Origin of the sequence: Acinetobacter sp. OYA S30 (assembly GCF_033599315.1) — a bacterium.
In the GTDB taxonomy this organism is placed as follows: Bacteria; Pseudomonadota; Gammaproteobacteria; order Pseudomonadales; family Moraxellaceae; genus Acinetobacter; species Acinetobacter baumannii.
Map to the genome: position 1 here is coordinate 1 of NZ_JAWVAV010000005.1, position 115,343 is coordinate 115,343.

Consider the following 115,343-nt stretch of genomic DNA (forward strand, 5'->3'; position numbering starts at 1 on the left):
ATTTACTCAATGCTGAGCAGCTCGAAGCACTTAAAACCGCTGAAAATATGCTTAAAGTACAACTTGATGGCAATGATACTCAAGCGATTGAAAAATCTGTAGAACAACTTAAAGTACATAGTGATGCTTTTGCTGCACTACGTATGAATCGACATATTGACCACGCCTTAAAAGGTACAAAACTTGAAGATTGGTCAAATTCAAACTAAAGGTATAGGTGATCAATATGCCCCGCATTAAAGTACTTCCTCACGCTCAATTTTGTCCTGAAGGTGCAGAATTTGAAGTTGAACAGAATGCAAATCTTTGCCAAAGTTTGCTTGATCGAGGAATTAAAATCGAACATGCATGTGACATGTCATGCGCTTGTACAACATGTCACGTAGTAGTTCGTAAAGGTTTTGATAGCTTAGAAGAAATGGATGATGTTGAAGCAGATCTTTTAGATCGCGCTTGGGGTCTTGAACCGGATTCTCGCCTCTCATGCCAAGTAAAAATTGTTGATGAAGATTTAGAAATTGAGATCCCTAAATATACAATCAACCACGCTTCAGAAAATCATTAATCGTGTTAATAAAAAAAGCTGCTTTAAAAGCAGCTTTTTTTATATTTTATAGACTCTAAACTTGATCTTATTGGTCTATTTCTAAAGGCTTAACTTCATCTTCAAGTCTTAACTGCGCTATACCTTGAGTATTCACTAAAGTTTGTTGAACTTTAATTCGTTGAATCATTTTTTCAAGCACTTCTACCAATTCAGGATATTCATAGTTTTGTACTTCTTCTAAGTTAAGCACCAAGTGAAAGCCTTTATACTCGTAATCAAACCATTGCTGATGATCTGACTTATTCCCTGTATATTTCTCCATCACTTGCCATGTCTTTACCGCACCTTGAATACCTTTTAGATAAATCGGTGTTTTTGGAGCGCACAGGAAATCACTTTTAATTAATTGATAAGTATCGTCTGAAATTAAGATTTCATCTATTTCAGCAGCATATTGCAGACGAGCCGCTAAATTTACATCACGACCCACAATCGTATAAGCCATACGATGGGTTGCACCATAATTCCCTACGTGGCAATAACCTGTACTAATACCCATACGGATATGTAAGGCTGAATATCCCATTTTCTTCCATCGTTCGCGCAACAACTTCATTTGCTGACGCATAGCAATTGCCATTTCTACACAGGATTTGGCATCTTGCTCAACCCCTTGTGAATTCGGATCTCCAAAAAATATGAGAATCGCATCTCCCATAAATTTATCGACCGTCGCTTCATATTGCTTTGCAATTTCAGTCATATGACTTAAATAATCGTTCAGCAAGAAAGCTAAGTCATCAGGAATTAAAGTTTCTGATAGTTCAGTAAATCCCTGAATATCAGAAAAGAATACGGTCATTTTTTTACGTTTATATTCGATTTTTGCTTCGGCTTCCCCTCGCATAATCGACTGCCATAATTGTAATGGAGCATAGCGACTTAACTGATTAGCAAAAGCAATATAACGTGTCATCTGGTCATAATAATGCTGACGTTGCTGACTAATTTTTTTAACCCAGCGGTGTTGGTAATAATTTCCGATAGTGATAAACATTACCAAACCAAGTAAGGTAATTACTGTTAATTCTTGGCTTGTGGCTTCGAAATATGGATGAAAACCAAATAGGAAAAATGTACTTAAATAAAAAATAATCGCCCCAAGCAGACTCATTAAACAAATAACTGCAAAGGAAATACGACTATTAATTGCTGAGTAAAACAATGCAAAAAGTGCAATAAATGTTGGAACGAGATTAAGGTGCACTCCTGCCAGAGTAACAGCCACTACAATCGCATCTATTGCGAAAAAAACACTTTTTTGAGTTTTCTTATCAAACTGGTACTGCAACCAGTGTTCTAGTTTAGAACTGACAAAAAGTAAAAAAAGAAAAAAAGGAGGAATATAGATTTGATAATTAGTATTCGGTGAGGTAAAGGCATAGATCACTAAAATTAATGACAGAATTGAATATCCCATCAAACGATGAAAATATGCAAACTGCTTAGGTTCCCGATCTATAAACCTCTCTAATTGCACCCTATCCTCCACATTTCAATGTTGCCACATTGATATGTGGCATTACATTGATTTAATCCATGCGCCAATCAAAAGGCATATCACCTTGGCCACGTAGAGCAAGCATAAGAGTCTGACGCATATGAGCTAAAACATCACTTGTATATGGCACCGCTGGTGTACCCCATACAGGTTTCGGCCAAGCTACATCATTTTGATAGCGGACAACATGATGAAAATGCAATTGAGGCACCATATTACCTAAAGCTGCTACATTCATTTTATCAGCACGGAAAACGCGAGATAACTGGCTAGATAACCAGCTTGATTCACGTAGAAACTGTTCTTGGTCAGCTTGACTCAATTCGTATAGTTCCGTGATTCCTGGTACGCGTGGTACTAAAATCAACCAAGGAAATTGCATATCATTCATTAAACGACATGTTGAAAGCGGGAAATCGCCTACAAAAAAAGTATCTTGAGCAAGTTGTGGATGCAAACTAAACATATCTTTTATAAATGACAATAAACAATAATGGCTAATACTATCACATCAGTTTTGATGTGAATATTATTAGTAGCCCGTTTGCTTACAAATAACAATGATTTTATGCACTTATTCATATCTCAAGGTATAAATAGTGCATAAAATCCGATTACAACAAAACAAATGTCCTAATTAGCTAGCGCTGGTTAGAAAAACAGGTCTCAGGCATGTAGTTCACTCATCAATTTTTGCAATAAATCATTGATAAATTGAATTCGTTTTTCATACTCTTCAAGCTGCACCATCACCTTCAAACGTTGTCCGCCTTCCATACGGTAATAGGTCGGATTTTTTTGCATTAACTGAATAATACTAATGGCCTGAACTGGCGTATCTGGTGAAAACTCAATATTTCCACCTTGAGTATTAATATCAATTTTCGTAATACCTAAATGTTCTGCTTTCAAACGGATTTGATGCACGCTAAATAAGTGCTTAACCGACTGCGGTGGAATACCGAAACGGTCAATAAGCTCCATACGGATGTTATCTAGTTTTTCCTGTGTATCGGTATTACTAATACGTTTATAGAATAATAGACGCTGATGAACATCACCTAGGTAATCATCTGGAATAAGTGCAGGAATATGTAAGTTAATTTCGGCAGTTAACGACAATGGAGCATCAAAATTCGGGGTTTTACCTTGTTGAATTGCTTTAGTCGCTTTCTCAAGCATTTCCATATACAAGCTATATCCTATCGCCTGCATTGAGCCACTTTGTTGCTCGCCTAACAATTCGCCTGCCCCACGAATTTCCAAATCTTCCGTAGCGAGCATAAAGCCTGCACCTAATGTCGAAGCACGTTGAATCGCATCAAGGCGTTTTTCGGCATCACCTTTTAAGTGTTTAATCGAAGGTACTAATAAATACGCATATGCTTGGTGATGCGAACGACCTACACGGCCACGTAACTGGTGTAATTGCGCTAAACCAAGTTTATCCGCACGTTCAATTAAAATTGTATTGGCATTTGGAACATCGATACCTGTCTCAATAATGGTTGAGCACACCAGCACATTATATTCTTTGTGATAGAACTGCTGCATAACTTGCTCAAGTTCGCGTTCACGCATTTGTCCATGTGCTACCGCTACGCGTGCTTCGGGTACAAGCACACGAATATTTTCGGCAGCTCGCTCAATGGTCTCTACTTCATTATGTAAGAAATAAACTTGTCCACCACGGAGTAACTCACGCAAAATCGCTTCTTTGATTGAAGCATCTGTATGCTCTTGCACAAAAGTTTTTACTGCTAATCGACGGGCTGGCGGAGTCGCAATAATCGACAAATCACGCATACCCGAGAAAGCCATATTAAGCGTACGAGGAATTGGCGTTGCTGTAAGTGTCAACATATCAACATCGGCACGTAAAGCTTTGATACGCTCCTTATCACGCACACCAAAGCGATGCTCCTCGTCTACAACCATTAAGCCTAAATCTTTAAACTGAACATTCTCTTGTAGAAGCTTATGTGTACCTACCACAATATCGACTTTACCATTTGCCAAGTCTTCAATATTTTTCAAATGTGTTTTGTTTGAACCAAAACGTGAGAGCACTTCAATACGTACTGGCCAATCAGCAAAACGGTCTTTAAAAGACTCATAATGTTGTTGAGCTAGTAAAGTCGTAGGAACTAAAACAGCAACCTGTTTGCCATTTTGTACTGCGACAAATGCTGCACGCATGGCCACCTCGGTTTTCCCAAAACCCACATCACCACACACCAACCTATCCATTGGTTTTGCTTGCTGCATATCATAGAGCGTGGCTTCAATTGCATTAGCCTGATCAAGGGTTTCTTCATACGCAAAACCGCTTGCAAATTGCATATAGAGCGACTGATCCAGTTCAAAAGCAAAGCCAGGTTTTGACTGACGACGTGCCTGAATATGTAAAAGTTCGGCTGCAACGTCATGAATTTGTTCTAATGCTTTACGCTTAGCTTTACTCCAAGCATCAGTTCCGATTTTATGTAACGGTGCTAAATCCGGGTCGCCACCACTATAACGACTAATTAGATGCAAGTTCGTTACTGGAACATAGACTTTTGCATCTTCGGCATAATCTAGTTGTAAGAACTCATAGTCTTGTCCTTCAATCGCGAGTGTAATTAAACCAGCATAACGCCCCACACCATGATCGATATGTACAACAGGAGCACCAATGCTTAGCTCAGTTAAGCTTCGGATCAGAAACTCTTCTGAAACTTCCTGTTGACGCTTGCGACGACGCTGTACAACTCGGTGCTCGTAAAGCTGATTTTCTGAAATAACCGTTAATTGATCAGTTAAAAGTAAGCCACGATCTAGAGGCGCATTAGTAATAGCAATTGCGAACTGACTAATTTGGAATTGCTCAAAATTCTCTACATTCGGAATCTCACCTAAACTTGAACGCAACGCATCTTTTAAGCTTTCACGGCGTCCTGCACTTTCCGCAACCAATAGAACGGGATGATTTGCTTCATCAATATATTTTTTTACGGCACTAAATGGTTTTTCTTTTTTCGGATCGACTGGCAACTTGGGTGGTTGTTCAGTTTTAAGATTAAGTGCACCAGCTTTTTCTTCAATAGTTTCTGCGCTTACAAGCATTCGTGGAAACTGGTTTAAAGCACTTAACAAATGATTTGGAGAAATAAATAGCTCTTCTGGAGCAAGAATAGGTTGATCCATATTATGGCGTCGGTCTTCATAACGACGCATAACTTCTTTCCAGAAGTTTGTTAAATCAGTGTCAATATCGTTAGTTGTAATTACAATGCAATTCTTTGGTAAGTATGTTGTAAACATACTTTGTGTCTGCATTTGTTCTTTATCAAAAAATAGCGGTAAATAAAATTCAATACCAGGCGATGCTATACCATCTAAAACGTCCTGATAAATTGGATTTTTCTTAGGATTGGCAGTAGGAAAAAACTCAGAATAACGGTCTCTAAAAACTGAACGTCCTTCTTTTAAAGGGAATTCTTTCGCGGGTAAAACCGTAAAACTTTTTAGCGTGGTTGTTGTTCTTTGAGTTTCTGGGTCAAAGAATTTTAAAGAATCAATTTCATCGTCAAATAAATCTATGCGGATTGGAGATTCTTGCCCAGATGCAAAAATATCCATAATACTGCCGCGTACAGCAAACTCACCATGGTCATAAACTGTATCTACTAAGTGGTAGCCCGCCTGAACTAACCTTAATTTTTGTTGTTCTAAATCAAATTTTTGACCCACTTTTATATCAAAGTGTTCTCCCAATACCCATGAGTAAGGCGCAACCCGTTGAGCCAAGGTACTTGCTGAAATCAGTAATACGCCTTGCTGGGGCATATTAGATAAAATAGCAAGACGTTCTGACACAATATCTTGATGGGGAGATAAACGGTCATAAGGCAAAATTTCCCAATCCGGAAAAATTGTCGGCTTAACTCCATAAAACTCAAGTTCACTTTCTAATTGAGCAACATGTTGGTTGTTTCGAGCGACTAATACCAATAAAGAAGAATGCTGAGTGGCAATTTCTTTAAGCAATAAAGCTGCTGATGAACCTAATAATGACCCCACCCAACGCTTTTCACCGGCCTTGAGCTGTTGCAAATTCAATTGAGAGATTTCTTGTTGAAACATGTATATGGCTTTTATGAGCTAAAAAGATATGAGGTTAATAGTAGCATGATGTTTTTAGTGAATTGAGTTATTTTTCTGCAATCAAGCTACTACTTTATGATACTTTTTTATAGTTCTTAAACAATCATTTGAAGTTATTTGTCTCGTAAAAACATCACATAATATTGGTTTAATATCTGTATGATTGCTTTAAGCTCAAGTAACTTTTCTTGTGTATTACCTAACCTTTCCCCATATCGTTGTGTTGTAATCTCTAAATCAATCTTTTCATTAATTTGTGGTGTAATTTGAAATAGCTTAGGTAAGTTATCAAAATTCTGTAATTTACGATTTGAAAAATACTCAAGGTGCTCTGACCACTTTTCATTAATCACGACATCTTTAATAACTGGACCACGCTCTGAATCAAAACTGAGCTGATTCTCTTGTAAATAAATTTGTTCTGGTGTCTCTTTCGAACCTTGAAAAAGTTGGGTTAATTTTTTAAACATCTCATCACATCATATTAATTTCAATTTATATAGTAGAGGTAATCTACTCACCTCTACCATCTAAGTTTATTTTTAATGCCTACTCGTCACCCAAGCCATCTAGAAAATCTACTGTCGGTACGAAAAATAGAGTTCCTGTTTGGGCAGTACTAAAGTCAAGTAATCGGTCAAGATTACCTTGCTCATTTCCTAAGAACATATTTTCAAGCATTTGACGTGTCGTACTAAATTTACGTGAGTAACCAATAAAAAAAGTACCATATTCATTTTTGGATGGATTCGAAAAAGGCATATTTGCACGCATAATTTTTAGTTCATTGCCTTCTGCATCATGCGCTTTACTTACTACATTATGTGCTGTTAAAGGCTTCTCGTCATCATCAAGCTCAATATCGTTGAACTTTTTACGCCCGATAACTTTTTCTTGTTCCTCATCGCTTAATGCACGCCATTTTTCCATATCATGGGTATATTTTTGGATAAATGCATAACTTCCCCCAGTAAAGTCAGGATCTTCGTTACCCACTAATGCCCATTGTGCAGCAATTACAGGTTCAGGATTTTCTGTTCCATCTACAAAGCCAATAATCGCACGCCCATCGAAATAACGAAAACCATGCACTTCATCAATTGGGTAAGTTACTTTACCTAACTGTTCATTGATGATACTTCCTAACTCATAACATAAAGCTTGTCGATCAGCACGAATATGAAAGAATAAATCCCCGGGTGTTGAAACGGCTGTGTATTTTGGGCCTTTGATTTCTTGAAATGTTTCTAATTCTTGAGGCTTTGCTTGCTGTGGAAATAAAATATCCCACGCGTTTGAACTAAAACCTAATATGGCATTAAATTTAGTTTCAGGATAACGGTTAGACAAACTTCTGGTTAACGCAGAGAATTTACCAGCAAAATCTTTTACTTTTTCTACAACAGAATCACCTTGAGCTAATCCTAATACAATAAATAAAGCATTTTCTCCAGGATGACTCGTTACAGGCTGAATTCTCATACATTCCATAAAACAGGCCTTATTTTGGTAATTTAAGGTAGTAATTTAGCATATTCATGTTTTTATCGTATGATTTCTTATTGTTGTCGCTTCTTAAAAGAGACTGAGTTATCTCAATCTCTAGCGCTCTAGCGCTCTAGCGTGTTTTTCTCATTTATATTTTAACTGCCATATTGTTTTTTTAGGTACTTTACAATTTCCGCAGATTCAAACATTTTAACGCCTGTATTTGGGTCCACTAAATAAGGCACTTGCATTTTACCTTGCATGACCGGCAACAATTTTTCTCGCTTTCCCTCTTTTAAAGGTTCATATTTGCCCGGTTTTAACCGAAGAATCGCAGGCCCCATATCTTGCCATCTTTCTTTGGCAACACTATGTAAAATGTAAGGTAGCTCAAGCTCACTTAATACACTTCTTACTACTCTTGAATACGGACTTGCTTCAAAGCTCCATAGTTCAAGTTTATGCTCAGGCGCAGCTCTATTTACTATTTTTTTATTAATCCAGACCCCACGAGCACCATTTAATAATGTTCCGGCAAACGCCAGATATGGCATTTTTGGATAATTTGAAAACTTATCAGGAGTTTGGCCTGTCTTACCATAGTATTTAAATAAATGATGAATAATATCTTGTGATTCGTATAATTTGTCACCTGTATTTTCATCAATAAAAAAAGGAAACTGTAATTTACCGCCAATTTCTTTAACTATGGAGCGATATTTTAATCCACCTTTCGGGCATGGATAAATTTCGACATCCAAATTTAAAAGTGTAATCACTTCACGAACGCGGCGACAAAATGGTGAACCCTCAAATTCATAAAGTTTAAGAGCTCTAACAGGCTGTTTAGGAAATGCTGTACCTGTAACACCTCTACCACCTTCGGCAATTGCAGACACTAATGCTTGCAGTACTTTAATTTGATGATTCACCATTATGCATTCCTTTATTTAATTGTGGAGCTAGACTAGTTTTTCTTTAGCAATCACAATTCCATTATTATCTGCATAGATAAAATCACCAGATTGAATTGTGACTCCACCAAAATACAAAGGAATATCTACTTCACCAATGCCCTTACGGTTACTTTTTTGCGGAATTGCAGCCAATGCATGTACACCTAAATCTAAGGTTGCAAGTGCATCAACATCACGTACACAGCCATAAATAACCACACCATTCCAGTTATTTTTAACTGCCGATTCAGCAATCATATCTCCCATAAGTGCACAGCGCATTGAAGCACCACCATCCACAACCAATACCTTCCCTGTACCATCTGTAGCCAATAACTCTTTTACACGCGAGTTATCTTCAAAACACTTTACAGTCACAACTTGTCCGCCAAAAGTTTGACGTGCACCATAGCTTTTAAAGAACTTACCGTCCATTGATGGCGTGACTACTTGCAAATCTTTTTCCGGATTGTCATCTAATAAATCACATGTCACAAATGGTACTGTCGACACTTTTATTCTCCCTTATCGAGTTTGTTGTATGCTGAGATTATCATATCGTTTAAAAGCTTCAATTTGCGTTAGTGCCGCTACGACCATGGTATGAGCCAATTGCTCTGCTGTAACTGGTTTATATTTGAAAGGCCTAGTCCATTTATTTTCAATAAGTTTAAATAGACTTTGTCCTAAATCTTCAATAAAACGCACATCGCTACGCTTACCAATCAATAGAGAAGGTCTAAAAATAGACAATTTTTCGATTCCTAAACTTTGAATATAATTTTCTAATTCGCCTTTTACTTTATTGTAGAAAATTGGTGAATTAGCATTTGCCCCAAGTGCACTAACAATTAAAAAATGAATATGTTTATCTTGGATTAAGTCTGCAAAGTGAGCATTTATCTCATAATCAACTGCATAAAAGCCTTGTTTTGAGCCCGCTATTTTTAAAGTTGTACCTAAGCAACTAAATGCATGAGTATGACCATTCACATCTTCATCATTGAGCAATAAAAAATCGTCTATAACGAGCTGAGTAACTTTCTTATATGTATTAAGTAGTTGTGATTCTTTTCTTACTACAACGGTAATGGCCTCAAATTCTGGTGTTTGCTCAAGTTGTTCAACAAGCGCTAAACCAACGAGTCCTGTAGCACCTACTACAATTGCTTTTTTCGTACTTATAGTCATTTTTTATCCAACCCTCTTTAAGTTTGTATCAAATTTAACCTTTTCTTACGGTTTTAGCAGCCCCTAAAACCGCTTAAAATGCTCTCAAGGCTTGACTTCACGGTATTGATTCATCACAATATGGCACTTGTTTACGGGCTGGTGATGGTTACACCGGTTTACTGGATTAACCACAGCCCGCCCAGACCAACTTATTTTCAAGGAGTGCAAGAGTGGCAAACTCTGCTCAAGCTAAAAAACGTGCGCGCCAAAACGTTAAAGCGCGTAAACACAACGCAAGCTTGCGTTCTATGGTTCGTACTTACATCAAACGTACTTTAAGTGCAATCGCTGGTGGTGATTATGCTGTTGCTACAGAAGCTTACAAAAAAGCTGTTCCTGTAATCGACCGCATGGCTGATAAAGGCATCATCCACAAAAATAAAGCTGCTCGTCATAAGAGCCGTTTAAATGCTCAAGTTAAAGCTTTAGCTAACTAATTGAAGCATGTAAAAAAAGCCCAACAGGGCTTTTTTTATTGTCTATGTTTTTGTGTTTACTGTACTTTATGGAACTCAGAAACATCTAACTCGTAAGTTTTGCCTCTCCAAATCCACTTTAATTTACAATTTGGAAATTCATCACCTTCAAACCATACAAACAGCCCTTCCATCATGGCAGGCCAATCTGCTTTTTGTATTTGGTTATTGCCTGAAATTACCGCAACAATCGCTGCAATAATTGTGTCGTGACTTACAGCTAAACTTAGACCACTTTTTGTTTTAGGATGAGTTTGATAGATCAGCTCTAATACATCTAATACGCCAGTAATTGGATGTTTCATACCCGGTAAGGCATTGTTCACAAAGCTATTAATAAAACCAAGTGCCCCTTGTTTACGGAAATAAGGCGCCGCCTGCTGAATATCCAGTACAAAGCTACCAGGTTCAACCAACAAACCTTGTTCAACTATTTCAATTGTATGTGTATTCGGCTCAGGACTCACCCCATCTGCTCCTTCAATCATAAGTGCAGCAGTGTCTACACAACGTTGAATTGGGCTAGAAATGCAATGTTGAATTACACGATCCGTGTTTTTAATTAAATAGCTACCCCATTCCTGAGCAAGCTCACGTCCTTGCGGTGTAAGCTGGAGGTCGTATCCTGCCAAGCCTTGCCCATCTACCAGCTCTCTTAAGGAGTGACGTGTAAAAAGGGTTACAGGGGTCGAAGCATCAGGCAATAAATCAATTGCTTCAAACATGCTTTTAGGCAATAAATCGAGTGCCATTTTTATCTTGTCATCTTTTCTCAATATTTTGCCACTATAGCATGTCTACAATAACTCTCAATCCAAAACACCTGATTGAGCTAAAGCTTCAAATGCTATTTTTTTGCTTTCCTGATCACGAAATGCGATAAAGCCCCCATTTAATACGGTATCACGCTGGTTATATTCAAAGGGCTTACCTGTTAGAGTGAGTAAACCTCCACCTATACTTTCTAATAATCCTTGACCTGAGCTGGTATCCCATTCTGATGTCGGATGAAATCTAGGATAAATATCGATCTCTCCTTCTAACATCATACAAAACTTATAAGCGCTACCTGCTTCACGTCGAATTACGGTACGAATCTTTTCAATAGGTTCAATGAATTTCTGATATTTTGGATTTTTACTACTATGACTTAAACCGATTTGTACAGGTGCTTGTGTTGAATAAGGTATTTTTTGATATTGATACCATTGTTGTTGGCTAAAGCTATATTTAAAAGGTAAATCTTTTAAATAACCTAAATAAACAACTTGCTCACATGGCACAACAATCACCGAAAAAATCGTTTCACGCCCTTCAATCAAACTCAAGTTTATCGTGAACTCATCTCGCTCATGTATAAACTCTTTCGTACCATCAAGTGGATCTAGCATCCAGCAAGAAGACCAAGCATGGCGAGCGCTATAGTCACTTTCTTCCGATAAAACTGGTAACTCAGGTGTAATTTCTGCAAGATGCTTTAATAAAAAACGATTTACCTTTAAATCTGCTTGCGTTACAGGTGAATCATCATGTTTTTCTTGAATCGTAAATTCATATCCAGCCGAATAATTTTGATATTCTTGTAATAAGATTTGGCTAGCTTCTTCCAAGATTGGTAGTAACTGTTCAATTAAAGCATCATTGGGGCGAGTTGTTGTTATAAACATAAATAAGCTCTATTTACTTTCCTTTTCATTATAAGTGAATTATGACAAATTCAATATTCACCAACAGTCTAGTATCCTTACAAAAAGACTTAACTTTTTATTAAGAACACTATTATTCCTTCAACAGCTGAATCTTTATATTTTAACTTGATTAGACGCTTATTACTCAAGAGAAAGCTCAGTTAATTTTTGTATAGAAAATATGCTATAACTTATGAAAAATAAACAACTTAAAGTAAATTCAACCATTTCTTTTTCACGCATTTCTTGCTATGTTCAATAGCACAATAACAAAATGGAAGACTAAATATGATGCTATATGGATATCACTTCTCAACAATTGAAAATAACTGGGAAGACTTAACTCCATTAAATGAGTTTTTACAAACATTTGCAGATGATGATGGTGATGTCTCCCAAAGAGATAAAGAATCACTTAAAGAAATTATTGCTAAATCCGATACAGCTTTGGCCTTAGCTAAAGAAATGGGTTGGGATGGCAGTTATACAGGCTGTCCTTATTTATTTTGGTTACCAAGTAAAAATACGCAATCTTTTGAATATGGATTTGTTTTTAAACAAACCTCAGATAACTCAACTTTTGTAATCTCACCGATTGAATTGGCTTATCTGGCGCAAGATGAACAGGTACAAACTTTAAGTAAGAATATTGATTAAATATCAAAGGTTATTGACTTAAAAATTAAGCCAATAACCTAACTCCAATGCAGTTATTCAAACATACTTAATTGAGGTGTAGGTTTTATAATCTTCTCTTTAGGAACATGTAAACATTCAAATTCCTCAACAGGAAAACCTTCAATAAAGCTTGAAATATCTGGTGTTTCTAAACTTAACCATTCATCTAAGCGGTCATGTGGAATCACAATGACTGATCTTTTAACATCACCCGGTTCATGGAAGTCTTTCATCATGGGATGATCAATCGCATCCATAGTTAACATACTCGCAGAACGGACAATCGTTTCATTCATTTTGCAAATTTCATAGATTGCTGCGATAAAAAAAGCCTGCCCATCTTTACGGCGTACGCCCCACCGCTCAGGTTTATCATTTATATATTTACTCTCATAAAACTCCGTGACGGGTATTACACCGAACTTACATTTAAGAGCAGCTTCTTGAAAACTCGGTTTTTGGAAAATCGTTTCATGACGGGCGTTATAAGTATGTTTTGCTATGTTCGTATCTTCTGCCCATTTAGGAACCAAACCGAACATGACTTCACGCCACTCAAAACCTTGCGGTGATTTGAATAATAATGGCATTGTCCCACCCGGATAAACCTCATCGGCATAGCTAAAGCCGACCACAGGCAACTGAAGTTGCTGCAATTGGGCAAGAGTTAAAGGCTTAAAGTTGGCACACATAGCAGGAATAAAATACTGTACTTTTACATCTCTTATTTTATAAGTATTTATTCTATAAACCAAATAAAAAGGCACTTGAAAGTGCCTTTAACGACATAACTTTACGCTTACGAAACGTGCTGAATTCCTTGTGGAATAGCCTGCAATAGTCGTTTGGTGTAGTCATGTTGCGGATGTGCATAGAGCTCATCCGAGTTGGCGATTTCAACAACTTCACCATGATTCATGACCATAACCTGATCGGAGATATATTTCACAACCGACAAGTCATGGGAAATAAAAATATAACTAAGCCCAAACTCATCTTGTAAGTCTTGTAATAAATTAAGTACTTGTGCCTGAACTGAAACATCTAACGCCGAAACAGATTCATCACAAATTAGAATTTCAGGCTTTAGCGTTAAGCAGCGCGCAATCGCAATACGTTGGCGTTGACCGCCCGAGAACTCATGCGGATATCGATAATAAGCTTGTTCAGGCAGATTCACTCTCTCAAGTAAACCAAGCGCAATTTGCTTACGTTCCGCATCATCTTTACCAATTCCATGAATTTGCATAGGTTCCAATAAGATCTGCCCAATCGTAAAGCGTGGATTTAGCGAAGCATATGGATTTTGAAAGATGATTTGGATCTTCCTTTGATATTTGGCAAACTCTTTTTCAGTTAAAGAAAGAATATCTTTACCTTCAATTAAAGCCTGCCCCCCAGAGGCTTGATGTAAGCGCATGAGTAATAACCCGACAGTCGTTTTACCGGAGCCCGACTCTCCTACCAAACCAAGCGTTTTTCCTTTAGCCAATTTAAAAGAAACGCCTTTTACTGCCTGAAATTCTTCTTTGCCAAACAATCCTTTACGACTATAAAAACTTTTTTTCAGATCTTTTACTTCTAAAATAATTTGCTCATCGCCATTTAAACCACGTTTACGCTCAGGAATTTCTGAAACATCAAAGCTTTGCTCAACCAATATATTGTTTTCTTGTCGCATAAAATCACTGGTTACAGGCAAACGATAAGGTCTTTGTGACATTTGAGGACGACAGTAAAGTAAGGCTCGGGTATATACATCTTTAGGCTGTTCCAAAACTTGTTCTGCGGTACCTTGCTCTCTAATTTCACCATGTCGCATCACAATCACTTGATCTGCAATTTCACCAACCAAAGCCAAATCGTGAGTAATAAAAAGCATCGACATTTGACGGCGCTGTCGCAATGATTCAAGTAAATCAATAATTTGCTTTTGAATGGTGACATCAAGTGCCGTAGTCGGTTCATCGGCAATCAGTAGTTTGGGCTCACAAGCAATTGCCATTGCAATCATGACACGTTGCTGCTGTCCACCCGAAAGCTGGTTAGGATAAGCATCAATTTTCGTTTCTGGTGAAGGTATACCGACCTCTTTAAGCAACTCTAAAACACGTTGCCGAGCCTGTTTTCGGCTCATACCCATATGTAAACACAACACTTCTGCAATTTGATTGCCAACCGTAAAAACCGGATTTAATGATGACATCGGTTCCTGAAAAATCATGGCAATATCTTTACCACAGATTTTTCGCATCTCTGTACGCGATAAGCCAAGCAAGTCTTTACCTTCAAAAATAATCTTACTTTTCTCATCAATCTTGCTTTGGCCCACAGGTAATAAACCCATAGTTGCTAAAGAAGTAACAGACTTACCACTACCCGATTCACCAACCAAAGCTACAGTCGTATTGGTCGGAATATCAAAGGAAATTCCTTTCACAGTTTCGATATATTGTTTATCTTCACCTTTAAAGCTTACACGTAAGTTTTCAATGTGAAGTAATGGGGTCTTTTTTTCTTGTTCTGACATTTGGATTTCCTCTTATTTTAGTTTCGGGTCTAATGCATCGCGTAGCGCATCAGTAAACATTGAAAATGCCGTAACCAAAACAGCCATTGCGACAGAGGCTGCGACAAGCTGCCACCACTTACCTAAAAGAAGTTCACTTTGTGCTTCATTCAACATACTGCCCCAAGACACTACACCTACTGGCACACCGAACCCTAAGAAACTCAAAATCACTTCCGATTTAATAAAAGAAACCACCAAAATAGATATTTGGACCAATGCAATATGGCTGACGTTAGGAAAAATATGAATAAACATACGGCGAAAATGCCCGACACCAATGGCTTTAGCTGCAAGTACATATTCGCGTGCCGTATGTTTCATATATTCAGCACGAATTAACCGATAGACACCTGTCCAGCCCGTTAAGCCTAAAATCAGAACAATAGATAAAATGCCCTTTTGTTGTAGTACAGCAGCAATCGCAAGAACTAATAATAAATATGGAATGGAAGTAAAAATATTATAAAACCAGTTGAGAATATCATCGACCCAACCACCAAAATAACCTGAAATTGCCCCTAAAAGCGTTCCTAATGTGACTGCTAGTAAGGCAGAAACAAGCCCTACAATAATTGAAGTTTCAGCGCCTTTAATGGTTTTTTTAAGGACATCTTGTCCCCATTTGTCAGCACCAAAAATTAGGGTACTTTTTAGTTCACTTTGCTGATCAAGTAAATGTCCACCGAGTTGCTGATCAATTGCTTTCATATCATCAGCTAATGGATCAACTACACCATAATAATCAATTGCACTTCCAGAGCTCTTTTCTTGTTTGATTTCAGCCTTGAGTTGGTGAATTACATCTTTTAAAGGATCGACTGGGTTTTCCGGTAATTCCTCATCTACAGCGGCTGTACTTTTCAAAGCTTCAGTTGTCTTATCTGCACCTATAAATGTAGGAGGCGCATAACTGACAGCAACTTCTTTATTCCAATCAGATGCAATCACACCCGTTAGAGATAGTATTAATACGATCAAATAGAACAACACAACAATGAGCGATGCCATTGCAATTTTATCGGCCCGAAGGCGACGCATGGCAAGTCGCCATAGCCCCGCTGAAGCAGGAGCTGTCTGGGTTTCTAACTTTCTTTTTGATAAAACACTCAGCATAACCCACCTACTTCAACTGTACACGTGGATCAACCACTTTGTAGACCAAGTCCGCAATCAAATTAAAAATCATGGTTGCAGCTGCAATATATACAGTAATGGCTTTGATGACAGGAAAATCACTACGCTCTACAGCAATAATCACTTCACGACCAATACCGGGAATACCAAAAAAGCGTTCAATTAAAAATGCACCTATCAATAATGCCGGTAAATTTGACATCACATCAGTAATAATCGGAATTGAGGCATTCCGTAGAACATGCACACTTAAAATTCGGCTTTCCCCTACACCTTTAGCACGTGCGGTTCTCACATAATCCTGATTTACTTCATCAAGCACAAAGCTACGATATAAACGTAAAGTAGGTGCAATACTCACCACCAGCATGATTAGAATTGGTAGTAAAGAAAACTTAAATAAATTGTCGGTAAAATTATCGCTCCATCCCTGTACTGGAAACCAACTCAGTTGATAAGCCAGAACATATTGAAAAACAATAATGTAAACCAAAATACTAATCGACATACCGATGGTACATAGCATCATGACCATACGATCAGTTAGAGAGCCACGTACCGCCGCTACAGCCAATGCTAAAATAATTGAAATAACTGTTTGTAAAATGGTGAGTGGAATTAAAAGTGTGAGCGACGGTCCTAATCGGGTTAAGATAATTTGTGAAACGGATTCACCTGTGCTCCAACTTGCGCCATAGTCAAAAGTAAGAATTTGCTTAATAAAAATCCAAAGTTGAACATAATAAGGTTGATCAACACCTAACTGTTTACGGATATTTTCAATCTGCTCAGGGTTAGACATCTTACCTGCCAAAATATAGGCAGGATCTCCACCGACCCAATTAAATAAGATAAAAATAAGCAGCACTACTCCCAACATGGTCGGAATCATCTGCCATAAACGCCGAATAACATATGCCAGCATAGTGATAATTCCTTATTTAACCCGTTGTCCGGTAATTTCGTTAAAGAATGCTTTATTGTCAGGATCACGACCAAGGAAATCTTTAACCAATTCAGCTGCCGGTTTTTGGCTACCCTGCGATAAAATCGTCTGACGATAACGTTGTCCCACTTGTGGGTTGTTCAGGTTGTCACCATAAGCAGAAAGCATGTCTAGCGCTAAAACCTCAGACCACATATAACCGTAATAACCTGCCTGATAACCACCCATTAAATGCCCGAATTGCCCGGGGAATTCAGTTGTTGGCACATATCCTAAGGCTGTATCAGCTTCCATTTTTTGCCAAGTTTCTAAAGGTTTTACTTTTAAGGCATCTGCCGTATGAAGTGCCATGTCATATTGTGCATAAAGCGTCTGACGGGCATAACGCAAGCCACGGCCATAATTATGTACTGCTTTTAAACGGGCAATTAATTTATCGTCAACACGTGGACAAGCTGGATCACAATAATCGGCCACTTTAGATAAGGTTTCTTTACGGCGTGCCCACTCTTCATACATTTGAGAAGGTGCTTCTACAAAATCACGCTCTACAGAGGTTCCGGACTGACTGGCATAGCGTGTATTTGATAAGATGCCATGTAAAGCATGTCCGAACTCATGTACAAAAGTTTCAAGCTCATCACTATTTAAACCTTTACGGTTAAAGTTAGTCACCAATACTGAAATCGGTAATCGATTGGTTAAAGTGCTTCCACCATATACTCCCCAAACTGCTGCATGGCCATATTTCCCTTCACGAGGGAATTTATCCATATATAAGCCACCAAGGAGTTTTCCTGTCTTTTTATCAACTACATCGTAATATTCAACTTCATCCTGCCATGCTTTAACTTTGACGGGTTTAAAATCAATACCGTAAAGATCAGATGAAATAGCAAATAACCATTTTTGTGCGGCTAAAGTTGGAAAATAATCACGAAGCTTTTCCTGATCAATTTGATATTTACTCTTACGAAGTTTTTCACTCCAATAAGCTTCACTCCAACGCGTTATCTCGGTTTTATCTAGTGGTGTTTTTAAAGTTTGTGCTTTAAAGGCACGAAGCTCTTCTACTTCTTTACGTTCAAGTGGTGCTACAGTTTTTTGTACTTCTGCCAAGAACTTGTTTACAGCCTCTGGTGTTTTTGCCATTCGGTCTTTTAAAGCCCAATCTGCATAACTCGCTTTTCCAAATAACTGTGCAAGTTCATAACGTAAATCTATTGCCTGTTTGAGTAGTTTTAAATTTTGTTCAGTCCCACGTCGTGTAAAGGCAATTTGATATCTTTTTCGGGCATCATCATTATCCGCTAGCTCCATAAATGGACGATATTCCGGATACTCAAAACCTAATAGATAGTTACCTTTAGCATTTTTCTTTAACCCTGAAATATAACTTTCTGGCAGCCCTTTCATTTCTTCAGGAGTAAATTCAAGTTTTTCCGGGTTATCACGAATATTGCGGTTATATTCTTGTTCGAGTTTAGTCAACTCATCCAGAATGGCTTTCATTCTTGCACGTTTTGCTGGTTCTAATTGAACCCCCGTGTCTTCAAACTGATCGAGAATATCCTGACGGTATTTTTTATCTATTGGATCAGTTGCTTTTGTATTTTTAATTACGTTATATAGTTTTGAATTTTGGAAGATATCAGTATGAAACTGATTAATTTTGATTTCGCAGTCTTCGGCTGCCTTACGTAATTTCGCATCTGGGTCGACGTTACTATATAGACCTATGGGCCCCGAAAAATCTTCAAGATGAGCAAAAATTTTATCCCACTTGGCTAATATCGGAGCAGCGGCAGCATCGTTTTTAACAGGCGTTTTTTCAAAACTAGAAATCTCTTGCTGAATTTTTTTTAAATTAGAATCACACCATGCTGGGAGTTGCTCTGCTTTGAGTAATGGTAATGTCGCACGCGTCGCTTCAGCCGATGCAAATTGACTTATACCTATGGTCAACATACATAATGTAGTCATTTTCAGTGTATTATTTTTCATCGTATCTCCAATTTTTTTCATTTAATGATTAGATTTCGTATTTGTATCAATATCGAAGTACATCCATTCAGCATGTAAAATCGGATGCTTCTTATATCCAATAATTCGTGGTTGGGCCAACATATTGCGATAGCGTGCATAAGACATTTGCACAGGCATATAAACCTCTAACAAACGCGTCATTTTTCGATATAACGCATCTCTTTCTGGGCCTGGCTTCACTTGTTGAGACTGGCGGTACAACTCATCAAACTCTGGTATCGAACCACAAGACCAGTTAGTCATATGAGTATTTGGGCCATAAAAATTCTGCATAAAATTATCCCCATCTGGATAATCAGCGATCCATGCAGAAGAACCAAACATTCCCTCACATTGTTTTTGTGATCGAAGTAAGTCTGAAAAAAGCATTGGCTTATACACCATGCGAATATGTAGGCTATCGAAGTTTTTCTTCCAAAGTTCAGCACTTTGTTGGCCAATACTGTCATTGCGCGCTTTATATTCGACCACGAGCGGCTTGCCGTTTGGTTGTGTACGCCAACCAGAAGCATCTTTTTTGTAGTGATATCGATCCAACAGCAGATTGGCTGCTTTTACTGAATATGGTGTACTGCTTCTATACTGTGGGTCATATCCCACTACACCAGGTGGAACTGGGAAATGAAGACGTTCTGCATCACTATTCCTTACCAATTTAATCTCTTGATCTATTGAACGGGACATCGCAATAGCACGGCGTAAGGCAATTTTTTCTTTACTCATTCCTCCAACAACGGGATCTTTGAGATTCCAATAGATATAACTAATTTCTGGATCAACAATACGAGATAATTGCACGCCTTCTTTTGCAAGCTCGGGTCTTAATTTACCGTCTTTAATCGCTTTTGAAACTAATTGCCCTTCAAGCTGAATGATATCTACCTCACCACGCTGGAATGCTAACCATCGTGACTGGTTTTCTTCCATGACCTGAATATCAATTGTGCCGATTTGAGGCATTTGTTTACCTTTAAGGCGCTTTACAATTGCTTCATCCCCGGGGCTACTGGCATTAAAGTTCCAGGTAAAACCTCGATATTCAGGATTTGCTTTTAAAACAATACGTGAGGCAGGTATCCACTTACTGAGCATATAAGGTCCGGTTCCTACCGGATGCCCCATAACAAAACCGGCTTTATCTTTATATTTCTCGATGACTTCGCGTGCCACCGCACCTGTCGGATCATGGGCCAGTAATAAAGGAAAGTTATAGTCTGGTTTTACTAACCGAATCACCAAAGTGTACTTATCAGGTGTTTGTAAACCACTTACATTTTGATCGTAATTAAATTTTCCGGATTTATTGGCTGCTTTGACTAAAGCATTCATACCTTCAATTTTATCTTCCAATAACCAACTATTAGGTGAGCGTAAATTCGGGTCTAATAACCGCTTAAAAGAATATGCATAATCGTAAGCTGTTAACTCTCTAGGTTTACCTTTAAACGCTGGGTCGGCTGTAAAGTAAATACCCTTCTTAATATGAATGGTATAAGTCAGACCATCTGCACTCACTTCTGGCATAGCCGTAGCCACGTGTGGGATTAATTTTGCTGGTCTTGCCAAATAGTCATAGGTATATAAAGTTTCAAATATAGATGTGAGTACATGCGCTGAATATAAGTCATGTACATAAGCTGGGTCGAAGCCTGTTTCAGCTGTTGGGAATACATAACGCAAAACTTTATTTGGATCGGCTGGGCTTTTCGCAAAAATAGATATAGAACCCGTTAAAGCCATTCCGGCAAAGAATAGGCCGACACTACAGTGCTTAAGCTTTTGTTTTAAATTTTCGGTCATGATGATCTTTATCTAAAATTATTTTTTAATAGGGGTAATATCAAGATATTGCCAGTTTGTATTCATCATTGGGTGGGGTTTAAAACCCTGAACTTGTGGCCGTATCAACCAATTGCGAATTCGAGTTACATGAATAATCCAAGGATTATCAGCTTCTATCTGACGGTTAAGTTTTTCGTAATATGGTAGACGTTGTTGAGGTGGTAAATGAATGGCCTGAGTATAAAGAGCATCATAGGTTTTAGACTGATAACAAGCATGGTTTCCCTGCCCAGCATTTGGTCCATATAGTAATTGTGCAAAATTATCTCCTTCAGGATAGTCAGCAATCCATGCACCGCTCCAGATCATATATTTACATTGAGTAGCGGCTTTTAAGTTATCTGCAAAGTTACTTACCTTAAAGTCAGCTCGAATGCCAATCGCATCTAGATTTTTTTTCCAGAGTTCTGAATGAATAACCGATGCTGAGCTATTTTCTGTATTGATTTTTAAAATTAAAGGTTTGCCATTTGGTAAGGTCCGGTAGCCATCAGCCGCTTTTTTATAGCCATAATAATCAAGCAGTTTATTTGCTAGCCGTGGATTATATCCTACGCTACTTTTATACTTCGGGTTATATCCGTTTACACCTTCAGGTATAAACATTTCTGCTCTAACTGCCTGACCTTTATATGCCTGTTTTATACTTTCTTTTTGGTCATAGGCCAAAGTAATTGCTCTACGAAGCGCTATTTTTTCTGGGCTAAAACCACCAATCACCGGATCACGCATATTCATCATAGTATAGGTCATTTCAGGTTCTTTATATGGAAAGTGTTTAATGCCTCTTTTTTGAAAAGAAGCTTTAAGTTGATTTCCATCTAACGCTTGAGGAACAGCATTCGCTGTGAGTTTATCAAAGTCTAGTTGTCCAGACTGAAAAGCTAACCATCGTGACTGCTCTTCTTCAATAATACTGACCACCACCTTGCCAACTTGTGGCATTTTCTTTCCAGACATTTCCTTAACAAGTTGGTTATCCCAAGGCGTGCCTGTTGACTTAAAATTCCAAATAAAACCACGATAATCAGGATTGGCAACCAACTCGACCTTACTTCTTGGAACATATTTACTTAACATGTACGGTCCAGTACCTACTGGATGCATGCCAATACGATCACCGTAATAATCAACAACCTCTTTAGCAACACCACCAAATGTAATATAGGCAAGAATATAAGGAAAATTAAAGTCTTGGCGAGTCAGAGTAAATTGTAGAGTATATCGATCAATCGCTTTAAGCCCTGCAATTGGAGCAGCATAATCAAATTTTCCAGTTTTCTTTGCTTGAGCTACAACCACATCGGCACCTTGTAACTTACCATCAATAAAAGAAACAGAAGGCGCTCTATTTTTAGGGTCTAAAATACGTTTAATTGTATAGACGTAGTCTTCAGCCACTAACTCACGGCGTTTACCTTTAAAAGCTGGATCATTGGTAAAATAGATACCCGGCTTAATTTTAAATATATAAACTTTACCGTCTTGTTCCACTTTGGGCAGGCTTTCTACAGTATTGGGAACTAACTGTAATGGACGTGCTAAATAGTCATATTTGAGTAAAGGCTCAAAAATTGCCTCAGCAATATTAGCGCTATAGAAATTGGTGGTTTTAACCATATCGAAGCCATCATCTGGGGCTTCATAGGCAACATGCAAAATTTTGTTTGGTTGCGCTGGCGTAATTGCGTAAGCACAAGGAACTGATGTAATAGCCAGACTTAAAATGGCGAGCTTAAAAAATTTTAATTTCAAGTTCATACCCACGTAATTAGTTTTTTTAAAAGATATTATCCTTTTGAGTAACATCTAAATCTGCATAAGAAAAGTTCTTTTTCAACAGATAGGCCTATTTAGGATTTAAAATTTACTTTCCTTTATCCTCTTTCGATTTGATCAAATGGAAAAAATAAACTCAAATACCTAATGTTTTGTAACCATTGAATATAAAGCGAATTTCATGCCATTTATTAATATCCATCTTAAAATATTTAAAAATATTAAAAATTCATATTTTTATTAGATACTTAAAAACGTTTGAACTATATAAATAAAAGTAACTTTTTGCCAAATATTATATTCATATAAGTTAATCATCTAATACCTTAAATGCACAAATAAAATACATTAAAAATTAATTATGATCCACATTAGATCAAGCCTAAATTACAGATATTTTTAAAACAATATATTGATTAATAATAAAAATATAATTTAACCATGGAGTGATAAATATTATAACATTACATATTAAAAGGCTCTAAAACGATACATTTTTATTTAATAAGCATGTGAAGAGTCTAGTAATGTATATTTTTTATACAAATAAATTTGAAACTTTTCGCCAACATCAAAAAATTTTCCAAATGGAAAATTTATTTTTATATCAAAAAAACTAAAACTTCATACTCAAGCATAATAAAATCAATATTTATCAATATTTTGCATAAACTAAAAAAAGAAAAATATATAGTTGGCACTTGCTTTGCTTAAAAACTTTCCAGCAATATCGCTAACGACAACAAAAAGGGATCAAGTCCACGATGAAAAAAAAATACAATGTTCGATCTCAGGCAACCCCCAAGATTGGCAAAACAATTCTTAAATTAAGCACCCTTAGTTTAAGCATGATGTGTCTTACCATGGCACAAGCAGCAGAAACCGAACAATCAAGTACCGATGAAAAACCAACAAAAGTCGTAAAAGTTGCCGTTACAGGTTCTTCAATTAAAGGTGTTGCGGCACAAAGTGCTTCGCCAATTACCGTGGTGAAAGTTGATGAAATTTTAAAACAAGGGGTAACAACAACTGAAGAGGCTTTGGCAAAAATCAGTGCAAATCAATCAAGTTTTGTTACTGCGCAAAATGTAGGTGCTAGCGGAACTGTAGGTTCAGCAGCGGATCTCCGAGGAATTGGTGCCAATAAAACCTTAATCTTACTTAATGGTCGTCGTTTAGCTGCTAATGCTTATGATAGTGGTGTCACTAATTTAAATATTATTCCACTCGCTATGTTAGATCGCATTGAGGTCTTACGAGATGGAGCATCAGCAATTTATGGTACAGATGCGATTGGTGGTGTAATCAACTTCATTACTAAAAAACAATTTACTGGTTTAAACATCAGTGGAGGTTTGACACAACCAGAGCAAAATGGGGGGGATACACAAGATGTAAGTGTATTTGGTGGTTATGGTGATCTTGATGAAAATGGCTTTAATATCTTTGGTGTCATCGATTACCGACATGGCAACGACGTTATGGCAAAAGATCGTAAAGTTAGTAAACGTGGAGGATTAATACCAGAACTAGGTATTACAAAAGGGAGTAGCGGTAGCTTTCCCGCTAATTTTTATGACAAGGAAACTGGTGTCGAAGGAAACCCATATGCAGCCACAGGCTGTGGAAGTAACCCGTTTGTTTATGTACAGAATGGATCCTGCCGTTACAATAGTCAGGCAGTGATTGGAATTGTTCCAAAAACTGAAGACATCTCAGCATTAGGGCGTGCTACTTTTAAACTTAATGATAATTTAAATGCTGTAGCAGAATACGTCTACGCGCGTAATGAAATTACTACCTCTGTGGCTCCAGACGTTTTCTTTGATTTAACATTAAATCCTGATAGTAAATATTATCCAGGTAATGGTATTACTCCTGGAATGAATAATGTGAGCGGTCCACTTGAACTTTATATTCGTTCTCAAGCTGGTAATCGTGTTAGTTCTAGTATTAATGAGTCACATCGAATATTCGGTGGTTTAGAAGGCGAAGCTTATGGTTGGGATATTAATACTGGTGTTACTTATGCTCATAGCGAAGCAGAAGATCGGTTAAACAGGGGTTATCTTAACTATAACAAAACTCAAGAAGCTTTAAATAATGGTATTTTAAACCCTTTTGGTCCACAAGCACCAGAAGATGCTGGCTTATGGGATACACTAGGGGTAACTGGTGCTTATTTAAAAGCAGATGTTGATTCAACTACTGTTGATTTCACCGCCAGTCGACCTATATTTAAATTACCTGCAGGTGACGTTGGTTTTGCAATTGGAACTAGCTACCGCCACGATGAATGGACCTCAAACGTAGTATCTGAAGTAGCTAGTCAAGCACCAAGTACAGGTGTTGATCCTGATGAACCTACCAATAAAGGAAAAAGAGATATCAAAGCAGTCTTTACTGAATTGCATATTCCCTTACATAAAACTTTAGAAGCTCAACTTGCTGCTCGTTACGATGATTATAGTGATTTCGGTGATACGTTTAATCCTAAATTCGCACTTCGTTGGGAACCTATTAAACAGTTAATGTTCCGTACCTCTTATAGCACAGGATTTAGAGCACCAACTTTATGGGAAGTAAATGCTCCTAACTCTATAACAAATACTTCAGCCTACCATAATGACCCTGTACTTTGTCCGAATGGTCCTCCTAAAAAACCAGGAGATACTCTTCCACCTGGCGGTGTTGCTAGTCGTGATTGCGAAACCCAATTTGACCGCAAAAATGGAGGGAATAAAGATCTCGATCCTGAGGAATCAAAATCATTTACTGCCGGTCTAGTTCTAGAACCAATTAAAAATTTAGTTCTAACTTTAGACTACTTTAATATTGAAGTTGAAAATCAAATTGCGGCATTACCTGAAGGTGATATTTTTAACAATCCAACAAAATATGCCGACAAGTTCGTACGCAACCCAGATGGAACGCTTAACCATATCATTACTACTCAAGACAATATGGGTGATTTAAAAACTTCTGGTGTCGATGTAAGTCTAAATTATATAACCCCAATGACAGCAACAGGTCGATTTGGTTTTGGAATTGATGGAACTTATGTTATTAAATATAAATATCAAAATGAAAAAGATGGAGAATGGATTAGTAGTTTAGGCACATATGTTGGAGATGCTCCAATTATTCGTTGGAAACATACTGCTAATTTATACTGGAATTATCAAAACTGGGGTGTAAATTTCCAACAACAATTCACTCGTGGTTATGATGACCAAAACTCGAGCTCCACTGTCAAGGTAGGGTATCAAGACCATAAAGTGAGTGACTATACAATTTATAATATTTCAGGCACATACAAAGGCTTTAAAAATCTAGAAGTTACAGCAGGTATTAAGAATATCTTTGATGAAGACCCTCCTGCTTCAAATGTTGGTGACAACTTCCAAATGGGATATGACCCACGTTACGCAGATCCTTTAGGACGTACTTACTTTGTACGAGGTACATATAAGTTCTAAATGGTTGTTCTGCAAATGTAGCTCACAACAGTTAGTTTGCAGAACAAATACTCATTCTTAGCCAAACAGTCATTTTAAAAATTGTTTGTCTACAGTTTCAGGAGTAACTATGGGCATGACTTTTACAGACATAGAAAATAAATCTGCCAAACGCCTAATTGGTATTGCTGCAGTCATTTTTCTGCATCTTCTTGTTGCCTATATTCTGATATCAGGTTTAGCAAACAACATTCAAAAACCAGCAGAAAAACCTGTGGAATTACAAATTATTCAGGATATTAAGCCACCTCCTCCACCAAAACCGGAAGAGCCGAAACCAAAGGAAAAACCACCTGAGCCACCAAAAATGGTAGAAAAAGTTGCCAAGGTTCCTGAGCCACCAAAAGAAGTAGAGAAAGTAGCAACACCAGTACAAAAAACGACGCCAGTAGCTCAACCGACTAAAGTCGCTACTCCAGCTCCTGCTGCACCTAGTACTCCTTCTCCGAGCCCTGTTGCTGCACCAGCTCCAGTGGCAGCTGCTGCACCAGCACCTAAATCCGCTGGTGTAACTCGTGGTGTTTCAGAAGGCTCTGCAGGCTGTGAAAAACCAGAATATCCACGCGAAGCACTCATGAACGAAGAGCAAGGAACGGTGCGTATACGTGTTTTGGTTGATACATCCGGCAAAGTCATTGATGTCAAAGTAAAAAAATCGAGTGGCAGCAAAATTTTAGATAAAGCAGCAACTAAAGCCTACAGCTTATGTACGTTCAAACCAGCAATGAAAGATGGCGTGCCTCAGCAAGACTGGTATGAAATTGAATATCCATTCGTAATTGAATAAACAATTGAATTAGCAAGAAATTAAAAAATATTGGAGATATATGATGAAAAAATCAACTCAACCACTAGTACATTTCGCTTCTGCAAGTTTAATCGCAGCTTGCTCGTTACTTCCATTAAGCTCAGTTTTCGCAGAAGAAACGAGCAATGCTCCTGTGGCAACAGCAACTACTGAAGCTACTTCAAATACAACTACTCCAACTCCACCACCAAAGCCTGCAACAAGTGAAACTGTTAAAAATCCATATGGTCTAGAAGCCCTTTGGCGTGAAGGTGACTTAGTCGCTAAGTCTACCTTATTTATTTTAGTACTCATGTCGATTGGTACTTGGTACATCATCATCTCTAAATTATTACAACAAGGTAAAGTCAAACGCCAAGGTAAAGAAGCTGAAAAACATTTCTGGGAAGCAACTTCCCTTGATAATGCTGCAGAAGGTTTAGAACAAAGTAGCGCGTACCGTTTTATTGCAGAAAAAGGCATTAACTCGACTAAATCACACGGCGGCTCACTACTTGAACGCATTGACTTTAATACTTGGGTGAGCATTTCAATACAACGTGCTATCGAAAAAGTACAAAACCATTTAGGCGGCGGTCTCGCTTTTTTAGCAACAGTTGGCTCTACAGCACCTTTCGTAGGTCTTTTCGGAACAGTATGGGGAATCTATCACGCTTTAACTGCAATCGGGATTTCAGGTCAGGCATCTATTGATAAAGTTGCAGGCCCAGTTGGTGAAGCTCTCATTATGACAGCTATTGGTCTTGCGGTCGCAGTACCTGCTGTACTGGGTTACAACTGGTTGACTCGTCGTAATAAAGCAGTGATGGAAAATGTTCGTTCATTTGGTTCAGATTTACATGCAGTTTTATTAAGCGGAGAAATTAATACCAACAATTCAATTAATCGCAGCATTAAATAATCAGGAGCAGACATTATGGGTATGAGTGTTGGTTCTGAAGATGATGACGAAATGATTGGAACGATTAACACGACACCTCTCGTAGATGTCATGTTGGTTTTACTTATTATTTTTCTTATTACTATTCCGGTAGTTACGCATACAGTTCCGGTGAAACTACCAGAAGAAAAAAATACTCCGTACGCGACCACGCCTGAAAACATCCAACTTTCAGTTAATAAGAAAGGCGATATTTTCTGGAACGAGAGTTATGTACCGAATAAAGAAATATTGTTAGCAAAATTACAAGCTGTGGCACAAAAAAGACCGCAGCCGGAGGTACATATTCGAGGAGATCAGCTTACCCATTTTGAAGCGATAGATCAGGTCATTAGTACGACCAAACAAGCTGGTATTGGCAAAATTGCCTTTGTTACTACCCCTCCAGCCTCCCCGTAATGATCTTAAGGAGAATTTTATGGGTATGAATGTTGGTTCAAATAATGATGACGATTTAATGCTAGAGGTGAACATGACACCACTTATTGATGTCATGCTGGTACTCATTATTATGTTTATTATTACTATACCTGCACCAAACAATGCGATTAATATTAATTTGCCAAATGGCACACCGCCACCAACAAATGAAAAGCCACCTGAAGTCATTGATGTAAGAATTGATGCAGCAGGCAAAGTATTTTGGAATAACCAACAGGTTTCTGACCGCAAGGCACTAGAGACTTTATTTCAAGGTGTTGTCGCCAAAAAAGATCAAGACCAAATCAAACTTAAACCAGACCAAATGGCTGAATATAAAAATGTAGCGATGGTCATGGCTACGGCGCAGCGTTTAGGTGTAACTAAAATTGGGATTGTGAGTAACAATTAATATCGCTTTTAACTTTAGTTAATTCCATTTCCTTCAACGCTAACTTGAATTCTCAGTTAGCGTTTTTTTAAAGTGTTCCTCGACTTTAGACTCAGCAATAGAGTATACATTTGGCGCGACATAGTCCTTTTGAGATTCATCTAATGATAATTTTGCGCATAGAAGCCAATTTTCACGATCGAGATTTTTTAAGTTAATCAAACTTGAAATCCTTTATTTATAAATTCACGCCTTATCTATAAGCACAAAATATACCGGAAATAAAAAAGCCTCCGAAGAGGCTTTTTTATAACAGGTTAAAATTAGTCACCTGTATAACCTTTTAATTTTAAACGAGCCGCATGTAGTAATGGCTCAGTATAACCAGAAGGCTGTTCACAACCTTTAAAGATAAGGTCTGAAGCTGCTTGGAAAGCAATATTAGTTTCAAAGTTAGCTGCCATTGGTTTATACAATGGATCATTCGCATTTTGTTCATCAACAATTTTTGCCATGCGTTTAAGCACTTCTTCAACTTGTTCACGAGTCACGATACCGTGACGTAACCAGTTGGCAACATGTTGAGAAGAAATACGTAATGTTGCACGGTCTTCCATTAAGCCCACATTGTTAATATCAGGAACTTTTGAACAACCTACACCTAAGTCAACCCAACGAACAACGTAACCTAAAATACCTTGGCAGTTATTTTCAAGTTCGTTATTAATTTCTTCTGCTGACCAGTTTGTATCAGTTGCAAATGGAGGAGTTAACAAGTCATCTAATGACAACATTTCTTCAGCTTTTAACTGATCTTGACGTGCTTTTACATTTACTTGATGGTAATGCATCGCATGAAGTACAGCACCAGTTGGTGATGGAACCCAAGCACATGAAGCACCAGCATTTGGATGAGCAGCTTTAGTTGCCAACATATCTTTCATGCTATCTGGTTTTGGCCACATGCCTTTACCAATTTGAGCTTTACCTTGTAAACCACATTTCAAGCCAATTGCAACGTTACGGTTTTCGTATGCAGCAATCCATTTTTGTGTTTTAACCGCTTCTTTACGAACAACTGGAGCAGCTTCCATAGAAGTATGAATTTCATCACCAGTACGGTCCATGAACCCAGTGTTAATAAAGATTGTGCGATCTTTAGCAGCAGCAATACAGTTTTTCAAGTTTACAGATGTACGGCGTTCTTCATCCATAATACCGATTTTTAAAGACTTCGCTGGTAATCCTAAGGCTTGCTCAGCACGCTCAAATAACTCAACAGCAAAAGCAACTTCTTCAGGACCATGCATTTTTGGTTTAACAATATACATAGACCCTTTACGAGAGTTTTTATTTTCGTTTTCACTACGGATGTCAGCAATTGATAACAATGGCGTTACCAACGCATCCATAATACCTTCGAAAATTTCTTCACCATCAACTAAAATCGCTGGATTCGTCATTAAATGACCTACGTTACGAAGTAACATAAGTGAACGACCATGAAGTTTTGTTGTGCCACCGATCAAATTTTTAATTTCACGGTCTTTATTCAAAGCGCGAACAATTGTTTTACCATTTTTTTCGATAGATTCTTGAAGAGTACCCTTCATCAAACCTAACCAGTTACGATAACCTTCAACTTTTTCTTCTGCATCAACAGCTGCTACAGAGTCTTCAAGATCCTGAATTGTTGTAACCGCAGCTTCAAGTGTTAGATCTTTAACACCCGCTAAATCAGTTTGGCCAATTGGGCTATTCGCATCAATTTCAATAATGACATGTAGGCCATTACTCAAAAGAACAACTTCTGAAGGGTTCGCTTCTTCACCATTGAAGCCCACAAATTGAGCTTCATGAGCTAAGCCAGTTTTAGTACCATCTTTTAAAGTCACAACGAGTTTATTCTGCTCGATTGCATATTTAGTTGCATCAGCATGTGATCCTTGCGCAAGCGGGAAAATTTCATTTAAGAAGTTTTTAGCAAACTCAATAACTTTCGCACCACGTACAGGGTTATATCCTTTTCCTTTTTCTGCACCGCCTTCTTCTGAAATTACATCAAAACCGTAAAGTGCATCATATAAAGAACCCCAACGCGCATTTGCTGCATTTAAGCAATAACGTGCATTACGTACAGGCACTACTAATTGTGGCCCTGCTAACAATGCAATTTCTTCATCTACGTTTTCAGTAGTAATTTGGAAGTCTTCAACTTCTGGTAATAAATAACCAATTTCAGTTAAAAATGCTTTGTAAGCACCTAATTCAAATTTATTGTTGCGGTGCCATTCATCAATTTTTGCTTGTAATTCATCACGCTTAGCCAATAATGCTTTATTCTTTGGACTAAGGTCGACAACAACTTGCTCAAAGTTCTTCCAGTAAGTTTCACTATCTAAACCAGAACCTGGTAAAGCTTCATTTTCGATAAAATCGTAAAGTTCTTTAGCAATCGCTAACTTGCCTTTTTGAATACGTGCAGTCATTGTCTTTCCTGAAGTTGCTACTTTTTATACCAAGAGAATCCTAGTATACCGATTTAAATTAAGCTGAATACTAATATCACATTCCTAAATAGTAAGCATTTTCCCTTGCATAACTATTGACAAAGATAAATTTTTCTATATAGGAAAATATTAAAATTCTAACTAGGATTCCCAACAATTTATTCAATATTTAAAGATACTGAAACTAGACTTTTTGTTAACAGACAAAAAATTTCACTATCTTGTTTTTTTTAAAGCGTATTTAGTTATATCAAACTTTGCACAATGAAAAAGTACTATTTCGCTAAATTTATCTTTTTTTGTTGTAAAAAAAGCGCTCAATTTAGAGCGCTCTTCATATCTGATTTCTTAAGAAGTTTTAGTCGCATCAATATGTCGATGTTCAGAATGCAAATACTCATCTGACTGCATTTCTAATAAACGTGAACGAGTACGCTCAATTTCAAAAGCCAATTTCTCGCCTTGATAGATATCAATAATACTATCTTGAGAGGTTAAAAGTAGTTTCACTCCACGATCATAAAATTCATCGACTAGATAGATAAAACGACGTGTGCCTTCAGACAAGAAGTCTGTTAAGTGAGGAACATTGCTGACCAAAACCGTATTATAAATATTGGCAATTTCAATAAAGTCTGCTGGACTACGCGGCTTTAAGCAAAGTTCAGAAAACTCACACCATAAAACATCTTCCGTATGCCCTAGTGTTTCAACAACACGGTTATTGATCACAATCGGTTCATGAGAATTGGTTTGAGTATGAGTTAAAGCAGTATAACGCTCTGATATCCAGCTTTGAGCTTCATTACCTAATGGTGATTTAAACAATTGAGCCTGTTTTAAAACACGTAAACGGTAATCCACCCCTGCATCTACATTTAAAACGACACAGTTCTTTTTAACCATTTCAATTGTAGGAATAAAACGATCACGGTGAATCCCGTTTTTATATAAACCGTCTGGTGCAATGTTTGAAGTTGCAATGAGCGTTACACCACGAACAAATAACTTTTGGAATAAGTCACTCAAAATCATTGCATCAGTTACGTTCGAGACAAAAAACTCATCGAAACAAATAACGACAGCATCTTTATAAATTTGATCAGCTACGATATCGAGTGGATTACGTTGACCCGAAAGTTTATTTAACTCTTTATGAACATGTTGCATAAAGTGATGAAAATGCATACGTGTTTTACGGCGAAATGGTACAGACTCATAAAATTGGTCCATAAGCCAAGTTTTGCCACGTCCTACACCGCCCCACATATATACGCCTTTTGGAGAAGTTTGGCGGCGGAAACGACGGAAAGCTTTTTTAGAAGCCTTATAACGATTTAAAAGTTCTTTCCATACACGATCTAATTCTTGCACTGCCTGTGCTTGTGCCTCATCTGCCATAAACTGGCCTGAAGCCAATGCCTCAGCATAGCGCTCTGCTGGGGAAGACGGAGTAAATGCAGTACTATGAGAAGATTTTAAATTTAACATATCATTTTATTTCAATTTTAACTGAAGAGAGTATAGCGAACATTTTGTCCGACCACATTAGCTTTTAGCATCAAGAGTTACACTCAGTAAAACTCTTTTCCATATTGCCGAGGACTCTGTCCAAACCATCTTTTAAATGCATGATTAAAAGCGGCAGGTTCAGAATAACCAAGTGCTTCTGCAATAACTTCTATTGAATACTCTTTATATTCCATAAGTTTAAGCGCCTTATTCTTAATAATCTGTTCACGAATTTGTTTATAACTCGTATTAAGCTGCTGCAATTGATGCCTTAATGTCCTTTCAGGCATTTTCAAAGCAAAAGCGGTTTCCGCCATGCTCGGGATAATTCCTTGTTGTAGCTCTAAATAATCTTGCACATATTGAATAATAGGCGGTATTTGATGATCTTGTTCATTTAATCTTTCTATTTCTTTAATACATTTAGCCTCATAGATACGATGAGTAATAATATCTGCTGAAGGAATTTTTATTTCCAGCATATTGTTACTTAGGCTAAATGCTGCATGTGTAGAATTAAAATGTAGATCATCTCCATAATATGCGTAATATTGAGCAACGGTATCTGGATCAGAGGGTTTCGGAAATGGTAAATCTATACGCATATCAGGCATTTTTAAGCCCATCATGGTATAAATATCCTGAATAAACTTATAAGTGCCCGAAATTTCGCATTGGGCACGGAGTAAACCGATTTCTGTTTTTAAATCGACCGGTAAATAGTTTAAAATGATGTGATTTTCAGTTTCTTGTAAGCTCAAAGTACCAAATAAATGCGTAAGCTTTTGATACTGTATGCCTTTTTCTAAGGCTGTTTGTATATCATGGCTGGTCACAAGTAACATGAGTAAAGGACCATAACCTGCCAATGCGTAATGTTGTCCAATAAATAATCCTTTCTCTGGGTCAACATTCTCACTAATAATTTGCTGTATATCCCATTCCAAACTGTCATGAATTGTTGAGCTTGGGTCCAAGGAATCTACTTTAATACCTATATCTGCCAAACGTGAGTCGACATCAATGCCCGCATTGCGCATTCCTTGAATTAAATAGATTAAACCAAGTGCCGATCGTTTCATTCTTTTATCAATTTCCCTAGACTGAAATGTTTTACTATAAAGAAGTGATAAAATTAATTGCCGAATCTATCAATTTTCACGTCGATACAATCATGTTTAAACTGTTTAAAAAACGTTAGTCTTGCCTGCAATCCTCTTTACCGCATATGCAGGGTTTCCAATGCTAAACGCAAAACAACATGCTATTCAAAAAACTAAAATCGCAATTATTGGTGCTGGATTCGGTGGCCTTGCCATGGCTATTCGTCTGTTACAAAGCCAACAATCAGATTTTTTTATTTTAGAAAAATCTAATGATGTCGGTGGAACTTGGCGTGAAAACCGCTATCCAGGAGCTGCGTGTGATGTTCAATCACATATGTACTCTTTGTCTTTTGCACCTAAAACTGACTGGTCAAAACGTTATGCAGAAGCTCCTGAAATTTTCGATTATATCCAAGATATAACCAATCAATATCAAATTAAAAACTACTGTAAGTTTAACCATGAGGTTACTCATGTACAGTATGATGAAGTGCGCCATATATGGACACTAGATTTTGCAAACCAACCTTCTCTCGAAGCACAATTTGTAGTTTTTGCATCAGGTCCACTACATATTCCACAAATCCCTCATATTCAAGGTATTGAAAAGTTCAAGGGTAAAGTTTTTCACTCTTCCCAATGGGAACATGACTACAGTCTAGAAGGTAAATCAGTTGCTTCCATTGGTACTGGTGGTAGTGCAATTCAATATATTCCAGAAATCGCAAAAGACGTTAAGCAATTATATGTATTCCAACGTACAGCAGCTTGGGTTATCCCACGAGATGAGCGTAAATACTCTAATTTGAGCAAAGCTCTATTTAAAAAATCAAACCTATACCGACAAATTCATCGCAGCCGCCTTTATTGGAGTAATGAATCTCGCGTTGTTCCTATAGTTCAGCCGCAAATCATGAAATATGGGCAAAAATTAGCTGAGGCATTTATACGTTTCCAAGTTAAAGATAAAGATTTAGCCAAGAAACTTACACCAGACTTTGTGATGGGCTGTAAACGCATTCTAATTTCAAATAAATACTTCCCTACTTTTAACCGAAAAAATGTTGAATTAGTGACCGAGGGTATTCAAGAAATTAAAGAGAACACTATTATTACAAAGGATGGAAAAGAAAGACCAATTGACTGTTTAATCTATGGAACTGGTTTTGTTACCGATCCACGTATTTATTTAAAACATTTTACATGTATTGGTCGCAATCAAATTGAATTGAAACAGGCCTGGAAAAACGGTGCAGAAAGTTATTATGGAATTATGACCAAGAATTTTCCTAACCTATTTCAACTGGTCGGGCCAAATACCGTTTTAGGTCATAATTCGATTATATTTATGATTGAGTCACAAGTTAATTATATTTTACAGCTTATTGATCTGGTTGAAAAATCTGGACAGCACGCTATAGAAGTTAAACCGGAAGTTCAGGATTCCTTCAATCAAAGAATACAAACACAACTTCAAGGTACTGTATGGCAAGCTGGCGGATGTAGCAGCTGGTATCAAGCTGCCGATGGAAAGAACTTTTCTTTATGGCCAACTTATACATGGAAATATTGGCTAGACACTCGTAAAGTTAATCCTAAAGATTATTTGTTATTAAATAAATGCTCACAGAGCTATGCAGCATAATATGTTCAATACATAATAGATAGGTTGATAACAATCTATCTATTATTATATGCAGTCCATTAGTCTCATTATTCAAATTTTTCTTGTATTAGCATTTGGTTATTTTCTAGGTCCTAAACTCTCACTAAATATTCGGCATTTTATTTTTAAAATCCTGCCTTATTTTTCTTATATTTTACTAACCAGTGTGGCTTTAGAACTAACACTCGCCCTTGACCAAATTGATAATCCTTCTACTATACTTCCACCTGCTCTATTAATTGCATTAACCACTTCTCTTGGTTCTTTTTTTACTTGCTTATTCGCCTATACAATTTTTGATAAAGAAAGTGTTAAAGGGAAAATTTCACTTCAACTTTTTATGAATGCATTAAAAAATATTGCCAAGGCATTCTTAGCTTTAACAATAGGCGTGGTTTTAGGAATTCTTCTTACCCAATTACATACCCATATTCCCTTTAATAGTTGGTATTTACTATTACTTTTTATTTTTTTAATCGGAATCGAACTTGCTTTTACTCATTTTAATCGCACATGGTTAAGCTGGAAAATTCTTATTGTACCTTTGGCCGCCTTTATAGGCTCGTGCTTAGCTGGGTTTCTCAACTATTCCTTACTTGGTCATGAGTTTACACTTAATGAAATATTAGCTTTGGGCCAAGGCTATGGTTGGTATTCAATGTCAGGTATTTTATTTACACAGCTACATTCAGCTGAGTTAGGTGGGATTGCCTTGCTCACAGATCTATTTAGAGAGATAGTTGCAATTTTACTCATGTATACAATGGGTTGGCGGTTTCCACGTCCAGCAATTTCAAGTGCTGGCGCTACTTCAATGGATGTAACATTAGCAATGGTAAAACAGTCATGTGGCACACATTATGTACCACATGCCATGATGAGCGGCTTACTCTTAAGCCTACTCGCTCCACTTTTAATTACTGTGTTTTTAAACTTTTAAGCAATTGAAGCAAGAATTGATTTCAACATTTCAGTTGGATTTTCTGCTTTAGTAATCGGACGACCAATAACTAAATGTGTAGACCCATCAAGCATTGCCTGTTTCGGAGTTACAATACGTTTTTGGTCATCTGCATTACTACCTTCAGGACGTATTCCCGGAGTAACTAAAGAGAAATCTTGTCCAATTAACTCACGAAGAATTTTAGCTTCTTGAGCAGAACAAACTACACCATCTAAACCACTTTCTTTAGTAAGTTTCGCCAATCTTTTAACTTGTTCTACAGGTTCAATATCTAACCCGATATCTTTTAAATCTTCACGCCCCATAGAAGTTAAAACTGTTACCGCAATTAATTGTGTTTGATAATTACCTGCTTTTAAACGCTCCACACAGGTTTCCATCATTTTACGGCCACCTGATGCATGTACGTTAACCATCCATACACCTAAGTCTGCGGCAGCACATACAGCTTGAGCCGTCGTATTTGGAATATCATGGAATTTTAAATCTAGGAAAACTTCGAAATTTTCTTCTTGAAGTTTTTTTACAACAGATGGGCCTTCATGAGTAAAAAGCTCTTTACCTACTTTTACGCGACATAAAGTAGGATCAAGTTGTTCAACAATTTTTAAAGCGTCATATTGGCTTTTAGCGTCCAACGCAACAATGATACTCAAGAGACTTTCTTCCATCACATAAAATCAGCGCTATTATAATAGACAAGTCAGCCAGTAATAAAGAAATCTATTGAACCAAGTTCTTAAATGAGGAAATAGTGATTTTAAACTAGAAGGATAATGAGGAATATAGAAGGGAAAATACTACTCTTTATGACGAGATAAAGAGTAGTACCAAAAATTATAAAGGAGTAGAGTTTTTATCTTGGGGATAAATATCTACAACAGTTTTTTCATGTCTTACATTTGCAGCTGCTTCTGCTGCCGCCAATTGAGCACTTTGAATTTGTTCTTTTCTCAAATGATCAATATCTTTGCGGAGACGTTTAATTTCCCAGCTTTTTTGGAAAACTCGGAAAACTTGTACACCTAATAAAAGCCCAACCACAATTCCAAGCGCTAAGGTAAGCAACAATAATAAACCTAAACGCATTGCAGGAACTTGAGTAAATAATAAATCAACAGGAAGTTCTGTTGGGTTCTGCAAAACAAGTGCTAAAGAATAGCCAAATACAATAATGAGTAATGCAATTAGAATATAACGCATAGGCACCCCACTTATGAGTTTTATTTATTTTCCAGATTCATTCACTGCATCACGGAGTGCTTTACCTGGTTTAAAATGTGGAACAGCCTTCGCTGCAACATCTACTGACTTACCTGTTTTAGGGTTACGACCAACTCTAGGTTCACGGTGGTGTAATGCAAAGCTACCAAAACCACGGATTTCAATACGATTGTCAGACGAAAGAGCTTCGATCATTTGGTCAATCATAATCTTAACCGCTTCTTCCACCAATGGTTCAGCCAAGTGTGGATTTTTTAGCGCAATGCGTTCAATCAAATCAGACTTATTAAGAGCTTCAGTAGTCATCTACGACCTCGTTATTTATTACTACTCTAAGTCGTTTGATAATAACCTGTTTAAATACAAAACGGTAGCGCAGTATGTTGAATACTACGCTACCGTTTACAGTAATTTGTATAAAAAGTACAATTTCGTTACATGAAACTGTACTTTGTTAACTTATTACTTCATTTGTGCTTTGATCAAGTCACCAATAGTCTTAGGACCATTGTCTTGAGAAGCTGATGCTGTACGCAAGTTAGCAACTGCTTCTTTCTCTTCAGCTTCGTCTTTCGCTTTGATAGACAAGTTGATAGAACGAGATTTACGGTCAACGTTGATGATTTTCGCTTCAACTTCTTGACCAACTTCTAAGAATTTAGTTGCATCTTCAACGCGGTCACGGTTGATTTCAGAAGCTTTAAGAGTAGCTTCTACTTCGTCAGCTAACTTAACAGTTGCACCACGAGCATCAACTGCAGTTACAGTACCTTTAACTAAAGCACCACGTTCGTTAGCAGCTAAGAAATCATTGAACGGATCGCTATTCAATTGCTTGATACCAAGGCTGATACGGTTACCTTCAGCGTCTACAGACAAGATAACTGCTTCAACAGTGTCACCTTTCTTGTAACGACGGATAGCTTCTTCGCCTTGTTCGTTCCAAGAAATATCAGACAAGTGAACTAGACCGTCAATACCGCCATTTAAACCAATGAAGATACCAAAGTCAGTGATAGATTTGATTGTACCTGAAACTTTTTCGCCTTTCTCATGAGACTTAGCAAACTCTTCCCATGGGTTAGCACGAGTTTGTTTGATACCAAGGCTGATACGACGACGTTCTTCGTCAACTTCAAGAACCATAACATCAACTTCGTCACCGATCTGAACAACTTTAGATGGGTGGATGTTTTTGTTAGTGTGGTCCATTTCAGAAACGTGTACTAAACCTTCAACGCCTTCAGCGATTTCAGCGAAACAACCGTAGTCAGTTAAGTTAGTAACACGTGCTTTAACGATAGAACCTTTAGGGTAACGGCTCATGATCGCTAACCATGGATCTTCGCCTAATTGTTTAAGGCCTAAAGATACGCGGTTACGTTCACGGTCAAACTTAAGTACTTTAACAGTAACTTCTTGACCAACTTCAACAACTTCTGAAGGGTGCTTGATACGCTTCCAAGCCATATCTGTGATATGAAGAAGACCATCAATACCGCCAAGATCAACGAATGCACCGTAATCAGTAAGGTTTTTGATAGTACCTGTAACTGTTTGACCTTCTTCAAGTTGAGCAAGTAATGCTTCACGGTCAGCAGAAGATTCAGCTTCCATAACAGCACGACGAGATACAACAACGTTGTTACGTTTAGCATCAAGCTTGATTACTTTAAACTCTAACTCTTTACCTTCAAGGTGAGTTGTGTCACGGATAGGACGAGTGTCAACTAATGAGCCTGGTAAGAACGCACGAACAGGACCGATGTCAACAGTGAAACCGCCTTTAACTTTACCAGAGATAACACCAGTAACGATTTCGCCATCTTCAAAGATTTTTTCAAGTTTAGTCCAAGTTTCAGCACGTTTAGCTTTTTCACGTGATAAAACTGTTTGACCCATACCGTTGTCAAGAGCTTCAACAACTACGTCAACAGTATCGCCAACCTGAACTTCAAGTTCACGTTGTTCATTTAAAAATTCAGCACGGTCAACAATGCCTTCAGATTTAAGGCCAGTGTCAACAGTAACCCAGTCACTATCGATGTTTACAACAACACCTTGGATGACTGCACCCTTTTCAACGTTGAGGTTTAATTCACTTTCTTCAAAGAGGGCTGCAAAAGATTCGGTCATGATATACCTGATAAAGTCAGCGGTCTTGGATCAGACAAGGCCGGTTTAGTTAAGTATCAACATAGTCTTTATAGACTGATCAAGCTATGCGTCAACTGATAATCTTAGTTGCTAACAGTACGGCTATTGACGTAATCAACCATCAACTTAAATACTTGATCGATCGTTAATTCCGAACTATCAATAATATAAGCGTCTGCGGCTGGCTTGAGAGGAGCTACTTCTCGTTCCATGTCTCTTTTGTCACGCGCTTGTATATTAGCTAAAATGTCGTTTATTTTAGCATCTAGCCCCATACCCTGCAACTGTTTTACTCTTCGCTCAGCACGCGACTCAGCTGAAGCAGTCAAATAAATTTTAGCATTAGCTTCCGGGAAAATTGATGTTGCCATATCTCGGCCATCTGCAACTAATCCCGGAGTTTGTGCAAATGCTCTTTGGCGCTCAAAGAGTGCTTGTCTGAGCTCTGGTATTGCTGCAACTTTAGATGCGTATTCTCCAACACGCTCTGTACGGATAGTTTGGGTTACATCTTCCCCATCGAGGAAAACTAATGTTCCCTCTGCCGAGGTTTCAAACTTAATATTAAGCTGACGAGCATAGTTAACACACTCATCTAAATGGCTATCTAATTTTTCCAATAAATCATGTTTATGTAATGACAACCCTAACAAACGATATAAGGCACCCGAATCAAGTAAATGAAATTGATAATACGCAGCAAGTTTCGCCGCTAATGTTCCTTTACCCGAACCACTCGGACCATCAATAGTAATAATTTGAACTGTCATTGAACTCTCACGAAGAAGCAAATGCTTTAGCTAATCTCGAAAAGCCTAGTGTAATCGCTAGTTTTAGCTGTGCAAGAATTAATTTACTTACAACAGGAGCTTTTGCGGTTAATTCGATACGATACGTAACCAAAGTAATATAAGGAGTAATTTCTGAGAACTCGATTCGACCTAAATGGTGTTTCACTAGAGGATTATCAATCAGTTTATATTCAATACGTTTGTTTTCTTCGAGATGCGTGATTTCTTCTTTAAGTGGTTTAATCACGCCAAACCCCATACGACGAACAGAACCCACTCCATCAGGCCTTTCAGGATCTGCCGAATCTTTAACACGCACAACTTGTAGTGGAGCAAACGCAGTGTTGTAAGCTGCATGTTTAGAAAGCAGATTAAAGACGTCACTAAGAGGAGCATTAAATTCTTTTTGTATAGTAATTACATTACGCATGAAAGTTCCTTATTTAAATAAATCATGTCAATGAAACGGCGTTAGTGTGCCATAACCTCATGACATTTTTTAATCATTTAAGGACGTTTTTTGTTGTTTCTCTTGTTTCTTTTGTTCACGTCTTTGCTTAAAAAAAAGACTTAACTGTTGAGCACATTTTTCATGTAAACATCCATGCTCAAAAGTAAATTTATGGTTGTAATAACCATTTTCTAATAATTGACGTGCACTCACGAGTGAGCCAGCTTTAGGTTCTGTTGTTCCAAATACGACATGTTTAATTCTTGCATGTACTAATGCTCCCACACACATTGTGCACGGCTCAAGCGTAACGTACAAAGTCGCATCTTCAGGTAAACGATAATTTTTCAATGACTCACAAGCCGCACGAATAGCTTGAATTTCTGCATGAGCCGTAGGATCAGATAAACCAATTGGAGCATTAAAACCAGCTCCAATTAACTTGTTTTGACTCACGATTACAGCTCCTACAGGAATTTCTCCCTGCTTGGCTGCTAATTCAGCTTGCTCGTAAGCAAGCTGCATCCAATACTCATCACTAAATTTAGACATTATTGATTATGACACTACGCCATATTGTCTAAGTAATGCATTCCAGCTATCAATCGTCGTGATCGGTGGATCATCGGCCAAAATACCTCGTAATGTAAGGTCTTCACATGCTTTCCATTCTGGCGATAAATCTTTATCGACTAAACGAGCACGTACGCCTTCCACAAAGTCAGGATGGCGAATTTTCCATTCAGAGATTTGCGCTTCTAAATCAAAAACTTCATCCCAAGAATGAACTTGTTTACCCCATTGCCATAACAACCAAGTAATTGCTGCCGTACTAGGCGAGCCCTTTTGTAAGTTTTCACTCGCTTGACGCAACCAGTCACTGCTTGCATCTCGCAAGCTGACGATCGCTTGATAGTCTTGTTCAAAGCTTGAACCACGGCAAACACTATGTATAACGTCTAACGAATTTTGTAATGGCCCTGCTGCAACCGGTCGATGTAAACTATTTAAAGTATCATCGATTGCACGGAAATCACCTGCCGGATAGTGAGCCCAATTAATATTGAGTACTTTCTGTAGAACATTATCACGTTGTGCTTCACAAATATGCGTCGCCCAACCAATGCTATATGCCCCAGCAGCCGTCATAATAGAACCTGTCAAACCAGTAAATAAACCAATTTGCCCACGGTCAGCAAGGAAACGGCTTGCTCCAACATCAGGGTATAAACCAATATTAATTTCAGGCATAGCCAAACGTGAATATGGTGTAACCAAACGGAAAGGTGCAGCCATAAACAAGCCTAAACCACCACCCATTACATAGCCTTCACCCCAAACAACAACCGGTTTAGCATAGTTATGTAACAATAAATCCAAAGCATATTCTTGCTGGAAAAATTTATTTGCGGTTTCTACTTCCTGATTAATTACCAGCTGACGTAATTTGCGTACATCTCCACCCGCACAAAATGCTTTTGGTGTAGTCGAGTCCAACCAAATTGCTTTTACTTGCTCATCATCACGGAAGTCTTCAAATACTCGTAATAGAGCCGTTACGATTGATTCATCTAAAGCGTGTAATGATTTAGGTCGATTCAAACGTACAATACGCCAACCATTTTTCGCTTCTTCAACTACCAAATCCGGATGATAGCTATTTACATTGGGAGAGTTCATCATGCGTCCAATTGCCAGTCTATGGGCTCAATGCCATGTTGTTTCAAATATTGATTTGTTTTGGAAAACACTTTACAACCAAAGAAACCACCACGATTAGCCGCAAGTGGCGATGGATGTGCAGCAGTTAAAACCAAGTGTTTTTCTCTATTTATACGTTGTCCTTTACGTTGTGCATAAGCACCCCATAAAATAAAAACAATGTGTTCACGTTGTTCATTTAAAACATCAATTACTGCGTCAGTAAACTCTTCCCAACCTTGTTTTTGATGTGATGTGGGTTGCCCTGCTTCTACAGTAAGTACACTGTTTAATAAAAGTACGCCTTGCTCAGCCCATTTGGTTAAATCACCATGACGAGAAACCGGCACACCCAAATCTGTATGTAGTTCATGAAAAATATTACGTAAAGATGGTGGTAATGCAACCCCTCTTTGAACCGAGAAACTTAAGCCATTTGCCTGATTTGGACCATGATATGGATCTTGCCCTAATATAACGACTTTCACATGATCTAACGGCGTAATATTTAAAGCATTAAATATTTGTTTACTTGGTGGATATATGGTTTTTTGAGCCTGTTTTTGTTGAAACAAAAAGTCTCTTAAACTATCCATATAAGGACTCAGTAAAAATGGAGTTAATGATCTTTTCCAGCTTTCTTCTAATTGAACTTTACTGAGTTTGTCTTGCTGTTGCTCAGTTAATTGCATTAATGTCATCCTAGATCAATTTTCATTTCTACAAACAAAAGGAAGTTAACTTACACTTCTACTTGTAAGTTAACATGCGGATTATGAAACTTAATCCCTTGTTTTAAATTTTCATACATATCTGGATCAGCCCATTCGGATTGGACTTGTTCTGAAAAAATAATTCCCTCAAGGTTTAACAGCCCCATTTGTTCATTTTGAATATCCTCAAGAAAACTTTGGGCATAACCTGTATCGGTTTCATGAACAATCACTGAATAGACTTCAACATCACCTTCCCCATTTTGGGTAACAGTAGATTGTAATACTTGCTGAGCTAAATAGAAGAAGATTCGAGAAAATTGCTCAGCAGATGGCGAAACTGGTAAAGAGATCCAACGCGCGCTAAAAGTCTTACAAGCATCAATATATTGTGGATCATCTTTTTCCCAGAAACAAATCGCATGATCAAAGCTATCGAAAAGGTCCTTAATTACGCCTTTTAACAGCCCAAAATCATATACCATTTGTCCATGATCTAATTTCGAAGCTTTAAGTAATAACTCGACTTTATAACTATGCCCATGAATAGATCGCTTACAACGATCCGATGTACAGTTACGTACAACGTGTGCATTTTCAAACTTAAATAACTTACGAATTAACATGTGCCAAATCGATCATTCCTTCTAAGAACATTATTATAAAGCAAAAGATAAAAACTTCGCACCACTTTTCAAATAGAAACAATTAGCAAAAAGTATGATAAGAGATGTGAAGAAATTTTGAAGATATTGATTTTTACTTTAAATACTGCCTATACAGAAGTATGACCTCATCCCTTTTATTAATAAGTTTCAAGTATTACAGACTCAGAAAAAATATCAATAAATTTATTTAGTTAAATGGAGCCATGCTTCTTGAATAAACATATACTTGCTTATCTTTTCTCATTAAAGCACTAGTAAACTGTCGCTTCCTATTATTTAGAACAACTTCAATCTGAGCTTGAAAGAAGCTGGATTTAACATCAATAAGGCTATTTACTTGATTTTTCTTTTGACTATCAACCGCTGAAAAAGCATTCAATTGCCATAATTCATCTACATTTTGGAAGAACTTTAAATTTTGTTGGCGTGTCTGTAATTCTCTTTCGATAGCTCCTATATCTAATTTTTCATCCATACTTGCTAAAACCAATGGCGAAGCAGTATTAATATTTAACTTCGAATTTTCTGGTAAAGCAGAAATATATGGAGCAATTAGATCAAATTTTTTTCCATCAAAGCCTCTCACTAGCTTTAACTCTTCAATACGATGGAATTTAGTATTCGCAGCCATGTAACCTGGATCCAAACCTTCATAATAACTACTTTCTGCCCCCATTGGCCCAGTTGGCTCATCATTTGGATCTTGCCAATCAATCACAGCTTGGCTTAATTCGGCTGGTAATCCCACACGTACCAATAAGCGTTCAAACCAACTTTTAGCATCTTCATTTACAATGCCTTCCCCGTTAGTTAGATTATTTAAATTAAATTTACCAGACTCATCAAGCAAACGACCAGATACTGAACCCTCTTCAATAGAAAACGGCGGCATAGGTTGTGCCCATGTCTCTTTTAAATGATCTACTCCACCTGCATTATTTGCATCTTGAATTAATAATTCTGAAAAAAAGGCTTCTGCACTTTTTGCATAAAGCAAAGATTGATTTTGGCGCATTAAGTAGGCTGTATTTTCCATAGTATTATTTTGATGCTTGGCAATAGAAGCCGCTAAAATTGTAGCCAAGGCAACCATAATAAGTATTGTCAGTAAAGCGACACCCTGTTGGTGTTTGTAACTAACGGCCATTATGAATTACCTTCCTGCGAAAGCGATAAGTCACCCTGATTTAAGCTATAAATCCACTCATAATTTACACCAGCGACTGTAAGTTGGATTTTTATCCCTTTCGGTAATTTTTTTAACTCATTAGGTTTCGTTGGATCAATATTAACCTCGGGCCATTTTATGACTTCTTGCGGAGTCAAAACCATAATCTGATATTGGTCGACTTGACTTAACAAAGTACTCGATAAAGGTTGCTCTCTGTTCGAAGTATTTAAATTTGTATATTTAAGACGATATAGTTTTTTTTGATCTGCATCATAACGATATTCAATTCGTTCAAATGGTGATAAGCCTTGTTTTAAAGGATCTGTTACCCCAGCTTTACTAAAACGTAAAATTTGATTATCGATTTCTAAAGCTGGATGAATTTGCCCACCTTGGTTTGCGGATAAAGGGATAATCTGCAAAGTATCACGAAGAATTTGTTGATAAGCATCTTGTAATTCAAATAAATGCACTTCATGTTCGGCATTACGATCACGAACTTTGAGCAAGTAATCGAAAATTTTCCACCCCAATAAAGATAAAACCGCAAAGATAGCGATCGCGACTAACAATTCAACCAAAGTAAATCCTGAGGCGCGAGCTAATCGAGCACTGCTCGATCGTGCTGCAAGGCGAGAAGCAATGCTTCGGATGTGAATATATTTATTTTTTATCATTATTTTGCTTTCACTGAATAATTAAAAAAGACCATATGAGTAATGCCATTTTGTACTTTTCCCTTATCCGGATCATACAAACTCACTTGTAAATCAATTTTTTGAACATTCGGGCTAATAGTAGATTGAGCTGACTTATCAATTTGCCAAGTTTCACCTTGGGAAGTTACTTGCTTACTTTGGGTTCCTTGCAACCATTCTTGATTAATCTCCATCATAGCAACTTCATTCATTGCTACAAACTGAGCTTTGGTTCGCAAAATTGCATTTGAAGTGGACTGCGTGTACTGCATTGCCACTTTAGTTAAAGCGACAGCTGCGACTGCAAAGATTGCCAAAGCAACCATAACTTCTAAGAGGGTAAAGCCTTTAGATTTCATTTATTTTACCCAAGTGATCTATTTGTATTTCTGAACCAATCGGTTTTTGTTCTAAATAAAATTGTATTTTAACGGTTTTAGCTTCTCCATTGCCAAACCAGATAAGTTGAGGCGTTTGTCCTCCAATCAAATCTGTATTTTTAGCTTTAGAATAATTCTGGTCATCCAAGGGTTGTACTGAAAAAGAAACATGGGCAGGAAGTTGCCGTGTTTTAAACTCAGTATATTTCTGCCAACGGTTTTTTATATCTTGTACTTGTAAGATGCTTTGATCGTGATATTCATAAAGTTCATAAGAAAATGGTGAGACATCTGTCTCACCATGAGTTTCTAAAGCCAATACACGTGATTGATCGAGCGATTCTTTATTAATTTTCTGTAAATCGAGTAAAAATAACTCTCTCGCCTGCATTGCTTTTTTTTGGTCGACGCCACCTATATTCAATACAACCAGAGAAGTCATAATTGTCATAATCACAATGACTACCATCACTTCTATGAGGGTAAAGCCTTTTTGTTGTTGAAATGGTAGATTCGATTTCATATCGACCTATTAAGCGTACTGCTCAACTGCTTGTTTGGGTAAGGCTAATGCCTGGTCAATGTATGCTACTCGCAAAGTATCTCTTGAACCCAAATAACGTTGATAAAAGCTTGAATTCAGAATTGCAGCAGCTCCATGAGTGAGTGACCAGATTGAAGCCAAGTAATCTCGTGTAGTCATATGACTCTGGATTGACTCTAAATAGTGATCAGTCATACGAATAATAATACGTAAGCGTTGCTTTCTCACTTGGTAGAGTTCATTAAAAAGATGGTGCACACCTTGGGCAGTAATTGAAAGCTTTTCTTCAATTTGGTGAAACAGCACTGTTCTTTCCGGATGGTGCAAATGATGCAACATAAAGAAAGCTAAATGTTCTGGAAAAGCCTTTTCAGTATCTTGAACCATTTCCAGTAACATGCGCTCATTACGAATAATTAATAGCATGTACAATTCGTCTTTACTTTGAAAGTGCTTGTACAAAGTACCTTTTGCCAAATCAAGCTCAGCAGCCAGCACATCAAGTGTCATTCCGGCTTCGCCATTTTCTAACAACAACTGTTCCGCAACTTGAAATATTAATGCTTCTCTTGCTCGGAACTGAGCTTGACGGTCCATCTTCACGCAATTACTCTCTTTATATAGTTTCTATAAGTTAAATCGCTTTAAGTAAATTTTCAAAATTCTGCGAGGTGATTCTTGCAATTTCCTCAACCGGCTTATCATATACCTCACTTAGTGCTTTCGCTACATAAGGTACATATTTTGGTTCATTCGTTTTACCACGATATGGTACGGGAGCCAAATAAGGGCTATCTGTCTCAATCAAAAGCCGATCTAAAGGAACTTGCTTGGCTACATCTCGTAGATCTTGAGCATTTTTAAATGAAACAATTCCTGAAAAGGAAATATAGTAACCACAGTCCAATACAGCTTTTGCTGTTTCCCAGTCCTCAGTAAAACAGTGCAAAATACCATGTGTAGATTGTTCAGCTCGAATAATATCCACCGTATCATGTTTTGCTGAACGTGTATGAACAACTACTGGTTTTTTAACATTTTTAGAGGCTTGAATATGACGAGCAAAACAATCTTTTTGCTCGTTAATAAAGTCAGTGCTGTGGTAATAGTCTAAACCTGTTTCACCTAAAGCCCACACCTTTTCTGATTGAGCCAATTCAGTCAAATACTCAGTCGTTGCTCGAGCCATAGTATCAACATCCTCACACGGATGTACGCCTACCGTATACCCCACATCTTCATGACGCTTTGCGATTTCAGCTAAAGCAATATGATCATCAAGGTCAACTGAAATTGCCATAAACTTAGAAACACCCTCTGCTCGCGCAGCAGCAAGTGCGAGATCTAAATCACCGTTATAAGGCGTTAAATCTAACATTGTTAAATGGCAATGGGTATCAACAAACACTGTTCTTTCCTATCTGCTTACATGGTATAACTTGGGCGATCTAAAGACATACTACCAGCTAAAATCCGCTCGGCTTCAGCTTTATAGTAAATTCCTTTATCACCACTCAATTGAATTGCGAAACCTTGCGGTTTAAATCCACTTTGCTTATGTGAAATCCAAACTACTTTACCAGTTAAAGGAATTTTTTGTGATTGTTCTGGTAACGTAGCTAAAATAAAAATTTCTTGGCCCATCTTCACTTTTTGCTTCGATGGCACAAATAAGCCCCCACCTTGCACATACCCCATATAGCTTGCTTGTAAGGTTGCTCTATCAGGAATATTGACCTGAATAATTCCACCCATTTGTGGTTGCATTATAGTTCCCCTTAAACATTCATTAGTTTTATAAAAATTTGATCTGTGATGAGTTGTGTTTGTACATTTTGTTCAACCAATCTTTTAGATTGCTGTAATTCCTCATAAAGACTGAATAAGCTTTCTAAATTATAGTTTTGTGCCAATTGATCAAATTGTAAATCAATATTTTTCTGTGGTTGGTTCAGCTTGACACAAATTAAATCCCCCAACAAGTATTCAACAAGCATCATAAAATCACTAAAGTTGAGTTCTTTTTGCCATTTAGCCGAATAAAATAAAGGCATATTTTTTTGATTTACAACTTTAGTCCAGTCTTCTAAAAAAGACTGTCTTTTAGCAAACCAATCACTAGTCGCAATTTCAACTGCTTGCAAAGGCATATCATTAGAAAGGCCTAGCAATAATTCAGGTGGTACAGATGCTGTTTCCGCTAAATGTTCATTTAGATAAGATGTGGCTTCTGTATATGAAATACGGTCTAAAGCAAAATGCTGTAAGCGACTTCGAATGGTTGCCGGTAATTTCAAATAATGATCGGCCAACAAGATTAAAACGACGCGTTCACCTGGCTCTTCTAAGGTTTTTAGTAGCGCATTTGATGACGCAAGATTTAAAGCTTCAGCTGGCTCAATAACAACAACACGCCATCCCTCACCAGTTTGTTGTACAAATGGCAATAAATCTCGAATTTTTTCTATTTTAATTTTTACATTCTGTTTTTTATTTTCTTCATCTGTCGTGATATGAACATAGTTTGGATGCGTATCTGATTTTAACCATTGACAGCTACTACATTCACCACAAGCACCTTGAGGTTGTTTATTTAAACAAAGTACCCACGCTAAGAAATGCTTAGCAAAAGCATGTTTACCACAACCTTGTTTACCATAAAATAATAAGCCATGCCCAATATTAGGAAAACGTGTTGTTAACGTTTCCCACATTGTCTGTTGCCACGGATAAACCTTAGAAGTCACATTCTGATTCATTAAATTAACGCTTACTCAAAAGACTCAACAGGCATATTATTTAAACGATCAAGATCTGCTTGAGTGTCAACTCCTGGTGGTAAATTCGCTTCTGCTACAGCAATAGCAATACGGTGTCCATTTTCTAAAACACGCAATTGCTCAAGACTCTCGAGCTTTTCAAGTTTACCCATTTCCCATGTAACATATTCTTGTAATAAGCTCACACGATAAGCATATAAACCTAAATGACGAAATGCTTGGCTATGTAAAGTTGGTTCAGCTTGTTTAGCACTATCTCGATCATAAGGAATAGTTGCACGACTAAAATATAATGCTTCATTTTGTTTAGACATGACTACTTTTACGATACTATCACGCTGAAATTCATCCAACGCATGAATAGGCTCACATAATGTAGACATTGAACAGTTTGGCTTATCAACCAAAAGCTTTGCAACTTGCTGAACAAGCTGGGCTGGCAGTAATGGCTCATCGCCTTGTACATTTACAATAATGTCATCAGCATCCCATCCTTTAATACGAGCAACTTCACTTAAACGATCTGTTCCTGATGGATGGTCTGCACTTGTTAAAACAACATCAACGCCCTCTGCACGACATATTTCAGCGATACGTTCATCGTCCGTTGCTACACATAGGTCATCGAAACCTTCAACTTTTTTTGCTTGATCCACCACTCGTAAAATCATAGGACGATCATGAATAAGTAACAATGGCTTACCTGGCAAACGCGAACTTGAGAAGCGTGCTGGAATGATGATATGTTTCATTTTTTCTTCCTAAGATATTTGAATATCAAGCTTTTGCAATTGTTGATTTAAAACCTGATAGCACTCTGTAGACAAAACAGCTTTAACTGGCACGACCCAAATAGGTCGTTTAAATTCTGGATGCTTTTCAAGTAATGGTAACAACTTAACTGCATCTTTTTCAGTTGTAATGATAGGTTGGTCATCATTAAATAGAAGGTCATCAATACTGTAATCATGATGATCACGAAAAGCATGCTCTTGAAATTGTTTCACCCCTAAACCTTTAAGTGTTTGGTAAAAGCGCTGAGGAAAACCAATACCGACTACTGCATGGTAATTATTTTGAATATTGAATGATAATTCAGTTGCCGAAGAAGGATTCAATAAGTAAGGCTGGCCTGCATCAAGATGCATATGCAATGTAGTTGTTGGTGTGAAAGTATGCTCAATTACCGTACTAGTTTTTAAACGTTCCACAGGTTCACGTAAATATCCCTCTGGTAATAACTTTCTATTTCCAAGGCCACGATTTTGATCAAGTACGATCCATTCTATTTGGCGACCTAATGCCCAATGTTGCAACCCATCATCACTAATAATTAAATCTAGTTTAGTCGATGCTAATAGTAACTCGATTGCTACTTGTCTATTGGGTCCTACTGCCATAGGTACGCCAGTTGACTGTACAATCAAAGCAGGTTCATCTCCTGCTTCAGCTGCTTGACTGGCCGATGTTACCAACATAGGAAAAGGGCCAGCTCCACCATAGCCTCTACTAATTACCCCTACCTTTACATTATGCTGCTTTAGATAATTGACCAGCTCTATTAATAATGGAGTTTTTCCACTTCCCCCCACCGTAATATTGCCAATTACCATGACCGGCACAGGTGCGGTATAAACTTTTTTAAAGCCTGAACTATAAAAACCACGATTTAGTAAAAACCCAGCACGATACAAGCAAGACAAAGGACGTAAAACAATCAACCAACTTGATTGCTTATTCCATGCATTTTGGATCAGCTGGGCTAAAGACATACTTAATGGTCCTCAAAATTACGCTGATGTAATTGATAATAAGCACCGTGCTTAGCAAGTAATTCTTGATGAGTACCTTGTTCAACAATTTGTCCGCGGTCCATCACAACAATACGATCCGCATTTTCAATGGTTGATAGACGGTGAGCAATCACAATCGTTGTACGATCTTGCATAGCTTCATCAAATGCTTGTTGAATAAAGTGTTCAGATTCATTATCAAGCGCACTTGTCGCCTCATCCAAAATGAGAATTGGGGCATTTTTCAAAATTGCACGAGCAATTGCAATACGTTGACGTTGACCACCCGATAAATTTAGACCTTGAGCACCCAAAACAGTATCGTAGCCATTTGGTAAGTTCATAATAAAGTCGTGGGCATAAGCAGCCTTTGCTGCAGCTATTACGTCTTCATCACTTGCATTATGTAACTGACCATAAGCAATGTTTTCACGTACAGTTCGGTTAAACAAAACAACTTGCTGATTTACCATTGCAATTTGTGTACGCAAACTTGAAAGCTCAATATCACGTATTGGCAAATCATCTAAATAAATTTGACCACTTGAGACTTCTTGGAAACGTACCAACATGTTCACTAAAGAAGTTTTACCAGCACCAGAGCGCCCTACCAATGCAACAGTTTCGCCTGGACGAATATCTAAAGAAAAGTCTTTAATCGCTTGCGTACCGTCAGCATAGTTAAGTACAACATGGTCAAAACGGATTGCACCTTGCAACTGCGGTTTAAGTTCACCACTATTTTGCTCTTCAGGTAAATCTAATAATTCAAAAACTGAGTGTGCAGCTGCTAAACCCCGCTGTAACTTTTCATTCACATCTGTCAAGTTTTTAACAGGCTTTGAAAGTAACCCTGCTGCCGTAATATATGCAACAAACTCACCAGCAGTTGTATTCCCTAAAATTTGTGGTCTTAATGCTAACCATACAATTAGAGCCATTGCACAAGCCATTACCACTTGAACAACAGGACTATTTAGGTTTTGCACAATCACCATTTTTAAACCACGTTTTAAGTTTTCTTCCGATGACTTATAGAAACGCTCTTGTTCTGACTCTTCACCAGCGAAACTTTTAACAACTGCATTACCATTAATACTTTCTTGCACTACATGGTTAACATCACCCATAGTGTCCTGAACTTGCATCGAAAGCTTGCGCATTCTTTTTGAAGCTTTACGCACCAAAATCCCAATTACAGGTAAGAACACCATAATACAAATTGTTAAACGCCAATTGGTATAGAACAAATAACCTAACAACCCCAACGTAATCATACCATCTCGAACAATGGTTTTTAATGATTCAGATGAAGCAGCTGTAAGTTGCTCGACGTTATACATAATTTTGGCAGTAATATGTCCCGAAGAGTTATCGAGATAATATTGAGCCGGTAACCTTAGAAGTTTTGCATAAACTTCTTGGCGAATACTAAAAACCAAACTACGCGAGATTACAGCCGTATAGTACCCCCCCATAAATAGGCCAAGGCCACGGAAGAATACCAATAAAATGATTAATAAAGGGAACCAATCTAGATCCGCTCTACTCGCATTTTGAATTGCATCAATAATAAATTTAATGAGCTTAGCAACAGAAACCTCCGTTGCTGAGTTCATACCGAACCCGATAAGAACTAATAAGGCCACGCCCCAATAAGGTTTTAAATAGGATAGGAGACGCAAATAAACCTTAAAATCTTGATTCACTCAGAAAAACCTCTAGAAGGAACTTTGGTACTAATATTGATGTTAACAAAACCGAGTTGTCCTGCTACATCCATAACACGAATAACATCCTGATGGGATGCTTTTGCATCAGCAGCAATGATAAACATAAAGTCACGTCGCTCTTGAGCAATCTGCTTAATTGCAGTGCTCAAATCAGCCACATCTTTGCTAGATAGCGCCTGACCATTCACGGCGTAATGTCCGCTAGAGTCTACCACGACTTCAATTTTATGATCGTACTGTTTTGGTGGAACACCTTGTGCATCTGGTAAAGTTAAATTGATGCGACTTGGCTGATTAAAAGTGGTAGATAACAATAAAAACACTAGAATGAACAATAAACAGTCAATCATAGGTGTTAGATTGATATGAATGTCTTCAACCTGAGAACGTTTAAACTTCATATTGCGATCTACCCATCAACCAACGCGGCGATGTTCTTGCATGACTGAAGAACGTTTGTAAAACAATGAGGCATGAAATAGCGTAGATTGTTGCTCTAACTCAGCAATATAATCTTGCACTACTCTTTGAAAATATCGATAGGAAATAAGTGCAGGAATTGCAATGAGCATACCAACTGCTGTTGTGATCAAAGCCTTGGAAATACCGGGAATCATTAAACTAGGACTACCTGCCGAACCAAAATCAATAACCAAAAAAGACTCAATAATTCCCACAACTGTTCCAAGCAGCCCTAGTAGAGGCGCTATAGCACTTAAGGTCCCTAAGAAGTTAATATTTTTTTCTAAATAAGAAATTTCTTGAGAAGCCATGGCTTCCATTTGTGCTCGAGCAAATTGTTCGCCATGTTCCTGATGCTCAAAACCAGCTTTTAGAATATTGCCCAATGCCGTGCTTTGCGCATTATTATCCTGTTCCAAATTTGTTATGACAACAGAAATATCTGCACTGCCATCATTCATTAGTACTTTAGGTAAAACTTGTGAACGTCTTAAACGTACAAAACGCTCAATACTAATTGCGACGGTTAAAATTGAACACAAAATTAAAGGCAGCATTAACCAGCCGCCCGCTTTCACAAGTTCCCACATATTTTCTTCCCCAAGAATATAAATTAGAAATATATGACCTAACTTAGAATTAATCTGGTAAACAAATATTCAAAATACCATCTAACTCATCGAGTGAATGATAGTGAATAACAAGCTTACCTTTACCTTTCTGGTTATGATCAATTTTAACATTGGCACCAAAACGTTCTGATAATTTCTGAGTTAGTTGCTCAATGTCTGGTGCAACAGGAACTTTTTCCTTTTCCTGTTTAGGCTCGTTCCAATCGCGCACTAACTGCTCAGTCTGACGAACAGATAATCCTTTCTCAATTACAATTTTTGCAACTTCAAGTTGTTCTTTGCCCTTTAAAGTTAAGATGGCACGAGCATGCCCCATATCAAGCTGGCCTTGCTGCATAAACTCCTTAATATCATCAGCCAAGCTCAACAGACGTAATAAATTACTTACCGTTGTTCTTGCTTTACCGACTGTATCAGCAATTTCTTGATGGCTTAAACCGAATTCATCATGGAATCGTTGTAGCGCCAACGCTTGATCTATCGGGTTTAAATCTTGACGTTGAATATTTTCAATAAGTGCTAAAGCAATAGCAACCTGATCATTTAAATCACGAACAATTGCAGGGATTTCCGTTAAGCCAGCAATTTGAGCTGCGCGCCAACGACGCTCACCTGCAATAATTTCGTAAGGATGAGCTTCATCATCTACAGGACGAATAACAATTGGCTGCATTACCCCATGTTTTTCAATAGAGGATGCCAACTCTTGCAAATCATGCTCATGGATAAAACGACGTGGTTGATATTCACCTCGTTTCAACAACTTCACGTCAATTTGTTTTAACTGACCATGATCAAGCGCTTGAGCTTCTAGTTGTAATTTTTCTTTTTGAATTGAACCAAGTAATGCATCTAAACCACGACCTTTCGCCAATCCGCGTTTTTTGATGCTCATACTTTACTTCCTTTCTTCACTTTACTTTTCTTTAACATCTCAGCCGCAAGATTTAAGTATGCAACTGCACCTTTCGAACTTTTTTCAAAATAAATCACTGGCAAACCATGCGCTGGAGCTTCAGCCAAACGAACATTACGTGGAATCACAGTGTCGTAGAGTTTCTTACCAAAATATTGTTCCAACTCAGCAGATACATCGCGAGTTAAGGCATTACGCGCATCATACATGGTGCGTAAAACACCAATAATTTCCAAATCTGGATTTAACGCTTTTTGAATACGATCGATCGTTTGAGTTAAATCTGCCAAACCTTCTAATGCATAGTACTCGCATTGCATTGGAATGATTACACCATCTACTGCAGCTAAAGCATTCACGGTAATTAAACTTAAGCTAGGCGCGCAATCAACAATAATGTAATCGAATGAGTCCCGGATTTCATTCAAAGCATTCTTTAAAATGAACTCACGACCTTCTTGCTCTGCAATGGCAAGCTCGACACCAGAAAGTTCACGGTTTGAACCCAAAACTTTATATCCAACCTCAGCTTTTTGAATTGCCGTTTCGATTGACACTTCACCTAATAACACATCCGTAATTGAGTAAAGTAGATCATTCTTTTGAATACCAGACCCCATCGTAGCATTACCTTGCGAATCTATATCGACAAGTAGCACACGTTTTTTCAATACAGCTAGTGACGCTGCAAGATTTACTGCAGTCGTTGTTTTACCAACACCACCCTTTTGGTTTGCAATCGCAATAATTTGAGCCATGGTAACCCTAATACTTTTTATTTAAATTCGTTGAAGTAAAAGTAAATGACGTTGTTCATCAAGTCTCGGTACATGCAGTTCAATCACTTTACATGAAAATTCCTGCTTAAGCTCTTCCATTTCTTCAACTGGAATCAGTCCTTTCATCGCGGCAATTATACTCTGCTCATGTAAATATGGACGCGCAGCCTCAACAAAATCTGTTAATGATGCAAATGCACGACTTGTTATTACATCAAATTGGCCAAGTTCATCAATTGTATCTTGATTTTCAACACGCGTTTGCACAGCTATTACGTTTTTAAGCTTAAGGTCAGCAATAAACTGTTTCAAAAAACGAATTTTCTTACCATTTGAATCAAGCAATACACAAGAGCGTTCTGGCTGACATAAAGCAATGATCATGCCTGGCATGCCACCACCTGTACCAACATCAAGCAAACGACCTGCTGGCAAATCTTTCAAAATACTTAGGCTATCCAACAAATGCTTCACTAACATTTCTTTCGGATCACGAATCGCTGTTAGATTATAAGCTTTGTTCCAAAGTACCAAAGCATCTTGATACTTCAACAATAATGTCAAAGCTTCATCGCTAAGCGATAAACCTAATTTTTGACTACCCTGTTGTAACTCTTGAAAAAACGGATGCATAAACAGATAACATCTAAGTAAAATTTAAAACAAAGTATACCCATTTATGCATCGTGGAACACTAGTTAACGATTAGCGATTACGCAGTTAATCGTAGAAGCCTTCACGAATTTGCAAATCTAGCTCCATTAAACGCTCAGGTGTTCCCACATCTACCCATGCACCTTTAAGCTTTTCACCAGATATTTTTTGATTGTGCATGGCTTGCTTCAACAATGGGGCTAACGGACGTTTACCAGCTTCCAATCCATCAAAAAGCTTAGGATGGATAACAGATACACCACTAAAAGTGAGGTTCTCGCCCTTCACATCTTGATCGAATGTAAAAGCGCGTCCATTTAATAATGTAAAGTCGCCTTCAGGATGCTGTTTAGGATTATCAACTAATACAAGATGCGCCAAATCATCATTTAACTTAATATGGCGTAGAGCTTCAAAATCCATTGTAGTCCATACATCTCCATTCACCAGAATGAAAGGATCGGTTCCAAGCAGTGGCAAAGCATTAATAATTCCACCAGCGGTTTCCAGCCCTTCTTCTTCTCGTGTCCAACGGATCTCCACACCAAATTGAGAACCATCTCCCAAGCTACTGATGAGTTTGTCGGCTAACCACGCAGAATTGATGACTATTTCGGTCACACCAATTTTCTTAAGTTTTTCAATATGCCACACAATAAGTGGCTTACCACCTACCTCAAGCAGAGGCTTTGGTGTATATAGCGTGAGTGGACGCATACGATTGCCCAAGCCAGCAGCTAAAATCATTGCTTTCATTATGCTGCAACCTCATAAGGGCCATATTTTTCAATAAATTTAGGCATTACTGAACTGTGAATAAACGCCATGAAGTCATCAAGCTCATGATAGCCACGGCTCTCTTCAAGTAAATACCACATGACTCGTGGTAAATCCTTCAAATAACCAGACTTACCATCTCGCTCGAACAAACGGACAAAGATACCTAAAATTTTGATATGGCGTTGAATTGCCATTAAATCAGCATCACGTTTAAATTGGTCAAAGCTTCGGTTTTGTTTAGCAGATGCTGGTAAAAGCTCATAGAACACTTTAAACCATTGATAAACACGCTCAGCATTCCACTGCACGTATGCATCACGTGTAATCGAGATTAAATCATATGTATCAGCACCAATAACCGCGTCTTGGAAATCGATTACTCCCAATTCTTCTTCATTAGCAATTTTCATTAAATTACGGCTATGAAAGTCACGATGTACAATAACTTGCGGTTGAGCTAATGCGGCCTGAGCCAAGAAATCAAATGCATCATCAATAGTTTTCTTTTGATCAGCTGTTGGATGGATATCGAGTGACGGTAACATCCAATCTGTTAACAACTGCATTTCCGATAAAAGCTTTTCATAAGAATAAGCCGGGAAATGTTCAGCGCCATTAATCGATTGCAAATGAATAAGCTGTTTAAAGCTCTGTTCATAATATTGATCAACTGTTTCATCGTTTAACAATGTAGACAGCAGCACATCACCAAAGTCTTCTAACAATAAAAAACCTTGATTTAAATCTTTTGCAACAATCTGAGGTACCCGAACCCCATGCCCTGCAAAAAACTCGTCAATGGTCACAAACGGAACACAGTCTTCTTTTTCAGGAGGCGCATCCATAAGCATATACGTTTTATTTTGTAACTGGATGCGAGCATAACGTCGAAAGCTTGCATCCCCTGCTAAATAAGCGATCTGAAATTGATCATTTTCAAGAACAGATGTAAGCCATGTATGTATCAATTGTTCACGTTGTGTATTCATTTGCAATAAAATCTAAAACAAGCTGAGATTTTTGAAGGGTTAAGTGTAGCCACTTATAAACTTTTTCTCTATGATGCGACAATAATTAATTGTGAATTAGCATACTTGGTTAATGAGACAATGAAGCATCAGTTTAAATTTAATCCTTTAGCGACCGCTATTTTTACGCTCTTATGTAGTGGCTCCATACAATCAAGTTATGCTGAGTCAGCTGGTGTTGTCTCCAACATAGACAATAATCAACTTAAGGCGAGTATTAAGGAAGCCTATCCAGGGCAGGAATTCTTTCAACAATATTATGTTGATAAATCTGCTCCTGAGGCGCAATTGCGCAATAATAAATATTTGAGTTCAGCATTCTGCCAAGGAACTTGGATTACACCAATTAATCCTGAAACTAAAGCGTTAGATGCAGATAAGGCTACTTCAGTTGTAACGGCTGATTATGGGCACTACAACCCTGCCGGCGACTCTGTGTTGGAAGGAAACGTGGTGATAGATCAGGAAGGCCGTACAGTTCGTGCCGATAAAGTCACCATCGATAAAACTCAAACATTTGCACATGCACAAGGCCGAGTACAGTTAGCTCAAGGCGGCTTACTCTCTCAAAGTGATGAAATTGATTACAATCTAAAGACTCAAACCGGAAATTTAGATAATAGTTTTTATATTTCTGAACAACAACATGCCCATGGTCATGCTGGGAAGATCGAGAGAACCTCTCCGAATGTAATGGTTCTCAATGATGCGACTTACACAACCTGTCCGCCAGGCCAGAAACCAGGTTGGAAAATTCAAGCCAACAAAATTGAGTTGAACCAAGAAACTGGGCGCGGTGTTACGCGCGGAACAAAACTATATGTAAAAGATGTTCCAGTTCTAGCAGTTCCCTACTTTAACTTCCCGATCGATGACCGCCGTACTACAGGTATCCTCAACCCACAATTTGGTTTCTCAAACGATGGTGGTATTGAACTTTCGGTTCCTGTTTATTTAAACCTTGCGCCTAATTACGATGCAACAATTACGCCACGTTACTTAGCAGATCGTGGGGCAATGTTACAAGGTGAATTCCGATATTTGACGGATGGGTTTGGTGCCGGACAGATTTGGGGCGGCATTTTGCCATCTGATAAAGAATATGATGATAAAGACCGTAAAGATTTCCATTTTTTACATAATTGGGATATCAACGACCAATGGTCTACCAACCTTGAATATAACTACGCATCAGATAAAGACTACTTCTCTGATTTAGATAGTAGCCCTATCTCTAAAACAGATCTTAACTTACGTAGAGCTTGGGAACTTAACTATCAACATGGTATTCCGGGTTTAAAAGCACAGCTTAAAGTCGAAGATTTCCAGACCCTTGATCCTCAAGTTAAAGATGCAGACAAACCATATGCACGTTTGCCGCAATTTTTATTAAATTATGTCACAGGTAATCCATTAGGCTTACAATACGAATTCAATAACGATACTGCATACTTTAAGAAATCAATTAACGATAATTCTGCACAAGAAAGTAGCGGTACGCGTATTTATAACCAGTTTGCAACACGTTATAACTATCGAACACCAGCAGCTTTTGTAATTCCTGAGGTTTCGGTACGTTCTATTCAAACCTTCTATGACAAAGACAGTATCGCCTCTCGAGGTTTAGATGGTGGTTCTGAAAACAAATCAGTCGTTGTGCCACAATTTACATTAGACACTGGACTGAATTTTGAACGTGAGGGCAAATATTTACAAACACTTACACCACGCGCCTTCTATGCCTATGCGCCATACAAAAATCAAGATGGCTACCCTAACTTTGACTCAACCACTGCGTCAATTAGTTACGATCAGTTATTTAACCCTTACCGCTTCTATGGTCATGACCGCCTTGAAGACAATAACTTTTTATCGTTAGGTGTAAGTTATAGTCTTTTTGACACAGTAGGTTTAGAGCGTTTACGTGCAAGTGTGGGACAAAGCTATTATTTTGAAGATCGCCGCGTCACTTTAAAACAAGGCCAAGATGAATTCGACACCGAGCGTAAAACTGGCCCTGTTATAAGCTTATCAAGCCAACTTAATCAAAACTTTACCATTGCTGCCAACTCGGCCTGGATGTCAAATGGCGATAATGCTCAACGTGACTTCCAAGTTTACTATACAGGTGATAAAGGAAATCTATATAACTTAGGCTATTTCTATCGTAAAGATATTCCTGGTCGCCAAGATACATACGACCAAGTTGTTGCATCGTTTATACAACCAATTAAAGACAATTGGCGTATTATGGGCCACGTACAATATGACATGGACAATGATGTTGCCCGTGAACTCTTGCTAGGAGTTAATTATGAGTCATGTTGCTGGGGTATTTCTGTCTATGGCCGTTCATACTATAACGATCTAGATGATCCGAAAACTTCAGATGTTAGTGAAAAGCGCGCGATCATGGCCGAAATTACACTTAAAGGTTTAGGTGGTTTAAACAATAAACTCGCGTCTTTACTTGAAAATCGCGTTTTAGGTTTTAACAAAATTAATCAATCTTGGACACAACGTTAATGAAGACAAAACATCTTAAACAGTTTTTTAAAGCAACAACCCTTGCTGTATTAATATCTTCATCAATGCATAGTTTTGCCCAACCTACTGATGAAGTTGTGGCAATTGTGGACAATAGCGTAATTTTAAAAAGTGACCTTGAACAAGGAATGGCTGAAGCAGCTCACGAATTGCAAGCACAAAAAAAAGAAGTTCCACCTCAACAATACTTACAATTTCAAGTATTAGACCAACTCATCTTACGTCAAGCACAACTTGAACAAGTTAAAAAATATGGCATCAAACCTGATGAGAAAAGTCTAAATGAGGCTGTACTTAAAGTTGCAAGTCAATCGGGTAGCAAAAGCCTAGAAGCCTTTCAACAAAAATTAGATGCGATTGCACCTGGAACTTATGAAAACTTACGTAGCCGTATTGCTGAAGATTTAGCAATTAATCGTCTGCGTCAACAGCAAGTTATGTCTCGCATTAAAATCAGTGATCAAGATGTAGATAACTTCTTGAAGTCACCACAAGGGCAAGCTGCTTTAGGTAATCAAGCTCATGTGATTCATATGCGAATTTCCGGAGATAACCCTCAAGAAGTTCAAAATGTAGCAAAAGAAGTTCGTTCACAACTTGCTCAAAACAATGATTTAAACGCTCTTAAAAAACTTTCAACTGCAACTGTAAAAGTTGAAGGTGCAGATATGGGATTCCGTCCTCTTTCTGATATACCAGCTGAACTTGCTGCTCGTATTACTCCACTGCAAGACGGTCAAACAACTGACTTAATTTCTGTACGCGATGGTGTACATGTTCTAAAACTTTTAGAACGTAAGCAAAATGAACAGAAAGCATTAGTACCACAATATCAAACACGCCATATTCTTATTCAACCTTCCGAAGTGGTAAGCCCTGAAAATGCGAAACAAATTATTGATAGCATTTACAAGCGATTAAAAGCGGGTGAAGATTTCGCTACTCTTGCTGCAACTTATTCAAACGATACAGGTTCAGCACGTGATGGCGGCAGTCTAGGTTGGGTTACGCCAGGTATGATGGTTCCTGAGTTTGATAAAAAAATGCAGGAAATTCCTGTAGGTGAAATTAGTGAACCTTTCCAAACTCAATTCGGCTGGCATATCTTACAAGTGACAGACAAACGCGAAAAAGATATGACACATGAATATCAAGAGCGTATGGCACGTCAAATTTTAGGTGAGCGTCAATTTAACACTGAAATTGATAGCTGGTTACGTGAAGTCCGTGCAAATGCTTATGTAGAAATTAAAGATCCAAGCCTCGACAAAAAGAACTTACAAAAATAAGTTAATCTTTTGTCGTTAAAACCTGTGTTGATCACAGGTTTTTTTATAAAAAAACTCAGCCAATAAAAAAACCGGTTATATAAATAACCGGTTTCTATAAATCAAACCCTAACGGGAATTATTTATAACGATCAACCATTTTCTCTAAAGAAATTGGACGAATCTTGTCAGCATTACCAGCTGTACCGAAAGCTTCATAACGATCGATACAAATTTGTTTCATTGAATCGACAGTTTTAGCGAAATACTTACGTGGGTCAAATTCAGCTGGGTTTTCCGCCATGAAACGACGAATTGCACCTGTTGAAGCTAAACGCAGGTCAGTATCGATATTGATTTTACGTACACCATGTTTAATCGCTTCTACAAGCTGTTCAACTGGTACACCATAAGTCTCACCAATATTACCACCAAACTCGTTAATTACTTTTAACCATTCTTGTGGTACAGAGCTTGAACCGTGCATTACAAGGTGAGTATTTGGCAATGCCGCATGAATTTCTTTAATACGGTCAATTGCTAAAATATCCCCTGTAGGTGGACGTGTAAATTTATAAGCACCGTGTGAAGTACCTACAGCAATTGCTAAAGCATCAACATTTGTATCAGCAACGAATTGTTTTGCTTCTTCAACAGAGGTTAAAAGCTGAGAATGGTCAAGTACACCTTCTGCACCCACACCGTCTTCTTCTCCAGCCATACCTGTTTCAAGGCTACCTAAGCAACCGATTTCACCTTCAACAGATACACCACAAGCATGAGCCATTGCTACCACTTGACGAGTTACATCTACGTTGTAATCGTAAGTTGTAGGAGTTTTACCATCAGCGCCTAATGAACCGTCCATCATCACTGAGCTAAAACCAAGTTGAATAGAACGTTGGCATACATCAGGGCTTGTACCATGGTCTTGGTGCATTACCACTGGAATGTGTGGCCATTCTTCAATTGCAGCCAAAATAAGATGGCGTAAGAATGGAGCGCCTGCATATTTGCGAGCTCCAGCAGATGCCTGAACAATTACAGGTGAATTGGTAGCATCTGCGGCAAGCATAATTGCACGCATTTGTTCTAAGTTATTTACGTTAAATGCTGGTACGCCGTAGTTATGTTCCGCAGCGTGATCCAAGAGCTGGCGCATTGAAATGAGTGCCATAATATCCTCCCAGGTAGTGCGGCTTATTCTACCTTGTCATTTATTTCAATTCAGCAACAAATCACAGTATTTCAAAAAAAATCCCTGCATTTGCAGGGAATTTTTAACAAAAAACAACAAATTAATGCGTTTCTGAAGCAGCAGTCTCGCTAGATGCACTACCTTCAACCACATCTGTATTCTTTTCATCTAAAACTGGCTTATCAAGCGCATCGATTGCAGCTTGTTGTTCAGGAGTTACTTTGTCAGCAACAGCTGTAGATGCCGCATCTTGGCCTGCTTGAGTCGCCTCTTCTTTTTTCGCACAAGCAGTCAACATCATTGGGACAATTAACAAAGCAGCAAAGGTAAGTTTTAAATTCATCACTATTTTCCACAATTGGTGATTTAGTACTCATTATATTATTTCAGGAATATGACAATTTAATGACTTATCAATGAAAAAGGGATTGATAACTCAATCCCTTCTTATTTCAATATAACAGTTTTTAAGCACGTTCAAGTAAAACGGCAACTGCTGGCAATGTTTTTCCTTCAACAAATTCAAGGAATGCACCACCACCTGTTGAAATATAACCAATTTGATCAGCTACATTATATTTATCGATCGCAGCTAAGGTATCACCACCACCAGCAATTGAGAATGCATCAGATTGTGCAACTGCAAGAGAAAGTGCTTTAGTACCTTCACCAAATTGATCAACTTCAAATACACCAACAGGACCATTCCAAAGAATCGTTTTTGAAGTTGTTAAAATATTTGCAAATGCTTTAGCTGTTTCAGGACCAACATCCAAAATCATATCATTTGCTGTTACATCTTCAACTTTCTTAATTACTGCTTGCGCTGCTGCCAAAGAACCTAAGAAATCTTCGAAGTTAATTTGTGAAGCATCAGCTACAACTACATCTGTAGGAAGTGGAACACTTACTTTAGCAGCAATTTGTTTTGCAGTTTCAACCAAGTCAGCTTCATATAAAGATTTACCAACATTGTAACCAGCAGCCGCCAAGAAAGTATTTGCAATACCACCGCCCACAATCAGTTGGTCACAAATACCAGATAATGAATTTAATACATCAAGTTTTGTTGAAACTTTAGAACCAGCGACAATTGCCACCATTGGTTTTTCAGGTGTTTGCATTGCACGGCCAAGTGCATCTAATTCAGCAGCCAATAATGGGCCTGCCGCTGCAACAGGTGCAAAACGTGCTACACCTTCTGTAGAAGCTTCTGCACGGTGAGCAGTACCAAAAGCATCCATTACAAACACATCACATAGAGCTGCATATTTTTGTGCAAGTTCAGGATTATTTTTCTTTTCACCCGGATTAAAACGAACATTTTCAAGCAAAACAACTTGTCCTGCTTCAACTTCAACACCATCTAAATAATCAGTAAATAATTTAACTTCTTGACCTAATGCTTCAGTTAAATATGCAGCCACTGGTGCAAGTGATTGTTCAGGCTTTGGCTCACCTTCCACAGGACGACCTAAATGTGAAAATACCATTACAGCAGCGCCTTTTTCTAAAGCAGCTTTTATTGTTGGAAGTGCGGCACGTAAACGAGCATCGCTGGTAATCACACCATTCTTAACAGGAACGTTTAAATCTTCACGAATAAGGACACGTTTACCTGCTAAATTAAGGTCAGTCATGCGCTGAAAATTCATGTAAAGCTCTCTTTATGATTTTAAAAACGCGCCAATTTTAAATGATTACATCAAAAAAGGTTAGTTTTTTTGCATAAAAGCTGTAGAAAGCCAAAGTTTTGATTATGATAGAGGTAGTAATCTAATATTTCATCCATTATGTCTATTCATCCAGATCCACAAATCAATCGTTTAAATGTTTTAGGTGAACCCTTAGCAAGCTGTTGTTTTGACCCTATTACTGGCTACTTCCGGAATGGTTTTTGCCATACAGCCGTAACAGATCTTGGTCAACATACGGTGTGCGCCCAAATGACTTCTGAGTTTTTAAATTTTTCACAAAAAGTCGGAAACGATCTGATCACTCCTCTACCTGAAGCAGGCTTCCCTGGCCTACAACCGGGAGACTTCTGGTGTATTTGTGTAACTCGTTGGGTAGAAGCTTATCAAGCTGGTCAAGCACCCCCTGTTAAACTTCATGCTTGTCATCAAGCTGTATTGAGCTATGTTCCATTAGATGTATTAATGGAATTTGCAGTGTAATGAAACAACCCAAAATTATTTTGGCATCAAGCAGTCAGACACGTAAAGATTTAATGAATCGTTTAGGAATCGAATATATCTGTATTAGTCCAGATATTGACGAGAGTCCTTGTGGTGAAATGCATGCCGATGATTTAGCAAAAAGACTGGCATTTACTAAAGCACAAGTAATTGCACAAAAAAAACGTGAAGCAATTGTAATTGGATCAGATCAGGTTGCATGGCGAGAGCATGCTCCTCATGATTTTATTGGCAAACCCTTAACAATTGAAAATGCCAAAGCTCAATTAGCAGCAAACTCTGGCCGAACAGTCTTTTTTAGTACTGCTTTAAGTGTGCAGTGCCTTGAAAAAAGTTTTGAACATACGCTTGTTGAGCATTATCAAGTTAAGTTTCGCAATTTAAGCGCGCCTGAAATCGAAAGATACGTCGACTTAGATCTGCCCTTACAATGCGCAGGAAGTTTTAAGTGTGAAAGTCTCGGCATTAGTTTATTTGAAAAAATGATAGGCCAAGACCAAACCACGCTGATGGGTTTACCCATGATTCAGCTTTGTCAGATTTTAAGACAACTCAATCTCCAAATTCCTTAATATTTATTAGCTTATTTATAGGTTATTTCCATGACAGAAGCTTTAACCGTTTTAGGCGGTATTACTGCTGAACAGTTTTTAACAGAGTATTGGCAGAAAAAACCATTACTTGTACGTAATGCTATGCCTGAAATTGTGGGTATGTTAGAGCCGAATGATGTAAAAGAACTCGCTTTAGAAGACCATGTAACTGCTCGTCTTATCCGTCAAAAAGATAAAAATCCAAATGAATGGCATGTAAAATCATCTCCCTTAACTAAAGGTGATTTTCAAAAACTACCAAAGTTATGGACACTTTTGGTTCAAGCAGTAGACCATTATTCATTTGATATAGCTGAATTGTGGAAGAAATTTCCTTTTATTCCGCAATGGCGCCGTGATGACATTATGGTCTCTTATGCCCCAAAAGGTGGTTCAGTAGGAAAACATTTTGACTTTTATGATGTTTTTCTTGTTCAAGGATATGGTCATCGTCGCTGGCAACTCGGCCAAATGTGTGATGCAAGCACTGAATTTGTACCTAATCAACCTTTAAAGTTGCTACCAGAAATAGATGTTCATTTTGATGAAGTATTAGCTCCTGGCGACTTATTATATGTTCCACCTGGATTATCACATTATGGCGTTGCCGAAGATGATTGTTTAACTTTCTCCTTTGGTTTCCGTATGCCTAATATTTCAGGCATGATCGATAGAATTAGCGATCAATTTGCTACTGATGAATTACTTCAAAATCCTGTTGTCGATATTACCCGTAAGAATCCTCCTCAAATTGGGGAAATAAACACGGAAGAGTTGGCTTATTTAAGAGATTTAGTGCTAGCTCAATTGAAAAATTCAACAGTACTTGATGCTGCCCTCATGTCGTACATGAGCGAGCCTAAATATCCAGACAATATTCCAGAACCAGATGAAATAGAGGTTGAAGACCTAAATGCTATTTTGTCAGATGGCTATGAGCTGCTACTCGAACCTGCTTCGCGTCTACTTTATACAGAACAAAATGGCGTTTTAAAGTTTTGGGGTAATGGAGAAGAATTACCGATTGTGGAATCTTTTGCCACCCAACTCAAATCGATTGCCGATGGGAAAAGCATTCCTTTCAATAGTGAGCTTAACAATACAGATATTTTAGAAAACATTGTTCAATTATTGAATAATTCAATTCTTATGTTGTTACCTCCTGCAGAGTAATACTAACTAAATATATAAAAAGGAGAAATTATAAAATTTCTCCTTTTTTCTTTTATAAATACATGTTTAAATATACCAATCTTTAAATCAAAGTTATAAAGGCCCACTTATAGTAAAAACCACCTTACCAAATCAAAGAATTAACTACTAAACATAGCTATTAAATTATAAAAAAATTAATGCTTAGCATTGAGTTTTGTTCTTTTATTATTTTTAAAAAACCTATTTTTTTCTATCAATAACAGTCAATACAATGTAAAATTTCGCGTTCGTGCTTTTTATTTGTACACTCGACCTTTAGGCTAATAGCAAAATATTTGTGTGAGGCTACTAAAATATGTCAAAAAAAGATGACATTATTACCACTGCTTTAAGACTTTTTAATTCATATAGTTATAATTCTATAGGGGTAGATCGTATCATCAGTGAATCTGGTGTAGCGAAAATGACATTTTATAAATACTTTCCTTCAAAAGAGAAACTTATTGAAGAGTGTTTATTATTAAGAAACTCACTTTTACAAAATACTCTTACTGCGGCAATCTCTAAAGAAGACGAAACCAACCCACTAGCTCGTATTAAAGCCATCTTTTTATGGTATTCAGATTGGTTTAATAGTGAAGACTTTAATGGGTGCATGTTCCAAAAAGCCTTAGAAGAAGTATTAAAACAATACCCGTCAACACATCAACCAGCAACTTTATACAAAATCTGGTTAACACAATTAATGCAAGATCTTCTTATTCAATATGAAATTGAAGAGTCTCGACCTTTGGCATTGCTTTTAGTCAATATTTTAGAGGGTATGACCATTCAAGCTCAAGTTGAGCATGGTTCAGTAAAAATTGATGACTATTGGAAGCGTGTAGAGAAACTCATTGAATTTGAAAAAATTGCACATTAAAAAATAAAGCGTGATATTATTCTTCTTATCTTGTTGAATCTTCTTCTTATTCATCACGCTGCGTCTGAAAGTCATTCTAGCTTAGAGTTTGACATTTTTTAAATTATCATCCCAAACTAGAATATACAGACCTGTCTGTACATGGTCGATTATAACTTTAGAAAATAAAAACACAATCTTTTTTTCTTGCCCTTTTATATATAAATCAGATTTAACTATTGATAGACAGAAAAATAGAATTTATTTTCTTTGACTTTGTTTCATTTATACTTAACAATTACGCTTCTCACACAAAGCAACACTTTTGACACAAAACAAATACAAATTCTTGTTTTACCTTAATAATGTTATATATTTATCAATTACACTTATAAACCTTTTCAACAAAAACAATTGGATTGATTAGTTTTGCTACATTCATTTTCTTAAGATCAATCTATACTATGCCGGCCATATTGATATAGGTATAAAGTATGAAAGATGGACTCCAAATTGAAGAAATGAAAAATGCGGCGGATTCAGTCGTAGGAACATTAAAATCTTTAGCTAACACTGACCGTTTATTAATTTTATGTCACTTAGCCCATGAGGAGTTAAATGTCTCTCAAATTGAAGAGAAAACACAAATCACCCAACCCACCCTTTCACAACAATTGATGATGCTACGTAAAAGTGATGTCGTTTCAACACGTCGTGATGGCAAGCAAATCTTCTATTCGATCAAGGATGATAAGATGCATTCAATTTTAAATATGCTTTACCAGTTATACTGCATAGAATAACTGCTCTAAACTTATAAAATTATAATAATATTAATGTATTCCTGAAATATGCGATTTTTCAACTTGGTAGCTGGTAATTATCCGAGCAAAGAGGATTGAAAATTCGCGTAGTTTTTCTAGCATTCCAATCTATTAAAAAAACAAAAATAACCTCTCCTATTTCTTTTTATATCTTTTCTCCCTCTTCACTAATTTTTATGGCAAATAATAAGAACTTAAGCGTTACTGGCTGTAATATAAGCAAAACATCAGATACCAAACTTTAACCAATCAATTTTCTTTATTTAAAAACAAATACTTAATATTACCAAATCTTATAAAACTGATGACTTGATATAAAAAAGCTTAAGATTCACATCACTTACGTATAAAATACTCAGCTTGTTCAACCTTTAGCCATGAATAGGTTAATAAGGCCTTTATATGCTTGAATTCTTTTCTCGATTAAGCTTAGTCACTAAAATTATTATCGCCATTATTTTAGGGATAGGCGTCGCACTATTATTTCCAACCGTTACGCCGTACTTAAGCTTGTTTGGTGAACTATTTATTAAAGCATTAAAATCGGTTGCTCCTATTTTAGTCTTTGTACTGGTTCTCTCATCTATTGCCAACTTCCAAGTCGGTCATAGTGCAAATTTACGCCCAGTATTACTACTCTATGTAGTAGGTATGTTATTAGCTGCTTTTAGTGCTGTGATCGCTAGCTTATCTTTTCCTAGCACCCTTTATCTCAACACTGTTTCTCATAATAATTTGCAAGCGCCTGGTAGTCTCGCTGATATATTAAAAAATCTGCTTTTAAGTTTTATTGCAAACCCTGTTCAAGCAATCAGTGAAGCGAACTTTATTGGTATTCTTGCGTGGGCAATTGGTCTCGGCTTAGCAATGCGCCATAGCTCGGATACGACCAAACAAGTAATGCAGGATGTTTCACATGCTGTAAGCGCTATTATTCATAAAGTCATTGCGTTTGCACCTGTTGGTATTTTCGGTCTAGTTGCAGTAACTTTTGCAGATGCTGGACTAGCAACACTTGAAAGTTATGCACAATTACTTGCTGTTCTATTAGGAACAATGCTGTTTGTTGCTCTAGTGATTAACCCAATTCTGGTAGGTTTAACAATTCGCGGTAATCCCTACCCATTAGTATTTAAATGCTTAAAAGAAAGTGGTATCACAGCGTTCTTTACACGCAGCTCAGCAGCTAATATTCCTGTAAACCTTGATTTAGCTGAACGTTTAGGCGTAAATCCTTCAACTGCGAGCGTTTCAATTCCTTTAGGTGCTACTGTTAACATGGCTGGTGCAGCAGTTACGATTACTGTACTTACTTTAGCAACTGTGCATACGTTAGGAATTCATGTTGATTTGGCAACAATGATTATTTTATCTGTTGTAGCTACAATATCAGCATGTGGTGCATCTGGTGTTGCAGGTGGTTCCCTACTTCTAATTCCAGTCGCATGTAGCTTATTTGGTATTTCATCAGAAATTGCAATGCAAGTTGTTGCAGTGGGTATGATTATTAGTGTATTACAAGATTCAACAGAAACGGCGCTTAACTCATCTACCGATGTTTTATTTACAGCCGCAGTTGATATTCGCTCAAGACAAAACTCATAGAGAACATGCCATTTCAAAGTTTACCAAACTGGTTCCAACTTGGCGCCTTCTTACTGGCAATAAATGCCGGAATGATTAATGTATTAGGGCTTATCACCCTTTTACATCAATCGGTGTCGCATATGACTGGTAATGTCAGTATGCTAGCCATGAGTTTGGTAAACTGGCAGTTTGAACACATCATATATTTAGTACTAGTTATATTATGTTATGTATGTGGATCATTTTACAGTGGTTTTATTCTAGGCAATAGCCATTTCAAATTAGGCCGCCGGTATGGCCTTCCTTTAAGTCTAGTTTCACTATTTATTTTTCTCTGTTGGTTACTGCTGCCTTATTTTCCAAAATATGGACTATTATGGGCTTGTGTCGCCATGGGGCTACAAAATGCAATGGTAAGTCACTATAAAGGAACCATTATTAGGACTACTCACTTATCGGGTGTCTTAACAGATCTTGGGCTTGCACTTGGTTATATAGCACGAGGTTTAAAAGTAGAGAATCGCCGCATTATTTTGCATCTACTTATTTTTATAGGTTTTCTATCTGGCGGTATAATTGCTGCTTTAGTTCACCCTTATTTAAAATTGCAATCATTTTTGCTTCCAGCAATTTTAAGCTTAACTCTCAGTATTTCATATTGGGCAGTTTATTTTCATAGTTCTTCCTCTTCAAATTCGGATTAAGTCATGGTTAAAAATGCCTTACAAGCTCAGTTACTCAAAGCTGGTTTAGTTGACAATAAAAAAGCGAAAAAACTTACCAAACAAGCTCAGCATGAGCAGCGTACTGGTCAAAGCAATGAAGCAGAAATTAAAGCTAATATTGAAAAAGCTCAAAAAGAGAAACAAGCAAAAGATCAAGCTTTGAATCTAGAAAAGCAGCAGCAACTCGAAGAAAAAGCATTAAAGGCTTCAATCATTCAAATGATCAAGCAACACAAAATTGTAGATTTTGCTGGAGATGTGGCTTATCAATTTATTGACGAGAATAAGATTAAAAAGGTTTACCTATCTCAGCAAGTTTATAATGCACTTGTTACAGGCAGTTTAGTGATTGCTAAAGATCAAGATCAATATGCTTACCTTCCAAAAGCTTTAGCTGAAAAAATTGATCAAAAAATGAAAGGATTTATTTTGATCAATAATGCTGAGAAAAATGAACAAACTACTGATGAAGAAGATCCATATGCAGCATATGTAATTCCGGATGACTTAATGTGGTAACTGTTATGAGCCTTTATCAATATTCGGATAAAGGCTCATACTGCTTAAAATAAATATTAATATTTTATCATTTATTAAAAAAATTTATAAAAATTACATTCAAGCCAAATTCATTCACCACTTCATCTATTATTATCGATATAATGAATAAAACATTTTTTGTCTTTACGATGCCTTTTAGGCTTCTTCCCGATTCCAAATTTATGTCTTGACTAAATCATGTCAGTTTTAGCCAAAGATATACAACATAAACTTTGACGTGTATCCACACACCCAACAGATCAATACCTTAATTAAGTTTGATCTAACTGACTTTATTGCAAATTAAATTGCGAAATTTTACTAAAGTAGCTGATGTATAAAGGTAGTCATTCATGCTGAAGTGGTTTGAAAAACTTGTAGATCCTTATCCAACCAAAGGTTTGGATGAGCCCTTACCAACACGCTTTTTCCCATTTGTTTGGCAAGCTACTGAAGGTATACGTCCATATTTATTGCTACTTATTATATGTACAGCTGGTGCAGCTAGCTTTGAAGCCCTGCTCTTTTCAAAAATTGGGCAACTTGTAGATTGGCTTAGTAATAGTCAGCCTGAAAGTTTCTTAAGCCAACATGCGTCAAACATTCTTATTCTCATTAGCGTGTTATTTGCCAATATTTTATTTGTTAATATTCAATCTATTATAAAACATCAAATTTTATATAGTACTTTTCCAATGCGCTTGCGTTGGCGCTTCCATAACCTTTTATTGAAACAAAGCCTAGACTTTTTCCATAATGATTTTGCTGGTCGACTTTCTGCAAAGGTCATGCAAACAGCTTTAGCAGTCCGTGAATTCTGGATTATTTTAGGCGACATGTTGGCTTACGTCAGCATTTACTTTATTACCGTAAGTATTGTTCTTGGTGCAATCTCACCCACATTACTTATTCCACTTATGGTTTGGTTAGGGTTATTTTTATTAAGCGCATGGTTCTTTATTCCACGTTTAAGCAAAGTATCACAACAACAAGCCGATGCACGCGCTGTAATGACAGGCCGTGTAACTGACGCCTACACTAATATTCAAACTGTAAAACTCTTTGCGCATGCTGGGCGTGAAAGCCAATATGCAAAAGCATCAATGAAAGAGTTTATGACCACAGTCTATGCGCAAATGCGTCTAGGCACTCTTTTTGAAGTTAGCATTAATTTACTGTCTGCTGTTTTATTTGTTGGGGTAATTGGTACCGCAGTTTGGTTATGGACTCAAGGTTTAGCAGCGTTAGGCGTAATTGCTGCTACTACTGCCATGATTTTAAAACTTAATAGCATGGCTGAGTTTATGATGTGGCATATGTCAGCATTATTTGAAAATGTTGGTACCATTCAAGATGGCATGCAAACACTTGGTAAGAAAATCAATATTCAAGACAAGCCAGATGCAAAACCACTTGCAGTCACACAAGGTGAGATTGTATTTAAAGATGTGACCTTTGCTTATAACAATAAAAATGTCATCGATCACTTTAATCTACACATTAAAGCAGGTGAAAAGATTGGTATCGTTGGCCGTTCAGGTGCAGGTAAATCTACCCTCATCCAATTACTTTTACACTTTTACCATCTTAAAGAAGGTGCAATTTTAATTGATGGGCAGAATATTGAAGATGTTACACAAGATAGTTTGAGAGCAAATATTGCTTTAGTTACTCAAGACACTTCTCTACTACATCGTTCAGTTGCCGAAAATATTAAATATGGCCGTCCAGATGCAACTGATCAAGATATGCAAAGTGCCGTGCATAAGGCAAAAGCAGCTGAATTTATTCCTCAACTTGTCGACTTAAAAGGACGTTCAGGTTATGAAGCACAAGTGGGTGAACGTGGTGTCAAACTGTCAGGTGGTCAAAGACAACGTATCGCTATTGCGCGTGTTTTCTTAAAAGATGCACCAATTTTAATCTTAGATGAAGCAACTAGTGCTTTAGACTCAGAAGTTGAAGCAGCTATTCAGTCTAGTTTAAATGACCTGATGGTAGATAAAACAGTTATTGCAATTGCTCACCGTTTGTCTACCATTGCTCAAATGGACCGTTTAATTGTTCTTGATGAAGGTAAAATTGCAGAGCAAGGTACTCATGAAGAATTAATTGCTAAAAATGGTATATATGCACAATTATGGAAACGTCAAACGGGCGGTTTTCTTATTGAGCAAAAAGTAGTACAGGGTCAAGATTAATGCTTTATTTAGAAGATTTAAAAATTGGTGATCGTTTTATCAGTCGTGAGTATGAAATTACACTTGATGAAATTAAACAATTTGCAAGCCACTATGACCCTCAACCTTTCCATACAGATGAAGAGTTAGCCAAAGAAGATCCAATCTTTAAAGGTATTGCCGCTAGCGGGTGGCATACTTCGGCAATTACTATGCGCTTATGGACTGAATGCATGCCGATTCATGGTGGACTAGTAGGCTCAGAATCTAGTCTACGTTGGCCACGCCCTACTCGGCCTGGTGACCGTATTCATGTTGAAGCTGAAATTTCCGCCATTACGTCATCCAAAACAAAATTGGATCGTGGTATTGTAAGCTACGTTACGCAAGCCTTAAATCAGCATGGGGATGTTTTACTTATTTCAACGACAAAAATCGTTGTCTTTAAAAAGAATGTTTAATGAATCGTTGATATGATTGTCTAACAGTTTTTATAAACTCAAATTATATTTCATGACAAGATGTGTAAGAAATGCACGTAGAAAATTGATGAGAGCAACGGAACACATATGAAAATTACCTCAGCTCGTCAAGATCAAGGTATTCCAGGAGTCTATGGCTTATTGCTATTAGATGTAGTTTCACGTTGGGGATACAACGATGAAACATTATTTGCTCCTTTTCATCTTACTAGTGAGCAATTAGCCGATCCTGAATATCGTATTTCAACACCCGTAGCAAATGAGCTGGTTAAACATGCCTTAAATCTTACCGGTGAAAGTACACTGGGTTACCACATTGGCACTCAAATGCGTATTTCCATTCACGGATTTATTGGCTACGCGATAATGACAGCCAAAGATATTACAGAAGCGATTGCTCTCGCTGCCCGTTTTATCCAATTACGCTTACCTTTTTTACAATTATATTTTTCTACTTTCGGACCAAAAGCCACATTACAATTGCAATGTGATATTGAGTTAGAGCCTCTTCGTACTGAGATCGTTTTAGGTTTAACTATTGGTATTATGACCATGGCTAAAGCGATTACGGGTATTGAAGATTTAGCGGGCGATGTTGATTTAGACTTTCCAGAACCGGAAGGTTTTGATAAGTATAGAAGCAAGCTAAGCAGCACCATCCGCTTTAACCAGCCTCATCTAATCTCTAGCTTTGACAAAAAATATTTAGGTTTTAAGTTAGTTAATGCCGATCCAATCGCAAGTCAAATCGCTATTAACCAATGTGAAGCGGAACTATCTGCTTTAGGCGAACGCCGCCGTCTAGCCATGCGTGTACGTGATATTTTAAGTAATTCTGAACAACATTACTTAAGCATAGAAAATGTAGCAGAATATTTACATATGTCAGATCGTACCTTAAAGCGACAATTGGCAGCCGAAGGTACTTCATTTTCTACTTTAGTAGATGAAGTTCGATATCGTCATGCGACCTCTCTGCTTTCGCGTACAGATTATAGTCTTGAACAAATTGCAGATGAACTTGGTTACTCGGATGTCGCAAATTTCAGTCGCGCTTTTAAACGCTGGAGCGGTCGCAGTCCGAGCAACTGGCGCAAAGACCCCTATTTATAATGTTATTAAAATATTGGACACAAGCTTAAGGAGTTGTCATGAACCATCCTTCAGAATTGAAGTATGCACGTACACATGAGTGGGTAAAAATTGAAGGAGATCTTGTTATTACAGGGATTACCGACCATGCACAAGATGAGCTTGGAGATTTGGTCTATGTTGAAACTCCTGAAGTGGGTAGCCAAGTAACAGCTGGCGAACAAGCCGGAGTTGTTGAATCAGTTAAAACTGCTTCTGATATTCATGCCCCTGTCTCTGGTACAGTAGTAGAAGTTAATACTGATCTTGAAGATGATCCGGATTTTGTAAATGAAGATCCATATGGCAAAGGCTGGATCTATAAAATCAAACCAGACAATATTGCAGATGTTGAAAAACTTTTAACAAATGCAGAGTATGAAGCTGGTCTATAATATAGATATAGTTTTTAATAAAAAAACCAGTTTAGATTTAACTGGTTTTTTTATATATGTATAGATCAGATTTAAAAACCAAATTCATGAATGGATCATTCATATGACAAAACTTGTGGTATTTTCCGGCGCCGGTATGAGTGCAGAAAGTGGAATTAGTACTTTCCGCGATAGTAATGGTCTCTGGGAAAATTATGATATACAACAAGTTGCCACTCCCGAAGCGTGGGAAAGAAATCCAGCTTTAGTTCAACGCTTTTACAACGAACGTCGTAAAAATATTTTAGAAGCCCAGCCGAACGAAGCTCATCAATATATTGCTAAACTACAAGACCATTATGATGTACAAGTCATTACACAAAATATTGATGATCTACATGAGCGTGCTGGAAGCCAAAATGTCTTACATCTACATGGCAATATTCGACTAGCGAAAAGTTCTGGGCCAGATGCACAATATACAACTCAATTTTATGAAGTTAATGGTTGGAAGCTCGATTTAGAACAGGACTTTTGTCCAAATGGTTACCCGCTTCGACCTCATGTCGTTTGGTTTGGTGAAGCTGTACCTGCTTATGAAGAAGCAATTCGTTTAGTACAAAGTGCTGATATTTTTATTGTAATCGGGTCAACATTAAGCGTATATCCAGTTGCCGCCTTGGTCCATGAGATTCCTCATTATTCCAAAGCGTATTATATAGATCCCCAAGCAGATCATTCTCGTGTTCCACCTCAATATAAATTATTAAATATGACGGCTACAGAAGGTATGCACGAGTTATTTAATCAATTGACGAGTTAATATTCCTCTTTTGATATTCTTTTTTTCTTATTAAAACCATTTTTTTCGCGTAAAATTGATGAGAAATTATTCATCTAAATAATAATTTTTCTTAAAAGACATCCTGTCATTATTATTTTTGTAACTAAAAAACTGAATTTAACTCTTAGATTTTTTAAATTATTAGTTTTTTAATAAGTTTTGATATTATTTTAAATTCATAATTAATTGATTTTATTAAACTAAATTTAATATGTAATCAAAGTTACACTTGTTTACATAAAGATACATAAAATACATCACAAAGATAACAGAGCAAAAAAATTCTTTTATGGTTGAATCTCAACCTCTTGAAATGCCGTACAAGAAAACAGCGACCTGGATTAGGTTACAATCACGGATTATGGATATAAGGACACACATCCATTATGAGTTATTTTGATCCCACCCTCATCATGTTTATGGTGTACATCGTAGCAATGGTACTTATCGGCTTATTTGCCTACCGTGCTACAAGCGACTTCTCTGATTATATTCTTGGTGGTCGTAGTTTAGGCAGTTTCGTTACTGCATTATCCGCAGGCGCATCGGACATGAGTGGTTGGTTACTCATGGGCTTACCAGGAGCGATTTATCTTTCTGGTTTATCTGAAGCGTGGATTGCAATTGGTCTAATTATCGGTGCTTGGCTTAACTGGTTACTGGTTGCTGGTCGATTACGCGTTCATACTGAAATCCAAAATAATGCACTCACTCTACCAGACTATTTTACAAGTCGATTTGATGACCAGAAAAAGATACTTCGTATTTTCTCTGCCGTTATTATCTTGGTTTTCTTCGCTATTTACTGTGCTTCAGGCATGGTAGCTGGTGCCCGTTTATTTGAAAATTTATTCGGTATGTCATATACCACCGCAATCTGGTTAAGTGCTATTGCAACAATCAGTTATGTTTGTATTGGTGGTTTCTTAGCAATTAGCTGGACTGATACTTTCCAAGCGGGCTTAATGATTTTTGCCCTCTTGCTCACTCCAATAGTGACTTACCTCGCAATTGGTGATACAACTCAGTTTGTGACACTTATTGAAACTGCTCGTCCACATGCATTTAACATCATTTCTGATTTAAGTGTGGTGGCCGTTTTATCTTCCATGGCTTGGGGGTTAGGCTATTTTGGTCAACCGCATATCCTTGTACGTTTCATGGCTGCCGACTCTGTAAAATCAATTCCTGCTGCTCGCCGTATCGGTATGACCTGGATGATTTTATGTTTAGTCGGTGCTGTCGGTGCGGGTTTCTTTGGTATTGCTTACTTCCAGCAACACCCTGAACTTGCAGGTGTAGTAAGCAAAAACCCTGAAACTGTATTTATGGAATTGACTAAAATTTTATTCAATCCATGGATTGTCGGTATCATTCTAGCTGCTATTTTAGCTGCGGTTATGAGTACATTAAGCTGTCAGCTTTTGGTATGTTCAAGTGCACTAACTGAAGATTTGTACAAAGGCTTCATTCGTAAAAATGCATCTCAAAAAGAGCTTGTATGGGTTGGGCGTATCATGGTTCTTGCAATTGCCGTTCTAGCAATTGTGCTTGCGGGTAACCCTGACAGTAAAGTTCTTGGCCTTGTTGCTTATGCTTGGGCTGGTTTTGGTGCTGCATTTGGACCACTCATCATCTTGTCATTGTTCTGGAAACGTATGACTTTAGAAGGTGCTTTAGCAGGTATGATCGTAGGTGCTGTTGTTGTGATCGGTTGGAAAAACCTTTTCGCAAGCACTGGTGTTTACGAAATTATTCCAGGCTTTATCTGTGCATTTATCAGCATCATCGTAGTAAGCTTGATCAGCAAAGCGCCAAACTCTGATGTGACTGGTCGCTTTGAGCAAGCAGATAAACTCTATAAAGAAAGTACATAACTCATTGAAATAAATAAAGGGGCTTCGGCCCCTTATTTATTTTTAGTTTTGATTTTAATTTTTGAACTATCTTTCACAACTTGCATCACGGGATAACTACGAGTCTCTTTTACACCGGGTAATTGCCATAGCACTTGCCCTGCGATACGTCGAAACTCCTCCATACTTCCACTGCGTAATTTAATTAAAAAATCAAATCCCCCACTAACCATATGGCATTCAACGATTTCTGGATAATGCACGACTGCGTCAATAAACTCATCTAAAACATTAGGTGTGGTTTTATCAAGTAAGACTTCGACAAAAACCAAAAAATTTGCATTTAACTTAACCGGATTTAATTTAGCTTCATAACCTAAGATGAATTCATCTTTGGTGAGCTTCTGTACTCGTGCCATAACTGCTGTTGGAGACAAATTGACGAGTTCAGCTAATCTGCTGTTGGAAATACGCCCATCTGTTTGAAGAATATCCAAAATTTTTAAATCGGTGCGATCAAGGCTTAATAATGGGCCATTCATCTGAATTTTCCTCTAAAAAATGGGCAAAATATAGTGAGTTATTCGGTGTTTCTTCTGTAATGATAAATTATCTAAACCTCTCTACTCAAGATGAGTTTACGAGAGCTGGTTGGCGGAAATAGATATGAACACAATGGATACTTTTCATCAAATGGATAAATCTCACCAAGGCTATATCACCGAATTCAACGATAAAAGTGAGTTTGAACAACGCATTAATACAGCTTGGCGACGTGCCGAACCTGAAGCTGTAGAAGAGCTATTACAAGCTGCTGCGGTATCTGATGATTTAGATCATAAAATTTATGACCTTGCATTTAACCTTGCCCATAATTTACGTGAACGTAAGACCTCTTCAGGTAAAGCAGGTATTGTTCAAGGATTATTACAAGAATTCTCTCTTTCTTCACAAGAAGGCGTGGCTTTGATGTGTCTTGCTGAAGCTTTGCTTCGTATTCCAGACACAGCAACACGTGATTTGCTCATTCGCGATAAAATCAATCAAGGTAACTGGAAAGAACATGTTGGCCAAAGCAGCTTAATGTTTGTGAATGCTGCTGCATGGGGTCTCATGTTAACTGGTAAGCTTATGGAAACACCAAAGCAAACCAGTCTTTCAAGTGTACTTACTGGCCTTTTAGCACGTAGTGGCCGTGGCATTATCCGTAAAGCAGTTGACGTTGCAATGCGTATGATGGGTGAACAGTTTGTGACTGGTGAAACCATCGAAGAAGCTGTCGACCACGCAAAAGTACTTGAGGATAAAGGTTTCCGCTATTCTTATGACATGTTAGGTGAAGCTGCTTTAACCGACCATGACGCTGAACGCTACTTTAATGATTACACACAAGCCATTCATGCAATTGGTAAAGCGTCTAATGGTAAAGGCGTATATGATGGCCCAGGTATCTCAATTAAGCTTTCTGCTTTGCATCCACGTTACCAACGTGCGCAAATTGAACGTGTTCACAAAGAACTCTACGGCAAAGTATTTGAGCTCGCTCGTTTAGCTAAACAGTACAATATTGGTTTAAATATCGATGCAGAAGAATCAGAGCGTTTAGAAATTTCTCTTGAGTTACTTGAGCGTCTTTGTTTTGAGCCAGAACTTGCTAACTGGAAAGGCATTGGTTTCGTAATTCAAGCTTATCAAAAACGCTGCTTCTTTGTGGTTGATTATATTATTGACCTTGCTAAGCGTAGCCAAAAGCGTCTGATGATCCGTCTTGTAAAAGGCGCATATTGGGATAGCGAAATTAAGAAAGCACAAATCGAAGGTATGGATGACTACCCTGTCTTTACACGTAAAGTTCATACTGACTTGTCTTATATCGCTTGTGCTAAAAAATTACTTGCAGCACCAGAATTTATTTATCCGCAATTTGCGACGCATAATGCTCAAACTTTAGCAACGATCTATCATTTAGCAGACCCAAGCAAATATTACGCTGGTCAATATGAGTTCCAATGCTTACATGGTATGGGCGAGCCGCTTTATGAACAAGTTGTTGGTCCACGTGAGCAAAATAAATTAGGCGTGCCATGCCGTATTTATGCTCCGGTTGGTAACCACGAAACATTGTTAGCTTATTTAGTCCGTCGTTTACTTGAAAATGGCGCGAATACTTCATTTGTTAACCGTATTGCCGATAAAACACTTAAAGTTGAAGATCTTATCCAGTCTCCAATTTATGATATTCGTAATGCAGCTAAGCTTGAAGGTTCAGTTGGTTTAAAACATCCATCAATTCCACTACCTTTAGATATGTACGGAACGCTTCGTAAAAACTCTAAAGGTTATGACTTAGCAAATGACATCCCACTTGCAGCTTTAGATAGCACAGCTCAAGAATTACGTAATCGTATTTGGCAAAGCCATCCGTTGTTGGCTAATACTGATTCTTTAGAACAAGGTCATTCTGTTGCAATTACAAACCCAGCACAAAATGATGAAATTGTTGGTTATGTACAAGAAGCTGATCTTAAGCATGTCGAAATCGCTCTTACTGCAGCTGAACAAACCCAATCAGAATGGTCAAATACGCCTAAGGATCAACGCGCTCAATACTTAAAACGCGCAGCTGACCTAATGGAAAGCCGTATTCAAGAGTTGATGGTATTACTTTGCCGTGAAAGTGGTAAAACTTATGCCAATGCGATTGCAGAAGTTCGTGAGGCTGTAGATTTCCTACGTTACTATGCAACCCAAGTTGAAAATCTTCCTGCAAATACAGTTATTCAGCCTTTAGGTACTGTACTTTGCATTAGCCCATGGAACTTCCCTCTTGCAATTTTCTCAGGTCAAATTGCTGCGGCATTAGTCAGTGGTAACTGTGTTATTGCTAAACCAGCTGAACAAACTCCATTGATCGCAGCCCAAGCAGTTCAGATTTTATGGGAAGCTGGTATTCCACATGGTGCTGTACAGCTACTTCCTGGCCGCGGTGAAACAGTAGGTGCTCAGCTCAGCCAAGATAGCCGTATCGATGGCATTATGTTTACTGGCTCGACTGAAGTTGCAAAAATTTTACAGAAGACCGTTGCAAAACGTTTATCTGAAAATGGTCAATCTATTCCACTCATTGCAGAGACTGGCGGTCAAAATGCAATGATTGTTGACTCATCTGCTTTAACTGAACAAGTTGTATTAGATGTTGTAAGTTCTGCTTTTGATAGCGCAGGTCAACGCTGCTCTGCTTTACGTATTTTATGTGTACAAGAAGACAGTGCTGCAACCGTTATTAAAATGCTTAAAGGTGCAATGCAACAGTTGATCGTAGGTAACCCTGCAATTTTAAAAACTGACATTGGTCCTGTTATTGATGACGAAGCAAAACAGACGATTGACCAGCACATCCAGAAAATGAAATCGAAGGGTTATCCGGTACATCAATTGATGTTTGGTGCAACAAGCCAAACAGAATTAGATAAAGGAACTTTTGTTGTGCCAACAGCAATTGAACTTCCTAATCTTGATGACTTACAACGTGAAGTTTTTGGTCCGGTTTTACACATCATTACCTATAAGTATGGTGAACTTGAGCAACTCATCTCAAGAATTAATGCGAAAGGTTATGGTTTAACCATGGGTCTGCATACCCGTATTGATGAAACCATCCAAACCGTAATTCAACATGCTGAAGTGGGTAACCTTTATATCAACCGTAATATTGTTGGTGCTGTTGTTGGCGTACAACCATTCGGTGGTGAAGGTTTATCTGGTACAGGCCCTAAAGCGGGTGGCCCTCTTTACATGTATCGCTTAATGCAGCATTGTTCTAACAAAGTATTAGCAACTCCATTTGCGGTAAAAAATGAGCAAACCGTTTTTGAAGGCTTTAACCGTGAGGTTTATCAAAGCTTACAAAACTGGGCAAAACAACATTTACCACAAGCAAACCGTGAAATTGAACCTTTTGGTGTTGGTAAGTTTTATGAGTTACAAGGCCCTACTGGGGAAAGTAACCAATATATTATTTTGCCGCGTCATCGTGTTCTTTCAATTGCTGATACAGAACAAGATCAATTGCATCAGTTACTTGCAATCTTTGCAGTTGGCAGCCAAGCTGCTGTAATGCCAAATAGTCCATTATTGGCAAAACATAAACAAACGTTGCCAAAAGATGTACTTGATGCGATTACTACCATTAAAAACATCACTACAGATGATTTTGATGCAGTTTTACATCACGGCAACCGTGAAGAGATCTTCTCATTACAGCAAGAAATTGCTAGCCGTTCTGGCGCAATTGTTGGTATTACTCATGTTGAACCAAATGAGTCGATTCCACTTGAACGTTTGGTAATTGAACGTGCAATTAGCGTAAATACAGCTGCGGCTGGCGGTAATGCAAGCTTAATGACAATGTCTGAATAATTAAGTAATTTTCTAAAAAGCCCAAATTACGATATTTGGGCTTTTTTGTTTAATAAAATAATCTATTCTTAAATATATAAATTTTATCAATTTGAGTTTTTAATAATGATTTTTTTTGAACCAGAACAATACCAAAAAAAATGCACTCAGCTTTTTAACTTATACCGAAAACAAATTTCCGCTCTGCTACCATCTGCCCAAATTGAGCATATAGGTTCATCTGCAATACCTAATGCATTCTCAAAAGGTGATTTAGACATTTATATTGAGGTTCTACCCGATCAATTTGAGTTTGCAATAGAACAGTTAAAAACGCTTAATTTTATAGAAAAGCAAAATACATTAAGAACAAATGAGCTTTGCATGCTCGAGTCACTCAACAACGATGATGTTGCCTTTCAAGTTGTAGTAACTGGTTCAATATTCACATTTTTCTTAACCTTTAGAGATAAGCTTATAGCTTCTCCAACATTAATTAATGAATATAATCAATTAAAGTTAGAGTCCACTCACTTAGATCATGACCAATATAGAGCAGTAAAATCTAATTTTATTGAACGCGTTTTAAGTCACTCCTAGTGTAAGTATTTTTTCTTTATGAATAACTAACTAAAATTGGCTCCTTTAAGCTCAATTTTTTGGTACCATTCACCATTTGATTCTGTCTAAATTTTCTTTGTCTATGACTTCTTCTTATCGTCAACAACTTCAAGCTAAAATTGATCGCATTACTACTCAATTTTCTGAATTTACACCGCCTACATTAGAAGTGTTTGAATCACCTGAACAACATTTCCGTATGCGTGCTGAATTTCGCATCTGGCATACAGAAAATGATATGTTTTATGCCATGTTTGAACGTAATGACGATGGCAAGCAAAAAACCGTTGTACGCATAGATGAGTTTCCTATTGCAGATAAAAGCATTAATGACTTAATGCCGCTTCTTTTAGCAGAACTTAAAGCCAACTCTTTACTTTCTCAGCGTTTATTTGAAGTTGATTTTCTCGCAACTCTAAGCGGAGAAATGTTAGTTACTTTGATTTATCACCGCAAGCTTAATCAGGAATGGGAACAAGCAGCTAAAGCACTTGCTGAAAAGTTAAATATTAAAATTATGGGTCGTAGCCGCGGCCAGAAAATTGTTATTGGCGATGACTTTGTTGTAGAAGAATTTGAACTTTTAAACCGTTCATTTAAATACAAACAAATCGAAAGTAGCTTTACGCAGCCTAATGCACAAGTTTGCAAAAAAATGCTGCAATGGGCATGTGATGCAGCTGAAGGATCAAAAAAACACCTGTTAGAACTTTATTGTGGTAATGGTAATTTCACACTTCCACTCTCTTTAAAATTTGAAAGAGTGCTTGCAACTGAACTTGCAAAATCATCAGTTTATGCAGCTCAATGGAACATTGAACAAAACCAAATCAATAATATTCAAGTAGCTCGCCTATCGGCTGAAGAGTTCACTCAAGCCTATCAAGGTGAACGTGAATTCCGCCGTCTACAAGAAGCAGATATTGATATTCAAAGCTACGACTTCGATACGGTATTCGTTGATCCTCCACGCGCAGGAATTGACGATGAAACTTTAAAACTATTGCAGGGCTTTGAACGTATTATCTACATTTCATGCAATCCCGACACTTTATATGAAAATTTAAAAACGCTCACTCAAACTCATCGCGTTACTAAGTTTGCTTTATTTGATCAGTTCCCTTATACGCATCATGTAGAGTCTGGTGTCTTACTTGAGAAGATTTAAACAAAATTTTTCAATGTAACCCTATTTTATAAGGAGATAAAATATCTCCTTATTTTTCAAGGTCTTTTAATTAAGTATTTAAATTTTAAAAAAATATCAAGTCATCTATTCGTCATAATTTCGTTTAACTCGACCATTACTATCGAAAATTCTCTAGTTCAACTGGTGGATTTATCACATATAGAGTCTTGTATTTTAATTTATATTGGCTATATTTCGAGCTATGTTAGGTTGTATATGAAGGCTCTATGAGTTTTTGGCAAAAGCTGTTCTTGGCAGATCAACAGCATAACGAGCATAAAAACCAAACTGCTTGTGTTGAAAATGACTGCTCATGTAAAACTAATGAACAACTTCTAAGTGCGCTTGCGCAAGCGACTGATGAAGATGTCATTAAGGGAATCAAGAAAGTTCTTATTTCCCGTGGTTATAGCCGAAAAGAGTTAAATGAACTCACTCAAAAACCATCTATTCATTAATTAAAAAGCCAGTCTTGTACTGGCTTTTTTATATTTTACTTGGGTCTACAATCTGCCTGATCCACCCATCCAATAATAGGCCCCATATTAAATCTTTTATCATTTCGATTATTCTTGTGCAAATATAAACTAGAGATAGAACCGTCAAGGTATAGAGCTTGCTCGACTTCAAGATTTTTTTGGAAGAACTGAGCAAAACTATAGAAATTCACTCTATTTTTAGATATCACAAAATACAATTTATTATTTTTTATACCTACCCCATTACGTATTTTCTTTGAATCACTATTTGCTAGGAATAAGGGATTTATTTTGCCATTAATCACTAACATAGGGCCGGACTGCGTAGCATAATCGGGTTGAAAAACTTTTGCTTTATATTGTTCAGTTGTCAATATAACGGCTTGTTTGTCATTCCATGCTAAAACTCCATTAGGCTGCAAAAAGAAGTTTCCCCAGCCTTTATCTTCATTTAAAGGTTGGTTCTCTCGTCCGTTTTCAATATATAGTCCTACTGGAGAAAAACCGGAATGGAACATGCCTCCATTCATCGCAAAAGTAAGCTGTTCACATGCTTTAAGTTGATATTGAATATTGTCGAAACTTTTATAATATTGATGAGTTTGCGGATTTTTCAAAAATAAGCGTAATTGTTCTAAATTAGAAATTTCAATTACCTCAAACTGATCATCAGTAGTATTTCTAATCTGCCGATACTCTAGTGCTAAAGCGGATTGTGTAAAGATTATGAAGTTCACGATACACAGTACTAGTATTTTCATTAATGCCAAACCTTAGATGTCATTTTATTTTCATAAAGACACTTTATTAACTAAAAAATGTTTGAAGTGATATATACCCGAAAGTCGCTTATTCCACCTAATCAATACACTAGAACACAACTATATTCGTTATAATAGTCACAGCTTTGTATAAAAGTGATTAAACTTTATTGGATCAGCGTGAATATGCAACAAACAAATAAACGCTACCCTTTAGGGGCTCATCTTATTGTAAAACATCTCGGCTATAGCCATCATGGTATCTATGCTGGGAGAGGTCGAGTTATTCATTATTCAGGCCTCGCACATTTCATCAAAAAACGGCCCATTGAAATCACTTCCCTAGATGCCTTTTCTCATGGCAAAAAAATTCATGTACGTTCTTATGATGCACCACGCTACAGAGGAAAAGTTGTTGTACGACGTATGCGTTCACGTATGCATGAAAACCATTATCATTTGATTATTAATAATTGTGAGCATTTATGCAGTTGGGCGATTACTGGTATAGAAAGTAGTACTCAAGTTGAGCGAATGATGCATCGTTTAACCACCATTGGTTACGTGAGCTCAATCATGAGCTATATGAATGGCATGATGCTAACCGTAGCAACCACCTGCTTTGCTCTTGTTCTTTATATAAAAAAGAAATTACGTGATCAGGCAAAAATGAATATTCCGACTTATCAATTTCTAAGAGAAAAAGCCGAAAAAAGAAATATAGACCCAACCTCACCTTTAGTCTTTATAGAACCAGATAAAAAAGAAACTATCTAATTAAAAAAGTCCTCAAGTTGAGGACTTTTTTAGAAAACTTACAACTTATTTTTTAGCTGCACTAGCCGCAGTTGCTTCAGTTGTAATGTTTACAGTGATCTTATCACCTACATTCGGCACATAGTTACCTAAACCAAAGTCAGAGCGATTGAACGAAGTTGTCGCGTTAAAACCAATCGCTGGAACTTTTGCCATTGGGTGCTCGCCTTGCTTATTTAAGACAGCATCAAGTACAACTGGCTTAGTAATACCTTTAACAGTCAAATCACCAGTAATTTTGAAATGCTTTTTGTCTTTCGTTTCTACTTTCGTACTTTTGAAAGTAATGTTTGGGTATTTAGCCGCATTAAACCAAGCTTCTTCTTGGAACTCTTTATCTAAAGCAGGTACGTTTGTATTCACACTGCTTAAAGGAATGGTCACATTTACAGATGAGTTTGCTGGTTTAGCATTATCAACTTTAATTACACCTTGGATGTCTGAGAAGTTAGCACTTGGAGTTGAAAAGCCGAAGTGATTCCACGAGAAAACAGTAGCTGTGTGTGTTGGATCAATTTTATAGTCCACTGGTGCAGCTAATGTAACTGTACTTGCCAATGCTACTGCTAAACCGAAGCTTAATGTTTTAAGATGCATTTTTCGTATCCTTTATTGATATAGTCGTTAGTGTATACATCAAGTAATTTAATTCACTATTCTTTATAAAACGATATGTTTCATCCATGCAACAATAAAAGCGTTACAGTTGTTATTCAAAAACCATATTATAAAGTATAGGTATTCTTTTATTCGAAGCTTTCAGATTTATTAATTTTTACTACGATTTTATTGATAAATAACAAGGTAAAACATGGTTAACACTGCCCAAGCACAAAGTACTTCAACTCCTTATCGAGTAACACTTACCGATCCTTCGGGTCATCAATGGTTTGCAGATGAACCCACCGATAAAGGTGGACAAGATACAGCTCCAAATCCGGTTCAGCTTCTATTATCGGCTTTAGGAGCTTGCACTACAATTACACTAGAGATGTATGCAAATCACAAAGGCATCAAAATTGAGCATGTACAAGTTGATTTAGCATTAAATCCAAATGGTGATCCAGAAGCAGGTCAAAATAATATTGAGCGTAAAATTACTCTAAAAGGTGAATTTACTGAGGATCAGCATAAAAGATTATTAAAAGTTGCTGAAAACTGCCCTATTCATAAGCTTTTAACTTCTAATATTACGATCCAAACTGAACTTAACATTTAAATAGACCATAAAAAAAGCGCCCCCAATCGGGACGCTTTTTATTCTGCTCAAAAGATTAAGCAGTTAACTCTTTTACCGCAGCAACTACAGCCTCAGTTGTAATACCGAAGAATTGGAACAAATCTTTTGCTGGTGCTGACTCACCATAAGTTGTCATACCAATTACTTTGCCATCAAGACCAACAAACTTCCACCAGTAGTCAACATGAGCAGCTTCTACAGCAACACGTGCACGAATATGAGCTGGTAATACTGCTTCACGATATGCAGCATCTTGTTTCATGAACTCTTCTGCACATGGCATAGAAACAACACGAACACCTTCAAGTTGAGCATAAGCTTCCATTGCTAAAGAAACTTCTGAACCAGTAGCAATAATAATTGCTTTCAACTCACCTTTCTCTTGAGCAAGAACATAACCACCTTTTGCCGCATTTTGGATTTGCTCTTCAGTACGCGTTTGGAATGGTAAGTTTTGACGAGAGAAAATAAGTGCTGTAGGGCCATCTTTACGCTCTAAAGCAGATTTCCACGCAATTGCTGTTTCTACAGTATCAGCAGGACGCCAAGTATTTAAGTTTGGTGTGCCACGTAAAGAAGCAATTTGTTCAATTGGTTGGTGTGTTGGACCATCTTCACCTAAACCGATTGAGTCATGTGTATATACATGAATCACGCGTTGCTTCATTAATGCAGACATACGTACTGCATTACGTGCATATTCCATAAACATTAAGAACGTTGCAACGTAAGGAATGAAGCCACCATGCAATGCAACACCGTTAGCGATTGCAGTCATACCGAACTCGCGTACACCATAATACACGTAGTTACCAGCCGGGTTTTCTTGAATGCCTTGGCAACCTTTCCAAAGTGTTAAGTTAGAACCTGCCAAGTCCGCAGAACCACCTAATAATTCAGGTAATAAAGGACCAAATGCTTGTAATGTGTTTTGGCTCGCTTTACGAGTTGCTACAGTTTCAGCTTTAGCATTTGTTTCACGAATAAATGCATCTGCTTGAGCTAAAAATTCTGCTGGTAAGTCACCGCTAATACGACGAAGTAACTCAGCTGCTTCCGTTGGATATTTTGCTTGGTATTGAGCAAACACTTCATTCCAAGCTGCTTCAGCTTCATTACCTTTTGCTTTAGCATCCCATGCAGCATATACATCAGCAGGAATAATAAATGCTTCTTCAGTCCAACCTAAAGCTTCACGAGTTAAGGTAATTTCATCTTTACCCAGTGGTGCACCGTGACAGTCTTCTTTACCTTGCTTGTTTGGAGAACCTAAGCCAATAATTGTTTTACAAATAATAATCGTTGGTTTTTGAGTTTCTGCTTTAGCTTCAACTGTTGCTTGACGAATCGCATCAGCATCGTGGCCATCTACACGAAGAACTTGCCAACCATAAGACTTGAAACGCTCTTCAGTGTCATCACTGAACCAGCCTTCTACTTCACCATCAATCGAAATGCCGTTATCATCATAATAAGCAATCAATTTACCAAGCTGTAAAGTACCTGCTAAAGAACATACTTCATGAGAAATACCTTCCATTAAACAGCCATCGCCTAAGAAACAATAGGTGAAGTGATCAACTACTTTTAAGTCATCTTTATTGAACTGAGCAGCTAAAGTTTTTTCTGCTAATGCAAAACCAACAGCGTTCGCAATACCTTGACCCAAAGGACCTGTCGTTGTTTCAATTCCTGGAGCGTAACCATATTCAGGATGACCAGGAGTTTTTGAGTGCAATTGACGGAATTGTTTTAAATCTTCAATTGAAAGATCATAACCTGTTAAATGAAGCAAAGCATATTGCAACATTGAACCATGGCCATTTGATAAAACAAAACGGTCACGGTTTGCCCATTGTGGATTATTTGGGTTGTGATTTAAAAACTCGCGCCAGACGACATCAGCAATATCTGCCATCCCCATTGGAGCACCCGGATGCCCTGAGTTTGCCTGTTGCACAGCATCCATTGCCAATACACGAATTGCGTTTGCAATACGACGTTCGTTTAAAGGGGTCGTCATAGATCAGAATCCAATTTTAATAGATTGATGAAAAGAAGAAGATGAATAACCATTCAATGCCGCTATATTGTCTTAAAAAAACGCCTAGGGGTAAACCCCAACACTGTATATTTCTTTATTTTTAACTATTTCTTGGTTACTCAAAAAACATTTAGATTCTTAAACTGTGTAAAACAATAGTATTTATACTTATTTCCATGCTCAACGATTGTAAGCTTCTTCCTCGTAATCAGCATATAGAGTTGTATTTATTTTCTTTATTTATAGCTTTTCACTTCATAGTCTAAATTTTCTTTATTAATATTTAACAAAATCAAATGTTTAAAATTTAAACATTTTATTAAAACTCTAATATAAAAATGATTAATTTTCATCTATCTATATCAATTTCCCTGATACACATATCAATTAAAACATAGTAGAAATGAAAGAAATTCATGCTTTTTAGTCAGTATGAACTGGTCCTCAAGCTCAAGTCGATGTAACATATTATGTCTTTTTGAAATAACCAAGATAGGACTTTCATGCGCGAGTACGCTGTTTTTACCTCGGAATCTGTAAGCGAAGGTCATCCCGATAAAATGGCCGACCAAATTAGCGACGCTATTTTGGATGCAATCTTAAAAGAAGACCCATACGCACGTGTTGCTTGTGAAACACTGGTAAAAACAGGCGCTGTTGTACTTGCAGGTGAAATCACAACAACTGCGAATATTGATGTAGAAGCTGTTGTTCGCCAAACTGTTAACGGTATCGGCTATCACCATTCAGATTTAGGCTTTGATGGTTCAACTTGTGCTGTAATCAACATGATTGGTAAACAATCACCAGAGATTGCACAAGGTGTAGACCGCCAAAAACCTGAAGACCAAGGTGCTGGAGACCAAGGTTTAATGTTTGGTTATGCAAGCCGTGAAACCGACGTGCTTATGCCAGCCCCTATTTCTTATGCTCACCGTTTAATGGAACGCCAAGCTGAACTTCGTCGTTCTGGTGCATTACCATGGTTACGTCCAGATGCAAAAAGTCAGGTAACTTTTGCTTATGAAAATGGCAAACCTGTACGTTTAGACGCAGTAGTACTTTCTACACAACATGATCCTGAAATTACTCAAACTCAGCTTAAAGAAGCTGTAATTGAAGAAATTATTAAACCGATCATTCCTGCTGAAATGTTCCATGCAGCAACTAAATTCCACATTAACCCGACTGGTATGTTTGTTATCGGTGGACCTGTGGGTGACTGTGGTTTAACTGGCCGTAAAATCATCGTTGATACTTATGGCGGTATGGCTCGTCACGGCGGTGGTGCATTCTCTGGTAAAGATCCATCTAAAGTAGACCGTTCAGCTGCGTATGCTGGTCGTTATGTAGCTAAAAATATTGTTGCTGCTGGTCTTGCGGACAAATGTGAAATTCAAGTGAGTTATGCAATTGGTGTTGCAGAGCCAACTTCTATTTCAATCAATACTTTTGGTACTGCAAAAGTTTCTGATGAGTTAATTATCCAGTTAGTACGTGAACATTTCGATTTACGTCCGTTTGGTATTACTCGCATGCTTAACTTAATTCAACCTATGTATAAACAAACAGCTGCTTACGGCCACTTTGGTCGTGAAGGTTCAGATACTGCATTTACATGGGAAAAAACCGATAAAGTTGAAGCACTTAAAGATGCCGCAGGCCTTTAAGCTGATTATATTAAAAGCCCGCTCTTCAGCGGGCTTTTTTATTATTTTTGTATTTGATTAAAATTAAACAACAGCCCCTTCAACATACATTATTTAAAGGCATGTAGTGAGTATTAAGCAATATTATTGTTTTGTGCTCTTATCACCTTCATTTAATACATCTAACAGAGTCGATTGCACAGGTGTATCTTGATGATTCTGGATATAAAGATGAACAACTTTGAATACGACAACAACTGCTAGACAAGCCATCACGCAAAACATCCATAGGCCATATGGACTACGAATATGGTGTGAACCGCAATATGGACATGATTTATCAGTTGATGCCACAACTTTGTCGCAACAAGCACAATGATATTGATATAGCATAGGTAACCCTCCTTCCCTCACTTCAACCGTTGTTGTTTTAATAGGTTTGCTACATTTTTAAATTTATACATCCTTTATATTTATCCTATGTGAAATGAAAAGATAATTCAATCTGAATGAACAATCCGTTCAAATTTCAAATATTTAATTTATACAAAGAGATAGACTAAATATTATTTTTTTAGCACTATTTTTCTTATTTTGATATTTCGTTGAATTTGTTAAAATAGAAACATATTTTATTTTCTAGGCGAATTTATGACACAGCTCATTAATAAAGGTGGCTTTCGTGAAAGAGCCAATAGAAGCCGAAAATATCAACAATCTGAAAACAAGCAAGTAGCTCTGCCTTCAAACAAGTATCAACCTCAAACTAAGCTCCAAGATAATCAAAACGAGATGATTCAAGCAAAAGCAGATATTTCTGAAACTTCAGATGATTAATTGTTATAAATTAAAAAGGGCCTAAATCTTTTAGATTTAGGCCCTTTTTTATAATGGATTAATTAATCTTTATTTTTATGCTCAATTTTCTTGTGGTCTGGAGTAACTTCTCTCGCTTCGCCATCAATAATACTAGAATCATGATATTGGCTACCACCACCTTGTTGATTCTGCATATCCTGCATTTGACGCATTAAATCTGCAAATGGGTTTTGACCAGCACCTGCACCACCCATGCCGCCCATCATTTTGTTCATCATGGCTTGCTGACGTTTTGCGAGTGTTCTCATTGCAATATTACGAAACGCAGTTTGCACGCCCGGAATAAGAATTAAGAGCGCTAATACATCCGATACCAAACCTGGCAACATTAATAAAAAACCAGCAAAAGCATAAGCTAATTTTTTAGTCACAGTCGGATCATTACCCAATTGTCCAGTCATCTGCATTTGTTGTAATTGCGGCATAATACCAGCCGTACTATTACGAATAAGCGTTAGACCAATAAAGAAAGCAATAATGAACCAGAAAAACACATACCATCCACTGATGAACTGTGCTACGCCAATCCATACGGCAATTTCAACAATCGCGCCCAGAACCACAATAAGAAGTAAATTCATGTAAAACTTTATCTATCTCAAAAAGAAAATTCATTGCAGTTGTTACTACTTAACTAAACTCATCCATTTTTCATTTGAAATCATGGATTAAATTTAGTTGCGAAGCTTAGACAATGTTTTTGTTGTAACCTAAAATCATAGCTAAACTAAGGTTCTGCAATACTATAAATAAGACTGATTCTAACTTAATAAAACAGTCATACTCTATTATTAATGAGTGCTATATCAACTTTATCAAGTGTTTTTTCTACAAGATTGCAATTTTTTCATGAATTGGCTGATGCTTTTATCTATTAGCAGCTTTTTTATAAAATTTAACTTACATTTTTGATATCTAATAATTGATCTACTCAAGTTACATTAATTAGCTAAACTTCAAATTCAATTTTATAAGTCTTATGAACATTAAAGCACTCTTACTTATAACAAGCGCTATTTTTATTTCAGCCTGCTCACCTTATATAGTGACTGCTAATCCAAATCACAGTGCTTCAAAATCTGATGACAAAGCAGAGAAAATTAAAAATTTATTTAACGAAGCACACACTACGGGTGTTTTAGTTATCCATCAAGGTCAAACTCAACAAAGCTATGGTAATGATCTTGCTCGTGCTTCGACCGAGTATGTACCTGCTTCGACCTTCAAAATGCTTAATGCTTTGATCGGCCTTGAGCACCATAAGGCAACCACCACAGAAGTATTTAAGTGGAACGGGCAAAAAAGGCTGTTCCCAGAATGGGAAAAGGACATGACCCTAGGCGATGCTATGAAAGCTTCCGCTATTCCGGTTTATCAAGATTTAGCTCGTCGTATTGGACTTGAACTCATGTCTAATGAAGTGAAGCGTGTTGGTTATGGCAATGCAGATATCGGTACCCAAGTCGATAATTTTTGGCTGGTGGGTCCTTTAAAAATTACTCCTCAGCAAGAGGCACAATTTGCTTACAAGCTAGCTAATAAAACGCTTCCATTTAGCCAAAAAGTCCAAGATGAAGTGCAATCCATGTTATTCATAGAAGAAAAGAATGGAAATAAAATATACGCAAAAAGTGGTTGGGGATGGGATGTAGACCCACAAGTAGGCTGGTTAACTGGATGGGTTGTTCAGCCTCAAGGGAATATTGTAGCGTTCTCCCTTAACTTAGAAATGAAAAAAGGAATACCTAGCTCTGTTCGAAAAGAGATTACTTATAAAAGTTTAGAACAATTAGGTATTTTATAGAGTTAGTTTATAGCCCAGTTCACTTTTTACCATTTTGATCTGGGCCATTGCCTATTTTCAAAACTGATAATCTATCCATCCACTGGTTCAAATGGAGTATCCAAAACTAGTTGGTAAAAAGCAGCGTCAAGCCATTGCCCAAATTTAAAACCCACTTGTTTAAAAGTACCAGCGTGGGTAAAGCCCATTTTCTCATGAAGGCCTATACTGGCTTGATTTGTCGCATCAATACAACCAATGAGCACATGAAATTGAGCCTGTTGAGCTCGTTGAATTAACGCTTGCATTAAAACTTTACTTAGACCACAACCGCGATGTTCATGATGAATATAGATACTATGCTCAACCGTATATTTATAAGCTGGAAACGCTCTAAATGTTCCCCAACTGGCAAATCCTAATAACTTACCTGACTCATCTACTACCCCAATGACAGGGAAACCATTTTCTCTTTTTACCGAAAACCATGTTTTCATTGAATCAAGTGAACGGGGAACATAGTCATACAATGCGGTAGAGTTAACAATCGCATCATTTAGAATTTCTAATATTGCTACCGCATGCTCTGCTTCATTACAATCAATTAAACGGAAATTAGAATCGAGGGAATAGTTCATAAAGATTCCTTAAGAGCGGGCACCAGTTGATTAGAAACGACTAAAATATAACGAGCAACTTGAGCTGAATGATTACTGTATATGACAGGTTGATCTAATTGCATTGCCAAGCAATCCCCTTGACCTAATGCATAAGAAGTTTCACCTAATTGAATTTCAATTTTCCCTTCAACGACCCAAAGCTGCTGCTGTACCACTCTAGAGCTTTCATTAGTTTCATAAGTAATTCGAGAATGAGGCGGAAATTCAATTTCAACAATCTGGAAGGGTAATTTTAAGTTCGGAGGTGAAACTGTACGGCGTATATAGCCAGTTTCCGGATCTCGCCACTCAGCTTGTTCATTCCGACGAATAAGCGGTTGAGATGATGAATTCCCTGCTTCATTCGTAAAAATTTGAGTTAAAGGTACTTCAAGACCATTTGCTAGTTTTTCAAGAACAACTGCCGTAGGACTCGTTTCTCCTCTTTCAATTAAAGAAATAGCTGAACGGCTAACTTGGCAACGGGCAGCTAATACATCTAAAGTATATCCACGTGCTAAACGCAGCTCTCGTATTCGATGTGCAATCCTTATATTGATATCATCCATTAAAGAAGCTCAATTCCATCATTATAGATAAGTATTCCATTAAAATAGAATTACATCAAATGATTTCAAACTCTTCATTATGAATATATGGAAAACAGGGTGGGCAATATAAATCTTTAGGATTAAAAACCGAAAAATAACCATTCATAGCAGCATTCTTTAAATTACTCATGCAGAACCGATTTGGCTATGTAACAATACCCTCTAAACTATTTAAGTAAGTCTTCACATGCCATTGATTATTGGAATTGATCCAGGTTCACGCTTAACAGGTTACGGAATCATTGAAAAAGATGGTAGTAAACTACGTTTTGTTGATGCCGGTACAATCCGAACGGAAACTCAAGAGATGCCAGAGCGCTTGAAGCGTATTTTTGCTGGTGTTGAGCGAATTGTGAAATTTCATGGTCCTACTGAAGCTGCGGTTGAGCAAGTCTTTATGGCACAGAACCCCGACTCTGCCTTAAAACTTGGTCAAGCCCGTGGAGCTGCTATAGCCGCTTTAGTGAATTTAGATTTACAAGTTGCAGAATACACTGCACGCCAGATTAAACAATCTGTAGTGGGATATGGTGCTGCCGATAAAGAACAAGTACAAATGATGGTAATGCGTTTACTTAACCTGACCATTAAACCTCAAGCCGATGCAGCCGATGCTCTTGCTGCTGCAATTTGTCATGCCCATGCTTCAGGAAGTATGAGCAAACTGACCGTCTTGAATGCTTTAGGTGGTATGGCTCGTGGACGCAGCCGCTCTAGTAGCCGTAGACGCTAAAGCTTTACTGGTTTACTACTTGAGTAATTGCTTGGTTCATCTCATAAGCTTGTAAACCGCGCATGCCTTGTTTGGCAAGTTGGTCACCTGCCTGAGCATGGAGAGTTACGATCTCATGCAGGGTAACTGCTTTGTGGAACTGGGCTTTTAAGCTTGCAATCATGCCCGCCAACACATCTCCCATTCCACCAGTTCCCATACCTGCATTACCTTGCGTACAAATATACAAGTTATCTTCTAAAATTAAGCTGCCTGCTCCTTTAAGCACCCACTGGCCTGCATATTTTTGCTGCAACGCATAAATCGCAGCAATTCTGTCATTTTCAATTTGCCAAGTAGAACAACCAAGTAATGTAGCGGCCTCCCCCGGATGAGGTGTTGCATAAATATGTAAACTCAATTTTTCAGGCTGCTTTGCGAGAAACCATAGGGCATCTGCATCTAATACAACTTCTAAATGTGAAGTCTGATTTAAATAATTAAACCACTGTTGATAGATTTGGTGTGCCCAGTCATCACGACCTAACCCCATTCCAAAACATACTGCATCAACCTGAGATAAAATTTCTTTAATACCGTCTTCATCGAAATCATTAATATCACGCAGCATAATATTAGGAGCTCGCGACAAAATAGCCTGATGATGGTTGCGATGACAAACTACCGTAACCTTGCCTGCCCCTGCATGAAAAGCAGCTTCAGCAGCCATAATGACGGCCCCGCCCATTTGCTCATGTCCACCTATCACCAAAACATGCCCATAACTTCCTTTATGTCCAAAAGCCAAACGTTTAGGAAAGTTGATATGTGTTGGCGTCAAGTAAGCAAGAGGTTTCAGCTCTTGGTCTATTGGTATTAAATTAATTAAATGAATTTGCCCTGCATATTCTTTACCTTGGCCTGTAAATAATCCTGCTTTAAGCCCTAAAACAGTAAATGTATGATCAGCCCGTATTGCACAAGGTAAAGTAGAGCCAGTATTTGCATGTAAACCACTTGGTATATCAATCGAAATTTTTAGCCCAGCTTGCCCATTAAATTGTTGAATAGCGTGTTGCCAATAACCGTTTAATTCACGGTTTAAACCAATCCCAAACAACGCATCAATATGGCAATCAAAGGTTTTACTCACCTCAAAACCTTGGTGAACCTGAACATCATTTTTTTTCGCAAAATCGACAGCATGGTGTAAATCAGTTGATTCACCCAACTCAGCCGCAAATATCTCTACATGGAATCCCGCCTGTTTTAAATAACTCGCTATAAAATATCCATCACCTGCGTTATTGCCCTGTCCGCACCAAACAGCAATATTCTTAAAATTTTGTTTTTGAAAAAGTACAATGAGTTGTTGAGTGATTGACCAAGCTGCTTGTTGCATTAAACCTAATGATGAGTTTTGCGCAGCAAACCAACGTTGCTCCCATGCCTGGATATCTTGGCTATGGTAAACTACCGCCTGCATATTCTTATCCTCTTGCATTTTTCGGTTTATGACATCTTCCAACACATCACGCATTGCAGTGCAACAAATTGATCCACATGAATTAAAAGCATGGATCAAAGCTCAAGCATTAGACTTGGGTTTTGCTGATTGTGTCATTGCCAAACCAGATGCTCAAGAGCAAATGCCACGTTTTTTAGAATACCTTGAACGTGGTTATCATGCAGATATGACCTATTTAGAAGAAAATCTGGAAAAGCGAGCAGATCCAACTTTATTGGTGCCTGGAACAAAAAGTATTATTTGCGTACGTATGAATTATTTGGTGGAATCACCAAAACCACGATATGTACCTTTTGAACCAAACTCTGCGATTATTGCCCGTTATGCTCGTGGTCGTGATTACCATAAGGTGATGCGTGGCAGATTAAAAACGTTAGCCACACGTATCCGTGAAAAAGTGGGAGATTTTGAATCCCGCCCTTTTGCAGACTCGGCACCTATTTTTGAGAAATCATTAGCTGAAAGTGCTGGGATGGGCTGGACAGGTAAACATACTTTACTCATTCATAAAAAGTCAGGTTCATTCTTTGTCTTAGGTGAACTATTTACATCACTTGACTTACCTTTTGATGAACCTGCTACTTCTCACTGCGGTTCTTGTAGTGCGTGTATTGATATTTGCCCGACACAAGCGATTGTCGAACCTTATATGTTAGATGCTAGACGCTGTATTGCTTATCTCACCATCGAATATAAAGGAATCATTGCAGAAGAATTACGCGCAGGCATTGGTAACCGGATATTTGGTTGTGATGACTGCCAATTAATTTGCCCGTGGAATAGTTTTGCTAAAACAGCGTCTATTCCCGATTTCAATCCTAGACATGGTTTAGATAATATTAGTTTGCTTGATATTTGGCAGTGGGACGAAGCTACTTTTTTAGCCAATACAGAAGGCAGCCCAATACGACGTACAGGTTATCAATCCTTCAAACGTAATATCGCTATCGGTTTAGGCAACGCACCGTACTCAAAAGAAATTGTAGATCAGCTAAACAAAGGCAAAAGCTTACATGACGAAATCGTCAATGTGCATATTGATTGGGCAATTGAACAGCAACTTAATCAACTTTAGCTATCAAATTAAAAAAATGATGTTTTTTGCCCTATAGCTTTAATACGAATTCTGTATGATTATGTATAGTGAATTAATGCCATCATCATGGATATGACAATGACTCTACGTAATGATTGGACTCGTGAAGAAATCCAAGCTCTATATGAACAACCTTTTTTGGATTTAGTTTTTAAGGCTCAACAAGTACACCGTGAGCACTTCACTGCCAATACAATTCAGGTCAGCACCCTTTTATCTATTAAAACGGGTAAATGTCCTGAAGATTGCAAATATTGCTCTCAATCTGCACATTACGATTCAAAATTAGAAGCAGAAAAACGTATTGCTGTTGAAAAAGTAATTAGCGAAGCAAAAGCTGCAAAAGATTCAGGTTCATCTCGCTTTTGTATGGGTGCTGCTTGGCGTAACCCTCATGAGCGCGATATGCCTTATGTTTTAGAAATGGTACGTGAAGTTAAAGCACTAGGTATGGAAACCTGTATGACTTTAGGTATGCTTAATCAATCACAAGCAGAACGCCTAAAAGATGCTGGTTTAGACTATTACAACCATAACCTTGATACATCTCGCGAGTATTATTCCCACATCATCAGCACACGTACTTTTGATGATCGTTTGAATACTTTAGATTATGTACGTCAAGCTGGCATGAAAGTATGTAGTGGCGGTATTGTTGGTTTAGGTGAAAGCCGTGAAGATCGCATTGGTTTGTTACATGAATTAGCAACCTTGCCTATTCATCCAGAATCTGTGCCAATTAACATGCTTGTTCCAATTGAAGGTACACCATTAGCTGATGTTGAAAAACTAGATGTTATTGAATGGATTCGTACTATTGCGGTAGCACGTATCATTATGCCGCATAGTTATATTCGTTTATCTGCTGGTCGTGAATCTTTAAGTGACTCAGATCAAGCTTTAGCATTTATGGCGGGGGCAAATTCTCTGTTCTCTGGTGATAAATTACTTACGACGCCAAATACAGGTGAAGGTAAAGACCAAGCGTTATTTAATAAATTAGGGTTAACAGCTGAAAAGCCAAAACCAACTGTTTCTGATTTATCAGTAGATGCGATGAGTGCTTAACCTCATCAAAATTGAAAAGCCCTGATCATTCAGGGCTTTTTTCATTTATACAGAAGTGACTAATATGCCATAAGTCGCGTTCAGAAAGGTTCCAACTCGAATAATATCCCTACCTGCCGCATGGGTAACCGATAATTCTTGGCTCAATACATCAAAGTGAAAAGATTCAAAAACATCTTGATGGTGTAAGAGCCAAGTCACTGTATCTGCTATATTATCATCCGCAATATAAGTTAAGGCTTTAAAGTCTTTACTCATAAATAACTCTTAAAAATAAATTTTATGAATTTTATATGAGTTCATTCTGCCTTAAAAGAAAATCTAAGCAGCCTTCGGATTCACTAATGAACGCCCCGACAATAAGCTTGTTAACGCTTTAGGTGAAAACTCTAAAGAAAGTACATGATTCTTTAAATTGATTGAGTGGCTACTAATCAATGGTAAAAGGCCCTCTTCTGTTTCTAAAACATACTCATCCGCAATGTTTAGAATACCTTCTAGATTTGTTGTGCTAGAGGCTAGATCGTGGCTAAAGACATCATAAATTGTTTGTAAATTAAACGTCGTGTTCTGTTCAGTAGGATGTTTGAGTAAATAGTCTTTTAAAAACAAGACTAATTTATGAGCAAAGAAAAAATAATTCGGTTTATACGTGTATTTCATGTTGTTCATGGAACCAAACTCCAGATGATCTTTTATTGAATTACAACTAAAACACTAGGAATTAAACCTTAAAATTTTCTTAAAAAAATAAATATATTTACACGATATATAAAAATTAATTTTAATAATAAAAATCAACCAGTTAATTTATCCAAAAATATATAATTTATATAAAATTACAATAAAAAAATCAATTCTTAAAAATTAAAAACCTTAAATGAAAATTATTATCAAATTAATTTAAATAAAATAATTTCATGATATTTTACCATATGGTATAAATTAAAATAAAAACCGCTTTTATCAATAAAAAACAACCAATCAAAATACATAAAAATATAATGTTATTCTTGTTTTTTACTTGAAAGGTGCTATATTTCCACCGCATTACTTGATCAGAATAAAAGCACTGAAGAGTAATAAAGCGATATTTATTGAATATTCTGGGGATTTTATGAAAAAATTTATTTTTATTGTGGCTAGTTCTCTTTTTAATATTGCAGCAGCACAAGCAGCTGATGGTACGATCACTATTAATGGTTTAGTAACTGATAATACGTGTACGATTGATACTGGTGATAAAAATCTCACTGTAAATTTACCAACAGTATCATCTCAATCTTTGAAAAATGCGGGCGATGTTGCTGGTCGTACACCTTTTCAAATCAATTTAACGAATTGTGCTTCAGTTGGTAAAGTCGCGACTTATTTTGAACCAGGCGCAACAGTTGATTTTAATACTGGTCGACTATTGAACCAAGCTACCTCTGGTGCAGCTACCAATGTCAACATCCAATTATTGGGTAGCAACAATGCAGTAATTCCTGTAATTGCGAAAGGTGCTTCTGGTGCACAAGATAACTCACAATGGGTAAATGTTTCTGCTGGGGGGAATGCCGATCTTAATTATTATGCTGAATATTATGCAACTGGAGCATCTACAGCAGGTACTGTAACGTCACAAGTGAAATACACGATTATTTATCAATAAATTAAAACCAGCTTCTATTTTTAAATAGAAGCTATATCTCATCTATTATTTATTATTGAGAATATGACTCATGCTTTTTCGTGGTCGTAAATTTTTTTGGGGAATGGCTTGCCTTCAAGCATTAATTGCTACTACAGGGCATGCCGAAATAGTGCTTCATGGTACACGTGTAATCTATCCATCAGATGCTCGAGAAGTAAACTTACAACTCAGCAATAACGGTACAGCGCCTTCATTGGTTCAAGCTTGGATTGATGATGGAAACGCTAAATCAACTCCCGATGAAGCGAATGTCCCTTTTATCATTACACCACCTATTTCAAGAGTAGAACCCTCTAAAGGGCAAACTTTACGAATTACTGCACTACCTAATGCTTCTCAATTAAACCAAAATAAAGAAAGTGTATTTTGGCTTAATGTATTAGATATACCACCAAGGCCGGAAGGTAACAAACAAGAAAATAATGAAGTATTAACCAATAATTTTCTTCAATTAGCGATACGTTCACGAATTAAGTTCTTTTATCGACCAGTAAGTCTAAAAGAAAATATTAATACATTAAGTGAAAAAATTCAGTGGGTAAAAAATGGTGAAAACTTGCTTATTAAAAACCCTACTCCCTTTTACATTACAATAAGCTCAATTTTTCAAGAAATAAATCATCAAAAAACAGATTTATTAAAACAGGGTTTAATGCTTTCTCCTTTTTCAGAAGATCAAATAAAACTTAAAAATAGCAATATAACAAATATGAGCTTTGTTTATATAAATGATTATGGTGGAAGAATTGAACAAGTAATAAGGTTCTAAGCTTACCTACTTTTTAATTTAAACACCTACTCATGAACAGGCATAAAGACGATGTCAGAATGGTTCATATCCAGTATATGCTTTAAAAAGCGCACTACATATTATTTAGTATTGAGTCTCGCAATTAATATCCCCTTAACTGTATATGCATCAGACATTATGAATAGGGAAAATATTTTAAAAGCTGACTTTGATACTAATTTTTTAGTGGGAAATGCACAGAAAATTGATATTGGTCGATTTAAGTACGGCAATCCTATTTTACCGGGTGAATATAGTCTTGACGTCTATATTAATGGACAGTGGTTAGGAAAACGAAAGTTTGTTTTTAAAAGTACTCGTTCGAATGAGAATGCAAAGACCTGTTTTACCCCAGATATGCTTTTAGAATATGGAGTTAAACCAGAAATTTTTCATCATGAAGTAAGTAGTACCTATACCTGTAATGACTTAGACAAGTGGGTTAACGATGCTTTTTATCAATTTGATACTTCTCGTCTGAGACTTGATATTTCAATACCGCAAGTAGCTTTACAAAAGAATGCTCAAGGGTATGTCGACCCACGTTTATGGGACCGTGGTATAAATGCAGCTTTTTTTGCATACAATGCTTCTGCCTATCGTATTGTAAATAATAACCATGAAACAAATCATGCGTTTATGGGTACAAATGTTGGTCTAAATCTCTATGATTGGCAATTACGCCATACTGGGCAGTGGAAATGGCAAGATCATAATGAAATACAAGAAAAGGTTTCTTCCTACACATCAAATAATACATATGCCCAAAAGGCTTTTCCCAAGCTCAATAGTGTTGTTACTTTAGGTGATTATTTTACCAATAATAATTTTTTTGATGCCCTGCCTTATCGTGGGATTAACATATCAAGTGATGACCGCATGCTTCCTAACAGTATGCTCGGATATGCTCCCCAAATTCGAGGTTATGCCAAAACCAATGCAAAAGTAGAGGTACGTCAGCAAGGAAATTTAATTTATCAAACGACTGTTACACCCGGAAGTTTTGAAATTAATGATCTTTATCCCACAGGCTTCGGTGGCGAATTACAAGTCTCTATATATGAAACAAATGGAGAAATTCAAAAGTTTTCTATTCCTTATGCTTCTGTCATTGAGATGCTAAGACCTAAAATGAGCCGATATTCTTTTACTTTGGGACAGTTTAGAGATGCCAATATCAATCTAAAACCATGGCTAGTGCAAGGTAAGTATCAAAGAGGTATCAATAACTATTTAACAAGCTATACAGGCTTTCAGGCAACTGAAAACTACCAGTCTTTTTTAATAGGTAGCGCATTTGCAACCCCAATCGGTGCAATTTCATTTGATGCAACTCAGTCGTCAGCTGAGTTCGAACAAAAGCCCACACTTAAAGGACGAAGTTATCGTTTAAGTTATAACCGACTATTTACTCCAACCAACACCAATTTAACATTAGCTACGTATAGATATTCCACAGAAAATTATTTGAAATTACGCGATTCAATTTTAATTCGTGACTTGCAACAACAAGATATTGATAGCTTTTCCGTGGGGAAACAAAAAAGTGAATTTCAGATCACATTAAACCAAGGCCTACCAAATCAATGGGGTAATTTTTATTTAGTAGGCTCGTGGATTAATTATTGGAACCAGCCTAATCGTAATCAACAATTCCAATTTGGATATAGTAATCAATTTAAAGATCTGACTTACAGTATTTCTGCAATTACTCATGAGTTTGACCAAGAAAATCAAAATTCTGGTCACGAAACGCAATATTTGTTGTCTTTATCTTTTCCACTTCAATTTAAAAAAAATACCGTTAATTTTAATAGTTCTATTTCAGAAGATAGCCGAACTTTAGGAATGAGTGGTTATATCGGAAACCGCTTTGATTATGGCTCATCAATTTCATATCAAGATCAAGGACAAACAAGCCTAAATATCAATGGCACCTACCGTACTAACTATACAACTATAGGCGCTTCTTTTGGTCAGTCCGATACATACCAACAAGAAATGATCAATTTAAATGGAAGCTTGGTCGCTCACTCACAAGGTATTTTATTTGGCCCAGACCAAGTACAGACCATGGTATTAGTATATGCGCCTCAAGCGACTGGTGCTCGAGTCGGCAATACCTCTGGTCTAAGCATTAATAAACAAGGTTATGCTGTCATTCCTTATGTAACCCCCTATCGCTTAAATGACATTAGCCTTGACCCTCAAGGGATGCCATCAACTGTTGAACTTACGGAAACAAGTCATCGTATTGCCCCATATGCAGGATCGATCACTAAAGTTAACTTTTCAACAAAAACGGGATATGCAGTTTTTATTAGCACCCAAACACCTAATGGCGGCCATTTGCCATTTGCAGCACAAGTTTTTAATCAAAACAATGAAATAGTCGGAATGGTAGCCCAAGGTAGCCGGATTTATTTACGTACTCCCCTAACTCAAGATCATCTTTATGTGAAATGGGGACAAAGTAATAGTGAAGAATGTCAACTTGATTATGACATTCAATCAAAAATCTTACAGGAAAAACAATCAATTATTATGACAGAGGCAGTCTGCAAATGAAAAAAATGCTTATAAAGAGCGGTTTACTCATCACTAGTTTTTTTATTTATAACCAAACCTATGCCAACTGTACTTTAAGCAAGGGCTTTACCACAGTCGATATTCCAATGACGATTGGGACTATTGTAGTACGCCCGACCGATCCAATCGGAACAGTTCTCCAAAAGAATACTTTTACTATTTCACCCAATAATTCTACTGCAACTTGCAACCGTGCCAGTGACCAAATTACAGCGGCACTTCCATTAAACTATCCTGTTAGCTCGATTGGAAATAATGTGTATGCAACCAATATTCCGGGTATAGGTATTCGACTTTATAGAGAGGCATTCGACTCTACAGATTTTTCTGGATATTACCCTTATAAACGTACCTTGACTCCTAATACAACATATACGCTTTCACCAGGATATTTTGTCATGGAAGTGATTAAAACTGCTGCAACTACAGGTTCAGGTGCATTAGTTGCTGGTCGTTACAGTACCTATTATGTAACAGGACAACAAAATCGTCCTTTCTTAACGACTACAGTATTAAGCAGCTCCCCTATTCTTATTGCATCATCTTCTTGTGAAATTCAAAACGGCATAGATACGGTTGTTCAGCTTCCCACTGTGATGAAGTCAGGTTTTAGAGCTATTGGATCAACTCAAGGTGAGAAAAACTTTAATTTATCGATTCTTTGTAATGGTGGGGAAAATAACTCGGGTGTACCAACGAGTAATACACTGAGTTTAAGCTTTGACTACATTTCTGACACTTCAAATAGTCAGGTTATTAATAACAGTGCTGCTGACTCAACTAAAGCGAACGGAGTTGGTGTTGAATTGTTATGGAATATGAATGGCGCGAACAATTCTATTCGAAAAGGAAACAAACTAGATATTGGTACAGTAAGTTCTAACCAGACAGTACAGTACGATATTCCTTTAACAGCGCGTTATTATCAAACTGCTTCGAATGTAACAGCCGGTGAAGTCAAAGCTAATGCAACGGTAACGATCCAATATGATTAGTACTTCTTCTAAACACTAGATCTTAGTAGTAAGTAGTAGGCTTTATAGAATGAATAATTTTTAATTAATACTAAAAAAGTCAAATGATCATACACATTATTTTTTAAATTTTACTAATAAATAAATTAAAAAAATGCTCATAAGCGAAAAAAGCTAATGAGCATTAGTGATAACCACTTAACCTGAAATACAAATTGTGGGAAATAGATCACAATTTGCATGACTATAATTTCAAAATTTAGCTTAAATATCAAGTCTTTTTTTTAACAAAAGTTTGATAAATTTATTTAACCCATTAATTTTAAATGAAAATAAGTTAAAAATAAAGTTTACGATTTTCATTTTACAGGCTTTCTAAAGAATTATCATTCTATTAATTCAAAAAACATAAATTTTATATATACGAATGTATAGTAAAATTAAAAAGTGCTCAAATAGGAGGGTTTAGTTAAAAGTAAATATTATGTAATTCGATAAATTATAAAGCTTTACATAACCTATAAGAAAAAAAACAAACACATATCTGGAAATATTTTTCAATTACAGTCTAACTTCAAGTTTTTATTACAAAACCACATGCTCATTATTTGGAAAATATTTTGTATTTTATTATTAAGTTTAGGGGCTTTCGGAGTTGGTTTAGGTATTAGTTATTTAGATTTTTTCTTATTTTTTATTGGTTTACTTTTTCTGCTGTGTTTTTTTCTAGCCTTAAAGCAAGCAAGAGAAGATGCAGGAAGTTTTCCTGATCAATAAAAATTAATTAAGCTAATTGAAGTCAAGGCTTAAGCAATATTAAACACGAAAAGGTTCAAAACAATCTAAAAGAAAATCCATCACTACTCTTACTGCAGGACTACTCCGCAGATCTTCATGAATAACTAACCAAATTTCAGCACTCATTGGGTCATCATCAGGTAATTTTACTAAATGACCTTGCTGGCCTAAAAAATTAGGTAGTACAGCTAAGCCAACTGCTCCACAAGTAGCCCGCCATTGAAGCTCAGGATGATTCGTAACCATAACCGGCTCTTTATAATTTAACCGTTGTTTTAGCTTTTGCTGTTTTTGTCCTTGAACTCCACCAACTTCAACGCAAATCCATTCATAGTTTTCTTCTTGTATAGCATCCAAATATTCTTGGGCTGCATATATGCCAAAAGGAACTTCACCAGCTTTACGTGCAATTAGATAATCATCTTTAGGGCGTCCAAAGCGAACTGCGATATCTGCTTCGCGATGCTGTAAGGAGGCATAATGAACATCACCGAGTATTCTCAATTGTAGCTCAGGATATTGACGATAAAACTTACCAAGATGAGGCATTACCAAATGTGCAGCCGTAGCTGGCGGTAGACTTACCGAAACTACTCCACTAATTTCCTGTTGTCCTGCCTGAGCTAGACGTTCAATAGAAAATGTTTCTTCCATCATACGTGTCACGATTTTGGCCAGACGTTCCCCCTCTGAAGTTAAAATATAAGTACGAGGTCTACGGTCCACTAATTTTAGTTTTAAATTATCTTCTAACTGGGCAATTCTTCTTGCAACAGTAGCATGGTCAACACCTAACTTTCTTGCAGCAGCTGAAAGTGTCTTCTCTTCAGAAAAAACTGAAAAGTAATGTAAATTTTCCCAATCAATCATTGTGCAAATTTTCACATCAGAGATGAATTAATATGGAATTGTACACCTTTATGTGATTACTCAGAATAAAGACATTCTTTTTCGGAGCCCAATCATGAATAAATCAATGGTGTATGCCTATACTGGTGTTGTAATCACAATGCTGTTTTGGGGCTCGGCATTTAATGCGATGTCTTATGTGATTCAATATATGCCACCTCTTTCAGCAGCAGCTGAACGTTTTACAATTGCAAGCCTTGGCCTATTTATTCTTTTTGCAGCTATAGGAAAGCTACGTTGGGCCGCATTACGGCAAAATTTAGCTATCTATCTTATTATTGGAATTATAGGTATTGCCGGTTTTAACCTAGGCTGTTTCTATGGTTTACAAACCACCTCAGCAGTCAATGGCGCTTTAATCATGGCCACAACACCTTTAATTACTTTACTGTTAACAATTTTACTTGATGGAGAAAAACTCACACTTAATAAGTCTATTGGTGTTGTATTTGGCTTAAGTGGTGTACTTTTTGTTATTAGTCATGGCCATATTTCAACGCTACTACACTTAAAAATAGCAATCGGTGACTTATTCATCTTACTAGGTGGTGTCAGTTTTTGTTTAGCGAATGTGCTATCACGCCGTTATGTAAAAAATGCTACACCTTTAGAGACCACAACCTTTTCCATGATGTTCGGTGCTTTGACTTTAATCATATTAAGTGTAATTTTTGAGCACCCTTCTCAAGCAATTGCTATGGCGCCTATCACTGCACACTTAGCTATGGGATACGTCATTATTTGTTCTACCATGATTGCTTATTTATTTTGGTTTAATGGTATTCAAAAACTAGGTGCAGGCCGAGCATCAATCTTTTTTAACTTTGTTCCGGTTTTTAGTATGTTAGTTGCCTTGTTAGCTGGTCAATCACTTAATATCTGGCAACTTATAGGCACAGCTTTAGTCATGCTTGGCGTGATGAGTAGTGGAGGATTTATTCAGATTAAACGTCCTGCACTTATAGCTAAGCCTTGCACAAAGTAATGATCACACAAATTCATCTTAATTATTGCGTTGTAACAAAGAATGTATGTTTCTTTAAAACTTAACAAATGGTTGCCATATATAGTTTTAAAACACAACAAGGAGAATTAAGATGAATTTGGATTTTACAACTATCGAAAAACAGGCCAAATTGCTAAAAGAAGAGCAAGAGAAACTAGAACAGCAAGATCATGATTTTCAGTTAGCTTTAGACAAGCATAGAGAATCATTAAAAAATTTATTTAAAGAACTTTTTCATGATCGAGAAATTAAAACAGAAAATGGAGGACAGTTTTGTGTAGTATTTGGTGATTTTAAAATATCTCTACTCATTGAAACAGCCAAATTCGAGAATGGTGTTCCTGTTAAATTAAATTCCGTTAATCCTATTATTGTTAAATTTAAAAAGGATAAGCCCGTTGCAAAAGCCCAATTTTCTGATGCAACCCAATATCTTGATAGTGGTTTTGAAACACCCCACTATCAGTACTATTACAAACACGCTGATAAAACACAATTAGTTCAATTTTCGGAGTTACCTGTATTTTTTCAAGCAATCCTTGATGCAGAAGTCTGATTATCTGCCCTCAATGGAGGGCTTTTTTATAAACTGAATTTACGGATCAAACAGACTCATCTTTATAAAAATAGTCATAACATCAGTTTCGTTTTCTCAACTCGTTTTAATTTACAAACAAAAAAATTTTAAGGTATCGGCTCAAAAAACCATTTGCTTCTTTCTCAAATAACTTGTATATACATGTTTGTATTTGTTTATACATAAATGGATCTAATAATAGAAAAGCTCTTAAAGGATAAGGAGAGTGTTATGGACTCATCAGCTGGGAAATCGAAAAGCGGATTTGTTGAAAACCGAAGTATTGACTTTATTCCTGAAAATGAAAGGCATGGCAGTATATTTGCCCAATTTACGCTTTGGTTCGGGGCCAATTTACAGATTACAGCTATTGTTACAGGTGCATTAGCCGTCGTATTAGGTGGTGATGTATTTTGGTCAATCATTGGCCTCTTTATTGGACAATGCTTTGGTGCTGCCGTCATGGCTTTACACGCAGCTCAAGGTCCAAAACTCGGCCTTCCACAAATGATTTCGAGTCGAGTCCAATTTGGGGTATATGGTGCCTGTATCCCCATCATTCTTGTTTGTCTTATGTATATTGGCTTTACGGCCACTGGTGAGGTACTCGCAGGTAAAGCAATTGCTCATCTAGCACAGGTGAGTAATACAACAGGTATTTTAATCTATGCTTGTTTTATTATTATATTTGCGACAATTGGCTATCGTTTAATTCATTGGGTAGGCAAAGTTGCAAGTGTTATTGGTTTAATTGCTTTTGTTATTATTTTAACTCAAATTTTAGCTCTCTCTAATATTTCAGAATTGCTTGCTGTACGGCATTTTAGCTGGTCATCATTTTTATTAGCAGTTTCTCTTTCTGCTTCTTGGCAAATTTCATTTGGACCTTATGTAGCAGATTATTCTCGTTATCTTCCTACAAAAACCTCTTCAACACGCGTATTTTGGGCAGTTGGGCTTGGGTCTTTAATAGGCTCCCAAATTTCAATGATGCTCGGTGTATTCATTGCTCAAGTCTCGAATGGTGGCTTTGTTGGCAATGAAGTTCAGTACGTCGTAGGCATGAATCCAATCGCTCTTGTGATTACTTTTTTATATTTTAGTATTGCGTTCGGAAAGGTCACTTTATCTACACTTAATGCTTATGGCAGTTTTATGTGTATTGCGACCATTTGGAACAGTTTTAAGCCAAGTGCTCAAATTTCAAAATTAACGCGACTTACAATTGTTCTTGCGATGGTAATTATCTCAACATTTATTGCAGTTGTAGGTGAACATACTTTTTTAAGCGCATTCAAATCTTTTATTTTGTTTCTTCTTACATTTTTCATTCCTTGGAGTGCAATTAATTTAGTTGATTACTATTTTATTTCTAAAGAAGAATGCGATGTAAATGCCTTATATGACCCAAATGGTAAATATGGCCGCTGGAACACGATTGGAATCGCTTGTTATTGTATTGGTATCTTACTTCAGTTGCCCTTTATTGATAGTAAATTCTATAAAGGACAAATTGCCGAAATGTTGGGTGGAGTCGATTTATCTTGGCTAGTGGGATTGTTATCCACTGCAGTTTTATATTATGTACTTGCCAAAAGAGCTCAAATAAAAATTTCAAAAGCTCTTCAACTTGAACGAGTAAAATAATGTTAAGACGAGATATCAAAGTCTAAAATAACACTTTGATATCTCATTAATATTTTTCTACTGTTGAGCAGTACTTGGTTGTGCAGAGGCAGGTAATCCAAATAACTTGTCGAATGTCCAATTAAATATGAATGTATAAATTGGAATGATAATAATAAATGCAACATCTAACCAAAATGCGGCAACAAGAGAAATATTCATCCACCACGCAATAAGCGGAATTAAGAACATTACTAAAGTAATTTGAAATCCGATCGCATGCGCAATTCTTCGTTTAACCGTACGCGACTTACTTTCTTGGCGAGCCTCCCATTTTTCATAAAGAATGTTGTAGATAAAGTTCCACGTTACCGCAATAGTAGTAATCATCACTGAAAGTGGCCCAGTGTGCTCTACACTATCTCCGGCCAAAAGAGCCAAACCTACTGATGAAATCACCATTCCAATAATTTCATATGAAGAAACATAAACAATACGACGTTTTAAACCTTGCATAATCTTTCAACTTTTATCACTTCTTTTTATTTTAGTTTCAGTTAAAATCACATATAAAGTTAACAGCTTTCAGTTCTACTGATATCAAAATGAATTTTAATAGTGAAAATATCGAACTTTTCTTAACTGTATTAGATACTGGATCTTTCTCGGCCGCGGCACGAAAGTTAAATCGAGTGCCATCAGCAGTGAGTATGGCAATTGCCAATATTGAAGCAGAACTTGGTTACCACTTATTTGAACGTACACACCGCAAAGTTATTCCTACCGCGGCGGCTTTAGCATTGGAACCTCAAGCCCGTATTATTGCTGAACAGCTTAGGCTATTAGCTACGCATGCTTATGAACTTTCACTTGGTCTTGAAAGTAAATTAAAAATAGGTGTGGTTTCAGATGCGAATACTGAATTACTTTTTAAAGCCATAAAGCAACTAGCAGAGAAGTTTCCTCTTCTTAACCTAGAAATTATTACAGCTCCTCAAGATGATATTCTAAATTTACTTTATACAGAAAATATTAGCCTTTGCCTTGCAGGTTCAAACCTCAATATAAAAATGCGTGAAAGCTTACAATTAGTAATGACAGAAACAGTTATTGCTACGATCTCTGCTCATCATCCGTTTTTAAAAGAACAGAATAAGTTAAACACGATTGAAGAGTTAATTAATATTCGGCAAATTGTGGTCGCAAGTAGTGAGCTGGATATGGAAGACTCACGTTCAATCATTGGGGCAATGTACTGGAAAACGAATAGCTTACAAACAGCAATTAATATGGTCGAAGCTGGCTTAGGATGGGGAAATTTTCCCTTATCTTTGGTAAAAGAAAAGATTGAACAAGGCCACTTAGTTCAATTAGATTTTAAAAATACGAAAAATCATTTGCCTTTATCTATTTATCTCATTTGGCTTCAAGATAAACCGTTATCGAAAGCAGCCAGAGAGCTTGTCCAGATTGTTCAAGCAAACTTATCTCAAACTTGTCATTAAAAAACCGCCATTTAGACGGTTCTTTAGGAGCTATTTAGATTTATTAGACTCTATAACTTTTTCATCATAATGCTTATAACAATAGCCAAACATCGCACCTGCACTGGAGAAAAACATTGCTTTAAACATGATGACACTCCTATGCCTTATTGATTGAAAGTTAAACTTAGCATTTAGCCATGTTTCACTTTGAGTACTATTTAAATCAGTTTTGTTCATAATGAAAAATTACGTGACAATCTTTTTCAATTTATTAAAAACACTTATTTTGTTGATTTTATTATATTAATTTTCATAAAAAAACGAGAACTCTATGATTAAATTAAAGAAAGCAAAAAGCCTATTCATAATGAATAGGCTTCTTACTGTATTTCAGGACTAAGCAATAATAATAATTATCAAAAATACTCTACTACTGTATAAATTCCAAGTGTTTTAGTCAAGTATAAAATTGATCAATTACAAAAGGTTGTAGAAAATGCGAAACAATCTTCATTCTAGGTTTTATCCATAAAACTTACTTTAAATTTATACTATTTTTGGACCCGTACGGCTTCTATTTCTAGCTTTGAAAGGACAAAATTTTATAGGTTAATATTGATAGATTTAATAAGTTCATCTCGATAGGGACCAAGAATAATTTGCTCAACCTTATTCATTCTATTACGCATATCCTGAGCATGAGCAATATTCTTAACGTCCAGCTTTTCTTCATACTGATCTGTTCTTTTGCTAACTAATGATTTATTAGTTAAATTATTTAACACAAAATAAAATGTTCTACGTAGATCTTGAAAAGTAAAAGAAAGATTACATTGTTCATTAATTTTTTTTCTAAATTTTGAAATATTAATAATATGACCAGATTCAGATTTTACAGATGGAAAAACCCACTCTCCTTTATTTTGTATTCTTCGTTTTTTCATCAGATACCAAAGAAAGTTTCCCATATAAATTTTATAGTACACATTATTGTATGGATTTATAAAAGACAGAGTTCCTTCCTCTAAATCTATATTTTTCCAATGTAAAGATTCACACTCATTCCTAAAAAGCCCTGTTAATATAAGTGTTAATAAAAAATCCTTATTTGTTTCATTTTCCTGTCCCCTACCTTTATATTCAATAATTGCTTGCACCCACTTGGTTAAATTATCCACATCGATATAGTTTCTTCGAGGTGGGATTTCTTCCCAGAGCTGTTTCTTCTTTAACAAATTAACCGGATTTATCCTTGGTATAATTACTTCACAATTTTTATTTTGATAATACTTAATTGAAAAATGATAGACCGCTCTAAGTACACGCATAGATAAATTAGCTTTTGCATAACTATACTGAGATAACTGAATATACTTTTCTTCAATCATCTGTTCAGTAATATCAATCAGTTTAAGTTCACTTAAGTCTATTAAATATTTTTCTATAACTTCTTTATAGTCGGCTAATGTCCTTTCTTTTAACTCGTGGTGATTTATATATACTTGGAAAGCTTCTTTGAGATAAGGCTGGTCAATTTTCTCATTTAAACTATTTTTTAATATTTTATTATTTTTAATGCTTAAAGAGTTTGAGTCAGTTAACTCTTTTAACTTCTGCTGTGCAAGTATACGGGCGTCTTCAAGAGTAATTTTTTCGTAATCCCCTAATTTACAACGAATTGATTTCCCTTTTACTTTCTTTTCCACAATGTAAGTTTTATAAGAGTTATTTACACGAATAGCAAAGCCAATAATCTCACTGTCACGATAAATAGCCGGTGTGAGTTCAAGTTGATCGATAAATGACTTAGTTAGCTTTACTCGTGAAGTGCTCATAAGCTAGAATCCCTATCGCTTGTGATAATTAACAATATAGCAAAATATTTTTCAGGTCTACTGCTGCTACTTTTGAAAAATACTTGTGTTTAATAAAAAAATTGATTAGTATTGCAGGCACTGAAAAGCCTTGAG

The 115,343-nt window shown here is 37.1% G+C and carries 112 protein-coding genes and 3 pseudogenes; 49 read left to right on the forward strand and 66 right to left on the reverse strand.

Features of this window, described 5'->3' with window-relative positions:
* Together hscA and fdx are read left to right on the forward strand one after the other, a co-directional pair.
* Positions 1 to 209: pseudogene (gene hscA, locus R5R67_RS03785) on the forward strand (Fe-S protein assembly chaperone HscA); the annotation flags it as partial.
* 17 nt (positions 210 to 226) lie between these two features.
* Positions 227 to 565, forward strand: coding sequence for an ISC system 2Fe-2S type ferredoxin (gene fdx / locus R5R67_RS03790; RefSeq protein WP_009387062.1), 339 nt, complete (start codon positions 227 to 229; stop codon positions 563 to 565).
* Positions 566 to 632: 67 nt separating this feature from the next.
* On the opposite strand, the gene R5R67_RS03795 is transcribed toward fdx, so the two are convergent.
* The 8 genes from R5R67_RS03795 to R5R67_RS03830 all read right to left on the reverse strand — a co-directional run bounded on the left by R5R67_RS03795 (position 633) and on the right by R5R67_RS03830 (position 9,892).
* Positions 633 to 2,087, reverse strand: coding sequence for an adenylate/guanylate cyclase domain-containing protein (locus tag R5R67_RS03795; protein WP_318754757.1), 1,455 nt, complete (start codon positions 2,085 to 2,087; stop codon positions 633 to 635).
* 52 nt (positions 2,088 to 2,139) lie between these two features.
* A complete protein-coding gene (locus R5R67_RS03800; RefSeq protein WP_000492048.1) occupies positions 2,140 to 2,574 on the reverse strand; it encodes an HIT domain-containing protein in 435 nt (144 codons plus the stop codon).
* Positions 2,575 to 2,774: 200 nt separating this feature from the next.
* A complete protein-coding gene (gene mfd / locus R5R67_RS03805; RefSeq protein WP_000487581.1) occupies positions 2,775 to 6,236 on the reverse strand; it encodes a transcription-repair coupling factor in 3,462 nt (1,153 codons plus the stop codon).
* A gap of 134 nt (positions 6,237 to 6,370) precedes the next feature.
* On the reverse strand, positions 6,371 to 6,727 hold the full coding sequence (locus R5R67_RS03810; protein ID WP_000473798.1) for a hypothetical protein: 357 nt from the start codon (positions 6,725 to 6,727) through the stop codon (positions 6,371 to 6,373).
* A gap of 79 nt (positions 6,728 to 6,806) precedes the next feature.
* On the reverse strand, positions 6,807 to 7,739 hold the full coding sequence (locus R5R67_RS03815) for a Dyp-type peroxidase (RefSeq protein ID WP_001222570.1): 933 nt from the start codon (positions 7,737 to 7,739) through the stop codon (positions 6,807 to 6,809).
* Between the two features lie 161 nt (positions 7,740 to 7,900).
* On the reverse strand, positions 7,901 to 8,683 hold the full coding sequence (locus tag R5R67_RS03820) for a glutathione S-transferase N-terminal domain-containing protein (RefSeq protein WP_085943450.1): 783 nt from the start codon (positions 8,681 to 8,683) through the stop codon (positions 7,901 to 7,903).
* 24 nt (positions 8,684 to 8,707) lie between these two features.
* Positions 8,708 to 9,214, reverse strand: a complete 507-nt coding sequence (gene rraA / locus R5R67_RS03825) for a ribonuclease E activity regulator RraA (RefSeq protein ID WP_000108826.1) — start codon at positions 9,212 to 9,214, stop codon at positions 8,708 to 8,710.
* Between the two features lie 12 nt (positions 9,215 to 9,226).
* Positions 9,227 to 9,892: an NAD(P)H-binding protein gene (locus tag R5R67_RS03830; RefSeq protein WP_000156078.1), complete on the reverse strand. Its 666-nt coding sequence runs from the start codon at positions 9,890 to 9,892 to the stop codon at positions 9,227 to 9,229.
* Between the two features lie 212 nt (positions 9,893 to 10,104).
* On the opposite strand from R5R67_RS03830, the gene rpsT reads away from it, so the two are divergent.
* Positions 10,105 to 10,371, forward strand: a complete 267-nt coding sequence (gene rpsT, locus R5R67_RS03835; RefSeq protein ID WP_000013652.1) for a 30S ribosomal protein S20 — start codon at positions 10,105 to 10,107, stop codon at positions 10,369 to 10,371.
* Positions 10,372 to 10,427: 56 nt separating this feature from the next.
* On the opposite strand, the gene R5R67_RS03840 is transcribed toward rpsT, so the two are convergent.
* Positions 10,428 to 11,162 (reverse strand): histidine phosphatase family protein, encoded by a 735-nt coding sequence (locus R5R67_RS03840; protein ID WP_001162376.1) that lies wholly within the window; start codon positions 11,160 to 11,162, stop codon positions 10,428 to 10,430.
* Between the two features lie 57 nt (positions 11,163 to 11,219).
* The gene (locus tag R5R67_RS03845; protein ID WP_000471056.1) at positions 11,220 to 12,077 is read right to left on the reverse strand and encodes a 3'(2'),5'-bisphosphate nucleotidase CysQ; all 858 of its coding nucleotides are present in this window, start codon (positions 12,075 to 12,077) and stop codon (positions 11,220 to 11,222) included.
* A 309-nt stretch (positions 12,078 to 12,386) separates the two neighbouring features.
* On the opposite strand from R5R67_RS03845, the gene R5R67_RS03850 reads away from it, so the two are divergent.
* Positions 12,387 to 12,755, forward strand: a complete 369-nt coding sequence (locus R5R67_RS03850; protein ID WP_000979740.1) for a hypothetical protein — start codon at positions 12,387 to 12,389, stop codon at positions 12,753 to 12,755.
* A gap of 53 nt (positions 12,756 to 12,808) precedes the next feature.
* Here the strand turns inward: R5R67_RS03850 and R5R67_RS03855 are convergent, their stop codons facing one another.
* The 7 genes from R5R67_RS03855 to R5R67_RS03885 form a co-directional block, all read right to left on the reverse strand.
* Positions 12,809 to 13,468: an SOS response-associated peptidase family protein gene (locus R5R67_RS03855; protein WP_000332555.1), complete on the reverse strand. Its 660-nt coding sequence runs from the start codon at positions 13,466 to 13,468 to the stop codon at positions 12,809 to 12,811.
* A gap of 107 nt (positions 13,469 to 13,575) precedes the next feature.
* Entirely contained in the window at positions 13,576 to 15,306 is a 1,731-nt protein-coding gene (locus R5R67_RS03860) for an ABC transporter ATP-binding protein (protein WP_001295042.1), read from the reverse strand.
* A 12-nt stretch (positions 15,307 to 15,318) separates the two neighbouring features.
* Positions 15,319 to 16,461: an ABC transporter permease gene (locus R5R67_RS03865; protein WP_000953839.1), complete on the reverse strand. Its 1,143-nt coding sequence runs from the start codon at positions 16,459 to 16,461 to the stop codon at positions 15,319 to 15,321.
* A 7-nt stretch (positions 16,462 to 16,468) separates the two neighbouring features.
* Positions 16,469 to 17,407 carry an ABC transporter permease gene (locus tag R5R67_RS03870; RefSeq protein WP_000881923.1) on the reverse strand — a complete coding sequence of 313 codons (939 nt, stop codon included), beginning with the start codon at positions 17,405 to 17,407 and terminating at the stop codon, positions 16,469 to 16,471.
* A 12-nt stretch (positions 17,408 to 17,419) separates the two neighbouring features.
* Positions 17,420 to 19,453: a M3 family metallopeptidase gene (locus R5R67_RS03875; RefSeq protein ID WP_085943451.1), complete on the reverse strand. Its 2,034-nt coding sequence runs from the start codon at positions 19,451 to 19,453 to the stop codon at positions 17,420 to 17,422.
* Positions 19,454 to 21,277, reverse strand: a complete 1,824-nt coding sequence (locus R5R67_RS03880; protein WP_085941292.1) for an ABC transporter substrate-binding protein — start codon at positions 21,275 to 21,277, stop codon at positions 19,454 to 19,456.
* A gap of 15 nt (positions 21,278 to 21,292) precedes the next feature.
* Positions 21,293 to 23,083 (reverse strand): ABC transporter substrate-binding protein, encoded by a 1,791-nt coding sequence (locus R5R67_RS03885; protein ID WP_085943452.1) that lies wholly within the window; start codon positions 23,081 to 23,083, stop codon positions 21,293 to 21,295.
* A 163-nt stretch (positions 23,084 to 23,246) separates the two neighbouring features.
* Between R5R67_RS03885 and R5R67_RS19715 the strand changes: the two are divergent.
* The 6 genes and pseudogenes from R5R67_RS19715 to R5R67_RS03910 form a co-directional block, all read left to right on the forward strand.
* A pseudogene (locus tag R5R67_RS19715) lies at positions 23,247 to 23,339 on the forward strand (hypothetical protein); the annotation flags it as partial.
* Between the two features lie 520 nt (positions 23,340 to 23,859).
* Positions 23,860 to 26,574, forward strand: coding sequence for a TonB-dependent receptor (locus R5R67_RS03890; RefSeq protein ID WP_000731492.1), 2,715 nt, complete (start codon positions 23,860 to 23,862; stop codon positions 26,572 to 26,574).
* A gap of 109 nt (positions 26,575 to 26,683) precedes the next feature.
* Entirely contained in the window at positions 26,684 to 27,400 is a 717-nt protein-coding gene (locus R5R67_RS03895; protein WP_000525868.1) for an energy transducer TonB, read from the forward strand.
* A gap of 40 nt (positions 27,401 to 27,440) precedes the next feature.
* On the forward strand, positions 27,441 to 28,322 hold the full coding sequence (locus tag R5R67_RS03900; protein ID WP_002009183.1) for a MotA/TolQ/ExbB proton channel family protein: 882 nt from the start codon (positions 27,441 to 27,443) through the stop codon (positions 28,320 to 28,322).
* Positions 28,323 to 28,337: 15 nt separating this feature from the next.
* On the forward strand, positions 28,338 to 28,760 hold the full coding sequence (locus R5R67_RS03905; RefSeq protein ID WP_000525862.1) for an ExbD/TolR family protein: 423 nt from the start codon (positions 28,338 to 28,340) through the stop codon (positions 28,758 to 28,760).
* Between the two features lie 19 nt (positions 28,761 to 28,779).
* Complete coding sequence (locus R5R67_RS03910; RefSeq protein ID WP_000525663.1) at positions 28,780 to 29,193, forward strand: ExbD/TolR family protein; 414 nt, start codon at positions 28,780 to 28,782, stop codon at positions 29,191 to 29,193.
* A gap of 69 nt (positions 29,194 to 29,262) precedes the next feature.
* On the opposite strand, the pseudogene R5R67_RS03915 reads toward R5R67_RS03910, so the two are convergent.
* The 4 genes and pseudogenes from R5R67_RS03915 to R5R67_RS03930 all read right to left on the reverse strand — a co-directional run.
* Positions 29,263 to 29,394 (reverse strand): annotated as a pseudogene (locus tag R5R67_RS03915) (GNAT family N-acetyltransferase); the annotation flags it as partial.
* 101 nt (positions 29,395 to 29,495) lie between these two features.
* Positions 29,496 to 31,661 (reverse strand): malate synthase G, encoded by a 2,166-nt coding sequence (locus R5R67_RS03920; protein WP_000126961.1) that lies wholly within the window; start codon positions 31,659 to 31,661, stop codon positions 29,496 to 29,498.
* 369 nt (positions 31,662 to 32,030) lie between these two features.
* Complete coding sequence (gene zapE, locus R5R67_RS03925; protein ID WP_000933387.1) at positions 32,031 to 33,173, reverse strand: cell division protein ZapE; 1,143 nt, start codon at positions 33,171 to 33,173, stop codon at positions 32,031 to 32,033.
* A gap of 83 nt (positions 33,174 to 33,256) precedes the next feature.
* Positions 33,257 to 34,276 (reverse strand): helix-turn-helix domain-containing protein, encoded by a 1,020-nt coding sequence (locus tag R5R67_RS03930; RefSeq protein WP_000830355.1) that lies wholly within the window; start codon positions 34,274 to 34,276, stop codon positions 33,257 to 33,259.
* Between the two features lie 121 nt (positions 34,277 to 34,397).
* Here R5R67_RS03930 and R5R67_RS03935 point away from each other — a divergent pair, with 121 nt between their 5' ends.
* Both R5R67_RS03935 and R5R67_RS03940 read left to right on the forward strand, forming a co-directional pair.
* Positions 34,398 to 35,945 (forward strand): flavin-containing monooxygenase, encoded by a 1,548-nt coding sequence (locus R5R67_RS03935; protein ID WP_085943453.1) that lies wholly within the window; start codon positions 34,398 to 34,400, stop codon positions 35,943 to 35,945.
* A 49-nt stretch (positions 35,946 to 35,994) separates the two neighbouring features.
* Complete coding sequence (locus tag R5R67_RS03940; RefSeq protein ID WP_001190749.1) at positions 35,995 to 36,906, forward strand: lysine exporter LysO family protein; 912 nt, start codon at positions 35,995 to 35,997, stop codon at positions 36,904 to 36,906.
* Here the strand turns inward: R5R67_RS03940 and pyrF are convergent.
* From pyrF to R5R67_RS04080, 28 genes are all read right to left on the reverse strand, one after another.
* The gene (pyrF, locus tag R5R67_RS03945) at positions 36,903 to 37,601 is read right to left on the reverse strand and encodes an orotidine-5'-phosphate decarboxylase (protein ID WP_000392928.1); all 699 of its coding nucleotides are present in this window, start codon (positions 37,599 to 37,601) and stop codon (positions 36,903 to 36,905) included. The two genes, R5R67_RS03940 and pyrF, sit on opposite strands and share 4 nt — an antisense overlap.
* Positions 37,602 to 37,767: 166 nt before the next feature.
* Positions 37,768 to 38,133: a lipopolysaccharide assembly protein LapA domain-containing protein gene (locus R5R67_RS03950; RefSeq protein WP_001269278.1), complete on the reverse strand. Its 366-nt coding sequence runs from the start codon at positions 38,131 to 38,133 to the stop codon at positions 37,768 to 37,770.
* A 24-nt stretch (positions 38,134 to 38,157) separates the two neighbouring features.
* Positions 38,158 to 38,460: an integration host factor subunit beta gene (locus R5R67_RS03955; protein WP_000205997.1), complete on the reverse strand. Its 303-nt coding sequence runs from the start codon at positions 38,458 to 38,460 to the stop codon at positions 38,158 to 38,160.
* A 156-nt stretch (positions 38,461 to 38,616) separates the two neighbouring features.
* Entirely contained in the window at positions 38,617 to 40,290 is a 1,674-nt protein-coding gene (gene rpsA / locus R5R67_RS03960; protein WP_000140309.1) for a 30S ribosomal protein S1, read from the reverse strand.
* A gap of 104 nt (positions 40,291 to 40,394) precedes the next feature.
* The gene (gene cmk / locus R5R67_RS03965) at positions 40,395 to 41,081 is read right to left on the reverse strand and encodes a (d)CMP kinase (protein WP_000218018.1); all 687 of its coding nucleotides are present in this window, start codon (positions 41,079 to 41,081) and stop codon (positions 40,395 to 40,397) included.
* A 7-nt stretch (positions 41,082 to 41,088) separates the two neighbouring features.
* The gene (locus R5R67_RS03970) at positions 41,089 to 41,532 is read right to left on the reverse strand and encodes an SRPBCC family protein (protein WP_001246675.1); all 444 of its coding nucleotides are present in this window, start codon (positions 41,530 to 41,532) and stop codon (positions 41,089 to 41,091) included.
* A gap of 69 nt (positions 41,533 to 41,601) precedes the next feature.
* Entirely contained in the window at positions 41,602 to 42,105 is a 504-nt protein-coding gene (gene tadA, locus R5R67_RS03975; protein ID WP_001997771.1) for a tRNA adenosine(34) deaminase TadA, read from the reverse strand.
* A 6-nt stretch (positions 42,106 to 42,111) separates the two neighbouring features.
* On the reverse strand, positions 42,112 to 43,236 hold the full coding sequence (locus tag R5R67_RS03980) for an enoyl-CoA hydratase/isomerase family protein (RefSeq protein ID WP_001983908.1): 1,125 nt from the start codon (positions 43,234 to 43,236) through the stop codon (positions 42,112 to 42,114).
* Positions 43,233 to 43,946: a uracil-DNA glycosylase gene (ung, locus tag R5R67_RS03985; RefSeq protein WP_001177528.1), complete on the reverse strand. Its 714-nt coding sequence runs from the start codon at positions 43,944 to 43,946 to the stop codon at positions 43,233 to 43,235. Before ung ends, R5R67_RS03980 begins: the two co-directional genes overlap by 4 nt.
* A 50-nt stretch (positions 43,947 to 43,996) precedes the next feature.
* Positions 43,997 to 44,593, reverse strand: coding sequence for a 6-pyruvoyl trahydropterin synthase family protein (locus tag R5R67_RS03990; RefSeq protein ID WP_000908452.1), 597 nt, complete (start codon positions 44,591 to 44,593; stop codon positions 43,997 to 43,999).
* A 229-nt stretch (positions 44,594 to 44,822) separates the two neighbouring features.
* On the reverse strand, positions 44,823 to 45,782 hold the full coding sequence (gspK, locus tag R5R67_RS03995; RefSeq protein WP_000301478.1) for a type II secretion system minor pseudopilin GspK: 960 nt from the start codon (positions 45,780 to 45,782) through the stop codon (positions 44,823 to 44,825).
* A complete protein-coding gene (gene gspJ, locus R5R67_RS04000) occupies positions 45,782 to 46,483 on the reverse strand; it encodes a type II secretion system minor pseudopilin GspJ (RefSeq protein ID WP_000594582.1) in 702 nt (233 codons plus the stop codon). Before gspJ ends, gspK begins: the two co-directional genes overlap by 1 nt.
* Positions 46,483 to 46,863, reverse strand: a complete 381-nt coding sequence (gspI, locus tag R5R67_RS04005) for a type II secretion system minor pseudopilin GspI (RefSeq protein ID WP_000836912.1) — start codon at positions 46,861 to 46,863, stop codon at positions 46,483 to 46,485. The genes gspJ and gspI overlap by 1 nt, the downstream gene beginning before the upstream one ends.
* On the reverse strand, positions 46,853 to 47,407 hold the full coding sequence (locus tag R5R67_RS04010; protein ID WP_000841368.1) for a type II secretion system protein: 555 nt from the start codon (positions 47,405 to 47,407) through the stop codon (positions 46,853 to 46,855). The genes gspI and R5R67_RS04010 overlap by 11 nt, the downstream gene beginning before the upstream one ends.
* Positions 47,408 to 47,416: 9 nt before the next feature.
* Complete coding sequence (locus tag R5R67_RS04015; protein ID WP_000375838.1) at positions 47,417 to 48,025, reverse strand: TetR/AcrR family transcriptional regulator; 609 nt, start codon at positions 48,023 to 48,025, stop codon at positions 47,417 to 47,419.
* Between the two features lie 37 nt (positions 48,026 to 48,062).
* On the reverse strand, positions 48,063 to 48,836 hold the full coding sequence (locus R5R67_RS04020; protein ID WP_000497298.1) for a TatD family hydrolase: 774 nt from the start codon (positions 48,834 to 48,836) through the stop codon (positions 48,063 to 48,065).
* 17 nt (positions 48,837 to 48,853) lie between these two features.
* Positions 48,854 to 49,195 (reverse strand): PilZ domain-containing protein, encoded by a 342-nt coding sequence (locus R5R67_RS04025; protein ID WP_001183024.1) that lies wholly within the window; start codon positions 49,193 to 49,195, stop codon positions 48,854 to 48,856.
* A gap of 11 nt (positions 49,196 to 49,206) precedes the next feature.
* The gene (locus R5R67_RS04030; protein ID WP_001075421.1) at positions 49,207 to 50,187 is read right to left on the reverse strand and encodes a DNA polymerase III subunit delta'; all 981 of its coding nucleotides are present in this window, start codon (positions 50,185 to 50,187) and stop codon (positions 49,207 to 49,209) included.
* A gap of 11 nt (positions 50,188 to 50,198) precedes the next feature.
* Positions 50,199 to 50,960, reverse strand: a complete 762-nt coding sequence (kdsB, locus tag R5R67_RS04035; RefSeq protein WP_000680466.1) for a 3-deoxy-manno-octulosonate cytidylyltransferase — start codon at positions 50,958 to 50,960, stop codon at positions 50,199 to 50,201.
* Between the two features lie 9 nt (positions 50,961 to 50,969).
* Positions 50,970 to 51,980, reverse strand: a complete 1,011-nt coding sequence (lpxK, locus tag R5R67_RS04040) for a tetraacyldisaccharide 4'-kinase (RefSeq protein ID WP_000050450.1) — start codon at positions 51,978 to 51,980, stop codon at positions 50,970 to 50,972.
* A 2-nt stretch (positions 51,981 to 51,982) separates the two neighbouring features.
* Positions 51,983 to 53,710 carry a lipid A export permease/ATP-binding protein MsbA gene (gene msbA / locus R5R67_RS04045; protein ID WP_001070739.1) on the reverse strand — a complete coding sequence of 576 codons (1,728 nt, stop codon included), beginning with the start codon at positions 53,708 to 53,710 and terminating at the stop codon, positions 51,983 to 51,985.
* Complete coding sequence (locus R5R67_RS04050; protein ID WP_000669682.1) at positions 53,707 to 54,135, reverse strand: ExbD/TolR family protein; 429 nt, start codon at positions 54,133 to 54,135, stop codon at positions 53,707 to 53,709. Before R5R67_RS04050 ends, msbA begins: the two co-directional genes overlap by 4 nt.
* A 15-nt stretch (positions 54,136 to 54,150) precedes the next feature.
* Positions 54,151 to 54,786: a MotA/TolQ/ExbB proton channel family protein gene (locus R5R67_RS04055; RefSeq protein WP_000264035.1), complete on the reverse strand. Its 636-nt coding sequence runs from the start codon at positions 54,784 to 54,786 to the stop codon at positions 54,151 to 54,153.
* Positions 54,787 to 54,835: 49 nt separating this feature from the next.
* Positions 54,836 to 55,723, reverse strand: coding sequence for a ParB/RepB/Spo0J family partition protein (locus R5R67_RS04060; protein ID WP_000023431.1), 888 nt, complete (start codon positions 55,721 to 55,723; stop codon positions 54,836 to 54,838).
* Positions 55,720 to 56,502 (reverse strand): ParA family protein, encoded by a 783-nt coding sequence (locus tag R5R67_RS04065; protein ID WP_000057215.1) that lies wholly within the window; start codon positions 56,500 to 56,502, stop codon positions 55,720 to 55,722. The genes R5R67_RS04060 and R5R67_RS04065 overlap by 4 nt, the downstream gene beginning before the upstream one ends.
* Positions 56,503 to 56,523: 21 nt before the next feature.
* The gene (gene rsmG / locus R5R67_RS04070; RefSeq protein ID WP_000553193.1) at positions 56,524 to 57,156 is read right to left on the reverse strand and encodes a 16S rRNA (guanine(527)-N(7))-methyltransferase RsmG; all 633 of its coding nucleotides are present in this window, start codon (positions 57,154 to 57,156) and stop codon (positions 56,524 to 56,526) included.
* Positions 57,157 to 57,243: 87 nt separating this feature from the next.
* Complete coding sequence (gene murU, locus R5R67_RS04075) at positions 57,244 to 57,933, reverse strand: N-acetylmuramate alpha-1-phosphate uridylyltransferase MurU (RefSeq protein WP_000646466.1); 690 nt, start codon at positions 57,931 to 57,933, stop codon at positions 57,244 to 57,246.
* Positions 57,933 to 58,946: an aminoglycoside phosphotransferase family protein gene (locus R5R67_RS04080; RefSeq protein ID WP_001096103.1), complete on the reverse strand. Its 1,014-nt coding sequence runs from the start codon at positions 58,944 to 58,946 to the stop codon at positions 57,933 to 57,935. Before R5R67_RS04080 ends, murU begins: the two co-directional genes overlap by 1 nt.
* 120 nt (positions 58,947 to 59,066) lie before the next feature.
* Between R5R67_RS04080 and R5R67_RS04085 the strand changes: the two genes are divergently transcribed.
* Together R5R67_RS04085 and R5R67_RS04090 are read left to right on the forward strand one after the other, a co-directional pair.
* Positions 59,067 to 61,511, forward strand: coding sequence for an LPS-assembly protein LptD (locus tag R5R67_RS04085; RefSeq protein WP_000682627.1), 2,445 nt, complete (start codon positions 59,067 to 59,069; stop codon positions 61,509 to 61,511).
* Positions 61,511 to 62,821, forward strand: coding sequence for a peptidylprolyl isomerase (locus tag R5R67_RS04090; RefSeq protein WP_000850087.1), 1,311 nt, complete (start codon positions 61,511 to 61,513; stop codon positions 62,819 to 62,821). Before R5R67_RS04085 ends, R5R67_RS04090 begins: the two co-directional genes overlap by 1 nt.
* Before the next feature lie 118 nt (positions 62,822 to 62,939).
* On the opposite strand, the gene fba is transcribed toward R5R67_RS04090, so the two are convergent.
* The 3 genes from fba to R5R67_RS04105 form a co-directional block, all read right to left on the reverse strand.
* Positions 62,940 to 63,977: a class II fructose-bisphosphate aldolase gene (fba, locus tag R5R67_RS04095; RefSeq protein ID WP_001174011.1), complete on the reverse strand. Its 1,038-nt coding sequence runs from the start codon at positions 63,975 to 63,977 to the stop codon at positions 62,940 to 62,942.
* 121 nt (positions 63,978 to 64,098) lie between these two features.
* The gene (locus tag R5R67_RS04100) at positions 64,099 to 64,341 is read right to left on the reverse strand and encodes a hypothetical protein (RefSeq protein ID WP_001049824.1); all 243 of its coding nucleotides are present in this window, start codon (positions 64,339 to 64,341) and stop codon (positions 64,099 to 64,101) included.
* 124 nt (positions 64,342 to 64,465) lie between these two features.
* Positions 64,466 to 65,653 (reverse strand): phosphoglycerate kinase, encoded by a 1,188-nt coding sequence (locus R5R67_RS04105; protein WP_001011093.1) that lies wholly within the window; start codon positions 65,651 to 65,653, stop codon positions 64,466 to 64,468.
* 138 nt (positions 65,654 to 65,791) lie between these two features.
* Between R5R67_RS04105 and R5R67_RS04110 the strand changes: the two genes are divergently transcribed.
* From R5R67_RS04110 to putP, 14 genes are all read left to right on the forward strand, one after another.
* The gene (locus R5R67_RS04110; protein ID WP_000022187.1) at positions 65,792 to 66,175 is read left to right on the forward strand and encodes a DUF2237 family protein; all 384 of its coding nucleotides are present in this window, start codon (positions 65,792 to 65,794) and stop codon (positions 66,173 to 66,175) included.
* On the forward strand, positions 66,175 to 66,768 hold the full coding sequence (locus tag R5R67_RS04115; protein WP_000812865.1) for a Maf family protein: 594 nt from the start codon (positions 66,175 to 66,177) through the stop codon (positions 66,766 to 66,768). The genes R5R67_RS04110 and R5R67_RS04115 overlap by 1 nt, the downstream gene beginning before the upstream one ends.
* 30 nt (positions 66,769 to 66,798) lie before the next feature.
* Complete coding sequence (locus R5R67_RS04120; RefSeq protein ID WP_000133514.1) at positions 66,799 to 67,962, forward strand: cupin domain-containing protein; 1,164 nt, start codon at positions 66,799 to 66,801, stop codon at positions 67,960 to 67,962.
* 337 nt (positions 67,963 to 68,299) lie between these two features.
* Positions 68,300 to 68,866 (forward strand): TetR/AcrR family transcriptional regulator, encoded by a 567-nt coding sequence (locus R5R67_RS04125; RefSeq protein WP_000037063.1) that lies wholly within the window; start codon positions 68,300 to 68,302, stop codon positions 68,864 to 68,866.
* Positions 68,867 to 69,339: 473 nt separating this feature from the next.
* Positions 69,340 to 69,648 carry an ArsR/SmtB family transcription factor gene (locus R5R67_RS04130; RefSeq protein WP_000651464.1) on the forward strand — a complete coding sequence of 103 codons (309 nt, stop codon included), beginning with the start codon at positions 69,340 to 69,342 and terminating at the stop codon, positions 69,646 to 69,648.
* Between the two features lie 423 nt (positions 69,649 to 70,071).
* Positions 70,072 to 71,274: a serine/threonine transporter SstT gene (gene sstT / locus R5R67_RS04135; RefSeq protein WP_000889007.1), complete on the forward strand. Its 1,203-nt coding sequence runs from the start codon at positions 70,072 to 70,074 to the stop codon at positions 71,272 to 71,274.
* A gap of 5 nt (positions 71,275 to 71,279) precedes the next feature.
* Entirely contained in the window at positions 71,280 to 71,960 is a 681-nt protein-coding gene (locus tag R5R67_RS04140; RefSeq protein ID WP_001116532.1) for a YoaK family protein, read from the forward strand.
* 3 nt (positions 71,961 to 71,963) lie between these two features.
* Complete coding sequence (locus R5R67_RS04145) at positions 71,964 to 72,500, forward strand: DUF2058 domain-containing protein (protein ID WP_000240310.1); 537 nt, start codon at positions 71,964 to 71,966, stop codon at positions 72,498 to 72,500.
* Positions 72,501 to 72,874: 374 nt separating this feature from the next.
* Positions 72,875 to 74,722 (forward strand): ABC transporter ATP-binding protein, encoded by a 1,848-nt coding sequence (locus tag R5R67_RS04150; RefSeq protein ID WP_000922235.1) that lies wholly within the window; start codon positions 72,875 to 72,877, stop codon positions 74,720 to 74,722.
* Entirely contained in the window at positions 74,722 to 75,162 is a 441-nt protein-coding gene (locus R5R67_RS04155; RefSeq protein ID WP_318754759.1) for a MaoC family dehydratase, read from the forward strand. The genes R5R67_RS04150 and R5R67_RS04155 overlap by 1 nt, the downstream gene beginning before the upstream one ends.
* Positions 75,163 to 75,270: 108 nt before the next feature.
* Positions 75,271 to 76,296: an AraC family transcriptional regulator gene (locus R5R67_RS04160; RefSeq protein WP_000705524.1), complete on the forward strand. Its 1,026-nt coding sequence runs from the start codon at positions 75,271 to 75,273 to the stop codon at positions 76,294 to 76,296.
* 38 nt (positions 76,297 to 76,334) lie between these two features.
* Positions 76,335 to 76,709, forward strand: coding sequence for a glycine cleavage system protein GcvH (gene gcvH, locus R5R67_RS04165; RefSeq protein WP_001016343.1), 375 nt, complete (start codon positions 76,335 to 76,337; stop codon positions 76,707 to 76,709).
* A 94-nt stretch (positions 76,710 to 76,803) separates the two neighbouring features.
* Positions 76,804 to 77,511 carry an SIR2 family NAD-dependent protein deacylase gene (locus R5R67_RS04170; protein WP_085943454.1) on the forward strand — a complete coding sequence of 236 codons (708 nt, stop codon included), beginning with the start codon at positions 76,804 to 76,806 and terminating at the stop codon, positions 77,509 to 77,511.
* Between the two features lie 407 nt (positions 77,512 to 77,918).
* Positions 77,919 to 79,409, forward strand: a complete 1,491-nt coding sequence (putP, locus tag R5R67_RS04175; RefSeq protein ID WP_000119795.1) for a sodium/proline symporter PutP — start codon at positions 77,919 to 77,921, stop codon at positions 79,407 to 79,409.
* Positions 79,410 to 79,441: 32 nt separating this feature from the next.
* On the opposite strand, the gene R5R67_RS04180 is transcribed toward putP, so the two are convergent.
* On the reverse strand, positions 79,442 to 79,930 hold the full coding sequence (locus tag R5R67_RS04180) for an Lrp/AsnC ligand binding domain-containing protein (RefSeq protein ID WP_001014235.1): 489 nt from the start codon (positions 79,928 to 79,930) through the stop codon (positions 79,442 to 79,444).
* Positions 79,931 to 80,054: 124 nt separating this feature from the next.
* On the opposite strand from R5R67_RS04180, the gene putA reads away from it, so the two are divergent.
* The 4 genes from putA (at position 80,055) to R5R67_RS04200 (ending at position 86,054) form a co-directional block, all read left to right on the forward strand.
* The gene (putA, locus tag R5R67_RS04185) at positions 80,055 to 83,807 is read left to right on the forward strand and encodes a trifunctional transcriptional regulator/proline dehydrogenase/L-glutamate gamma-semialdehyde dehydrogenase (protein WP_002041032.1); all 3,753 of its coding nucleotides are present in this window, start codon (positions 80,055 to 80,057) and stop codon (positions 83,805 to 83,807) included.
* A 105-nt stretch (positions 83,808 to 83,912) separates the two neighbouring features.
* Positions 83,913 to 84,386, forward strand: a complete 474-nt coding sequence (locus tag R5R67_RS04190; RefSeq protein ID WP_000575814.1) for a GrpB family protein — start codon at positions 83,913 to 83,915, stop codon at positions 84,384 to 84,386.
* Between the two features lie 103 nt (positions 84,387 to 84,489).
* Complete coding sequence (gene trmA / locus R5R67_RS04195; RefSeq protein ID WP_000204684.1) at positions 84,490 to 85,575, forward strand: tRNA (uridine(54)-C5)-methyltransferase TrmA; 1,086 nt, start codon at positions 84,490 to 84,492, stop codon at positions 85,573 to 85,575.
* Between the two features lie 248 nt (positions 85,576 to 85,823).
* On the forward strand, positions 85,824 to 86,054 hold the full coding sequence (locus R5R67_RS04200; protein ID WP_000011679.1) for a hypothetical protein: 231 nt from the start codon (positions 85,824 to 85,826) through the stop codon (positions 86,052 to 86,054).
* A 35-nt stretch (positions 86,055 to 86,089) separates the two neighbouring features.
* Here the strand turns inward: R5R67_RS04200 and R5R67_RS04205 are convergent, their stop codons facing one another.
* Positions 86,090 to 86,836, reverse strand: coding sequence for a phosphodiester glycosidase family protein (locus R5R67_RS04205; protein WP_000699319.1), 747 nt, complete (start codon positions 86,834 to 86,836; stop codon positions 86,090 to 86,092).
* A 186-nt stretch (positions 86,837 to 87,022) separates the two neighbouring features.
* On the opposite strand from R5R67_RS04205, the gene R5R67_RS04210 reads away from it, so the two are divergent.
* The gene (locus R5R67_RS04210) at positions 87,023 to 87,613 is read left to right on the forward strand and encodes a lecithin retinol acyltransferase family protein (RefSeq protein WP_001187976.1); all 591 of its coding nucleotides are present in this window, start codon (positions 87,023 to 87,025) and stop codon (positions 87,611 to 87,613) included.
* A 45-nt stretch (positions 87,614 to 87,658) separates the two neighbouring features.
* Here R5R67_RS04210 and R5R67_RS04215 read toward each other — a convergent pair whose 3' ends face one another.
* The gene (locus tag R5R67_RS04215) at positions 87,659 to 88,249 is read right to left on the reverse strand and encodes a YceI family protein (protein WP_000550331.1); all 591 of its coding nucleotides are present in this window, start codon (positions 88,247 to 88,249) and stop codon (positions 87,659 to 87,661) included.
* Positions 88,250 to 88,463: 214 nt separating this feature from the next.
* Between R5R67_RS04215 and R5R67_RS04220 the strand changes: the two genes are divergently transcribed.
* Positions 88,464 to 88,871: an OsmC family protein gene (locus R5R67_RS04220; protein WP_000248284.1), complete on the forward strand. Its 408-nt coding sequence runs from the start codon at positions 88,464 to 88,466 to the stop codon at positions 88,869 to 88,871.
* Positions 88,872 to 88,926: 55 nt separating this feature from the next.
* Here the strand turns inward: R5R67_RS04220 and tkt are convergent, their stop codons facing one another.
* The gene (tkt, locus tag R5R67_RS04225) at positions 88,927 to 90,915 is read right to left on the reverse strand and encodes a transketolase (RefSeq protein ID WP_000211062.1); all 1,989 of its coding nucleotides are present in this window, start codon (positions 90,913 to 90,915) and stop codon (positions 88,927 to 88,929) included.
* A gap of 524 nt (positions 90,916 to 91,439) precedes the next feature.
* On the opposite strand from tkt, the gene metK reads away from it, so the two are divergent.
* Positions 91,440 to 92,606 (forward strand): methionine adenosyltransferase, encoded by a 1,167-nt coding sequence (metK, locus tag R5R67_RS04230; RefSeq protein ID WP_001209544.1) that lies wholly within the window; start codon positions 91,440 to 91,442, stop codon positions 92,604 to 92,606.
* Positions 92,607 to 92,729: 123 nt separating this feature from the next.
* Here metK and R5R67_RS04235 read toward each other — a convergent pair whose 3' ends face one another.
* The gene (locus R5R67_RS04235; protein ID WP_000966850.1) at positions 92,730 to 92,978 is read right to left on the reverse strand and encodes a hypothetical protein; all 249 of its coding nucleotides are present in this window, start codon (positions 92,976 to 92,978) and stop codon (positions 92,730 to 92,732) included.
* Positions 92,979 to 93,236: 258 nt separating this feature from the next.
* Between R5R67_RS04235 and R5R67_RS04240 the strand changes: the two genes are divergently transcribed.
* Complete coding sequence (locus R5R67_RS04240; RefSeq protein WP_000192619.1) at positions 93,237 to 93,422, forward strand: hypothetical protein; 186 nt, start codon at positions 93,237 to 93,239, stop codon at positions 93,420 to 93,422.
* A gap of 62 nt (positions 93,423 to 93,484) precedes the next feature.
* On the opposite strand, the gene R5R67_RS04245 is transcribed toward R5R67_RS04240, so the two are convergent.
* Positions 93,485 to 94,045 (reverse strand): FxsA family protein, encoded by a 561-nt coding sequence (locus tag R5R67_RS04245; protein WP_001050729.1) that lies wholly within the window; start codon positions 94,043 to 94,045, stop codon positions 93,485 to 93,487.
* Positions 94,046 to 94,443: 398 nt separating this feature from the next.
* Here R5R67_RS04245 and R5R67_RS04250 point away from each other — a divergent pair, with 398 nt between their 5' ends.
* Entirely contained in the window at positions 94,444 to 95,268 is an 825-nt protein-coding gene (locus R5R67_RS04250; protein ID WP_001021780.1) for an OXA-51 family carbapenem-hydrolyzing class D beta-lactamase OXA-208, read from the forward strand.
* Between the two features lie 71 nt (positions 95,269 to 95,339).
* On the opposite strand, the gene R5R67_RS04255 is transcribed toward R5R67_RS04250, so the two are convergent.
* Together R5R67_RS04255 and R5R67_RS04260 are read right to left on the reverse strand one after the other, a co-directional pair.
* Positions 95,340 to 95,885, reverse strand: a complete 546-nt coding sequence (locus R5R67_RS04255) for a GNAT family N-acetyltransferase (RefSeq protein ID WP_001109746.1) — start codon at positions 95,883 to 95,885, stop codon at positions 95,340 to 95,342.
* On the reverse strand, positions 95,882 to 96,475 hold the full coding sequence (locus R5R67_RS04260; RefSeq protein ID WP_000340963.1) for a helix-turn-helix domain-containing protein: 594 nt from the start codon (positions 96,473 to 96,475) through the stop codon (positions 95,882 to 95,884). Before R5R67_RS04260 ends, R5R67_RS04255 begins: the two co-directional genes overlap by 4 nt.
* Positions 96,476 to 96,704: 229 nt before the next feature.
* Between R5R67_RS04260 and ruvC the strand changes: the two genes are divergently transcribed.
* Positions 96,705 to 97,250: a crossover junction endodeoxyribonuclease RuvC gene (gene ruvC, locus R5R67_RS04265; protein WP_001128330.1), complete on the forward strand. Its 546-nt coding sequence runs from the start codon at positions 96,705 to 96,707 to the stop codon at positions 97,248 to 97,250.
* 4 nt (positions 97,251 to 97,254) lie between these two features.
* Here the strand turns inward: ruvC and R5R67_RS04270 are convergent, their stop codons facing one another.
* Complete coding sequence (locus R5R67_RS04270) at positions 97,255 to 98,715, reverse strand: bifunctional ADP-dependent NAD(P)H-hydrate dehydratase/NAD(P)H-hydrate epimerase (protein ID WP_001149473.1); 1,461 nt, start codon at positions 98,713 to 98,715, stop codon at positions 97,255 to 97,257.
* Between the two features lie 28 nt (positions 98,716 to 98,743).
* On the opposite strand from R5R67_RS04270, the gene queG reads away from it, so the two are divergent.
* Together queG and bioB are read left to right on the forward strand one after the other, a co-directional pair.
* On the forward strand, positions 98,744 to 99,832 hold the full coding sequence (gene queG, locus R5R67_RS04275) for a tRNA epoxyqueuosine(34) reductase QueG (protein WP_000204462.1): 1,089 nt from the start codon (positions 98,744 to 98,746) through the stop codon (positions 99,830 to 99,832).
* Between the two features lie 99 nt (positions 99,833 to 99,931).
* On the forward strand, positions 99,932 to 100,921 hold the full coding sequence (gene bioB / locus R5R67_RS04280; RefSeq protein WP_000175362.1) for a biotin synthase BioB: 990 nt from the start codon (positions 99,932 to 99,934) through the stop codon (positions 100,919 to 100,921).
* Positions 100,922 to 100,966: 45 nt separating this feature from the next.
* Here bioB and R5R67_RS04285 read toward each other — a convergent pair whose 3' ends face one another.
* The gene (locus tag R5R67_RS04285) at positions 100,967 to 101,179 is read right to left on the reverse strand and encodes a hypothetical protein (protein ID WP_000030991.1); all 213 of its coding nucleotides are present in this window, start codon (positions 101,177 to 101,179) and stop codon (positions 100,967 to 100,969) included.
* Between the two features lie 63 nt (positions 101,180 to 101,242).
* On the reverse strand, positions 101,243 to 101,593 hold the full coding sequence (locus R5R67_RS04290; RefSeq protein ID WP_001061891.1) for a hypothetical protein: 351 nt from the start codon (positions 101,591 to 101,593) through the stop codon (positions 101,243 to 101,245).
* Positions 101,594 to 102,038: 445 nt separating this feature from the next.
* Here R5R67_RS04290 and R5R67_RS04295 point away from each other — a divergent pair, with 445 nt between their 5' ends.
* From R5R67_RS04295 to R5R67_RS04315, 5 genes are all read left to right on the forward strand, one after another.
* Positions 102,039 to 102,575 (forward strand): fimbrial protein, encoded by a 537-nt coding sequence (locus tag R5R67_RS04295; RefSeq protein WP_000713431.1) that lies wholly within the window; start codon positions 102,039 to 102,041, stop codon positions 102,573 to 102,575.
* A gap of 70 nt (positions 102,576 to 102,645) precedes the next feature.
* The gene (locus R5R67_RS04300; RefSeq protein WP_000898897.1) at positions 102,646 to 103,386 is read left to right on the forward strand and encodes a molecular chaperone; all 741 of its coding nucleotides are present in this window, start codon (positions 102,646 to 102,648) and stop codon (positions 103,384 to 103,386) included.
* 51 nt (positions 103,387 to 103,437) lie between these two features.
* A complete protein-coding gene (locus R5R67_RS04305) occupies positions 103,438 to 105,975 on the forward strand; it encodes a fimbria/pilus outer membrane usher protein (protein ID WP_016654165.1) in 2,538 nt (845 codons plus the stop codon).
* Entirely contained in the window at positions 105,972 to 106,991 is a 1,020-nt protein-coding gene (locus R5R67_RS04310) for a fimbrial protein (RefSeq protein WP_000738473.1), read from the forward strand. Before R5R67_RS04305 ends, R5R67_RS04310 begins: the two co-directional genes overlap by 4 nt.
* Before the next feature lie 576 nt (positions 106,992 to 107,567).
* Positions 107,568 to 107,747: a hypothetical protein gene (locus R5R67_RS04315; RefSeq protein ID WP_000905610.1), complete on the forward strand. Its 180-nt coding sequence runs from the start codon at positions 107,568 to 107,570 to the stop codon at positions 107,745 to 107,747.
* A gap of 39 nt (positions 107,748 to 107,786) precedes the next feature.
* On the opposite strand, the gene R5R67_RS04320 is transcribed toward R5R67_RS04315, so the two are convergent.
* On the reverse strand, positions 107,787 to 108,638 hold the full coding sequence (locus R5R67_RS04320; protein ID WP_000568090.1) for a LysR family transcriptional regulator: 852 nt from the start codon (positions 108,636 to 108,638) through the stop codon (positions 107,787 to 107,789).
* A gap of 94 nt (positions 108,639 to 108,732) precedes the next feature.
* Here R5R67_RS04320 and R5R67_RS04325 point away from each other — a divergent pair, with 94 nt between their 5' ends.
* The 3 genes from R5R67_RS04325 to R5R67_RS04335 all read left to right on the forward strand — a co-directional run bounded on the left by R5R67_RS04325 (position 108,733) and on the right by R5R67_RS04335 (position 111,907).
* Entirely contained in the window at positions 108,733 to 109,662 is a 930-nt protein-coding gene (locus tag R5R67_RS04325; RefSeq protein WP_001043467.1) for a DMT family transporter, read from the forward strand.
* Positions 109,663 to 109,774: 112 nt separating this feature from the next.
* The gene (locus R5R67_RS04330; RefSeq protein WP_001046931.1) at positions 109,775 to 110,239 is read left to right on the forward strand and encodes a hypothetical protein; all 465 of its coding nucleotides are present in this window, start codon (positions 109,775 to 109,777) and stop codon (positions 110,237 to 110,239) included.
* Between the two features lie 252 nt (positions 110,240 to 110,491).
* Positions 110,492 to 111,907, forward strand: a complete 1,416-nt coding sequence (locus R5R67_RS04335) for a purine-cytosine permease family protein (RefSeq protein ID WP_000378386.1) — start codon at positions 110,492 to 110,494, stop codon at positions 111,905 to 111,907.
* Positions 111,908 to 111,964: 57 nt separating this feature from the next.
* On the opposite strand, the gene R5R67_RS04340 is transcribed toward R5R67_RS04335, so the two are convergent.
* Positions 111,965 to 112,402: a PACE efflux transporter gene (locus R5R67_RS04340; RefSeq protein WP_001161759.1), complete on the reverse strand. Its 438-nt coding sequence runs from the start codon at positions 112,400 to 112,402 to the stop codon at positions 111,965 to 111,967.
* Between the two features lie 89 nt (positions 112,403 to 112,491).
* On the opposite strand from R5R67_RS04340, the gene R5R67_RS04345 reads away from it, so the two are divergent.
* Complete coding sequence (locus R5R67_RS04345; protein WP_001010554.1) at positions 112,492 to 113,391, forward strand: LysR family transcriptional regulator; 900 nt, start codon at positions 112,492 to 112,494, stop codon at positions 113,389 to 113,391.
* Between the two features lie 584 nt (positions 113,392 to 113,975).
* Here the strand turns inward: R5R67_RS04345 and R5R67_RS04350 are convergent.
* The gene (locus tag R5R67_RS04350; protein ID WP_000108021.1) at positions 113,976 to 115,208 is read right to left on the reverse strand and encodes an integrase family protein; all 1,233 of its coding nucleotides are present in this window, start codon (positions 115,206 to 115,208) and stop codon (positions 113,976 to 113,978) included.
* Between the last annotated feature and the right edge of the window lie 135 nt (positions 115,209 to 115,343).

Excerpts from the sequence above, each read along its gene's own strand:
- gcvH (WP_001016343.1), top strand. The coding sequence starts at position 76,335 with ATGAACCATCCTTCAGAATTGAAGTATGCACGTACACATGAGTGGGTA.
- R5R67_RS04220 (WP_000248284.1), top strand. The coding sequence starts at position 88,464 with ATGGTTAACACTGCCCAAGCACAAAGTACTTCAACTCCTTATCGAGTA.
- R5R67_RS04290 (WP_001061891.1), bottom strand. The coding sequence starts at position 101,593 with ATGAACAACATGAAATACACGTATAAACCGAATTATTTTTTCTTTGCT.
- R5R67_RS04200 (WP_000011679.1), top strand. The coding sequence starts at position 85,824 with ATGAGTTTTTGGCAAAAGCTGTTCTTGGCAGATCAACAGCATAACGAG.
- rsmG (WP_000553193.1), bottom strand. The coding sequence starts at position 57,156 with ATGCATCCGTTTTTTCAAGAGTTACAACAGGGTAGTCAAAAATTAGGT.
- R5R67_RS04315 (WP_000905610.1), top strand. The coding sequence starts at position 107,568 with ATGCTCATTATTTGGAAAATATTTTGTATTTTATTATTAAGTTTAGGG.
- murU (WP_000646466.1), bottom strand. The coding sequence starts at position 57,933 with ATGAAAGCAATGATTTTAGCTGCTGGCTTGGGCAATCGTATGCGTCCA.
- bioB (WP_000175362.1), top strand. The coding sequence starts at position 99,932 with ATGACTCTACGTAATGATTGGACTCGTGAAGAAATCCAAGCTCTATAT.
- R5R67_RS03875 (WP_085943451.1), bottom strand. The coding sequence starts at position 19,453 with ATGAAAAAAATTGGAGATACGATGAAAAATAATACACTGAAAATGACT.
- R5R67_RS04285 (WP_000030991.1), bottom strand. The coding sequence starts at position 101,179 with ATGAGTAAAGACTTTAAAGCCTTAACTTATATTGCGGATGATAATATA.
- R5R67_RS04055 (WP_000264035.1), bottom strand. The coding sequence starts at position 54,786 with ATGTGGGAACTTGTGAAAGCGGGCGGCTGGTTAATGCTGCCTTTAATT.
- R5R67_RS03860 (WP_001295042.1), bottom strand. The coding sequence starts at position 15,306 with ATGTCAGAACAAGAAAAAAAGACCCCATTACTTCACATTGAAAACTTA.
- R5R67_RS04250 (WP_001021780.1), top strand. The coding sequence starts at position 94,444 with ATGAACATTAAAGCACTCTTACTTATAACAAGCGCTATTTTTATTTCA.
- R5R67_RS03800 (WP_000492048.1), bottom strand. The coding sequence starts at position 2,574 with ATGTTTAGTTTGCATCCACAACTTGCTCAAGATACTTTTTTTGTAGGC.
- R5R67_RS03940 (WP_001190749.1), top strand. The coding sequence starts at position 35,995 with ATGCAGTCCATTAGTCTCATTATTCAAATTTTTCTTGTATTAGCATTT.
- lpxK (WP_000050450.1), bottom strand. The coding sequence starts at position 51,980 with ATGTCTTTAGCCCAGCTGATCCAAAATGCATGGAATAAGCAATCAAGT.
- queG (WP_000204462.1), top strand. The coding sequence starts at position 98,744 with ATGACATCTTCCAACACATCACGCATTGCAGTGCAACAAATTGATCCA.
- mfd (WP_000487581.1), bottom strand. The coding sequence starts at position 6,236 with ATGTTTCAACAAGAAATCTCTCAATTGAATTTGCAACAGCTCAAGGCC.
- R5R67_RS03905 (WP_000525862.1), top strand. The coding sequence starts at position 28,338 with ATGGGTATGAGTGTTGGTTCTGAAGATGATGACGAAATGATTGGAACG.
- tadA (WP_001997771.1), bottom strand. The coding sequence starts at position 42,105 with ATGTCTAAATTTAGTGATGAGTATTGGATGCAGCTTGCTTACGAGCAA.
- R5R67_RS04180 (WP_001014235.1), bottom strand. The coding sequence starts at position 79,930 with ATGAATGGCCCATTATTAAGCCTTGATCGCACCGATTTAAAAATTTTG.
- fdx (WP_009387062.1), top strand. The coding sequence starts at position 227 with ATGCCCCGCATTAAAGTACTTCCTCACGCTCAATTTTGTCCTGAAGGT.
- pyrF (WP_000392928.1), bottom strand. The coding sequence starts at position 37,601 with ATGGAAGAAAGTCTCTTGAGTATCATTGTTGCGTTGGACGCTAAAAGC.
- R5R67_RS04090 (WP_000850087.1), top strand. The coding sequence starts at position 61,511 with ATGAAGACAAAACATCTTAAACAGTTTTTTAAAGCAACAACCCTTGCT.
- putA (WP_002041032.1), top strand. The coding sequence starts at position 80,055 with ATGAACACAATGGATACTTTTCATCAAATGGATAAATCTCACCAAGGC.
- R5R67_RS04210 (WP_001187976.1), top strand. The coding sequence starts at position 87,023 with ATGCAACAAACAAATAAACGCTACCCTTTAGGGGCTCATCTTATTGTA.
- R5R67_RS03970 (WP_001246675.1), bottom strand. The coding sequence starts at position 41,532 with ATGCGTAATGTAATTACTATACAAAAAGAATTTAATGCTCCTCTTAGT.
- R5R67_RS04120 (WP_000133514.1), top strand. The coding sequence starts at position 66,799 with ATGACAGAAGCTTTAACCGTTTTAGGCGGTATTACTGCTGAACAGTTT.
- R5R67_RS04310 (WP_000738473.1), top strand. The coding sequence starts at position 105,972 with ATGAAAAAAATGCTTATAAAGAGCGGTTTACTCATCACTAGTTTTTTT.
- R5R67_RS04340 (WP_001161759.1), bottom strand. The coding sequence starts at position 112,402 with ATGCAAGGTTTAAAACGTCGTATTGTTTATGTTTCTTCATATGAAATT.
- R5R67_RS03830 (WP_000156078.1), bottom strand. The coding sequence starts at position 9,892 with ATGACTATAAGTACGAAAAAAGCAATTGTAGTAGGTGCTACAGGACTC.
- R5R67_RS04110 (WP_000022187.1), top strand. The coding sequence starts at position 65,792 with ATGTCTATTCATCCAGATCCACAAATCAATCGTTTAAATGTTTTAGGT.
- sstT (WP_000889007.1), top strand. The coding sequence starts at position 70,072 with ATGCTTGAATTCTTTTCTCGATTAAGCTTAGTCACTAAAATTATTATC.
- R5R67_RS04085 (WP_000682627.1), top strand. The coding sequence starts at position 59,067 with ATGAAGCATCAGTTTAAATTTAATCCTTTAGCGACCGCTATTTTTACG.
- R5R67_RS03840 (WP_001162376.1), bottom strand. The coding sequence starts at position 11,162 with ATGGCACTCGATTTATTGCCTAAAAGCATGTTTGAAGCAATTGATTTA.
- putP (WP_000119795.1), top strand. The coding sequence starts at position 77,919 with ATGAGTTATTTTGATCCCACCCTCATCATGTTTATGGTGTACATCGTA.
- R5R67_RS04215 (WP_000550331.1), bottom strand. The coding sequence starts at position 88,249 with ATGCATCTTAAAACATTAAGCTTCGGTTTAGCAGTAGCATTGGCAAGT.
- R5R67_RS04345 (WP_001010554.1), top strand. The coding sequence starts at position 112,492 with ATGAATTTTAATAGTGAAAATATCGAACTTTTCTTAACTGTATTAGAT.
- R5R67_RS04255 (WP_001109746.1), bottom strand. The coding sequence starts at position 95,885 with ATGAACTATTCCCTCGATTCTAATTTCCGTTTAATTGATTGTAATGAA.
- gspI (WP_000836912.1), bottom strand. The coding sequence starts at position 46,863 with ATGAAATCTAAAGGCTTTACCCTCTTAGAAGTTATGGTTGCTTTGGCA.
- R5R67_RS03955 (WP_000205997.1), bottom strand. The coding sequence starts at position 38,460 with ATGACTACTGAAGCTCTTAATAAGTCTGATTTGATTGAACGCATTGCG.
- R5R67_RS03930 (WP_000830355.1), bottom strand. The coding sequence starts at position 34,276 with ATGAAACGATCGGCACTTGGTTTAATCTATTTAATTCAAGGAATGCGC.
- R5R67_RS03900 (WP_002009183.1), top strand. The coding sequence starts at position 27,441 with ATGATGAAAAAATCAACTCAACCACTAGTACATTTCGCTTCTGCAAGT.
- R5R67_RS03890 (WP_000731492.1), top strand. The coding sequence starts at position 23,860 with ATGAAAAAAAAATACAATGTTCGATCTCAGGCAACCCCCAAGATTGGC.
- R5R67_RS04105 (WP_001011093.1), bottom strand. The coding sequence starts at position 65,653 with ATGAATTTTCAGCGCATGACTGACCTTAATTTAGCAGGTAAACGTGTC.
- R5R67_RS04155 (WP_318754759.1), top strand. The coding sequence starts at position 74,722 with ATGCTTTATTTAGAAGATTTAAAAATTGGTGATCGTTTTATCAGTCGT.
- R5R67_RS03810 (WP_000473798.1), bottom strand. The coding sequence starts at position 6,727 with ATGTTTAAAAAATTAACCCAACTTTTTCAAGGTTCGAAAGAGACACCA.
- fba (WP_001174011.1), bottom strand. The coding sequence starts at position 63,977 with ATGGCACTCATTTCAATGCGCCAGCTCTTGGATCACGCTGCGGAACAT.
- R5R67_RS04335 (WP_000378386.1), top strand. The coding sequence starts at position 110,492 with ATGGACTCATCAGCTGGGAAATCGAAAAGCGGATTTGTTGAAAACCGA.
- R5R67_RS03895 (WP_000525868.1), top strand. The coding sequence starts at position 26,684 with ATGGGCATGACTTTTACAGACATAGAAAATAAATCTGCCAAACGCCTA.
- rpsA (WP_000140309.1), bottom strand. The coding sequence starts at position 40,290 with ATGACCGAATCTTTTGCAGCCCTCTTTGAAGAAAGTGAATTAAACCTC.
- R5R67_RS04050 (WP_000669682.1), bottom strand. The coding sequence starts at position 54,135 with ATGAAGTTTAAACGTTCTCAGGTTGAAGACATTCATATCAATCTAACA.
- R5R67_RS04270 (WP_001149473.1), bottom strand. The coding sequence starts at position 98,715 with ATGCAGGCGGTAGTTTACCATAGCCAAGATATCCAGGCATGGGAGCAA.
- R5R67_RS04240 (WP_000192619.1), top strand. The coding sequence starts at position 93,237 with ATGACACAGCTCATTAATAAAGGTGGCTTTCGTGAAAGAGCCAATAGA.
- R5R67_RS04130 (WP_000651464.1), top strand. The coding sequence starts at position 69,340 with ATGAAAGATGGACTCCAAATTGAAGAAATGAAAAATGCGGCGGATTCA.
- R5R67_RS04295 (WP_000713431.1), top strand. The coding sequence starts at position 102,039 with ATGAAAAAATTTATTTTTATTGTGGCTAGTTCTCTTTTTAATATTGCA.
- R5R67_RS04150 (WP_000922235.1), top strand. The coding sequence starts at position 72,875 with ATGCTGAAGTGGTTTGAAAAACTTGTAGATCCTTATCCAACCAAAGGT.
- R5R67_RS03920 (WP_000126961.1), bottom strand. The coding sequence starts at position 31,661 with ATGACTGCACGTATTCAAAAAGGCAAGTTAGCGATTGCTAAAGAACTT.
- R5R67_RS03870 (WP_000881923.1), bottom strand. The coding sequence starts at position 17,407 with ATGCTGGCATATGTTATTCGGCGTTTATGGCAGATGATTCCGACCATG.
- R5R67_RS04025 (WP_001183024.1), bottom strand. The coding sequence starts at position 49,195 with ATGCAACCACAAATGGGTGGAATTATTCAGGTCAATATTCCTGATAGA.
- R5R67_RS04160 (WP_000705524.1), top strand. The coding sequence starts at position 75,271 with ATGAAAATTACCTCAGCTCGTCAAGATCAAGGTATTCCAGGAGTCTAT.
- R5R67_RS03815 (WP_001222570.1), bottom strand. The coding sequence starts at position 7,739 with ATGAGAATTCAGCCTGTAACGAGTCATCCTGGAGAAAATGCTTTATTT.
- R5R67_RS03980 (WP_001983908.1), bottom strand. The coding sequence starts at position 43,236 with ATGATGAACTCTCCCAATGTAAATAGCTATCATCCGGATTTGGTAGTT.
- zapE (WP_000933387.1), bottom strand. The coding sequence starts at position 33,173 with ATGTTAAATTTAAAATCTTCTCATAGTACTGCATTTACTCCGTCTTCC.
- R5R67_RS04325 (WP_001043467.1), top strand. The coding sequence starts at position 108,733 with ATGAATAAATCAATGGTGTATGCCTATACTGGTGTTGTAATCACAATG.
- R5R67_RS04065 (WP_000057215.1), bottom strand. The coding sequence starts at position 56,502 with ATGGCTCAAATTATTGCGATTGCAAACCAAAAGGGTGGTGTTGGTAAA.
- metK (WP_001209544.1), top strand. The coding sequence starts at position 91,440 with ATGCGCGAGTACGCTGTTTTTACCTCGGAATCTGTAAGCGAAGGTCAT.
- R5R67_RS04330 (WP_001046931.1), top strand. The coding sequence starts at position 109,775 with ATGAATTTGGATTTTACAACTATCGAAAAACAGGCCAAATTGCTAAAA.
- R5R67_RS04305 (WP_016654165.1), top strand. The coding sequence starts at position 103,438 with ATGTCAGAATGGTTCATATCCAGTATATGCTTTAAAAAGCGCACTACA.
- R5R67_RS04080 (WP_001096103.1), bottom strand. The coding sequence starts at position 58,946 with ATGAATACACAACGTGAACAATTGATACATACATGGCTTACATCTGTT.
- R5R67_RS04115 (WP_000812865.1), top strand. The coding sequence starts at position 66,175 with ATGAAACAACCCAAAATTATTTTGGCATCAAGCAGTCAGACACGTAAA.
- trmA (WP_000204684.1), top strand. The coding sequence starts at position 84,490 with ATGACTTCTTCTTATCGTCAACAACTTCAAGCTAAAATTGATCGCATT.
- R5R67_RS04015 (WP_000375838.1), bottom strand. The coding sequence starts at position 48,025 with ATGGACCGTCAAGCTCAGTTCCGAGCAAGAGAAGCATTAATATTTCAA.
- R5R67_RS04190 (WP_000575814.1), top strand. The coding sequence starts at position 83,913 with ATGATTTTTTTTGAACCAGAACAATACCAAAAAAAATGCACTCAGCTT.
- R5R67_RS04300 (WP_000898897.1), top strand. The coding sequence starts at position 102,646 with ATGCTTTTTCGTGGTCGTAAATTTTTTTGGGGAATGGCTTGCCTTCAA.
- R5R67_RS03845 (WP_000471056.1), bottom strand. The coding sequence starts at position 12,077 with ATGTTTATAACAACAACTCGCCCCAATGATGCTTTAATTGAACAGTTA.
- R5R67_RS04125 (WP_000037063.1), top strand. The coding sequence starts at position 68,300 with ATGTCAAAAAAAGATGACATTATTACCACTGCTTTAAGACTTTTTAAT.
- R5R67_RS04235 (WP_000966850.1), bottom strand. The coding sequence starts at position 92,978 with ATGCTATATCAATATCATTGTGCTTGTTGCGACAAAGTTGTGGCATCA.
- cmk (WP_000218018.1), bottom strand. The coding sequence starts at position 41,081 with ATGACAGTTCAAATTATTACTATTGATGGTCCGAGTGGTTCGGGTAAA.
- R5R67_RS03990 (WP_000908452.1), bottom strand. The coding sequence starts at position 44,593 with ATGTTAATTCGTAAGTTATTTAAGTTTGAAAATGCACACGTTGTACGT.
- R5R67_RS04350 (WP_000108021.1), bottom strand. The coding sequence starts at position 115,208 with ATGAGCACTTCACGAGTAAAGCTAACTAAGTCATTTATCGATCAACTT.
- gspJ (WP_000594582.1), bottom strand. The coding sequence starts at position 46,483 with ATGATAAAAAATAAATATATTCACATCCGAAGCATTGCTTCTCGCCTT.
- R5R67_RS04260 (WP_000340963.1), bottom strand. The coding sequence starts at position 96,475 with ATGGATGATATCAATATAAGGATTGCACATCGAATACGAGAGCTGCGT.
- R5R67_RS04245 (WP_001050729.1), bottom strand. The coding sequence starts at position 94,045 with ATGAATTTACTTCTTATTGTGGTTCTGGGCGCGATTGTTGAAATTGCC.
- R5R67_RS04145 (WP_000240310.1), top strand. The coding sequence starts at position 71,964 with ATGGTTAAAAATGCCTTACAAGCTCAGTTACTCAAAGCTGGTTTAGTT.
- R5R67_RS03910 (WP_000525663.1), top strand. The coding sequence starts at position 28,780 with ATGGGTATGAATGTTGGTTCAAATAATGATGACGATTTAATGCTAGAG.
- R5R67_RS04010 (WP_000841368.1), bottom strand. The coding sequence starts at position 47,407 with ATGAAATCGAATCTACCATTTCAACAACAAAAAGGCTTTACCCTCATA.
- R5R67_RS04205 (WP_000699319.1), bottom strand. The coding sequence starts at position 86,836 with ATGAAAATACTAGTACTGTGTATCGTGAACTTCATAATCTTTACACAA.
- R5R67_RS04140 (WP_001116532.1), top strand. The coding sequence starts at position 71,280 with ATGCCATTTCAAAGTTTACCAAACTGGTTCCAACTTGGCGCCTTCTTA.
- tkt (WP_000211062.1), bottom strand. The coding sequence starts at position 90,915 with ATGACGACCCCTTTAAACGAACGTCGTATTGCAAACGCAATTCGTGTA.
- kdsB (WP_000680466.1), bottom strand. The coding sequence starts at position 50,960 with ATGAAACATATCATCATTCCAGCACGCTTCTCAAGTTCGCGTTTGCCA.
- R5R67_RS03865 (WP_000953839.1), bottom strand. The coding sequence starts at position 16,461 with ATGCTGAGTGTTTTATCAAAAAGAAAGTTAGAAACCCAGACAGCTCCT.
- R5R67_RS03950 (WP_001269278.1), bottom strand. The coding sequence starts at position 38,133 with ATGCGTTATATTCTAATTGCATTACTCATTATTGTATTTGGCTATTCT.
- R5R67_RS04060 (WP_000023431.1), bottom strand. The coding sequence starts at position 55,723 with ATGAGCATCAAAAAACGCGGATTGGCGAAAGGTCGTGGTTTAGATGCA.
- ruvC (WP_001128330.1), top strand. The coding sequence starts at position 96,705 with ATGCCATTGATTATTGGAATTGATCCAGGTTCACGCTTAACAGGTTAC.
- R5R67_RS04100 (WP_001049824.1), bottom strand. The coding sequence starts at position 64,341 with ATGAATTTAAAACTTACCTTTGCTGCTTTGTTAATTGTCCCAATGATG.
- R5R67_RS03850 (WP_000979740.1), top strand. The coding sequence starts at position 12,387 with ATGATGCTATATGGATATCACTTCTCAACAATTGAAAATAACTGGGAA.
- R5R67_RS03855 (WP_000332555.1), bottom strand. The coding sequence starts at position 13,468 with ATGTGTGCCAACTTTAAGCCTTTAACTCTTGCCCAATTGCAGCAACTT.
- gspK (WP_000301478.1), bottom strand. The coding sequence starts at position 45,782 with ATGGCCGTTAGTTACAAACACCAACAGGGTGTCGCTTTACTGACAATA.
- ung (WP_001177528.1), bottom strand. The coding sequence starts at position 43,946 with ATGCAATTAACTGAGCAACAGCAAGACAAACTCAGTAAAGTTCAATTA.
- R5R67_RS04030 (WP_001075421.1), bottom strand. The coding sequence starts at position 50,187 with ATGAATCAGAATGTGACTTCTAAGGTTTATCCGTGGCAACAGACAATG.
- R5R67_RS04320 (WP_000568090.1), bottom strand. The coding sequence starts at position 108,638 with ATGATTGATTGGGAAAATTTACATTACTTTTCAGTTTTTTCTGAAGAG.